The organism is Flavobacterium indicum GPTSA100-9 = DSM 17447 (genome assembly GCF_000455605.1).
GTDB classification, from domain to species: Bacteria; Bacteroidota; Bacteroidia; order Flavobacteriales; family Flavobacteriaceae; genus Flavobacterium; species Flavobacterium indicum.
The window spans coordinates 1,960,831-2,076,173 of sequence record NC_017025.1 but is presented as its reverse complement, the minus strand read 5'-3'; the positions used below and the strand labels follow the sequence as shown (position 1 = coordinate 2,076,173).

General features: G+C 31.2%; 103 protein-coding genes, 2 tRNA genes and 1 pseudogene (2 of these 106 only partly in view). 62 read left to right on the top strand and 44 right to left on the bottom strand.

Annotated elements, in window-relative coordinates:
- From KQS_RS14045 to KQS_RS09620, 4 genes are all read left to right on the top strand, one after another.
- On the top strand, window positions 1-1,280 hold the 3' portion of the coding sequence (locus tag KQS_RS14045; RefSeq protein WP_014388997.1) for a response regulator. The gene continues 748 nt to the left of window position 1, outside the view; only the last 1,280 of its 2,028 coding nucleotides appear in the window; its start codon lies beyond the left edge, outside the window; it ends in the stop codon at window positions 1,278-1,280.
- Window positions 1,281-1,383: 103 nt separating this feature from the next.
- On the top strand, window positions 1,384-1,869 hold the full coding sequence (locus KQS_RS09630; protein ID WP_014388996.1) for an acetyl-CoA carboxylase biotin carboxyl carrier protein subunit: 486 nt from the start codon (window positions 1,384-1,386) through the stop codon (window positions 1,867-1,869).
- Between the two features lies 1 nt (window position 1,870).
- Window positions 1,871-3,310, top strand: coding sequence for an acetyl-CoA carboxylase biotin carboxylase subunit (gene accC / locus KQS_RS09625; protein WP_014388995.1), 1,440 nt, complete (start codon window positions 1,871-1,873; stop codon window positions 3,308-3,310).
- 86 nt (window positions 3,311-3,396) lie between these two features.
- A complete protein-coding gene (locus KQS_RS09620) occupies window positions 3,397-4,938 on the top strand; it encodes an acyl-CoA carboxylase subunit beta (RefSeq protein WP_014388994.1) in 1,542 nt (513 codons plus the stop codon).
- Window positions 4,939-4,981: 43 nt separating this feature from the next.
- Here the strand turns inward: KQS_RS09620 and KQS_RS09615 are convergent, their stop codons facing one another.
- Window positions 4,982-5,395, bottom strand: coding sequence for a hypothetical protein (locus KQS_RS09615; protein ID WP_014388993.1), 414 nt, complete (start codon window positions 5,393-5,395; stop codon window positions 4,982-4,984).
- A gap of 123 nt (window positions 5,396-5,518) precedes the next feature.
- On the opposite strand from KQS_RS09615, the gene KQS_RS09610 reads away from it, so the two are divergent.
- On the top strand, window positions 5,519-6,928 hold the full coding sequence (locus KQS_RS09610; protein WP_014388992.1) for an MBL fold metallo-hydrolase: 1,410 nt from the start codon (window positions 5,519-5,521) through the stop codon (window positions 6,926-6,928).
- 16 nt (window positions 6,929-6,944) lie between these two features.
- On the opposite strand, the gene KQS_RS09605 is transcribed toward KQS_RS09610, so the two are convergent.
- From KQS_RS09605 to KQS_RS09560, 10 genes are all read right to left on the bottom strand, one after another.
- Entirely contained in the window at window positions 6,945-7,421 is a 477-nt protein-coding gene (locus KQS_RS09605; protein WP_014388991.1) for a GyrI-like domain-containing protein, read from the bottom strand.
- Between the two features lie 79 nt (window positions 7,422-7,500).
- A complete protein-coding gene (locus tag KQS_RS09600) occupies window positions 7,501-7,737 on the bottom strand; it encodes a YdcH family protein (protein ID WP_014388990.1) in 237 nt (78 codons plus the stop codon).
- Between the two features lie 106 nt (window positions 7,738-7,843).
- On the bottom strand, window positions 7,844-9,238 hold the full coding sequence (locus KQS_RS09595; RefSeq protein WP_014388989.1) for a TolC family protein: 1,395 nt from the start codon (window positions 9,236-9,238) through the stop codon (window positions 7,844-7,846).
- A 7-nt stretch (window positions 9,239-9,245) separates the two neighbouring features.
- Entirely contained in the window at window positions 9,246-12,383 is a 3,138-nt protein-coding gene (locus KQS_RS09590; protein WP_014388988.1) for an efflux RND transporter permease subunit, read from the bottom strand.
- A 26-nt stretch (window positions 12,384-12,409) separates the two neighbouring features.
- The gene (locus KQS_RS09585) at window positions 12,410-13,513 is read right to left on the bottom strand and encodes an efflux RND transporter periplasmic adaptor subunit (protein WP_014388987.1); all 1,104 of its coding nucleotides are present in this window, start codon (window positions 13,511-13,513) and stop codon (window positions 12,410-12,412) included.
- A gap of 13 nt (window positions 13,514-13,526) precedes the next feature.
- Window positions 13,527-14,009, bottom strand: coding sequence for a GbsR/MarR family transcriptional regulator (locus KQS_RS09580; RefSeq protein ID WP_014388986.1), 483 nt, complete (start codon window positions 14,007-14,009; stop codon window positions 13,527-13,529).
- A gap of 145 nt (window positions 14,010-14,154) precedes the next feature.
- The gene (locus KQS_RS09575) at window positions 14,155-14,514 is read right to left on the bottom strand and encodes a hypothetical protein (RefSeq protein WP_157868418.1); all 360 of its coding nucleotides are present in this window, start codon (window positions 14,512-14,514) and stop codon (window positions 14,155-14,157) included.
- A 5-nt stretch (window positions 14,515-14,519) separates the two neighbouring features.
- Window positions 14,520-15,833, bottom strand: coding sequence for a 30S ribosomal protein S12 methylthiotransferase RimO (rimO, locus tag KQS_RS09570; RefSeq protein ID WP_014388984.1), 1,314 nt, complete (start codon window positions 15,831-15,833; stop codon window positions 14,520-14,522).
- A 147-nt stretch (window positions 15,834-15,980) separates the two neighbouring features.
- On the bottom strand, window positions 15,981-17,519 hold the full coding sequence (locus KQS_RS09565; protein WP_014388983.1) for an OmpP1/FadL family transporter: 1,539 nt from the start codon (window positions 17,517-17,519) through the stop codon (window positions 15,981-15,983).
- A gap of 65 nt (window positions 17,520-17,584) precedes the next feature.
- Window positions 17,585-18,640 (bottom strand): hypothetical protein, encoded by a 1,056-nt coding sequence (locus KQS_RS09560; protein WP_014388982.1) that lies wholly within the window; start codon window positions 18,638-18,640, stop codon window positions 17,585-17,587.
- Between the two features lie 97 nt (window positions 18,641-18,737).
- On the opposite strand from KQS_RS09560, the gene proS reads away from it, so the two are divergent.
- The 7 genes from proS to KQS_RS09520 all read left to right on the top strand — a co-directional run bounded on the left by proS (window position 18,738) and on the right by KQS_RS09520 (window position 25,346).
- Window positions 18,738-20,216 carry a proline--tRNA ligase gene (gene proS / locus KQS_RS09555; protein WP_014388981.1) on the top strand — a complete coding sequence of 493 codons (1,479 nt, stop codon included), beginning with the start codon at window positions 18,738-18,740 and terminating at the stop codon, window positions 20,214-20,216.
- Window positions 20,217-20,494: 278 nt separating this feature from the next.
- A tRNA-Glu gene (locus KQS_RS09550) sits at window positions 20,495-20,566 on the top strand.
- A 33-nt stretch (window positions 20,567-20,599) separates the two neighbouring features.
- Window positions 20,600-20,671: transfer RNA gene (locus tag KQS_RS09545), tRNA-Glu, on the top strand.
- A 156-nt stretch (window positions 20,672-20,827) separates the two neighbouring features.
- Window positions 20,828-21,079 (top strand): 30S ribosomal protein S20, encoded by a 252-nt coding sequence (gene rpsT, locus KQS_RS09540; protein WP_014388980.1) that lies wholly within the window; start codon window positions 20,828-20,830, stop codon window positions 21,077-21,079.
- 187 nt (window positions 21,080-21,266) lie between these two features.
- On the top strand, window positions 21,267-22,031 hold the full coding sequence (locus KQS_RS09535; RefSeq protein WP_014388979.1) for a hypothetical protein: 765 nt from the start codon (window positions 21,267-21,269) through the stop codon (window positions 22,029-22,031).
- A 794-nt stretch (window positions 22,032-22,825) separates the two neighbouring features.
- Window positions 22,826-24,625: a translational GTPase TypA gene (gene typA / locus KQS_RS09525; protein ID WP_014388977.1), complete on the top strand. Its 1,800-nt coding sequence runs from the start codon at window positions 22,826-22,828 to the stop codon at window positions 24,623-24,625.
- Between the two features lie 283 nt (window positions 24,626-24,908).
- Window positions 24,909-25,346, top strand: a complete 438-nt coding sequence (locus tag KQS_RS09520) for a hypothetical protein (RefSeq protein WP_014388976.1) — start codon at window positions 24,909-24,911, stop codon at window positions 25,344-25,346.
- Window positions 25,347-25,378: 32 nt separating this feature from the next.
- On the opposite strand, the gene KQS_RS09515 is transcribed toward KQS_RS09520, so the two are convergent.
- The 15 genes from KQS_RS09515 to KQS_RS09445 all read right to left on the bottom strand — a co-directional run bounded on the left by KQS_RS09515 (window position 25,379) and on the right by KQS_RS09445 (window position 37,934).
- Entirely contained in the window at window positions 25,379-26,422 is a 1,044-nt protein-coding gene (locus tag KQS_RS09515) for a peptidylprolyl isomerase (protein ID WP_014388975.1), read from the bottom strand.
- A 16-nt stretch (window positions 26,423-26,438) separates the two neighbouring features.
- Entirely contained in the window at window positions 26,439-27,533 is a 1,095-nt protein-coding gene (locus KQS_RS09510; RefSeq protein WP_014388974.1) for a peptidylprolyl isomerase, read from the bottom strand.
- Between the two features lie 8 nt (window positions 27,534-27,541).
- Window positions 27,542-28,105, bottom strand: a complete 564-nt coding sequence (gldI, locus tag KQS_RS09505) for a gliding motility-associated peptidyl-prolyl isomerase GldI (protein WP_014388973.1) — start codon at window positions 28,103-28,105, stop codon at window positions 27,542-27,544.
- 2 nt (window positions 28,106-28,107) lie between these two features.
- Window positions 28,108-29,124: a DHH family phosphoesterase gene (locus tag KQS_RS09500; RefSeq protein ID WP_014388972.1), complete on the bottom strand. Its 1,017-nt coding sequence runs from the start codon at window positions 29,122-29,124 to the stop codon at window positions 28,108-28,110.
- Window positions 29,121-29,495, bottom strand: a complete 375-nt coding sequence (gene crcB / locus KQS_RS09495) for a fluoride efflux transporter CrcB (RefSeq protein WP_014388971.1) — start codon at window positions 29,493-29,495, stop codon at window positions 29,121-29,123. The genes KQS_RS09500 and crcB overlap by 4 nt, the downstream gene beginning before the upstream one ends.
- Window positions 29,492-31,486, bottom strand: a complete 1,995-nt coding sequence (locus KQS_RS09490; protein WP_014388970.1) for a T9SS type B sorting domain-containing protein — start codon at window positions 31,484-31,486, stop codon at window positions 29,492-29,494. The genes crcB and KQS_RS09490 overlap by 4 nt, the downstream gene beginning before the upstream one ends.
- A gap of 16 nt (window positions 31,487-31,502) precedes the next feature.
- Complete coding sequence (locus KQS_RS09485) at window positions 31,503-32,357, bottom strand: ABC transporter permease (RefSeq protein ID WP_014388969.1); 855 nt, start codon at window positions 32,355-32,357, stop codon at window positions 31,503-31,505.
- A 10-nt stretch (window positions 32,358-32,367) separates the two neighbouring features.
- Window positions 32,368-33,258: an ABC transporter ATP-binding protein gene (locus tag KQS_RS09480; RefSeq protein WP_014388968.1), complete on the bottom strand. Its 891-nt coding sequence runs from the start codon at window positions 33,256-33,258 to the stop codon at window positions 32,368-32,370.
- Window positions 33,259-33,318: 60 nt separating this feature from the next.
- Window positions 33,319-34,263, bottom strand: coding sequence for an alpha/beta hydrolase family protein (locus KQS_RS09475; protein ID WP_014388967.1), 945 nt, complete (start codon window positions 34,261-34,263; stop codon window positions 33,319-33,321).
- A gap of 67 nt (window positions 34,264-34,330) precedes the next feature.
- Window positions 34,331-34,540, bottom strand: a complete 210-nt coding sequence (locus tag KQS_RS09470; protein ID WP_014388966.1) for a helix-turn-helix domain-containing protein — start codon at window positions 34,538-34,540, stop codon at window positions 34,331-34,333.
- A 3-nt stretch (window positions 34,541-34,543) separates the two neighbouring features.
- Window positions 34,544-35,095, bottom strand: a complete 552-nt coding sequence (locus KQS_RS09465; protein WP_014388965.1) for a DUF2975 domain-containing protein — start codon at window positions 35,093-35,095, stop codon at window positions 34,544-34,546.
- Between the two features lie 90 nt (window positions 35,096-35,185).
- On the bottom strand, window positions 35,186-35,539 hold the full coding sequence (locus KQS_RS09460; protein WP_014388964.1) for a DUF2200 domain-containing protein: 354 nt from the start codon (window positions 35,537-35,539) through the stop codon (window positions 35,186-35,188).
- A 102-nt stretch (window positions 35,540-35,641) separates the two neighbouring features.
- On the bottom strand, window positions 35,642-36,700 hold the full coding sequence (locus KQS_RS09455) for a nucleoid-associated protein (RefSeq protein WP_014388963.1): 1,059 nt from the start codon (window positions 36,698-36,700) through the stop codon (window positions 35,642-35,644).
- A 58-nt stretch (window positions 36,701-36,758) separates the two neighbouring features.
- On the bottom strand, window positions 36,759-37,310 hold the full coding sequence (locus KQS_RS09450; protein WP_014388962.1) for an IS1096 element passenger TnpR family protein: 552 nt from the start codon (window positions 37,308-37,310) through the stop codon (window positions 36,759-36,761).
- A gap of 171 nt (window positions 37,311-37,481) precedes the next feature.
- On the bottom strand, window positions 37,482-37,934 hold the full coding sequence (locus KQS_RS09445; RefSeq protein WP_014388961.1) for a YciI family protein: 453 nt from the start codon (window positions 37,932-37,934) through the stop codon (window positions 37,482-37,484).
- A gap of 143 nt (window positions 37,935-38,077) precedes the next feature.
- Between KQS_RS09445 and KQS_RS09440 the strand changes: the two genes are divergently transcribed.
- The 3 genes from KQS_RS09440 to KQS_RS09430 all read left to right on the top strand — a co-directional run bounded on the left by KQS_RS09440 (window position 38,078) and on the right by KQS_RS09430 (window position 42,162).
- On the top strand, window positions 38,078-40,234 hold the full coding sequence (locus tag KQS_RS09440; RefSeq protein ID WP_041252073.1) for a TonB-dependent receptor: 2,157 nt from the start codon (window positions 38,078-38,080) through the stop codon (window positions 40,232-40,234).
- A 110-nt stretch (window positions 40,235-40,344) separates the two neighbouring features.
- Complete coding sequence (gene trxB, locus KQS_RS09435; protein WP_014388959.1) at window positions 40,345-41,292, top strand: thioredoxin-disulfide reductase; 948 nt, start codon at window positions 40,345-40,347, stop codon at window positions 41,290-41,292.
- 117 nt (window positions 41,293-41,409) lie between these two features.
- A complete protein-coding gene (locus tag KQS_RS09430; RefSeq protein ID WP_041252072.1) occupies window positions 41,410-42,162 on the top strand; it encodes an RsiV family protein in 753 nt (250 codons plus the stop codon).
- 4 nt (window positions 42,163-42,166) lie between these two features.
- Here the strand turns inward: KQS_RS09430 and KQS_RS09425 are convergent, their stop codons facing one another.
- Window positions 42,167-42,607 (bottom strand): acyl-CoA thioesterase, encoded by a 441-nt coding sequence (locus KQS_RS09425; RefSeq protein WP_014388957.1) that lies wholly within the window; start codon window positions 42,605-42,607, stop codon window positions 42,167-42,169.
- 3 nt (window positions 42,608-42,610) lie between these two features.
- Window positions 42,611-43,069: a DinB family protein gene (locus KQS_RS09420; RefSeq protein ID WP_014388956.1), complete on the bottom strand. Its 459-nt coding sequence runs from the start codon at window positions 43,067-43,069 to the stop codon at window positions 42,611-42,613.
- Window positions 43,070-43,157: 88 nt separating this feature from the next.
- Between KQS_RS09420 and KQS_RS09415 the strand changes: the two genes are divergently transcribed.
- The 8 genes and pseudogenes from KQS_RS09415 to KQS_RS09380 all read left to right on the top strand — a co-directional run bounded on the left by KQS_RS09415 (window position 43,158) and on the right by KQS_RS09380 (window position 48,895).
- Window positions 43,158-43,514: an arsenate reductase family protein gene (locus tag KQS_RS09415; protein WP_014388955.1), complete on the top strand. Its 357-nt coding sequence runs from the start codon at window positions 43,158-43,160 to the stop codon at window positions 43,512-43,514.
- On the top strand, window positions 43,507-44,403 hold the full coding sequence (locus KQS_RS09410) for a DMT family transporter (protein WP_014388954.1): 897 nt from the start codon (window positions 43,507-43,509) through the stop codon (window positions 44,401-44,403). The genes KQS_RS09415 and KQS_RS09410 overlap by 8 nt, the downstream gene beginning before the upstream one ends.
- Before the next feature lie 156 nt (window positions 44,404-44,559).
- Window positions 44,560-45,420, top strand: coding sequence for a YicC/YloC family endoribonuclease (locus KQS_RS09405; protein ID WP_014388953.1), 861 nt, complete (start codon window positions 44,560-44,562; stop codon window positions 45,418-45,420).
- A gap of 88 nt (window positions 45,421-45,508) precedes the next feature.
- On the top strand, window positions 45,509-46,084 hold the full coding sequence (gmk, locus tag KQS_RS09400; protein ID WP_014388952.1) for a guanylate kinase: 576 nt from the start codon (window positions 45,509-45,511) through the stop codon (window positions 46,082-46,084).
- 32 nt (window positions 46,085-46,116) lie between these two features.
- Window positions 46,117-46,471, top strand: a pseudogene (locus KQS_RS09395) (four helix bundle protein).
- 67 nt (window positions 46,472-46,538) lie between these two features.
- On the top strand, window positions 46,539-47,120 hold the full coding sequence (nadD, locus tag KQS_RS09390; RefSeq protein ID WP_014388951.1) for a nicotinate (nicotinamide) nucleotide adenylyltransferase: 582 nt from the start codon (window positions 46,539-46,541) through the stop codon (window positions 47,118-47,120).
- On the top strand, window positions 47,117-47,665 hold the full coding sequence (locus KQS_RS09385; RefSeq protein WP_014388950.1) for a hypothetical protein: 549 nt from the start codon (window positions 47,117-47,119) through the stop codon (window positions 47,663-47,665). The genes nadD and KQS_RS09385 overlap by 4 nt, the downstream gene beginning before the upstream one ends.
- 63 nt (window positions 47,666-47,728) lie before the next feature.
- Window positions 47,729-48,895, top strand: a complete 1,167-nt coding sequence (locus KQS_RS09380) for an iron-containing alcohol dehydrogenase (RefSeq protein ID WP_014388949.1) — start codon at window positions 47,729-47,731, stop codon at window positions 48,893-48,895.
- A gap of 67 nt (window positions 48,896-48,962) precedes the next feature.
- Here KQS_RS09380 and KQS_RS09375 read toward each other — a convergent pair whose 3' ends face one another.
- Window positions 48,963-49,841: a hypothetical protein gene (locus KQS_RS09375; RefSeq protein ID WP_014388948.1), complete on the bottom strand. Its 879-nt coding sequence runs from the start codon at window positions 49,839-49,841 to the stop codon at window positions 48,963-48,965.
- A gap of 234 nt (window positions 49,842-50,075) precedes the next feature.
- On the opposite strand from KQS_RS09375, the gene KQS_RS09370 reads away from it, so the two are divergent.
- Window positions 50,076-51,071, top strand: coding sequence for an NAD(P)H-dependent glycerol-3-phosphate dehydrogenase (locus tag KQS_RS09370; protein ID WP_014388947.1), 996 nt, complete (start codon window positions 50,076-50,078; stop codon window positions 51,069-51,071).
- A gap of 30 nt (window positions 51,072-51,101) precedes the next feature.
- Complete coding sequence (gene priA / locus KQS_RS09365) at window positions 51,102-53,540, top strand: replication restart helicase PriA (protein ID WP_014388946.1); 2,439 nt, start codon at window positions 51,102-51,104, stop codon at window positions 53,538-53,540.
- Here the strand turns inward: priA and KQS_RS09360 are convergent.
- Window positions 53,537-54,235: a LytR/AlgR family response regulator transcription factor gene (locus KQS_RS09360; protein ID WP_014388945.1), complete on the bottom strand. Its 699-nt coding sequence runs from the start codon at window positions 54,233-54,235 to the stop codon at window positions 53,537-53,539. The two genes, priA and KQS_RS09360, sit on opposite strands and share 4 nt — an antisense overlap.
- Before the next feature lie 168 nt (window positions 54,236-54,403).
- On the opposite strand from KQS_RS09360, the gene rpsF reads away from it, so the two are divergent.
- From rpsF to KQS_RS09325, 7 genes are all read left to right on the top strand, one after another.
- Window positions 54,404-54,745, top strand: coding sequence for a 30S ribosomal protein S6 (rpsF, locus tag KQS_RS09355; protein ID WP_014388944.1), 342 nt, complete (start codon window positions 54,404-54,406; stop codon window positions 54,743-54,745).
- Window positions 54,745-55,041: a 30S ribosomal protein S18 gene (rpsR, locus tag KQS_RS09350; protein ID WP_041252071.1), complete on the top strand. Its 297-nt coding sequence runs from the start codon at window positions 54,745-54,747 to the stop codon at window positions 55,039-55,041. The genes rpsF and rpsR overlap by 1 nt, the downstream gene beginning before the upstream one ends.
- 63 nt (window positions 55,042-55,104) lie before the next feature.
- Entirely contained in the window at window positions 55,105-55,548 is a 444-nt protein-coding gene (rplI, locus tag KQS_RS09345) for a 50S ribosomal protein L9 (RefSeq protein WP_014388942.1), read from the top strand.
- Between the two features lie 80 nt (window positions 55,549-55,628).
- Entirely contained in the window at window positions 55,629-56,105 is a 477-nt protein-coding gene (locus KQS_RS09340; RefSeq protein ID WP_014388941.1) for a DUF6495 family protein, read from the top strand.
- A gap of 3 nt (window positions 56,106-56,108) precedes the next feature.
- Window positions 56,109-58,100, top strand: a complete 1,992-nt coding sequence (ligA, locus tag KQS_RS09335) for an NAD-dependent DNA ligase LigA (protein ID WP_014388940.1) — start codon at window positions 56,109-56,111, stop codon at window positions 58,098-58,100.
- On the top strand, window positions 58,093-58,776 hold the full coding sequence (locus KQS_RS09330) for a lysoplasmalogenase family protein (protein WP_014388939.1): 684 nt from the start codon (window positions 58,093-58,095) through the stop codon (window positions 58,774-58,776). The genes ligA and KQS_RS09330 overlap by 8 nt, the downstream gene beginning before the upstream one ends.
- 3 nt (window positions 58,777-58,779) lie before the next feature.
- On the top strand, window positions 58,780-59,505 hold the full coding sequence (locus KQS_RS09325; RefSeq protein ID WP_014388938.1) for a hypothetical protein: 726 nt from the start codon (window positions 58,780-58,782) through the stop codon (window positions 59,503-59,505).
- On the opposite strand, the gene KQS_RS09320 is transcribed toward KQS_RS09325, so the two are convergent.
- Window positions 59,492-60,409 carry a bifunctional metallophosphatase/5'-nucleotidase gene (locus KQS_RS09320; RefSeq protein WP_014388937.1) on the bottom strand — a complete coding sequence of 306 codons (918 nt, stop codon included), beginning with the start codon at window positions 60,407-60,409 and terminating at the stop codon, window positions 59,492-59,494. The genes KQS_RS09325 and KQS_RS09320 overlap by 14 nt on opposite strands.
- Window positions 60,410-60,420: 11 nt before the next feature.
- On the bottom strand, window positions 60,421-61,206 hold the full coding sequence (locus KQS_RS09315; protein ID WP_014388936.1) for a 5'-nucleotidase C-terminal domain-containing protein: 786 nt from the start codon (window positions 61,204-61,206) through the stop codon (window positions 60,421-60,423).
- Window positions 61,207-61,252: 46 nt separating this feature from the next.
- Here KQS_RS09315 and KQS_RS09310 point away from each other — a divergent pair, with 46 nt between their 5' ends.
- From KQS_RS09310 to KQS_RS09245, 14 genes are all read left to right on the top strand, one after another.
- Entirely contained in the window at window positions 61,253-61,771 is a 519-nt protein-coding gene (locus KQS_RS09310; RefSeq protein ID WP_014388935.1) for a DUF6913 domain-containing protein, read from the top strand.
- A 2-nt stretch (window positions 61,772-61,773) separates the two neighbouring features.
- Entirely contained in the window at window positions 61,774-62,652 is an 879-nt protein-coding gene (gene dapA, locus KQS_RS09305) for a 4-hydroxy-tetrahydrodipicolinate synthase (protein ID WP_014388934.1), read from the top strand.
- Between the two features lie 89 nt (window positions 62,653-62,741).
- Window positions 62,742-63,548 carry an outer membrane protein assembly factor BamD gene (locus KQS_RS09300; RefSeq protein ID WP_014388933.1) on the top strand — a complete coding sequence of 269 codons (807 nt, stop codon included), beginning with the start codon at window positions 62,742-62,744 and terminating at the stop codon, window positions 63,546-63,548.
- Between the two features lie 8 nt (window positions 63,549-63,556).
- Window positions 63,557-63,871, top strand: a complete 315-nt coding sequence (locus KQS_RS09295) for a DNA-directed RNA polymerase subunit omega (RefSeq protein WP_014388932.1) — start codon at window positions 63,557-63,559, stop codon at window positions 63,869-63,871.
- 17 nt (window positions 63,872-63,888) lie between these two features.
- Window positions 63,889-65,115, top strand: a complete 1,227-nt coding sequence (gene coaBC, locus KQS_RS09290; RefSeq protein ID WP_014388931.1) for a bifunctional phosphopantothenoylcysteine decarboxylase/phosphopantothenate--cysteine ligase CoaBC — start codon at window positions 63,889-63,891, stop codon at window positions 65,113-65,115.
- Complete coding sequence (gene porD, locus KQS_RS09285) at window positions 65,105-65,989, top strand: type IX secretion system protein PorD (RefSeq protein ID WP_014388930.1); 885 nt, start codon at window positions 65,105-65,107, stop codon at window positions 65,987-65,989. The genes coaBC and porD overlap by 11 nt, the downstream gene beginning before the upstream one ends.
- Window position 65,990: 1 nt before the next feature.
- A complete protein-coding gene (recN, locus tag KQS_RS09280; protein WP_014388929.1) occupies window positions 65,991-67,643 on the top strand; it encodes a DNA repair protein RecN in 1,653 nt (550 codons plus the stop codon).
- A 48-nt stretch (window positions 67,644-67,691) separates the two neighbouring features.
- A complete protein-coding gene (fabV, locus tag KQS_RS09275) occupies window positions 67,692-68,882 on the top strand; it encodes an enoyl-ACP reductase FabV (RefSeq protein ID WP_014388928.1) in 1,191 nt (396 codons plus the stop codon).
- A 171-nt stretch (window positions 68,883-69,053) separates the two neighbouring features.
- Window positions 69,054-72,941: a GEVED domain-containing protein gene (locus KQS_RS09270; protein WP_014388927.1), complete on the top strand. Its 3,888-nt coding sequence runs from the start codon at window positions 69,054-69,056 to the stop codon at window positions 72,939-72,941.
- A 224-nt stretch (window positions 72,942-73,165) separates the two neighbouring features.
- Complete coding sequence (locus KQS_RS09265) at window positions 73,166-77,176, top strand: GEVED domain-containing protein (RefSeq protein WP_014388926.1); 4,011 nt, start codon at window positions 73,166-73,168, stop codon at window positions 77,174-77,176.
- 82 nt (window positions 77,177-77,258) lie between these two features.
- Window positions 77,259-78,254 (top strand): glycosyltransferase, encoded by a 996-nt coding sequence (locus KQS_RS09260; RefSeq protein WP_014388925.1) that lies wholly within the window; start codon window positions 77,259-77,261, stop codon window positions 78,252-78,254.
- Window positions 78,255-78,256: 2 nt separating this feature from the next.
- Window positions 78,257-78,844: a dephospho-CoA kinase gene (gene coaE, locus KQS_RS09255; protein WP_014388924.1), complete on the top strand. Its 588-nt coding sequence runs from the start codon at window positions 78,257-78,259 to the stop codon at window positions 78,842-78,844.
- A gap of 71 nt (window positions 78,845-78,915) precedes the next feature.
- Window positions 78,916-80,499: a sensor histidine kinase gene (locus tag KQS_RS09250; RefSeq protein ID WP_014388923.1), complete on the top strand. Its 1,584-nt coding sequence runs from the start codon at window positions 78,916-78,918 to the stop codon at window positions 80,497-80,499.
- A gap of 2 nt (window positions 80,500-80,501) precedes the next feature.
- A complete protein-coding gene (locus KQS_RS09245) occupies window positions 80,502-81,200 on the top strand; it encodes a response regulator transcription factor (RefSeq protein WP_014388922.1) in 699 nt (232 codons plus the stop codon).
- A 32-nt stretch (window positions 81,201-81,232) separates the two neighbouring features.
- On the opposite strand, the gene KQS_RS09240 is transcribed toward KQS_RS09245, so the two are convergent.
- From KQS_RS09240 to KQS_RS09230, 3 genes are read right to left on the bottom strand one after another with little or no spacing between them, the layout of a single operon-like run.
- Window positions 81,233-81,556 (bottom strand): YbaB/EbfC family nucleoid-associated protein, encoded by a 324-nt coding sequence (locus KQS_RS09240; RefSeq protein WP_014388921.1) that lies wholly within the window; start codon window positions 81,554-81,556, stop codon window positions 81,233-81,235.
- 10 nt (window positions 81,557-81,566) lie between these two features.
- Window positions 81,567-82,685, bottom strand: a complete 1,119-nt coding sequence (locus tag KQS_RS09235) for a GNAT family N-acetyltransferase (RefSeq protein WP_014388920.1) — start codon at window positions 82,683-82,685, stop codon at window positions 81,567-81,569.
- A gap of 1 nt (window position 82,686) precedes the next feature.
- Entirely contained in the window at window positions 82,687-83,646 is a 960-nt protein-coding gene (locus KQS_RS09230; RefSeq protein ID WP_014388919.1) for a transporter, read from the bottom strand.
- A gap of 109 nt (window positions 83,647-83,755) precedes the next feature.
- On the opposite strand from KQS_RS09230, the gene KQS_RS09225 reads away from it, so the two are divergent.
- From KQS_RS09225 to KQS_RS09205, 6 genes are read left to right on the top strand one after another with little or no spacing between them, the layout of a single operon-like run.
- The gene (locus KQS_RS09225) at window positions 83,756-84,028 is read left to right on the top strand and encodes a DUF4834 family protein (protein WP_014388918.1); all 273 of its coding nucleotides are present in this window, start codon (window positions 83,756-83,758) and stop codon (window positions 84,026-84,028) included.
- A 60-nt stretch (window positions 84,029-84,088) separates the two neighbouring features.
- Entirely contained in the window at window positions 84,089-86,515 is a 2,427-nt protein-coding gene (locus KQS_RS09220; protein ID WP_014388917.1) for a YfhO family protein, read from the top strand.
- Window positions 86,516-86,531: 16 nt separating this feature from the next.
- Entirely contained in the window at window positions 86,532-86,666 is a 135-nt protein-coding gene (locus KQS_RS14680) for a hypothetical protein (protein WP_262487918.1), read from the top strand.
- On the top strand, window positions 86,666-87,139 hold the full coding sequence (locus KQS_RS09215) for a nucleotidyltransferase (protein ID WP_014388916.1): 474 nt from the start codon (window positions 86,666-86,668) through the stop codon (window positions 87,137-87,139). Before KQS_RS14680 ends, KQS_RS09215 begins: the two co-directional genes overlap by 1 nt.
- A 5-nt stretch (window positions 87,140-87,144) precedes the next feature.
- A complete protein-coding gene (locus tag KQS_RS09210; RefSeq protein ID WP_014388915.1) occupies window positions 87,145-88,443 on the top strand; it encodes a glycosyltransferase family 4 protein in 1,299 nt (432 codons plus the stop codon).
- Between the two features lie 7 nt (window positions 88,444-88,450).
- Entirely contained in the window at window positions 88,451-89,938 is a 1,488-nt protein-coding gene (locus KQS_RS09205) for a lipopolysaccharide biosynthesis protein (RefSeq protein WP_014388914.1), read from the top strand.
- Window positions 89,939-89,987: 49 nt separating this feature from the next.
- Here KQS_RS09205 and KQS_RS14040 read toward each other — a convergent pair whose 3' ends face one another.
- Window positions 89,988-90,659 (bottom strand): hypothetical protein, encoded by a 672-nt coding sequence (locus KQS_RS14040; RefSeq protein WP_014388913.1) that lies wholly within the window; start codon window positions 90,657-90,659, stop codon window positions 89,988-89,990.
- Between the two features lie 274 nt (window positions 90,660-90,933).
- Between KQS_RS14040 and KQS_RS09195 the strand changes: the two genes are divergently transcribed.
- The 3 genes from KQS_RS09195 to KQS_RS09185 all read left to right on the top strand — a co-directional run bounded on the left by KQS_RS09195 (window position 90,934) and on the right by KQS_RS09185 (window position 95,849).
- The gene (locus KQS_RS09195; RefSeq protein ID WP_041252281.1) at window positions 90,934-92,613 is read left to right on the top strand and encodes a M23 family metallopeptidase; all 1,680 of its coding nucleotides are present in this window, start codon (window positions 90,934-90,936) and stop codon (window positions 92,611-92,613) included.
- Window positions 92,614-92,616: 3 nt separating this feature from the next.
- The gene (locus KQS_RS09190) at window positions 92,617-95,088 is read left to right on the top strand and encodes a TonB-dependent receptor (RefSeq protein WP_014388911.1); all 2,472 of its coding nucleotides are present in this window, start codon (window positions 92,617-92,619) and stop codon (window positions 95,086-95,088) included.
- A gap of 65 nt (window positions 95,089-95,153) precedes the next feature.
- Entirely contained in the window at window positions 95,154-95,849 is a 696-nt protein-coding gene (locus KQS_RS09185) for a hypothetical protein (protein ID WP_014388910.1), read from the top strand.
- Window positions 95,850-95,865: 16 nt separating this feature from the next.
- Here KQS_RS09185 and KQS_RS09180 read toward each other — a convergent pair whose 3' ends face one another.
- Genes KQS_RS09180 through KQS_RS09155 form a run of 6 tightly spaced genes read right to left on the bottom strand, consistent with a single transcriptional unit; the run spans window position 95,866 to window position 102,368 of the window.
- The gene (locus KQS_RS09180; protein WP_014388909.1) at window positions 95,866-96,567 is read right to left on the bottom strand and encodes a hypothetical protein; all 702 of its coding nucleotides are present in this window, start codon (window positions 96,565-96,567) and stop codon (window positions 95,866-95,868) included.
- A complete protein-coding gene (locus tag KQS_RS09175; protein WP_014388908.1) occupies window positions 96,568-98,400 on the bottom strand; it encodes an ABC transporter ATP-binding protein in 1,833 nt (610 codons plus the stop codon).
- Window positions 98,401-100,131 carry a phospho-sugar mutase gene (locus KQS_RS09170; RefSeq protein ID WP_014388907.1) on the bottom strand — a complete coding sequence of 577 codons (1,731 nt, stop codon included), beginning with the start codon at window positions 100,129-100,131 and terminating at the stop codon, window positions 98,401-98,403.
- Window positions 100,132-100,154: 23 nt separating this feature from the next.
- Window positions 100,155-101,096 carry a glycosyltransferase family 2 protein gene (locus KQS_RS09165; protein ID WP_014388906.1) on the bottom strand — a complete coding sequence of 314 codons (942 nt, stop codon included), beginning with the start codon at window positions 101,094-101,096 and terminating at the stop codon, window positions 100,155-100,157.
- Entirely contained in the window at window positions 101,096-101,635 is a 540-nt protein-coding gene (locus KQS_RS09160) for a DUF4199 domain-containing protein (protein ID WP_014388905.1), read from the bottom strand. The genes KQS_RS09165 and KQS_RS09160 overlap by 1 nt, the downstream gene beginning before the upstream one ends.
- A 49-nt stretch (window positions 101,636-101,684) precedes the next feature.
- Window positions 101,685-102,368, bottom strand: a complete 684-nt coding sequence (locus KQS_RS09155) for a cell division ATP-binding protein FtsE (protein WP_014388904.1) — start codon at window positions 102,366-102,368, stop codon at window positions 101,685-101,687.
- 158 nt (window positions 102,369-102,526) lie between these two features.
- Here KQS_RS09155 and KQS_RS09150 point away from each other — a divergent pair, with 158 nt between their 5' ends.
- The 7 genes from KQS_RS09150 (at window position 102,527) to KQS_RS09120 (ending at window position 113,846) form a co-directional block, all read left to right on the top strand.
- On the top strand, window positions 102,527-105,541 hold the full coding sequence (locus KQS_RS09150; protein WP_014388903.1) for a tetratricopeptide repeat protein: 3,015 nt from the start codon (window positions 102,527-102,529) through the stop codon (window positions 105,539-105,541).
- A gap of 84 nt (window positions 105,542-105,625) precedes the next feature.
- Window positions 105,626-107,365 carry a TonB-dependent receptor domain-containing protein gene (locus KQS_RS09145; protein ID WP_014388902.1) on the top strand — a complete coding sequence of 580 codons (1,740 nt, stop codon included), beginning with the start codon at window positions 105,626-105,628 and terminating at the stop codon, window positions 107,363-107,365.
- 122 nt (window positions 107,366-107,487) lie between these two features.
- Window positions 107,488-108,459 carry a carboxypeptidase-like regulatory domain-containing protein gene (locus KQS_RS09140; RefSeq protein ID WP_041252070.1) on the top strand — a complete coding sequence of 324 codons (972 nt, stop codon included), beginning with the start codon at window positions 107,488-107,490 and terminating at the stop codon, window positions 108,457-108,459.
- A 2-nt stretch (window positions 108,460-108,461) separates the two neighbouring features.
- Window positions 108,462-108,911, top strand: a complete 450-nt coding sequence (locus tag KQS_RS09135; protein ID WP_014388900.1) for a GreA/GreB family elongation factor — start codon at window positions 108,462-108,464, stop codon at window positions 108,909-108,911.
- 150 nt (window positions 108,912-109,061) lie between these two features.
- Complete coding sequence (gene asnB / locus KQS_RS09130) at window positions 109,062-110,678, top strand: asparagine synthase B (protein WP_014388899.1); 1,617 nt, start codon at window positions 109,062-109,064, stop codon at window positions 110,676-110,678.
- Window positions 110,679-110,896: 218 nt separating this feature from the next.
- The gene (gene gyrB / locus KQS_RS09125) at window positions 110,897-112,837 is read left to right on the top strand and encodes a DNA topoisomerase (ATP-hydrolyzing) subunit B (protein ID WP_014388898.1); all 1,941 of its coding nucleotides are present in this window, start codon (window positions 110,897-110,899) and stop codon (window positions 112,835-112,837) included.
- Window position 112,838: 1 nt separating this feature from the next.
- Window positions 112,839-113,846 carry a DUF6588 family protein gene (locus KQS_RS09120; RefSeq protein ID WP_014388897.1) on the top strand — a complete coding sequence of 336 codons (1,008 nt, stop codon included), beginning with the start codon at window positions 112,839-112,841 and terminating at the stop codon, window positions 113,844-113,846.
- A gap of 40 nt (window positions 113,847-113,886) precedes the next feature.
- Here KQS_RS09120 and KQS_RS09115 read toward each other — a convergent pair whose 3' ends face one another.
- Both KQS_RS09115 and KQS_RS09110 read right to left on the bottom strand, forming a co-directional pair.
- Entirely contained in the window at window positions 113,887-114,612 is a 726-nt protein-coding gene (locus KQS_RS09115; protein ID WP_014388896.1) for an LOG family protein, read from the bottom strand.
- 102 nt (window positions 114,613-114,714) lie between these two features.
- Window positions 114,715-115,343 carry the 3' portion of an alpha/beta hydrolase gene (locus KQS_RS09110; RefSeq protein WP_014388895.1) on the bottom strand. It continues 205 nt past the right edge of the window, so 629 of the gene's 834 nt are visible here — the last part of the coding sequence; the start codon falls outside the window, past its right edge; it ends in the stop codon at window positions 114,715-114,717.

Below are 115,343 nucleotides of genomic sequence, written 5' to 3'. Positions count from 1 at the left end.
GGTCAAAATTACCACTCAGTTTTATTAAAAAAATATTGAAAAACGGTGATCCTAATGCTATTCAATCACTAAAAAATATTAGAGGCGAATTCCGCTATATTGGGAAACTTTTTGAAGAAAATCAATTAAAAACAAAAGAATTAAATCTTGCCAAAACTAAAGCTGAGGAAAGTGACAAGTTAAAAACAGCTTTTCTAATGAATTTATCACATGAAATTAGAACTCCTATGAATGCAATTATAGGTTTTTCTGATTTATTGAATAATGATACTATTTCTGAAAAAGAAAGAAACGACTACATCACAATCATTAAACAGAGTGGTAAAAATTTAATTGAGATTATTGATGATTTAGTCGAAATGTCAAAGATTGATTCAAACAGTATAAAACCGAATTTTACGGTTTTCGATTTAAATGAATTTGTGTCTTTTACAAAAGAAACTTATGATTTAATGCAATCGAATAAAGAAATTGATTTTAAAATTATAACTGCCGACTCACATTTGCCCATAATTTTAACAGATAAAGTTAAAGTTCAGGAAATTATATGTAATCTTCTCAATAATGCTTTTAAATTTACCAAAAAAGGATTTATAATTTTAGAGATTGGTGTTGAAAATAATAGTTTAAAGATACAAGTTAAAGATTCAGGAATTGGTATTCCAGCAGAATTTCAATTAAATGTTTTTAAACGATTTAGTAAAATTAATTCAAAAGACATTTCAGCCAATGAAGGATTAGGATTAGGTTTAGCTATTTCAAAAGCGTATGTTGAAATGTTAAATGGAACCATTACTTTCGAATCAAAAGAACACGTTGGAACAACATTTAAAGTAGCTATTCCAATTGAAATTTATGAAAGTCTACCTTCTAATGATGAAGTAAATTCAAGTTTAGTTCAAGAATTGGGTAATGAAGAAGTAATTTTAGTTGCTGAGGATGATAATGTGAATTTTTTGTTGATTGAAAAATTATTAAAAAATTTAAATTTTACAATTATCAGGGCTCATGATGGAAATGAAGCAATAGAATTGTTTAAAAATAATCAGGAAATCAATCTCATTTTAATGGATATAAAAATGCCAAATAAAAATGGGTACGAAGCATTTGAAGTAATTAGACAATTAGATAAAAATATCCCAATCATTGCACAAACTTCTTATTCGTTTGAAGAGGAGATTCAAAAAATTAAAGATCTTGGATTTAGCGATTACATTATGAAACCAATTGATAAAAATAAATTGATGAAAACACTGTCAAAATTCATCAAAATTGACTAAACTATATTTTTTATAATAGCTATACCAAACTACCACATTTTTAAAATTTTGCGTTCCGAAAACGTTTTCTTTTACGTATTTTTACAACCAAATTTTTAAAATTATGAGTAAATCTTATAAACTTTCTGTAAATCAAAATACTTCATTTGAGTTTACTGAACAGGATTTAGGGAAATTAGATGCTGTTAGTGTAAAAGAAAATCATTTTCACATTCTTAACGACCATATGGCTTATCAGGCAGAAATAATTGCAACAGATTATAATGCAAGAAAATATACTGTAAAAGTTAATGGATCTACTTATCATGTTGATATTGCAACTCCTTTAGATTCCTTAATTAAAGAGATGGGTATTTCACTTGGAGCAGGTAAAGTTGTTAATGCGATAAAAGCTCCTATGCCTGGATTAATTCTAGAAGTAGCTGTGCAGGTTGGTCAGGAAGTACAAGAAAATGAGACTTTATTAATTCTAGAGGCAATGAAAATGGAAAATACATTGTTTTCACCTCGCGCAGGTGTCATTAAAAGTGTATCAGTAGAAAAAGGGAATGCCGTAGAAAAAGGACAATTGTTAATTGAATTTGAATAGCATGAAAAAGATATTAGTTGCAAATAGAGGTGAAATTGCACTTCGTGTGATGAAAACCGCTAAAAAGATGGGAATTAAAACGGTTGCCGTTTATTCTACAGTAGATAGAAATTCGCCACATGTTAAATTTGCTGATGAAGCCGTTTGTATTGGTGAAGCACCTTCGAATCAATCGTATTTATTAGGCGATAAAATTATTGAAGTTTGTAAAGAATTAGGGGTAGATGGGATTCATCCTGGTTACGGATTTTTAAGTGAAAACTCTGATTTTTCAGAATTAGCAGAAAAAAATAACATTACGTTTATTGGACCTAAATCACATGCGATGAAAATCATGGGAAGTAAACTTGCTGCAAAAGATGCAGTTAAAGCGTTCAATATCCCAATGGTTCCTGGTTTGGATGAAGCAATTACGGATATTGCTCTGGCTAAAAAAGTTGCTTCAGAAATTGGATTTCCAATTTTAATTAAAGCTTCTGCTGGTGGGGGTGGAAAAGGTATGCGTATTGTTGAAAATGAAGCAGAATTTGAATCTCAAATGAATAGAGCAATTTCGGAAGCTACCAATGCTTTTGGTGATGGCTCTGTTTTTATTGAAAAATATGTTGGTTCGCCGCGTCATATCGAAATACAAGTAATGGCTGATAGTCATGGAAATATTCTTTACTTATTTGAAAGAGAATGTAGTATTCAGCGTCGCCATCAAAAAGTAGTAGAAGAAGCACCTTCTTCAGTTTTAACTCCTGAAATACGTAAAGCAATGGGTGAAGCTGCAGTTCGTGTGGCACAATCGTGTGATTATTTAGGAGCAGGAACAGTTGAATTTTTATTAGACGAAAATAAAAATTTCTATTTCTTAGAAATGAATACACGTTTACAAGTAGAACATCCTGTTACTGAAATGATTACGGGAATGGATTTAGTTGAAATGCAAATTCGTGTAGCTAGAGGTGAAGCTTTACCAATTAAGCAAGAAGATTTAGAAATAAAAGGGCATGCTATGGAATTACGTGTGTATGCGGAAGATCCATTAAATGACTTTTTACCGAGTGTTGGAAATTTAGAGGTGTACCAAATTCCAGTTGGAGAAGGTATTCGAGTAGATAATGGTTTTGAACAAGGAATGGATGTGCCAATTTATTACGATCCCATGTTGGCTAAGCTAATTACGTATGGTAAAACCCGTGAAGAAGCCATTGAATTGATGATTGAAGCGATTGCACAATATAAAGTGGAAGGCGTGAGTACCACACTACCATTCGGAACTTTTGTGATGGAACATGAAGCTTTTAGATCAGGTAATTTTGATACGAACTTTGTAAAGAAATATTACGATAGTGATAAATTAAAAGCACAATTTGATAAAGAAGCTGAAGTGGCAGCTCTAGTGGCTTTACAAAAGTATTTAGAAGACAAGAAAATTGTACGTTTACCGAATTAAGCAAATGCCAAGTAAAAAGTAAAAAGTTAAAAAGCAAATAGTAAAAGGTTTAAAAAACGAATTGCTAAATGCTAAATACTAAAACTATGGAACAAAAAATAAAAATTTTAGAAGATAAAATCGCTTTAGCCAAATTAGGCGGAGGTGAGAAAAGAATTGCAGCTTTGCATGCAAAAAAACGTTTAACCGCTCGTGAACGTGTAGAATATTTATTGGATGAAGGCTCTTTTGAAGAAATCGGTATGTTGGTAACGCACCGTACAACCGATTTTGGAATGGAAAATGAAGTAATATATGGGGATGGAGTAGTTACAGGTTATGGAACCATTAATGGTCGTCCAATTTATATCTTTGCACAAGATTTTACTGTTTTTGGGGGTTCATTATCTGAAACTCATGCAGAAAAAATCTGTAAAGTAATGGATATGGCCTTAAAAAGTGGGGTTCCTATGATTGGATTAAATGATTCTGGTGGTGCACGTATTCAAGAAGGGGTTCGTTCATTAGGTGGATATGCTGATATTTTCTATAGAAATGTACAAGCATCTGGTGTAATTCCTCAAATTTCTGCCATTATGGGACCTTGTGCGGGTGGAGCCGTTTATTCTCCAGCAATGACCGATTTTACGATGATGGTTGAAAACAACAGTTATATGTTTGTTACCGGACCTAATGTGGTAAAAACAGTTACTAATGAGGAAGTTACTTCTGAGGAGTTAGGTGGTGCCATGACTCATGCATCAAAATCGGGTGTTTGTCATATCACCTCGCCAAATGGAATTGAATGTTTAGAAGATATTAAACGATTATTGAGTTATATTCCTCAAAATAATACAGAAACGACACCTAAATTACCGTTTGAATTGGGCGATGAAATTCGTGAACAATTAACGGATATTGTTCCAGATAATGCCAATAAGCCTTATGATATGCACGAGGTTATCAAAGGAATTATTGATGAGGAATCGTTCTTTGAAATTCATAAGAATTATGCAGAAAATATCATTGTTGGTTTTGCTCGTTTAGGTGGAAGAAGTATTGGAATTGTTGCCAACCAGCCTATGGTTTTAGCCGGTTGTTTAGATGTAAACAGTTCTATGAAAGCGGCTCGTTTTGTACGTTTTTGTGATTGCTTTAATATTCCTTTATTAGTGTTAGAGGATGTGCCCGGATTTTTACCAGGAACGGACCAAGAATGGAATGGAATTATTACACACGGAGCTAAATTATTATATGCATTTAGTGAAGCTACTGTTCCTAGAATTACAGTAATTACTCGTAAAGCTTATGGTGGTGCTTATGATGTAATGAATTCTAAACATATTGGAGCTGATTTTAATTTTGCATGGCCAAGTGCCGAAATTGCAGTTATGGGTGCAAAAGGGGCTTCTGAAATTATTTTCAAAAAGGAAATTAGTGAAGCAGCAGATCCTGCAGCAAAATTAGCTGAAAAAGAAAAAGAGTATGCCGATTTATTTGCAAATCCTTACACAGCAGCGCAACGAGGTTTTATAGATGAAGTTATTTTGCCAAAAGATACCCGTCGTAAATTGTTAAAAGCATTTAGTATGCTAGAAAATAAAGTTGTGGATACTCCAAAACGTAAACATGGTAATATTCCACTATAAGAGTATATTATACTCAATAAAAAAGCCACGTCAAGTGGCTTTTTTATTTTTTTCTTAAGGCAACTATAAAATTGCTTTTAGAAGTGTCATCGAAAAATAATATTGTAGTGTAGGTGGGTAATTTTAAATTAGGATTTGAAAATAAATCGCATGCTGTTTTATCAATTTGTTTAGGATTAGTTAAACCAATAACTAATAGTACTAATTTCGAATTATTTCGCTCTGCAAAAAATACTTCATACCCTTCTTTCCCTGGATTGTCTTTAATTATGACATCTGTAATTGAAGTTATCATGTCTAAATCTTCTTCTTCATAATCATATTTACTATCTAACAACAATTGCGGTTGAGTTACTTGTACACTATTTCCGCAAGAGTAATTAAAAGTACTCGGTTTAGTTTGACTAAAAAAATAAAGGCTAGTCAATAGACTAGTTATGACTAATAGTTTTTTCATGATTAGTTTGGGTTGATTTTTCAAATAAAATGATTTTTTTTAAATCTGAAAAATTTTGTCATGACAAATGTCATTTTCCTACTTCAATTTTCCTTTTATATTCGCTCTCAAAATAATTATAAAATGAAAATCGAACAAATATATACCAATTGTATGGCTCATGCCGCTTATTATCTTGAAAGTAACGGAGAAGTAGCTATTTTTGATCCACTGCGAGAAGTCGACGGTTATATTTTGAAAGCACAAAATAATAATGCCTCAATTAAGTATGTTTTTGAAACCCATTTTCATGCCGATTTTGTCTCAGGTCATTTAGATTTGGCAAAAAAAACTGGAGCAAAAATTGTATATGGTCCTACAGCTAAGCCCAATTTTGAAGCAATTATTGCCGAAGACGGACAACTCTTCCAAGTAGGAAATTGTAAAGTTAAAGCCATTCATACTCCGGGGCATACATTAGAAAGTACAACCTATTTATTAATTGATGAATCGGGTAAAGAACATGGCATCATTTCTGGTGATACTTTGTTTATTGGAGATGTTGGAAGACCCGATTTGGCCCAACATGTCATTGCTGATTTAACGGAAGATAAATTGGCTCGAATGTTATATCATTCATTAAGAGAAAAAATAATGCCGTTAGCAGATGATTTGATTGTTTATCCTAATCATGGAGCAGGTAGCGCCTGTGGGAAAAACATGAGTAAGGAAACGACAGATACATTGGGTAACCAAAAGAAAACCAATTATGCTTTACGTCCCAATATGACTGAAGATGAATTTGTTTCGGAACTATTAAACGGATTAACTACACCGCCAGCGTATTTTCCAAAAAATGTATTGTTGAATATTAATGGATACGAAAGTTTAGATGCAATTATCACTAAAGGGAAGCATCCTATCCAGATAAAAGATTTTAGAAATTTAATTCAAGACCCTTCCATTTTAGTTTTAGATACTCGAAATGCCTCTGAATTTTCGAAAGGATTTATTCCTAATAGTGTAAATATTGGAATTGATGGAAGTTTTGCTATGTGGGTAGGAGAAATGATTCTGGATATCAATCAAAAAATTATTTTAGTAACGGATGAAGGAAGGGAAGAAGAATGTATAATCCGATTGTCCAGAGTGGGGTATGACGGAACTATTGGTTATTTAGATGGAGGTTATGAAGCTTGGAAGAAAGAACAGTTGCCTCTTCAATCAATTACAAGAATAGAAGCTTCTGAAATTAACAGTCAATTCACTAATTGGCCTGTTGTTGATGTGCGTAAAAAAAGCGAATTCGATTCTGAACATGTCGTAGGTGCAATTAATATTCCTTTAAATCAATTATACAAGCGAATAGATGAATTTCCAAAAGAAAATTTTGTGTTACATTGTGCCGGTGGGTACAGAAGTATGATTGCCGCTTCATTATTATATCAAAAAGGAATACAAAATTTTGTTGAAGTGAATGGTGGTTTTACAGCAATTAAATCACAATCAGAATTAGCAATAACAGCATATGTTTGTCCTTCAACGTTATTGTAGTATTATGAGATAAAGTTTATTTTATTGGAACCCAAATTTCTTCTTCAGAATCGGGATTTTCATGACCTAAGTAATTATCTCCTAATAATTCAAAATGAGGACGATTGTCTAATTCATAACCTGAATTAGGAAGCCATTCGCCATAAATATATTGTGCTGTTTTTGCAAACATTTCAGTATTTCCTTTGTGGTTAAAAACAGCATATTTTCCTGAGGGAAGTTCCATGTGTTCAAAACCTTCTGGTGTGTTTTCGAATTCTTTTATTTCAATTGCTGCCCATTTTGTAAAGGTTGTAAACGGCGAGAATTCTAAATAATAATTATTAGGATATACTTGTAACGAATACAAATCGGCACTTTTTGCATTTGTTATTTCTTTCAATCTGGGCATAAATTTTTTCCAAATCTCATTGGTTTTATTTTCTACTAATGACATTTCAATTGAATAGCCAATTAATTTTCTACCAGGTATTTCTACAACTTTATAATCCATATTTTAGTAATTTATCAAATATAAAAAAATCCTCGTAAAATCTATATTCACGAGGATTTAAAAAAAATTAAACTATTAATTATTTTGAGGTAAGGTATTGATAAATACCATCTTTTAAATGAACACGTTTTACTCTTAAATCATTTAAAGTTTCATCAGCTGCAGGTTCCGCGTCACTTTCAATTCTATAAATTTCATGATCTAATTCATCAAATTCATCAAATAGTTTTTTAAAATGAGCATCTTCAACTTTTAAAGTGTGAATTTTTTCTGCAAACTCTGGAAATTCTTCGGTTAGGATGTGTTTTTGAATCATAGGTAAAGTAATTTTAAATTTCTATACTCAAAGTTCGTAATTACTAAAGACTTTTCATATGATAATTGTCAGTTTTAACAATAAAGAAAATTTTTCATCCTTATTTTTATTTTGCTCCTCCTCCCAATGCTTTGTAAAGTGTAATAACGGCGTTTAATTGTTTGTATTTATTATCAATAAAATTTAACTCCGTATTCAAAGCATTATCTTTTGCGGTTAAAACTTCTAAATAAGTAACCATTCCAAATTTTAACAATTCATCCGAGTATTCAGCCGCTTTTTTAAGCGCATCAACTTGCTTTTGTCGAATTACTAATTTTTCAGTTTCATTTTCATAATTGGCTAAGGCATCTGATACTTCTTTTCCTGCTATTAACAACGATTTTTCAAAGTTTAGGTACGCTATTTGTTGGTTTGTTTTTGCAATTTCATAGCGTGTTCTAATTTGTCTTTGATTAAAAATGGGTTGTGTTAATCCTGTAATTATATTAGCAAAAAAGGAATTAGCACTAAACCACGTCTGTAATTCTAAACTTTGAAATCCGGCTGTTGGAGTAATAGTTAAAGTAGGATAGAAGTTACTTTTTGCTACATTAGTTAATTCAAACGTATTTCTAAAATTCATTTCTGCGGCAATTACATCAGGTCTATTACTCAACAACAAGGCTGGTACACCAGTTTTAATTTCGGCTGAAATATTTTGATCTGAAAAATTACCTTTTGCAACCGCTTCAAACTTTTTATTCAATAATACGTTGAAAGCATTTTCCATGACTTTTAAATTGTATTTTAAATCTTTAAGTGTAATTTCGGTGGCCCATTTTTGAGCTTCCGTTTGTTTCACGGCAACTTCATTTACACTTCCTGCTTTTTTTAAGGCAGTGATTACTTCAACACTTTCATTTCTATTTTTTAATGTCTGTTCCACGACTTTTATCTGCTCTTGTGTCGCTAACATTTGATAATATAAGGAAGCAATTTTTGAAACTAAATCAGTTTGAACGGCTGTTTTAGCGGCTTGCGATTGTAAATATGAGGCTTGAGTTGCTCGTTTTGTACTTCTTATTTTTCCCCATATATCAGCTTCCCAACTCATTCTAGTCGATAATTCATATTGGTCAATGCTGCTAAAAAGGCGACCAAATTGACTGTTGGCTGAGGTTTCTTGATGGGTCCATGTAGCATTTCCAGTTACTGTTGGCCAATAACCGGCTTTTCCTTGTTTCATCGTAGCTTCTGCAACCGACATATTTTGTATGGCAATTTGTAGATCTAAATTGTTTTGAAGCCCTTCATTGATGTACGCCTGAAGTTGACTATCAGTAAACAATTCTTTCCAAGATAATTGACCAATAGAGGTACTGTCTAATTTAGCCTCTGTTCTATACAGTTTATCAGTTGAAATTGTTGGTTTTTGATATTGTTTAGCAACAAAACAGGATTGCAAGCTAAAAGCAATTAGTAGGGCTAAAAATCCAATTTTTAAATTCTTCTTTTTCATAATAATATTAATTGCTTATTTCTGTACTCTCAATTGGTTTTGAACTTACTTTTTCTTGTAAATGTTGGAAAATAACAAATAAAACAGGTATGATTAGTACCCCAATGATAGTCCCAATTAACATTCCTCCAATAGCGCCCGTTCCAATGGCTTGATTTCCTGTTGCACCAGCTCCTTTTGCTAACATTAAGGGTAACAAACCTAAAATGAAGGCAAATGAAGTCATTAAAATTGGTCTTAATCGGGCAATGGCGCCTTGAATTGCTGCTTCTCTAATACTAAGACCTTTTCTTCTGGCCTCTGCAGCAAATTCAACAATCAATATGGCATTTTTGGCGAGTAATCCAATTAGCATGATTAAAGTAATTTGTAGATAAATGTTATTACTTACACCAAAAATATTTGCAAAAATATAAGACCCTGCTAATCCAACCGGAAGTGAAAGAAGTACAGCAAACGGAAGCATATAACTTTCATATTGTGCGGCTAATAAGAAATAAACAAATACTAAACACAATGTAAAGATGAAAACAGTTTGTCCACCGGCACTTTTTTCTTCCCTTGTCATACCAGAATATTCATATCCATAGCCTACAGGAAGCGTTTTTTGCGCTACGTCTTCCATAGCAGCAATGGCCTCACCAGTACTATAACCTGGCGAAGGAGCACCAGAAATTTTAACTGCAGTAAACAAATTAAAACGTGAAATACTTTGCGGTCCAAAAACCTTCTTCAAATTCACAAATTGGGAAATTGGTGCCATATTTCCAGTAGAAGTTCGAACCATTACTTGGTTTAAAGATTCAGGATTACTTCTGTATTCTGGCTCTGATTGATACATTACACGGAATTGTTTACCAAATTTATTAAAGTTTGAGGCGTAAACACCTCCAAAATACCCTTGCATTGTACCCAGAACATCATTGACTGTTAGTCCCGATTTTTTAATTAATGGAACATTCAACTCAATTTCATATTGCGGAAAATTAGGAGAAAAAGAAGTAGAGGCATATTGAATTTCAGGACGATTATTTAATTCACCTAAAAATTTACCAGTTACTTCATTTAATTCTTGAATGGTTCCCCCTTTTTGATCTTGTAATTGTAATTCAAATCCACTACTAAAACCAAATCCAGCAAGTGTTGGTCGGGCAAAATAAAGCACTTTAGCATCTTTTACTGCTGCAGTTCTTTTAAATAGTTCTTGTACAATGGCATCAATATGTTGTGGTTTAGCGGTTCTTTCTGCCCAAGGTTTAAGTTTTACGATAATCATTCCATAATTACTACCTGTACCACTTAATAAACTTCGTCCCGATATTCTAAGTACTTTATCAATTTCTGGAATACCTTTTACTGCTTTTTCAATCTGTAGTAATACTTCTTCTGTTCTTTTTAAAGAACTTCCAGGAGGTAAGGAAACATCAGACATGATTCCACCCGTATCTTCACTTGGTACAAAGGCTTTTGGTGTGGTATTCATTAACAAGGCAAATATCCCTGCAAAAGCTGCAATTACTATAAATGCTAACCATTTTTTATGGATAAAAAATTCAACTGATTTTTTATATTTAGCAGTTGTTCGATCAAATGAGGCATTAAAAGCATCATAAAAACGATTAACAAATCCTTTATGTGGTTTTGATTTATCATTTTCTTTTAAGAAAATAGCACATAAAGCCGGTGATAAGGTTAATGCATTAATAGCAGATAATACAATGGATACGGCTAATGTTAAACCAAATTGTTTGTAAAATACTCCTGCTGAACCACTGATAAAAGATACTGGAATAAATACGGCTGACATGACTAATGTAATTGAAATAATTGCACTACTAATGTCGTTCATAGCACTATGAGTTGCTTTTCTTGGATTGTGTTCACCTGCTTCCATTTTAGCATGAACGGCTTCAACAACTACAATGGCGTCATCTACCACAATTCCAACGGCTAAAACCAATGCGAAAAGCGTAAGCATGTTTATTGTAAATCCAAATAGATTTAAGAAAAAGAACGTTCCCACAATTGCAACCGGCACTGAAATAGCCGGAATTAAAGTGGAACGCCAATCTTGTAAAAAGACAAATACAACAATAAATACCAATATGAAAGCTTCAAATAACGTGTGAATTACTTTAGAAATAGATTCATCTAAGAAATCATTAGCATTAACTAAAGTTGTAAATTTTATTCCTTTTGGAAAATTTACAGAGGCATCTTCTAAAACTTTTAAAGATCCTTTAATTACTTCTTGGGCATTGGAACCTGCCGTTTGTGCAATAGCAATTGCAACAGATTGATTGCCATTGGTTAATGTATTACTGGCGTAATTAATTGCACCTAATTCAACATTAGCTACATCGCTAAGTTTTAAGACTTCACCATTTGTTGTGGAACGAATAACAATATTTTTAAATTCATCAACAGTTTGTAAACGCCCTTTGTATTTTAAAGTATATTGAAAAGTTTGATCGCTACTTTCACCTAATTGGCCTGGAGCGGCTTCAATATTTTGCTCTGATAGAACTGACATGATATCAGAGGGGATTAATCCGTAAGACCCCATTACATCTGGTTTCAACCAAATGCGTAAGGTGTAATCTTTTTGACCAAAAACCATAGCTTCTCCCACACCAGTAACCCTTTTAATTTTGGGTAAAATATTAATATTGGCATAGTTTTGTAAAAAGGTCATGTCGTATTCTTTATTTTCACTATATAAGGAGAAAATTAAAATATTGTCACTTTGTCTTTTTGCTGTTGTTACACCCGCTCTTGTTACTTCTTGTGGTAATAGGGAAGTAGCTCGAGATACTCTATTTTGAACATTTACAGCAGCTAAATCAGGATTAGTTCCTAATTTAAAATAGATGCTAATTGATGCCGAACCGTCGTTATTTGCCGTAGAAGTCATATAGGTCATATCTTCTACACCATTTATTTGTTCTTCTAAAGGTATAACTACAGAGTTTAATACTACTTCAGCACTAGCTCCTTGGTAATTTGCAGATACTGTCACAGTTGGTGGAGCAATTTCTGGATATTGGGAAACAGGCAATGCAATTAGTCCCAAAACACCTAAAATCACAATAATAATAGAAATTACTGTTGACAATACGGGTCTGTCAATAAATTTTGAAAACATATTGTTTAAGTTTAACTAGTTATAAATTATTGTTTGGGATTTAAAATTTCGTTATAATCAACTATGACAGGTTTAATTTCGGTATCTTCTGTTAAAATACCCACACCTTCAATTATTAATTTGTCTTTGATTGTTAAGCCTTCATCAACTACAAAAAATTGACCTCCGGGTACTTCTCTCACTTTTATCGGAACCATTTTTACTTTATTATTTGGACCAACTACTAAAGCTAAACGTTTGTCTTGCAGTTCTAATGTCGCTTTTTGAGGAATGATAATGACATGACTAACTTGTGTTGGAATCTGAACTTTACCGGTATTGCCGGAACGTAAAATTTTGTTGGTATTTTTAAAACTAGCTCTTACATTGAAAGAACCTGTTTGCGTATTGGCTTGTCCGCTGAAAGTTTCGATTTTACCTTTCGTTTCAAAAGTTTCGCCATTGCTTAAAATTAAATTTACAGCAGGTAATTTTGCAATTTTCGATTGAAAACTAGTGCCTTCAGCTTGTTCTAATAGGTTCAATTGTTCTTTTTCATTGATTGAAAAATAGGCATACATCGTACTGATATCTGAAACACGCGTTAAAGGTTCAGCTGTTTGACTACTCACATAACTTCCAATACGATGCGGAATAGAACCAATTATACCGTTAACCGGACTTTTTATAGTGGCATAGTTGATTCGAGCAATAATACTTTGATATGTACTTCGTGCATTGGCTAAATTAGCTTTAGCGGTCTCCAATTGTACAGGACTAATAATGTTTCGATCTACTAATGGTTTTAAACGATTCACTTCTACTAAGGCCGCATCCACTCTTGCTTTTGCAGCCGCCGCATCTTGTGTGGCCGTTTGTGTTTCAAGCTTAAATAAAACTTGCCCTTTTTTTACTTCTTGCCCTTCATCAACCAAAATTTTTTCAATATAACCATCAACTTTAGCACGTATTTCTACATCTACTATTCCTTCTAACACAGTTGGGTATTCTGCCGTTAATGTTGAATTGGTTTCACTTAATTGAACTACTTTATAATTTCCAATGGGTTTCGCTTGTTCTACTTCTTTCTTTTTGCACGATATAAGTGCTATACTTGAAAATAAGGCAGTTAATAATAAATTCTTTTTCATAGTAAATGTTTGTTTATTTAGATTCTAATTCTTCAATTTTTTTGATAAATTCTTCAATTAAGTTTTCGAAATTATTGATGTATTCTCTATAAAGTTTAACACCTTCATAATCTTCTTTTGTTAAAGGTTTTTTATCGAAAATATCTTCGTATTTTTTTAACTTCTTAATTAATTTTTGTTCCGATTGAATAATGGTTAAATGATGTTTTATTCGTTCCGTTAAACTAGCAGGTTTAAAATATTTTTTACGATCCCCATATTTAGTATAATATACAATTTTACCAGATTCGAGAAGTAAATGTAAATTAGTTGAAACGGAACTTTTGCTTGCCCCTGTTATGGCCACTAATTCTTCAAAAGTTAAATCACGCTCTCGAGAACTTAAGATTAAAGTGCTTAAAATACGTGAAGCTAGTGGTGGAATTGAATAATACTTTTCAAAATGAACTCCAAATTGTTCAATTAATTCTTCTTTAATTTGGATTTGCGTTTTCATCTGAATAGAATTTTTGACAAAATTAAGAAACAGTTCGTTTAGTTCGGTTTTTACCGAACTTAAATAATTGTTAAACTTTTGATTTAGATGTTAAAAAAAAATCCCATTCATGAGAACAGGATTAGTTATAGTGGTCTAAAATATTTTATTCTTTTACTGGAATTAGAAATTGATGTGAAAATAATTTTCCTTTTTTTCCTCTAAACGTAATATTAAGTTGATAAAAACCATCCACCAAAATTTCATTGGATGGAGTAACGATCCAAACCGATCGATTTTTTTCGGCTCCTTTTTTAATTTTTAAATTTTTTCCAGCCGCTGATAAATTTACAGTTTCTATGTTTTTGGTTACAATTTGAAACGTGTTTTCTTGATTTAGTAAAAGATGGCTTTTGTTAGCTAACTCTATTTCTACACTATAAATCCCTTCTTTATAGTGCAAGTTTTCTTGCGAAAAGGTGAGTATAGAAAATAAAAGACAAATATTTAAAAATAAATGTTTCATCATTCTTAGTTTATCGGTTCTGCATACAAATCAAATTCAGTTGCATCGGTTATTTTTAAAGTCACAAAATCACCCGTTTTTAAATAATGTTTGGACGCATCTACTAATACTTCATTGTCTACATCTGGACTATCAAATTCAGTTCTACCAATGAAATATTGTCCTTCTTTTCTATCAATGATGCATTTAAACGTTTGTCCAATTTTTTCCTGATTCAATTCCCATGAAATTTGTGCTTGAATATCCATGATTTCAGCCGCACGTGCTTGTTTAACCTCTTCTGGAACATCATCAACTAAATTGAACGCATGCGTATTTTCTTCATGTGAATATGTGAAACAACCTAAACGTTCAAAACGCATTTCTTCGACCCAATTTTTTAAAATTTGGAAGTCTTCTTCTGTTTCCCCTGGGTAACCAACAATCAATGTAGTTCTAATAGCCATTCCTGGCACTGCAGCTCTAAAATCTTTTAATAATTGTGTCGTTTTTTCATACGTTGTACCACGACGCATAGATTTTAAAATATTATCTGAAATATGTTGAAGTGGAATATCAATATAATTACAAATTTTCGGTTCACGCTTCATTAACTCTAATACATCCATTGGAAAACCAGTAGGGAAGGCGTAATGTAAACGAATCCACTCAATTCCTTCAACTTTAATTAATGCTTCTAATAATTCAGCAAGATTTCTTTTTTTGTATAAATCTAAACCGTAGTAGGTTAAATCTTGAGCAATAAGGATTAATTCCTTAACTCCATTTTTGGCTAATTTTTCTGCTTCAATGACTAAGTTTTCAATAGGAGTAGAAACGTGTTTTCCACGCATTAAAGGAATAGCACAAAAACTGCAAGGGCGATCACAACCTTCTGCAATTTTTAAATAAGCGTAATTTTTTGGTGTTGTAGTTAAACGTTCACCAATTAATTCGTGTTTATAATCGGCACCTAAAGCTTTTAATAGTAAAGGTAATTCAGTTGTTCCGAAAAATTGGTCCACATTCGGAATTTCTTTTTCTAAATCAGGTCTGTAACGTTCAGATAAACAACCTGTAACAAAAACTTTGTCTACAATTCCTTGTTCTTTTTTCTCTGCATATTCCAAAATCATATTTACCGATTCTTCTTTTGCATTGTCAATAAAACCACATGTGTTAATAACAATAATGTTGCCTTCATCATTCGTTGCTTCGTGAGTAACATCTTTACCGTTGGCTTTTAGTTGCCCCATCAAAACTTCACTGTCGTACACGTTTTTAGAACAACCTAAAGTTATTACATTGATTTTATTCTTTTTTAAAGATTTAGTTCTCATAGACTTATCCTGTATTTTTTTTGAAAATGACTGCAAAATTACAACTTTCTTTTTGAATTGGTACAGAAAAATTACATTTCAATAGTCATAAAAAAAAATGCCTACATTATCTGTAAGCACTTTTTAATTTATATTTTGATATTACATTTAGAAATTTATAGCATAAGTTACAGTAACATTATTGTTATAGTTTCTTATTCTTGCAGTATCGTTTAGTCCAGAAGTTAATAAGTATTGGTTGTAGTTTCTGTGTTCATTGGTGTAAGAAATATCCAGTCTCGAACCACCAAAATTATAGCCTAAACCACCAGAATAAGCTGTTAAATCTCCCATTGCAAAATCTTTTTTATATGGACTTTGTTCGAAACGATAACCACCTCTAACACTCCATTTTTTGATTTTATATTCCCCCCCAATTCTTAATTCATAATTGTCTTGTAATACGTTATTCATTACATTGTTTAAATAACTATACAATCCATCATTGGTTGGTTTAAATTTAGTTTTTGCATAATCTTTGTAAATATAATCAACACTTAATAAAGCATTTTTACCAAATATATAAGCAAAACTTCCTGTGATTTTACTTGGAGTTTGAATTTTATAAACAGGATAAATATTAGTAACCCCAGGGTTTATGTCGTCAGTATAATTAACTGTTCCGTCAGTTGTAGCGGTTTGTAAACGTTGTGTTAGTTCGTCATTTAAACGATACCAAGTTGGGGTTTCATAAGAAAAACCTATTCGCGAATTGTTTTTTAATTTATAGATTGCTCCAAAATTCATTGAGAAACCAGAACCGTATGTGTATAATTTATTGTCAAATTGTGCTGCTTCAACAGTGGTTCCTGTAGAATAAGGTAAATTAGTATTACTCTCATACAACGATGACGTTCTAGTATAATCTGTAAACATAAAATTTAAATTCATACCTAAGTACAATTTATCCATGTAAGATCCTGAAACATTGGCAGTAAATTTTCCATTATAGCCTCTAGATGTAATTGTATTTCTATGGAAATAGTTACCACCCGTTGGTATATTAGTCCAATAATCAGTAGTGGCAGAAGTAGAAGTGTCTTCATCAAACATATAGCCCTGGTATCCTAACATGGCTTGTTGTGAATCAAAATTATAATTCTCACCTAAATAAGCATATAAATCAGAAATTGATTCTCCAGGTAAGGTTTGTAAATAACTTACATCAATACCTTGTGCTTTGTTCAAAAAATAAGCACCCATAGAGTTAAAAGGATTTGTTCCTTGACTTACGATGCTATTGTCTAAATGATTAGTTTTTTCATAATTAAGCCCTAAGGTAAATTTGTTCCATCCGGATTTTCCACTTTGATCTTTAAAAACAAATACAGCACCTAATTGATTTATATCTAATGTGTTGTCATTTGTAGATGCAGAACTACCAAAATATTTTGCATTATTATAAATATTGAAACTCGTTACTGATACTGCAGCTTGATTGGAATTAAAAATAGAAGATCCAGCAGGGTTTACATTTAAAGATGATAAATCACCACCTACTGCACCAAATGCTCCTCCCATAGCTCTAAATCGGGCAGAACCATTTAAATTTTCAACACCATATCTTAAAGCGTCACTTATGGTAGTTTCTTGGGCATAAGTAAAATAAGTTCCAAATAATAGAACAGATAATATTAACTTTCTCATTTGTGTTTTTTTTAAAATTTTCTGAATAACCTACTTAGAATCATCCAAGTAGGTTATTTTAATTGTTAACCTCTACGGCCACCTCCGCCGCCACTTCTACCGCCGCCGAAGCTTCCGCCACCGCCGCCGAAGTTACCTCCTCTGCTACCACCAAAATCAGAACTTCTTGGTGTTGAGTAGTTATTACTTCTTGGTTGAGAAGATTCGTATCTTGGTCTTGGAGTATCGGTATTAGTTCTAGGTGTGTTATACTGTCTAGGTTGTGTTGTAGTATTTGTTCTAGGCGCATTACCAGAGTTGCTGTTTGGTAATACTCTCGGTTGCGTGTTTATTCTAGGTTGTGTTGTAGTATTTGTTCTTGGAGTACTAAAAGAATTATTTCTAGGGGTTCCTAAAGAATTAGATGAACGACTTCCACTAGAATATCTTCCGTTAGGATAAGTTCCGTTATTAAAGTTGTTGTTATAACTTCCTCTTCTACCATTATTGTAGGCTACATTTCTTCCATACCAACCATTCCATCCATAGCCTCCATAGCCATAATAAGGATAGTATCCTCCGTAATAACCGTAAGGCCCATAATATCCACCGTACCAATTGTTCCAGCCCCAACCCCATGAAGCGCCATAATAACCGCCATACCAGCTGTTCCATCCCCAGTAAGGATCATACCATCCGTTATTCCATCCCCAAGAGCTGTAATACCCCCATGGTCTGTAATAACCACCCCATCCCCAATAGGGAGAATTGTTATAGACATTTACTGTAACATTGCTGTTTTGATTTTGTCCCCATCCGGCATAGCTTTTATTGTTTTCTTGAACATAAACAGTATCTGATGTGGATTTGTAATTATCAACATCTGTAAATATTTCATCACCCGACGGATATTGATTCTGCATGTCTCTGAATTGTTGTGCGTATTTGTTATCCTCTACTACAACAGTTTCTGTTTGAGTTTGTTGGTTGTAGGTTACATTTTGCGTGTCAGAACCATAAACACCATCATTATCATAATATGAGGAATTTTGATAAGACCCACAAGCTGTTAACGCTAATGAACCAACAAATAGATGTAAAAATCTATAAGTTTTTAGCTTAGAAAGGTAATTTGTTTTCATAATACAATTTTTTTATTGTTGGTCAACGTAAAATTAACTAGTTTTGTTGCACGAATTTAAAATAAATAAATCAAATTTTGTACCAAATTAACAAATAATGAGTAAAAAATTAACAACTAGAGCCGAAGATTACTCTAAATGGTATAACGAATTAGTAGTTAAAGCCGATTTAGCTGAGAATTCTGGAGTAAGAGGATGTATGGTAATTAAACCGTACGGATATGCAATTTGGGAGAAAATGCAAGCCCAATTAGATAAAATGTTTAAAGAAACCGGACATTCAAATGCATATTTCCCCTTATTCGTGCCCAAAAGTATGTTTGAAGCGGAAGAAAAAAATGCTGAAGGATTTGCAAAGGAGTGCGCTGTTGTTACTCATTATCGTTTGAAAAATGATGAAGAAAATAAAGGTAAATTAATTGTTGATCCGAATGCTAAATTAGAAGAAGAATTAGTGGTTCGTCCTACGAGTGAAGCAATTATTTGGTCAACATACAAAGGTTGGGTGCAATCGTACCGTGATTTACCATTATTAATTAACCAATGGGCAAATGTAGTGCGTTGGGAAATGCGTACCCGTTTGTTTTTACGTACAGCTGAATTTTTATGGCAAGAAGGGCATACTGCTCATGCCACGCGTCAGGAGGCAATTGAAGAATCAGAACAAATGATGCATGTATATGCAGATTTTGTGGAAAATTTTATGGCTATACCTGTAGTAAAAGGATTAAAAACAGAATCTGAACGTTTTGCTGGTGCGGAAGAAACCTATTGTATTGAAGCATTAATGCAAGACGGTAAGGCATTGCAAGCTGGAACTTCTCATTTCTTAGGGCAAAATTTTGCTAAAGCTTTTGATGTAAAATTCGCGAATAAAGAAGGGAAACAAGAGTTTGTTTGGGGTACTTCTTGGGGAGTTTCTACCCGTTTAATGGGAGCGTTAGTAATGACACATTCGGATGATAATGGTTTGGTATTGCCTCCAAATTTAGCTCCAATTCAAGTGGTGATTGTGCCTATTCATAGAACAGATGAGCAATTGGATGCGATTTCTGCACAAGTAAAAGAATTAATGGTTGATTTACGTAAAGTAGGTGTTTCGGTAAAATATGACAATAGAGATACACAGAAACCAGGATTTAAATTCGCAGAATGGGAATTAAAAGGGGTGCCAGTGCGTTTAGCTATTGGTCCAAATGATTTAGAAAATGGTACCTATGAAGTTGCACGTCGTGATACTTTAACTAAAGAAGTGGTTTCTAAAGACGGAATTGTAGCTTATTTACAAGATTTGTTGTCGAAAATTCAAGCAGATTTATACCAAAGAGCGTTTGATTTTAGAGATACACATATTACAGAAGTAAATTCATGGGATGAATTTGTGGATGTTTTAGAAAATAAAACAGGTTTCATTTCGGCACATTGGGATGGAACGCCAGAGACTGAAGAAAAAATTAAAGAAATGACCAAAGCAACCATTCGTTGTATTCCTTTAGATCGAGTAGAGGAGGCGGGAGTTTGTGTTTTGACAGGTAAACCATCTACAGGAAGAGTATTGTTCGCAAAAGCGTACTAATAAGTCTGACCTTAGTATAATGTAATATAAATAAAACCACAGTTGTACTAGACTGTGGTTTTTTGTTTAAAATGGTAGTGATAGGAGATTCATATTGCCAACTGAATTAGAAGAGTTGTATGAGGAGTGAAAAAAAATAAAAAAAATAGAATTGTAAAATATTGATTTTTAGTAAATTTTATTTTTTGATGAAAAAAAATAGAAAAAAAAGTATTCTACCTCTTGCAGGAATAAAAATTAGTAGTATCTTTGCACTCGCATTACAGAAATAATGTAATGGCCCGTTCGTCTATCGGTTAGGACGCCAGGTTTTCATCCTGGTAAGAGGGGTTCGATTCCCCTACGGGCTACACAGTTTACTGAAAACTTTAAAAACAGGCTTTGGCCCGTTCGTCTATCGGTTAGGACGCCAGGTTTTCATCCTGGTAAGAGGGGTTCGATTCCCCTACGGGCTACAAAATTAGTTGTAAATTAGTTTTATAAAACAAAAAAGAAGTGTCTCTCTTTTTTGTTTTATTAGTTAAAACCAAAGTGTTCGCCATGGTGAATGTGGGAGGTTTTTCTTTTTTAACTAATAGTTTATATAATTATTACAATTAAATTAGAAGAAAATGGCAAATCATAAGTCAGCTTTAAAAAGAATTAGAAGCAACGAGAAAAAAAGAGTATTAAATAGATACCAACACAAAACTACACGTAACGCTATCAAAGCTATCAGAATTTCAACTGATAAAGCAGAAGCTACAGCGAAATTACCAGTAGTTATTGCAATGATTGATAAGTTAGCTAAAAAGAATGTAATTCACTCTAACAAAGCTTCTAACTTAAAGTCTAAATTAACAAGACACGTAAACGCTTTGTAATACAAGCTTATAATACTTAAAAGCCCTGAAGAAATTCAGGGCTTTTTTTATTTGGTTTATTTTCTTACTTTTTGTAGATTTACGAATGGTAATGATTACTTGTAAATGTAAAGTTGTGTGTTAATAAGTTAGCTTTTGTGTTTAAATAAATAGGCAAAAAATAATCAAATAGTAATAAAAATTCAAAATGGATAAAAATTTTTTTAGTTTAATTAATTACTTTCAAAGATTATCAACTTTAATTATTTTAATTATTTTGAATAATTCTTGCAATCAAAAAGACAATAATATTTTAGAAATAAAAAATTTTGAAGATGGTCAAAAAGCCACTTCTTATGGCAAAAATGCGATTGTAGACTCGATCATAATTGAAAAAAAAGGAATTAAAATTTCTAAATTTATCACTAAAAATAAAAACAAAAATGGTGATATTTTTAAAGTTAATTTTTATGATAGCAAAGGAATTATTAATGCTTCAGGAGAAATGCAAAATGATAAAAAAATTGGTTTTTGGTTTTATTTTAAAGACAATAAATTAATTAGAAGAGAAGAATATTTAAAAATATGTAAAAAAAGTTTTCTTAATCAAGTTTGGAATTATAAATCTAATGATATTTTGGATTGTGATAAAAGTAGTTTTTATAATTTCAAATTTAAAGACACTGTATTTGATGGTGAACATGTTGAAGTTTTAAAATTAAGATTTAATTCAGATAAAAGAATAAAGGTTAATAATTTGAAATTTTATGCTTCAAGTAAATTGACAAATGACTTTTGTAATGTACATTCACTTAAATTAATTGATATACCAAAAAATAGAAAAAATGAATATGAGTTGGCATTTAGTGTAAATGACAAATTCAATGTTATTAAAGGTTTTTTTATTGAGGAAATCAAGATTAATAATGAAATAAAAGAAAAATATACATTTGTAAAAATTCTTAGAAACTAGTATTAAATAAATTTAAACAGCTAATAGATAGGTATTTGGTAAGAATGTAAATATTATTTTAAATTCAATTATATATTTCAAAAGAGATTTAAATAAATAATTCATTTGTATATAATAATATTCTTTTTCTATTAAATCTTTAAATATAGATTAAACTATTTGTTAGGTGGTTTGATGTTTAAATTCAGTTTTAATTTTAAAATATAATAATTTTGAGAAATAAACAAATATTTATAATTAAAATATTGGTGCTATTATTAAATATAGTATTTTATATAATTCCAATCGATATGCATTATAATGAAGAAACTGAGTTATATGACTCATTTTATATTTTTTCTAATTATAATTTAATAATAATTCATGTGTTTTTCTTTTTAGTCTTAATTGTTTATTTTTTTGTTAACAATCAATATTTAATAATTATTTCAGGCATTTTCTCTTTTTTATTGTCGATTTTATATTTTACATTTTCAATTTTTCATCAAAATTCATTGAGTTGGTCGGTTGTTGGAAGTCCTTTCTTATCGCTTTTTCTTATTTTGTTATTAGTTCTTTTTTTAATAGAATATAAATTGAAGAAGAAATGTGTTGTTGTTTCAAAATAAATTTGAATATTTTGAAAGATGTTTTGTGAATTAAAGATTGTAATAGATTTTTATATTAAAGCTTATTCTCAAACTTACAATTTACCTTCCTCAACATCAACAAATTATTAAATTTTAAAAATTTGTACACTTTAAACTTTAAACTGCAAACTTTTCACTACCTTTGCACCTTCAAAAAAATACCTTATGACAGCAATTAGAAATATCGCGATTATTGCACACGTTGACCACGGTAAAACAACTTTGGTAGATAAAATTATGTACCACTGTCAATTGTTCCGTGAAAACGAAAATACAGGCGACTTAATCTTAGATAACAACGACTTAGAGCGTGAAAGAGGAATCACTATCGTTTCTAAAAACGTTTCCGTTAACTATAAAGGAACTAAAATCAACATCATCGATACTCCAGGACACGCGGATTTCGGTGGGGAAGTAGAACGTGTATTAAACATGGCCGATGGAGTACTACTTTTAGTAGATGCTTTCGAAGGACCTATGCCGCAAACACGTTTCGTATTGCAAAAAGCGATTGACTTAGGCTTAAAACCATGCGTGGTTATCAATAAGGTAGATAAAGAAAACTGTACACCTGAAGAAGTACACGAAAAAGTATTCGACTTAATGTTCGAATTAGGTGCTGAAGAGTGGCAATTAGATTTCCCAACCGTTTATGGTTCGGCTAAAAACAACTGGATGTCTGACGATTGGAAAAACCAAACTGAAAACATCGAGCCGTTGTTAGATATGGTAATTGAGCATATTCCAGCTCCAAAAGTAGCAGAAGGAACACCTCAATTATTAATCACGTCGTTAGACTTCTCTAGCTTTACAGGTCGTATCGCTATCGGTCGTTTACAAAGAGGTGAATTAAAAGAAAACCAACAAATCTCTTTAGTAAAAAGAGACGGGAAAATCATCAAATCAAGAATCAAAGAATTACATACATTTGACGGTTTAGGTCGTAAAAAAGTTGAAAGCGTACAAGCAGGTGATATCTGTGCTATTGTAGGTTTAGAAGGTTTTGAAATTGGAGATACTGTTGCTGATTTCGAAAATCCAGAAGCATTACAATCTATTGCTATCGATGAGCCAACAATGAGTATGTTGTTTACCATCAACGACTCACCTTTCTTTGGTAAAGAAGGTAAATTTGTGACTTCTCGTCACGTAAAAGAGCGTTTAGAAAAAGAATTAGAAAAAAACTTAGCATTACGTGTTAACGAAACCGATTCTGCAGATAAATTCTTAGTATTTGGTCGTGGGGTATTACACTTATCAGTACTTATCGAAACTATGCGTAGAGAAGGGTATGAGTTACAAATTGGTCAGCCACAAGTTATCATTAAAGAAATTAATGGTCAAAAATGTGAACCGATCGAAGAATTAACAATCGACTTACCAGAAAATGTTTCAGGTAAAGCAGTGGAATTCGTAACGGTTCGTAAAGGAGAAATGTTATCTATGGAACCAAAAGGGGACCGTATGATTATTAAATTCAACATTCCTTCACGTGGTATCATCGGTTTACGTAACCAGTTGTTAACGGCAACAGCAGGTGAAGCTATTATGGCACACCGTTTCTTGGAATACCAACCATTCAAAGGTGAAATTCCTGGACGTATCAATGGTTCGTTAATTTGTATGGAAAACGGAAAAGCTATTCCTTATTCAATCAATAAATTACAAGATAGAGGTAAATTCTTCGTAGATCCTAACGAAGATGTATACGAAGGTCAGGTTGTGGGTGAAAACTCAAGAGGTGACGATATGGTAATCAACATCACAAAGACGAAACAGTTGACTAACTTCCGTTCGGCAGGTGCTGATGATAAAACTAGAATTACACCAGCAATCAAATTCTCATTAGAGGAAGCGTTAGAATACATCCAAAAAGATGAGTACGTTGAAGTGACACCAAAATCATTACGTTTACGTAAAATTTATTTGAACGAAAACGATAGAAAACGTTTCAAAATCGAGTAAACTCGCTATTTAAACATAAAATTTTGTCAAACTGAATTCATTTCAGTTTCTAAATAGAATCTAAACCAATTATTCGAATTTAATTTCGTTTAATTGGTTTTTTTTTGAAGCACAACATTCATTTTCAAAACACGTACTCTCGGGCTATCCGCAGTACATGGTACTTTGCTACTATCCCGGCTATAGTAGAAGTTTCGTTTTTCATAACTAATACATTTCTATTTAATTTAAAGTAGGAGTACAATGTTTCTAATATTACTGCTACCTTTGCAAAAAACAGAATATGGAAATTAAATTACAACACGGCTTCGATCGTTTGCTTTTTGGAATGACACAAAAATATGTGGAAACCTTATACGGTAAGCCTAATCGCGTAATAAAAGACGAAGAAGACAATATTATTTATGTGTATTACCAAGAGAAAATGAAGTTGACCTTTTATGCCGATGAAGATTTTCGTTTGGGATATATTACCATTTCTAATCCAGCTGCAACTTTGTTAGGTTCAAAAGCACTTCAAACAGAATGGGATTTGGTTCAAGGTACTTTAGCTTTAAATAAAATTGACAAATACGACCAACACGAGGAAGATGGTGTTCAAATTTATTTTAACGAAGAAAATTGGTTGATGCTATATGTAGATTATAATGAAGTAGTCAAAATAGAAATTGGAGCCATTATTAATGATAAAGACGAATTCAATTGGAAATTCAATGAATAAAAAAAGCCTCTTAAATAGAGGCTTTTTTGTTATTATTTGTTAATTCCTAATAACTCCACTTCAAAGATTAAGTCAGCATTTGGAGGAATAACACCACCAGCACCTCTTTCACCATAAGCTAAGTTTGAAGGAATTAAGAATTTATATTTAGCACCTTCTTTCATTAATTGCACACCTTCAGTCCAACCTTTGATTACTTGGTTTAAACCAAAGCTAATTGGTTCTCCGCGTTGTACACTGCTGTCAAAAACTTTTCCGTCTAATAACATACCTGTATAATGTACTTTTACGTTACTAGTTGCTGTTGGTTGAGCACCAGTTCCTTCTTGTAAAACAATATATTTTAATCCTGAAGCAGTAGTAGTAGCATTAGCAAATTCTTGCATTACTTTAGCTTTCAAAGCGGCATCCGCTTTTTCTTTTTCTTCTTTCTCTTTCTTTTCTAAGGCTTCTTTATTTTTAAAATAGTCACCAAAAACTTTTACTGCATCAAAAGCTTTAGCTTCTTTACCTACTTTTAAAATCACCACTTTGTCAATTAAATCATTTTGAGCAATTGCATCCACTACCGATTGTCCTTCAACCACATGTCCAAAAACACTATGTTTGTTGTCTAACCATGGCGTTTCCTTGTGTGTAATAAAAAACTGAGAGCCATTAGTTTTAGGTCCGGCATTAGCCATTGATAAAATTCCAGCTTTATCGTGTTTTAAGCTTGGATCAAATTCATCTTTAAAGCTATAACCTGGTCCACCTGAACCATCACCTTTAGGATCACCACCTTGAATCATGAAGTTAGAAATAACTCTGTGAAATTTTAAACCATTATAATAAGGTTTACCCTTTAATTCAGCCGAAACAAATTCATTTTTTCCCTCTGCTAAGCTAACGAAGTTAGCCACAGTAATTGGTGTTTTTTTGTATTCTAATTCTAAAGCAATTTTACCTTTTGTAGTATAAATTTCAGCATACATACCTGGTTTTTTGCTATAATGAACAGGTTTTACTTCTTTCTTTTTTTGTGCGAATGTAGTTGTAGCACAAAGTAATAATAAAACAATTGATTTAAGTTTCATATATCTAAAAGTTAATTTATTTTTTTTCTAAAATTTCTAATTCAAAATAAAGATTTGCATTTGGTGGAATTTCGCCCGCGCCACTTTTTCCATAACCTAAATAACTTGGAATAAATATAATAGCTTTATCTCCATATTTCATATTGTCTAATCCTTCAATAAATCCTGGAATCATTCCCATTTTATCTCCATAGATTACAGGTAATGGATTGTAGCCTGAAGTTTCATTTCTATTTGCATCAAATTTACCAAAAGCTTTAGCCATCTCAGCACTACTTGAGTCAAACAGCGTGCCATCTTCTAAAAATCCAGAATAGTTAACAAATACTTCCGTGCCAGCTAAAGGTTTATTACCTGAACCTGATTTTAAAATTTTATAAATAACTCCAGATTTAGTTTTGCTACCAGTTTTCATTACATCTTTAAATTGAGCAACTTTTTCAGATTTGATAATAGAAGATTTTGCATCAATTTCTTTTTGTAAAACTAGCTCTCTTTCAAAGTATTCTTTAAAAGTTTTAACAGCATCAAATTTTTTAGCTGCAGTACCTTTTCTAATAATTGTAATCGAATTTATTTCGTCATCAACTACAATTGAAGGTAATACATCTAACCCTTCAATAACCTCACCAAAAACAGTATGTTTGTTATCAAGATAATCTATTTCATCTAAAGTAATGAAAAATTGAGAACCATTTGTACTTACTCCTGAATTTGCCATTGAAAGAATTCCCATTTTAGAGTGTTTTAAATCGGGATGAAATTCATCTTTAAATTTATACCCAGGTCCTCCTTGTCCATTTCCAAGCGGGCATCCACTTTGAATTACAGGAGGATTCATTTCAACTCTGTGAAAAGTTAACCCATCATAAAAATGAATTCCTTTGTATTTATCTGCTACATAAGTGTTTTTTCCTTCAGCAAGTGTAATGAAATTAGCAACTGTAAATGGTGTTTTTTCATATTCTAAACGCGCAATGATATCACCTTTAGAAGTTTCAATTAAGGCATATATACCATCAGGTAAATCTTTATTTACTTCTGCATTTTTTGTATTGCATGAAAGTAGTAAAAGTGAAAAAATACTAACAAGTATACTTAACTTTTTCATAGGAACTATTAATTATTTATGGTTTTAGCTGGAGAATCTTTTTTTATATCATTTAAAGTTACAATACAAATAATAGGTTGATTGGTACCAATTTTATCATCATCACCATGGTATCCGTATGCCATATGAGAAGTAAAAATGAATTTTACACGATCCCCTTTATGCATCAATTTAATACCATGTCTTAGTCCAATCATAATATTTTGTTTATCAACATAATAAGTTTGCGGTTTTGTTTCTTCTTTAGAATAAATTTGATTGCCATATAAATCTGTTATTTCATAAACATATTGGGCTATATCGCCTTTAACCGGTGTAGTGGTTTCGTTACTTTTAACTTCATACGCATACCAATATCCTTTTTCTGAGGCAATATATTGATTCGCAGTATCTTTTTTTATGATTTTAGCAATGGCATCTTCTTCTTTTGCTACTAATTTTTTATTTCTTTTGATGGATTCTTTCATGAAGCTCCCCGAAGTTTGAGAAATAGGTTTTCTTGCTTGTTGTTCAGAACAAGAAAGGAATGCCAAAGCAATTAAAGTCAATCCTAAGTGTTTTCTTAAATGCATTTTTATTTTTTTTCAGTTGCTAAAATAGCAATAAATTTATTGATTGTTACTTCTAATGAGTCAAAAGATTTACCACCAGCAGCATTTACATGTCCGCCACCATTAAAATAGTTTCGTGCAAACTGGTTCACATCAAACGATCCCTGAGATCGGAATGAGATTTTAATGATGTTTTCATCTTTAATTTCAGTAAAAAAAGCTGTGAAATCTATATCCTTTACCGTTAAGCCATAATTTACAATACCTTCGGTGTCTCCTTTTTCATAATGAAATTCGTCTAAGTCGTCTTGAGAAAGTGTAATGTAACTGGTTTTGTATTCAGGTAAAATTCTCATATTTTGTAATGCCCTACCTAATAATTGTAAACGATTGTAATTGGAATTATCATATAAGTTGATGTAGACTTGAGTATTATCAACCCCTTTATCAATTAAATCTGCTACAATTCGATGTGTATTTCCAGTAGTTCTTGGAAATCTAAATCCGCCAGAATCTGTTGCAATTCCCGTGTAGATGCAAGTAGCCGCCTCTTTAGAAATCAAATCGGTATAGCCCAATTGTGATACTAAATCGTAAATCATTTGGCATGTTGAACCATATTCTGTACTCGAAAAAGTAAATTGTGCATAGTTATCCGGTTTTTCATGATGATCTACCATGACAAATCTAGTATCTAATGTTTTTAAAATACTTTCCATTTGTTCACCGGTTCTGTGAAACGCATTAAAATCTAACGTAAATATAAGTTCACTTTGTCTTAAACGTTTAATGGCTTCACCCACTTTTTCACCTTCATAAACCAATGTTGTTTCAGTACCCGGTAGCCACTTTAAATATTCAGGAATTTCATTAGGAGGCATCACCACACAATCATGATTTAATTGTTTTAATATATGATACAAGCCTAATGTAGACCCCATGGCATCACCATCTACATTTCTATGTGGAATAATCGTCACTTTTTTTGGTGATGAAAGTAAGGCTTTTAATTCGGCAAGTTGTTGTTCTGATAAATTCATGAATTAACTAATTTTATTCCTAAAATAATCGCTCCTAAGCCAAGTAATATTGAGCTCAAAGTGTAGATTATTGCTGTTGAATAGTTTTGATTTTGTATAAATTGAATGTTTTCTAAACTAAAAGTTGAAAAGGTTGTAAATCCTCCACAAAATCCGGTCATCAAGACCAGTTTTAATGTTTCATTTTGTACCTGATTTTTTTGAATATATCCAAAAAGTAGGCCAATGATTAGACAGCCTAAAATATTAGCAATGAAGGTTGGCCACGGAAATGAGTTTTGCTGTGCTTTTGAAAAAATAGAACTCAAAAAATACCGCGCAACACTACCAAAAGCACCTCCTATGGCAACTAAAAGTATATTTTTTATCATCGTTTTAAACTAAAATGTCCCTTAATAGTTTTTCCATTGGTTAATTCTAATACAAACCAATAATCAGAAGAAGGCATCATTTGATTGTTAAAATAACCATTCCATCCTTCGCCTGAAGCTAAAATTTGTTTTAGTAATTTACCAAAACGATCAAAGATATAAATTCTACTATTTTCTAGTCCTTTTTTATCTAAATTTTCTATTTTCCATGTGTCATGGTAGCCATCTCCGTTTGGTGTAAAATATTTAGGATAACTTAAAGCATAAAAGGAAGCCGTTGCTGTGCCACAACCATTACTATCGTTCACCACAATTTCATATTCACCAGATTCATTTAAAATGAATGTTGGATTAGCTTGAAAAGCACCTCCGTTAAGTGCGTATTGATAATTTCCATTTCCTTGAACATTAACAGTTGCGCTTAATTCTTCTTCAAAATCATTAACCTCTATTGAAGTGATAGTTGGAGCTTCTGAAGAAGAAACAACAAAAGTTTTAGTTGTTGTACAACCATTACTATTTGTTATGGTAACTATATATGTACCACTAGAATTTACGGTTATTGTTGGCGTGTTTTGAACGGGAGTTGTATTCCAACTGTAAGAACTAAATCCTGCTGGAGCAACTAATAGTTCGTTATTAGAATTACAAATACTAATATTTTCATTAGGGAATTGTGGGTTAAATACATTGACAGTTAAGTAAACAGGAAAAGGAACATAACAATTCTGAATATTAGTTATTTTTGCATAAATCGTTTGAGTAAAGGGAGTGGTATTGCTATAATTACTAGGTAAAGCCGTTGTACTCGTTGTGGTTTCAAAAAAATCAATTTGAAAACCAGTTGGTAGATTTGTGAATAAACTTGTTTTAATCGCGTTTAAATCAAAGTTAGCTTTTCCATCAGTATCGGTATCACATAAAGAATAACTATCATCATTAATTAGCAATGCGGGTGCTTGTTCAATTTTAATACTTCCAAAAATGGTACAATTTGAATTAATTTCAATTTCAACACTGTATTCTCCAGCATGATTGATTGTATAAGTTGCTGAGGTTGCTCCTGTAATAGGAGTTCCATTTTCAAACCATTGGTAAGCGGTTGCTAAATTTTCAAAAGCATTAACAACGAAATTTTCTCCTGAACACAAAGGATTTCCAGTTGCGAGTAAACGATCAGGACCTAAATCTTTTCTTGAGTTAAAACTTCCCGCTTTTAAAAAAATACCAGAGTCAAAACGTGCATTTCCTTCATCTGCAATGACTAATTTAATATGATAAAGTGTTCCTGGAGTAACATTGGCTTGTGCGGTTAACGTTTTAGTTTGCCCGTCAAAAGTTGTTGGGTAATTTCCTGAATTAAAAGCATCAAAATACGCTTCATTAGCAGGCGGGCAAATAGTGCCTGAACCTCGAACCGTATTGACTTTAACAGGTGTATTTGTTCCTGGAATTACAGCTAGGTTTTGATAACTGGAACTACTTGCTTCTTTTAACAAAAAGGCAAAACCATCAGTGAAATTACATTGATTTGAACCTGGATTAGACAAATATTGTTCTGAAGCAAAAATGTAATCAAAACTAATCTGACTTGTATTGGGAACAAAATCAAATTCTAAAACTGTTGCATTATAGGAATTAGATAATCCTAACGCCGTATTTAAATCGGTATCACCATTCCAACCAAGACCGCTTCCATCATCAGAAAAATTTGAGTTTGGACCAACAGCTGAAGTTAGTTTTCCAGTAGTCAGTAATACGCCATCAGTAAATGGTAAAATACTTCCGTTAGCATTAAAATAACCATAACTTGTTTCACTACTTCCAAAATTTCCACCAGAAACAGAAACATTTGAAACTTGAATACATCCACTGTTAACTAAAACATTTTGTACTAATTGTGCAGCAGTATAATTGCTGTCAACTGAAATATTTTGACCCGAAACTGAACTGTAAACGAGTAAAAAAAGTATAAAAATTATTTTATTCATAGCATCTGCAAAGATACTATAAATCTCGTTTTTTTAAAGTCAAATACGATAAAAAGATGAATAATAGTGTCCAGAATAAAACAATGGCTACAAAAATAGGTTGTACTTGATAATTTTTATCAAAGCTGGCTCCGACCGTGTTTGAAACCGACTTAACAAAATTCAATCGAGTAAAAGGTTCGGTTATTAAATTAGACATAGATTCTAATGGTAATACGTCTTTTACCCAATCAATAACTTCTGTGTTTTTATCTTGTGGTTTGTAACCTAATATTTGGTATTTCAATATTGCATGACCTACATTTTCTCCTAAAAACCATACAAATATAAAGCCCAATGTAAATGCGGAACGTTTGATTAATAAAGCTAAAAATAAACAGAAAGAAAAAAACGCCACATGTTTTAAGAAATAAGCAAATAAATAAGACATGTCAGAAAAAATAATGCTCATTTCTGTATAAGAAGAATATTTAAGTCCTAAAACCAAACTGATGCCGAATACAAAAAGTGTCGATATTCCTGAAAAAAGTAAAATAGTATACACTTTTGACAATAGAAATTCTTGTTTTGACATCCCGTCAATTAAGTTTTGTTTTAATGTGCCGTAACTGAATTCATTGGCGATCATTGAGACAATAATTACAGCTAAAAAAAGTTTAAACCAAGAGGCAACAAATGTTGTAAAATGCCAAATGTAAGGGAAATTAAAAAATCCACTTTTAGCGGCTTCAAATTTGAAAAATCCAAAATCAAATTCTATAAGTGCGATGCTGGCTAATAAAAATAATGATAAAAAATAAATAATACTTAAAACACGACTGGCTTTGTTTAGCCATATTTTTTGTAATTCTATAGTGAGTAAACGTTTCATTTTTGGAAATTTAATTAGTTAATTTTAGGAATTGCTCTTCTAAACTGGTTTTACGTTTTAATAAATGGGTTAAAACAATATTTTTTTGGAATAAATACTGATTTAATTCTCCAGCTTCAAGTGCAGCTTTCAAATACACTAAAACTTTACCTTCTTGAACTTCAATTTTATCTACAGCTTGGAGTCCAGATACCGCTTGAACTAATGCGTCCAAATTTTCGGATTGTAATTCAAAGAACCCTTCATTCGCTAACATACCGTCTACTGTGCCTTGATATAATGTAACACCATAGCGCAAAACGATAACATGAGAACATACTTTTTCTACTTCGTCTAATAAATGTGAAGCTAATAAAATAGTGGTTCCTTGATTGGCAATTATTTTAATTAAATCTCTAATTTGACGTATACCTTGAGGATCTAATCCATTAGTAGGTTCGTCTAAAATTAAAATTTCTGGATCATTCAATAGGGCAGAGGCAATGGCTAATCGTTGCTTCATACCTAAGGAAAATGTTTTGAATTTACTGTCTTTTCGGTCTAAAAGTCCAACTAACTCTAATTTCTCATTAACTTTATCAAATGGAATATTTTTGATTTTACAAACCAATTTTAAATTTTCCTCAGCCGTCATGTAGGGATAAAAATTAGGTCTCTCAATGATAGCTCCCACTTTTTTTAGAGCATCATGCGTGGATAAACTTCCGTCAAACCAAGAAAATTCACCTGAGGTTTTATTTACAACATTTAATACAATACCTAACGTGGTTGACTTTCCAGAACCGTTAGGTCCTAAAATGCCATATACATTTCCCTTTTTAATTTCAAGCGATACATTGTTTACCGCATGTACCTTCTTAAATTTTTTATGAAGATTTGAAATTTTTAAAATTGTGTCCAATATGTTCGATTTTTGATTTTAATATTGGACAACAAAGTATGAGATTTGTTACAAATTATTTTACTTTAAAATGAATTTGGAAAGTTCTTCTATTAATTTTGGGGCATTGGGTATGTTAGGGTCTTTATAACTCGCTAAATTTTCTTTTTTATCTCCTTCGATAATTTTGAAGATATGATTCATTTTTTCAATGATAACTAATTTTGAAGTAGGTACAGCTTTTGCTAATAATTCGGCATCAGTAATTCCTACTTGAATGTCTTTATCACCTTGTATGATTAATGTTGGTTTATTTAGGTTTTTTAATTCTTGAGCTGGATCATATTTAAACCAAGAAATTAAATAAGGCTGCACACTTTTTCTGAATAAAGATTGCAACATGGGATTTACTTTGTCGACTGTTTTCCCCGCTTTTAAACTATCTAAAATAGGGTAGGCAATATCTCTAAGCATTTGCGGTTGGCTGCTTAATTGTTCTTTTAAGGTTTTGTCAGCCGATTGTCCCACTCCTGCCAATGAAACAAATTGATGGGCTTCTTTGGCAGCCAACATACCGATTAAAGAACCTTCGCTATGTCCAATTACGACTATCTTCTTAAAACGTTTATCGTTTTTTAATTGCGAAATCCATCCTTTTGCATCCATTATTAAATCATCAAATCGTAAATCTTCCTCTTTCGTCATAGCATCTTTACTGGCTGCAATCCCACGTTTATCATAGCGTAGAGAGGCTATTCCTTTATTAGCTAAATCATGTGCCAAATTTTTTAAGGAATTATTTTCCATTGCCACGTTGTTTCCGTTTCTATCCGTTGGACCAGAGCCAGCAATTAGTAATGCTACAGGGCCTTTTTTGAATTTTTTAGGGAGTGTTAATGTACCATACAATGTACCCGTTGCTGTTTTTAATTCTGTTTCAGTTTCCGTAAAAGAAGTTGAAGTTTGACCTAAAACATGAGTTAAGGTTAACAAGAAAGTAATTGCAAATATAATTTTAGCTTTCATAATATGATGGAATAATAGTACAAAGATACTTAAAAATAAAGAGAGGATTTTAAATCCCCTCATTTTATTAAGATTTTGAATCAAATTCTAAAATATCACCGGGTTGACAGTCCAGTGCTTTACAGATAGCTTCTAAGGTACTAAAACGAATGGCTTTTGCTTTTCCCGTTTTCAATATAGATAAATTGGAGAGTGTAATGTCTACTTTTTCAGAAAGCTCGTTTAATGACATTTTACGTTTTGCCATCATCACATCTAAGTTTATGATAATTGCCATAGTTTAAATTGTTAAATCGTTTTCATTTTGAATTTCTATCCCTCTTTTGAAAATTTGAGCAATCACAAATAAAAATATACTCATAAAAAACCAAATCCCTGAACCTTCAATTTTTAATTCATTAATACTTGGTAAGTTTATTTGTTGTGAAGCTAACCAATAATAGTTATCTGTAGCCCAAGAAGAAAAAATTCCAATTCCAAAAGCCAAATAGGAACTTAATACAATAAATCGCTGCATGGGTAATTGAAAAGGGTATTTTAAATCCACTTTTTTGTCATAAAATAATTTAACAATCAAGTAAAACAAAATCGCTTTTAATACTAATACAATTGCAGTTAACGAAGTAGTTGTAACAAATCGTATTTTGTCAAAAGCATATAAATCAGAAAAATCTAAATGATTCCAATAATACTGAGCACCTATAGGTCGGAAGTAAGAATAAATGGTGTTAAAGATAAAACCACAAGCATCAATACACAATCCTACAAATAGTAAGCAAGATAGAATGAACAATCCATTCAAAATCTGTTGCGTTCCAATTTTGATTTCCATATAAAAAGATTTAAATTTATTTTACAAATGTAAAACAAATTTATTGAAAAACAATAAATAAGTATTGAAATATATTAAATATTTTTTGTTTTATTTATTTCTTAAAATTTTTTCCATAGTTTTTCCTTTGGCTAATTCATCAATTAGTTTGTCTAAATACCTAATTTTTTGCATTAATGGATCTTCGATTTCTTCTACACGATACCCACAAATGACCCCCGTAATTTTAGAAGCGTTTTCATTGAATTGTGGCGCGCTTGAGAAAAAAGATTCAAAATCGATTTTTCCTTCTATAATTTCTTTTAACTGATTTTCTGTGTAACCGGTCAACCAACAAATTATTTGATCCACTTCGGCTTTTGTTCTGTTCTTTTTTTCGGCTTTAGCAATGTAATGCGGATACACACTTGAAAAAGCCATTTTATATACACGTTGATTTTGCATGGATTTTTTTAACTAAATGTAAAATAAGTTTTTATAAAAACAAAACTACCTATTTCAAAAGTAAGAAATAGGTAGCTGGTATTGTTGTAAGTTTAATTGAACTTATGATTTTTGTTCTTTATTGAAATAAACCAGGTAATAATACATTTGTTTTTCTTCGTCCCATCCTTTTTCAACAAATTTTTCTGCACTTTCGGGATTTACGAAATCTAATTTAATTTGAATATTAGTATCCAGCTCAATAACATTTTTTAATTTCTTACGAACGTCAGTTACTGCAGCATTAGCGATAGGGAAGCTAGACACATCCTCGATGCTGTATTTGGCACCACGATCTACTTTATAATTTTTAAATTCTGGGATTAAGTCTGGATTATCCAATACTTCATTTAAAAACGCCGTTTCTTCAAATTCATCATTTTTTGCAAAGTGATTCACAGCACGATTCATAAATAGTACTTCTTCTTTTTTATCTTCGGCTGGTAATACTACTTCTTTAGCAAAATCTTTACAGAATTGTAAATATTTCTTGGTCATGAACGTTTCGTCTTGGAATACATCTACACTTAAAAAATGTTCTAACCAATAACGAGCATCATAACGGTTACTGTCTACCGTTAAAATTTTATAACCTTCTTCTTTTTTATGATTGAAAATGATACAACCTTTATCCAACTTATTTAAATTAATTCCTTGTTGTAAAATCATTTCTAAGTTCGACTCTTTTTCTTCAAACTGAAGGAAATCGGTTTTTATTTCACTTTTGAAAATACCAATAGCATCTACTGGGTTATTATGAATTGAGGCATGCGTAAAATAGGCAACATAAACTTCCCCGTTTTTAATATGCGGATGGTTCGATTGTTCAAATAAATGTTTCGTTATTTTTTTTGAAACTTCATGAACACTGCTTGGGTTGTTAAAAATTTCAGTAGCAAAATTATACATGTCGTTATATTCCAAATCAACCTCGTGTGCAAACTGATAGTAGTTTTCTTCTTTTTCACGAAATGATTTAAAGAAATATTCTTTTAATAAAGGCATGATTTCATCATTCAACGCATATGGTTGTTCCGATAAAAAGATGGCTTCGTTTCTACTTTTATTACCTACTCTGTGAATAGAAAGATTTTCAATATGTGTATTAAATAAATTGATCATTATTAAGTTAGGTCAAATTGACTTTAAGTTGATTAATTAATAATTTTTTTTTGAGAAATTAATTCCAATTTTCTTCAAAGCCCATGTCTTCAAAGCTGTCGTCTCCATCAAACATATCGAAATCTTCATCGTCCATGTCATCATCAAAATCACCATAGATGTCCTCTTCATTGAAGTCAGCTCCTCTAAATCCACTTTGCATAGCTTCTGCAGGTAATTCCCCATGAGCAAAAAGTAACGCCGGATAGGTTTCACCGTCTTCATGTTCTTCAATAGCTGCTAATTCCACAAAAAACGTCCACATGTTAAAAAAGTCATACACATATACCATTTTAGTATTATCCTGGTGCATTAAATCTTCAATAGCAAAATCTACCATTGTTTTCATTTCACCTGGAACATCACCGGTATCAAAAAGTGGTATTTCATCTTCTTCATTCCAAGTCCAATCGTCTTCACACGTAAAGAATGAACCTGTTTCAGTTCCATCAAATCCAAATGCATTAACGATAGCGTTATGTAAATCTTCTAAAGTGTTGTCACTTTCAATGGCGATATCTCTAAAAATATCTTCTTCAGCATCAAGAATAACTCTAAACTTGTAAATCATATATGTAAAATTTTAAAGCGCAAAAATACTATTTAATTTGCTTAAAATGGGTAAATTTTGACTTTGTTGAAAACTATTTTTTTTCTATGTGTATATTTTTTTGAAGCAATATGGACTCTTTAGATATAACAAATTCAATTTGTAAATACCTGAAAAATAGTGATTTTTGATTTAAAATCCGGTTTTAGTTATTTTTTTATGTAATTCATCCATTAAGACTAATGCTGCACTTCCATACCATACAGTCAAATCGGCTTTTAACAGGTTGGCTTGAACTGCTGGGTCAGAATTAACTAGTTTTTCAGCTTCTTCAATAGTCGTACAATTAAAAATAAAAATACCTCTATAATTTTTATCATTTTTCATAAATGGTCCTGCCATAACTAATTTTCCTTCTGAAGCTAATTTGTTAATGTTTGCCATATGTCCTTCAAACCATTTTTTCTTCTCCTCAGGAGTTGCCGTTATATTAGTTCCTGTAGTTAATAAACAAAAAACATAGGTTTTCATTCCGTTATCTGGAGCACCAACTTTTTTGGCTAATGCTTCATCATAATTCTGATTATTTTGTGTAAAACCATACATACTACCTAGTAGTGTTAGTGCAATAATTATTTTTTTCATGTCTTTTGAATTGATAGGTATAGGTAAAGGTAGAAAATAAGTTTTTTAGAATTACAATTCGTCCCTTAAATTCTACAATTGGGTCATTCCTTTTTTTATAGAAAAAGGGTTTCGTGCAAATTTGCGGTAAAATTTAACATACGATGAAAACAATTCTAATATTTATAGCAACAATCCTGATGCAGTTTGCTTGGTCGCAAAAAATAATAACTGGAAAAGTAGTGAATGAAAAAGATATGCCATTGTCTGGTGTCAACGTTTATATTGAAGGGACTTATGATGGAAATATTACAGATGAAAAAGGAGAATTTGTTTTTACGACAGAAGTTACTGGCAAGCAAATTTTAAAAGTAACACTATTGGGATATGAAACCTTAACAAAAGAAATTACTATCGAAAATTATAGTTTTCAGTCGTATCGAATTTTACAAAGTGTGAATACAATTGAGGCAGTGGTTATTTCTGCGGGAACAATAAAAGCGGGCGATAATAGTAAAATTTCAACATTGAAACCTATGGATATAGTAACGACAGCAGGAGCAGTGGGTGACATTGTGGGGGCTTTAGAAACCATGCCCGGAGTCAATGCAGTAGGCGAGAGTGGTAGGTTGTTTGTGAGAGGTGGGGAAGCAGGTGAAACACAAACTTTTGTTGATGGAATACGTGTTGCTCAACCGTATGGCGCTTCTCCCGGAAATGTACCTACCCGTGGGCGTTTTTCTCCATTTTTATTCAAAGGAATCACTTTTTCTACTGGTGGGTATAGTGCTGAATTTGGCGATGCTCTATCTAGTGTACTATTGCTCAATACCATAGATGAACCAACACAAAATCAGACGGATATTTCAATCATGAGTGTGGGAGCCGGATTGGGGAAAACAAAAAAATGGACGAATAATTCGCTCACTATTAATACATCCTATATTAATTTGCAACCGTATTATAATTTAGCACCACAAAATTTAGATTGGAATAAAGCACCACAAACATTGGCAGGAGAAGCTGTTTTTCGCCAAAAATTTAAAAAGGGATTGTTGAAAGTGTATACTGCTTACGACTTTTCTGAAATGAATGTAAATCAAAAGGATATTAATTTTTCTGAAAAAATTCAGTTTGGATTAACGAATAAAAATCTGTATTCAAATGCCTCGTTTAAAGGCAATATTACTGATGGTTTGCAAGTTCAAACAGGATTAAGTTTTGGCTTTGGGACCAATCAAATTGGGATAAATTTCGATAAGATCAATAATGTAGAAAGAGCGTTACATTATAAATTTAAGTTAAGACAGACTATAACGGGGAGAATTAAATGGTTGGCTGGAACAGAATTTTTTCACACGAATTTTGATGAGAAATATACCGCATTAAATTCAAATGGTATAGCCTATGGTTATCAAAATAATAGTTTTGCATATTTTACTGAATTGGAAGTGTTTTTGTCTACAAAATTGGCTTTCAATGCAGGATTGCGGTCTTCAAATGCGACTGTTGTTGGTCAAAGAACATGGGAGCCAAGAGCTTCTATTGCTTATAAAATGGCTGCAAAAAGTCAATTGTCTTTAGCCTATGGAAATTTCAATCAATTACCTAATTCTGATTATTTGAAATTTGCTTCCACTCCATTAGAATTTGAAAAAACCAATCATTATATCTTAAATTATTTATACAACGATAAAGGTAAAATGTTTCGAGCAGAAGCTTACTATAAAGACTATGATCAATTAATTAAATACAATACTTCACTACCTCAATACAATTCAAATTTTTCCAACTCAGGAACTGGTTATGCCAAAGGGATTGATTTATTTTGGAGGGACAGCAAAACGGTAAAAAACTTGGATTATTGGATCACTTATTCATTTATAGATTCTAAACGTGATTATAGAAATTATGAAACCCAAGCGACCCCAACTTTTGTTGCTAATCACAATTTTTCTTTAGTGACGAAATATTTTATTGAAAAATGGAAATCACAATTAGGAACTAGTTATACATTTAATTCGGGACGCCCCTACGATAATCCAAATGAAGTAACCTTTATGAACGGAAAAACAAAATGTTATAACAACTTAAGTTTAAGTTGGGCTTATTTACTTTCCCAACAAAAAATTTTATTTTTTTCCATTACCAATGTTATTGGGTCAACTAACGTTTTTGGCTATCAATATGCAAATGTGCCGGATAGTAATGGAATTTACCAAAGACAACCTATAACACAAGCTGCAGACCGTTTCTTTTTCGTAGGATTCTTTTGGACGATAAGTGATTCAAAAAAAGAAAATCAATTAAACCAATTGTAAACGGTTGATGAATATAAAATCTGTCTATAGTTGTATTTTAAAATTTTGTAACTTTTATAACATTAAAACCTATTCAATTTTCTATTTTTGTGAAAACAAATTTACAAACCATGTCAGATACAATAGAAAAAGTAAAATGCTTAATTATAGGTTCAGGTCCAGCAGGATATACAGCGGCAATTTATGCAGCTAGAGCAAATATGAATCCTGTTTTATATCAAGGGCAACAACCTGGAGGTCAATTAACAACTACTAATGAAGTAGAAAATTTCCCGGGATATCCAGAAGGAATTACAGGTCCTGAAATGATGGTGCAATTACAAGCACAAGCACAACGTTTTAATGCAGATATTCGTGATGGTTGGGCTACAAAAGTCGATTTTTCGGGTCCAATTCATAAGGTGTGGATTAACGGAGAAAAAGAAATTCATGCAGATACAGTAATTATTTCAACGGGTGCTTCAGCGAAATATTTAGGTTTAGAGTCTGAACAACATTATTTAAAAATGGGTGGTGGCGTTTCAGCTTGTGCTGTTTGTGACGGATTTTTCTACAGAAACCAAGAAGTAGTTATTGTTGGGGCAGGAGATAGCGCTTGTGAAGAGGCACATTACTTATCTAAAATGTGTAAAAAAGTAACTATGTTAGTGCGTACAGATAAATTTAGAGCTTCTCGAATTATGGAAGAGCGTGTACGTAAAACAGAGAATATTGATATTTTAGTAAATACTTCAACGGTTGAGGTTTTAGGTGATGGACAAGTAGTTACGGCTGTTAAAGTTAAAAATTCGGTAACTGGAGAAGAAAAAGAAATTCCGGCAACTGGATTCTTTGTAGCAATTGGACATAAACCTAATACAGACATTTTTGCTGATTTTATTGATTTAGATGAAACGGGGTATATTAAAAATGTACCAGGAACTTCAAAAACTAATGTAGCAGGTGTATTTGTAGCAGGTGATGCTGCAGATCATGTATACCGTCAGGCAATTACAGCAGCAGGAACAGGTTGTATGGCAGCTTTAGATGCAGAGAGATATTTAGCAAGTAAAGAATAATTCTAGTTACTTATACGATTAAATCGGGCTTGTCCCGATTTTTTTATTTAAAAATTCAATTATATGGCTCGATTTTTGATATAAAAATAAGTAATTTTGCAATCAGAAATGCTCGTAATGAAACGATTTTTAATCCTATTATTTTTATCAATTTTAATTCTTCCTTTTGCCAATTGTACGCAAAAAATTGTTTTTGAGCGTAAGCAATACAATTCTTCCTATCCAAGTAAATTAACTTCAGATTACAATTCGGCCAATATTAAAATGGAAGTTGTAGAGGCGAAGAATTCTGACAGTATTAATAAAATCATTTTTGAAAACATCAAAGAAATTTCAAGCTTTATTGATAATAAAAAAGTGACCATCAATAATTATAATGATATAGCAAAAAGTTTTATTGCCTCTTATAAAGATGTAAAAAATCAGGTTCCAAATGATAAATTAAGAAGTTGGGAGTATCATATTGAATCAAATATTGAATATGAAACGGAAGATTTTGTGAATATTGTGATTAATTATTATACATCTTATGGAGAATTAGAAGGTTTTGCTGAAAAACGTTCCCTAATTTTTGATAAAATTTCTGGAAATCAATTGAAAAAAGCAGATGTTTTCGTAAATATTCCACGTTTGACTCAATTGGTTGAGATGAAGTTTAGATCGAAATATAAAATTTTAACATATAAATCTTATAACGATCAAGGTTTTTGTATGGAAAACAACCGATTTAAATTGGCAGATAATTTTATCTATAATATTGATGGAATAACTTTTTTCTACAATTTAAATGAAATAGCCCCTTATGAAAGAGGCCATTTTGAAGTGTTTATGTCTTATGATGAACTTGATAAATACCTGCAAGTAAAATAAAACGTTAGTCATAAATTATAAAATCTTCTGCTTTAGGTATAGCATGTAGTACATCCATAGCTAATTGTGGAGTAGGGTTGCATATTTTTCTTAGTTTAGTATCCATCCATGCACCGTCAACTGTGATTTTTGCTTTTAGATTGCCTTCTTCGTCAATTAATTCATGAGTGATACTCCAACGTGAAGCATCCTCTTTCATTTTACTCATTTTTGTGGTAATAAATATTTTATCACCAAAATGAATTTCTCTTTTGAATACACATTCTTCTTTAAATAGTATTGGACCAAAATGCTGTTTGTGCATTTCAAGTGCGGTTAGACCTAGTTCGGTTAGTAATTCCATTCTGTGTTGTGCGCCAAAGTCATAATAAGCGCTGTGTCGTAAATGAAAATTTGGGTCTAAATCAGACCATCTAATAGAGATCTCTTTTGTAAAAACTGCCATTTTTTATTTAATATATTTTTTAATTTTCATTATAAATCCTAAATGAATGCCTTCGTGGTAATTGTTAAATTGAATAGCATCTTCACTATTTCTCAACAAAAAGCCGGTTTTTGTTTGGTATTCATTATAGGAAGTGAATTTCCCTTTTTCAAAATCTGTAATTGTTTGATTTAAAGTAGAAACTAAAAGTTCCTTAATTTCATCAACTTCTTCTTGTGTAGTTTCACCATTTGGAACGGAACCATTTTTATATTTATCAATAAAAGTTTCGGATACTAATGGCGTTAAACCAGAAAGACGGTAAACTAATCCTTGTTGTGCAGCAATAATATGTCCTATGTTCCAAATAATATTATTGCTCATTCCTTCAGGTACATAGTTTAATTGTTCTAAAGTATAAGAGTTAAGAAAATTTAAATAAATTGCTCTACTGGTTTTCCAAATTGAAAAGTTTGCATTCATGGAGAATATTTTTTCACGAAATTAAGGAATAAAAATGCGGTTTTCGTTAACAAAAAACTAATTTTGCACCAACTTTTGAAATTAAAGTATGAGAAAGATTTATTACCTAAAAACCTGTGATACGTGCAAACGTATAATAAAAGCATTATCTTCAACTGAAGGGTTTGAATTTCAGGATATTAAAGAAGAAAGTGTTACAGTAAAGCAAGTAGAAGAAATGCACGCTCTAACAGGAAATTATGAAGTGTTGTTTTCTAAAAGAGCAAAATTGTACAAAGAAATGGGTTTAAAAGACGCAAATTTATCTGAATCTGATTTTAAACGATATATTTTAGAACATTACACATTTTTAAATCGTCCTGTGATTATAGTGGAAGATCAAATATTTGTTGGGAATAGCCCTAAAGTAGTGGAACAAGCAATTAAAGCCCTTTCAAATGAATAGCAGAGCTTGGGCGTTAGTATGCGCATGGTTAGTTGCCATTATTTATGGAGTAACTTTTACTATAGCTAAAGATGTAATGCCAAAATTTATAAATGCTTTTGGTTTTATCGTTTTTAGAGTTGGGGGTTCTACATTGTTATTTTGGTTATTTACTTTAGTAGGTGAACGATTCGGTTTTGTGCCTAAAGAAAAAATTGATAAAAAAGATTTTCCAAGAATTATAGCCTGTGCTTTTTTTGGTGTAGCCTTTAATATGCTTACTTTTTTTAAAGGGTTGAGCTATACTTCTCCAATTATGGGAGCAGTTTTAATGGTAACTACACCTATGATTGTACTGATTTTGTCTGCTTTTATCATGAAAGAACGAATGAAAGCTGATAAAATGCTTGGTATTTTATTAGGGTTAGCAGGAACTATTACATTAATTCTTTATGGAAAATCAACGATAAATGCAAGTAATGCATTTTTAGGTAATTTATTAGTATTTATTAATGCTGTTTCTTATGGTTTTTATTTGATTTTGGTAAAAAAATTAATGGATAAATACAACGCATTTACTTTTGTAAAATGGATTTATACCTTCGGATTTTTAATGGTTTTGCCTTTCGGATTTAATGAAGTTCAAGAAGTAAATTGGCAAGTTATTCCAACAGCAGCATTGTTAAAAATTGGATTTGTTGTAGTGTTTTCCACCTTTTTAACCTATTTGTTAAATTTAATATCCATGCGTCAGTTAAAACCAACTACCGTGGCTGTTTTTATTTATCTTCAACCCTTCTTTGCAACCGTATTTGCTGTAAGTTTAGGGAAAGATGAATTGAATTGGGTGAAAATTGGATCTGCTTTATTGATATTTACTGGAGTATATTTAGTTATTAGAAAAAAGTAATTAGTAAAGAATGAAAGTAACTTACAATTAACAATTAACAATTAACATCCAACAACTAACAACTAACAACTAACAACTAACAACTAACAACTAACAACTAACATCCAACAACTAATCACTAAAATTCTTATCTTTGTCCACTTTTTATAAATCAATATGATATTATCCATGACAGGGTTTGGTAAAGCGAGTTTGCAATTACCAACAAAAAAAATTACTGTAGAAGTAAAATCGCTAAATAGTAAAGGCTTAGATTTGAATGTACGTATGCCCTCTATTTACAGAGAAATGGAGTTAGGGTTACGAAATCAAATTGCTCAAAAATTAGAAAGAGGTAAAGTGGATTTTTCTCTTTTTATTGAAATTACAGGTGAGGAAACTTCTTCTAAAATAAATGCCCCAATTGTTAAAGGATACATCGCTCAAATGAAGGAAATACTTCCAAATGCAGATGAAACCGAATTAATGAAAATGGCCGTTCGTATGCCCGATGCATTGAAAACGGAGCGCGATGAAATTGATGAAAATGAATGGAAACAAATTCAGACAGTAATTGATGAAGCAGTTGCTAATATGCTTAATTTTAGAATTTCTGAAGGTGCTGCACTAGAAAAAGAATTTATGCAACGTATTGAAAATATCAGAAATTTTATGAATCAGGCTTTGGAATTAGATCCCGAACGCATTGCAGCAATTAAGGAAAGATTGCAAACAGCCATTGATGAATTAAAAGTTGAGGTCGATTCGAATAGGTTTGAACAAGAATTGATTTACTACTTAGAGAAATTAGATATAACCGAAGAAAAAGTTCGTTTAGGAAATCATTTGGATTATTTTATACAAACTTTAGCCGGAAGTGAAGCTAATGGAAGAAAATTAGGTTTTATTACTCAAGAAATGGGAAGAGAAATCAATACCATGGGTTCAAAATCCAATCATGCAGAAATGCAAAAATTAGTTGTCTTAATGAAAGACGAATTAGAAAAAATTAAAGAACAGGTTTTAAATGTTTTATAATTTTTTGAGAAACTGATTTTGTTTCAGATTCGAAAAATTAATATCCTGATACTAGTTCTAGGAGATAAAACATAAATAACACAACACAATGACAAAAGGAAAATTATTAGTATTCTCAGCTCCATCAGGTTCAGGGAAAACCACTATAGTTAAACATTTATTAAGTAAAGAAGATTTAAATTTAGAATTTTCAATTTCATGTACCACTCGAGCACCAAGAGGTGAAGAAGTTCACGGAAAAGATTATTATTTTATTTCTTGGGAAGAGTTTAAAAAACACATCAAAGCGGAGGAATTTGTAGAATGGGAAGAAGTGTATACCGATAATTTTTACGGAACTTTAAAAGCTGAAGTAGAACGTATTTGGGCTAAAGGAAAACATGTGATTTTTGATATTGATGTGGCGGGTGGTTTGCGTATAAAAAGCAAATTTCCGAATGAAACCTTAGCCGTTTTTGTTAAACCACCAAGTGTAGACGAATTAAAGCGTCGTTTGAAACAACGTTCAACTGAAAGTGAAGACAAAATCAATATGCGTATTGCTAAGGCATCGGTAGAATTAGCCACTGCACCACAATTTGATACCATCATCAAAAACTATGATTTAGATGTGGCTAAAGAAGAAGCATACAAATTGGTAAAGGATTTTATTTCTGAAAAGTAAAGAGTAATTAGTAAAAAGTAATTAGCTTTAAAATGAGTGAAATAAAATCATATAAAGATCTTTTAATTTGGAAAAAAGGTATTCTTATTGTTGAAATAGTTTATGAACTTGTAAAAACTTTTCCTCAAGAAGAAATCTATGCTCTTTCAAGTCAATTAAAAAGAGCTTCTGTTTCAATTCCATCTAATATTGCAGAAGGTTATGGTAGAAATAATGATAAGTCATTCAGCCATTTTTTAGAGTTCTCTATTTGAAATTGAAACCCAATTAATTATTGCAAAAGAATTAGGTTTTATTGCTAATTTTAAACTGTTTGATGAATTATTAATTTTAATTGAAGTACAGTCAAAAATGATTAATGCTTTTAGTAAAAAACTTAAAAACTAATTACTAGTCACTATTCACTAATCACTAATCACTATTCACTAATCACTAATCACTATTTACTTTATTTATGAAAATAGGTCTCTACTTCGGAACATTTAATCCCATTCATATTGGACATTTAATTATAGCCAATCATATGGCTGAGTATTCCAATTTAGACCAAATTTGGATGGTAGTTACTCCTCATAATCCACATAAACAAAAAAATACGTTGTTGGATGATTACCATCGTTTGCACATGGTGCATTTGGCCACTGAAGATTTTCCAAAAATTAGACCTTCAGATATTGAGTTTAAATTACCCCAACCCAATTATACAGTTACTACCTTAGCTTATTTACAAGAGAAATATCCAAAATACGAGTTTGCTTTAATCATGGGGGAAGATAATTTGAATTCCTTCCATAAATGGAAAAATTACGAAGTGTTATTGCAGAATCACGACATTTATGTATATCCTAGACTTAACTCGGGTGAATTAGATAATCAATTTGCGAATCATCCTAAAATTCACAGAGTAGGTGCGCCAGTAATTGAGTTGTCGTCTACATTTATTCGAGAAAGTATCAAAAACGGTAAAAATGTGATTCCTATGTTGCCCAATAAAGTATGGGAATATGTAGAACATAATTTGTTTTATAAGAAGTGATAGAATTGAATGAAAAAATTGAGAAAGAAATTCACAAACTATCCTCAAAAACAAATAGTTTTATTGATACAATCTTTAGTAATCCCTATTTTAAAAGGTCAACTCAATTTGGTTCAATAATTTCTGATTTTAAAGAAACTGTTGTTTTTGAAAATACAGGTCTAAAAAATTATTTGTTATTTATAGTAGGATTTGTTGTCTTGCTTTTAGGTTTAATTTCAATTGAGAATCAAGTATTTTTACTTTATTTTTTACTTTTACTTTTAATTGAAGTCAGTATTTTTTTCTATTATAAATTTAGACAAAAAATAGTTATTACGATTACTTCCTCTGGAGTTGAATTGAATACTTCTTTTTATAATTGGAATGAGATTTATGAGTATGGTTTTTTAATAACTCCAAAACACGATTACGAAAGTTATGTTTTATTACTTTTTTTGAAAAATGAAACTAAATTTTCTTTTGAATTAAATGAATTTAATAATCCGGAAGAAATTATTGAAACCATGAATTTTTTTAGAAATAAATTTATCTCTAACTCTTAACATTCCTTTATCATTTGTACATACAAACATTTAGTACCTTTGTGCAACTAAATATAAAGTGCTATGACAAATTTTGATTTATACAATCCGGTAAACTATGTTTTCGGAAAAGGACAAATTGCTAAACTGAGTGAGCTTGTCCCTAATAATGTGAAAATATTATTAACGTACGGAGGAGGAAGTATTTTTAAAAATGGGGTGTACGACCAAGTAAAAGCTGCTTTGCCAACAGCGGAAATCATCGAATTTTCGGGTATTGAACCTAATCCACGTTTTGAAACCTTAATGAAAGCCGTGCAGATTATTCGCGAACAAAACATTGGTTTTATTTTAGCTGTTGGGGGTGGTAGTGTTATTGACGGTACGAAGTTTATTTCTGCTGCTGTGAATTATAAAGGAGACGAGGCTGATATCTTAAGAAAAAGAATCTTGTTCAAGGATGTAAATGAAGTGGTGCCGTTTGGTACGGTATTAACATTACCAGCCACAGGTTCTGAAATGAATTCAGGTGCTGTTGTTTCTATTGAAGCTACTCAAGAAAAATTAACCCTTGGTGGTGCGGCATTGTTTCCAAAATTTTCTATTGTAGACCCAACGGTTATTCAGTCGTTGCCTAAAAGACAATTGCAAAACGGCGTGGTAGATGCGTTTACACATGTAATGGAACAATATTTAACATATACACATGATGCGCTTTTACAAGATCGAATTGCTGAAAGTATTTTACAAACCTTAATTGAAATTGGTCCAGGTGTTGTAGAAAACCCAACAGATTATAAATTAGCTTCTAATTTTGTTTGGTCGGCAACAATGGCATTGAATGGATTAATTCAAAAAGGAGTGCCTTCGGATTGGGCTACACACATGATTGGACACGAATTAACAGCGTTGTATGAAATTGATCATGCCAGAACTTTAGCTATTATTGGTCCAAATTTATACCGAGTGATGTTCGATTCTAAAAAAGAGAAATTGGCACAATACGGGCAACGGGTTTGGAATTTAACCGGTGCTTCAACTGAAGAAATTGCGGAAAAAGCAATTGAAAAAACAGTAGAGTTCTTGCATACTATGGGAATGAAAACGAAACTTTCTGAAAATGCAGAAGCTATTGAAAAAACAGCAGACATTGTAGTGCAACGTTTTGAAGAGCGAGGTTGGTTAGCTATGGGCGAACGTCAAAATATTACACTCGATAAAGTTAGAGAAATTGTAGAAATGAGTTACTAAACTAAAAAAGCCCGAAAAATTTTTCGGGCTTTTTCAAACTAACTAAACTAACTATATTTAAAAAAAACTACTTTTTAAGAGATTCAGATTTGGTTCTTTTTACACCTTCACGCATAATTGGAATAAATCCTCTTCCAATAAACTCATAAATCGTGCCAGAATTCTCGTGAAGCAATCTTATTTTTCCATCATTAACAATTGTTATCTTAAAAGTTTCATAATCATTGTTGTTGTAATACAAGTTTAATCGTTTGGTGTAGAAGTTACCAGGAACATTCAAAATGTTGTATTGCCCTGTATAATCCCAATAAATAGAGTTTAAATTACTCACATTAAAATCTTGTGATGATTTAAATGTATCGTCACTTCCACCAGCCATAAATTTTAAATAATTTTCATAATCAAAAGCATTTGTTGTACCGCCAATTGTACTCACTTTTTCCCAAGCAACATATTCTTGTAAGAAATAATGAATGTTATCATAAAAAACGCGATCATAATCAAAAGTACTTCTTTGATAGCCCATTAAATAATAGGTCGTGTTTTGGTAACGGTCGTATAATTTGATTTCATTTGGACCTAATTGATACACTTCTAGTTCATAAAACCCATAAATGGAATGGTGAAAACGAATGGTATTTGGAGTATAAGAATAATACCCAATGGCAACTCCAAATCCATTTCCAGTTGAACCAATTCCAACTAAATTATTATTGGCAAATAAGTCACCATTTAAAAATGAAATAGTGAATGCACGAGATAAAAAAGGTACCTCTCCATTTCCTGTGGTTCTAGCATAATCTACATACCATAAATCATAACCTTCCATCAATTGTGGCAATGAAATACTATTGTCAACGTAAACATCTTCATGAACATCTACTGTACAAGAAGTAAGTAGTAAAGAAGAAATGAGGGTCATTAAAAGTAATTTTACAGTTCTCATAAGCTTTAAATTTTAAGGTTAAAAAATTAAATTCAACTCCTATGCCAAAAAAGTACCGTTCACAAGTCATTAACAAAATGAAAAAAATATTGAATTGATTTTTTTTGATAGCAAATAGTTTCATTTTACTCGATGTATGAATTAATATTAATATTAGTATTGAAATTGAAATTGAAAATTGATTTTTGTCATTATCGATGAAATGTGTACATTTGAAGTTCATTTTTTTTAAACATGGAAAACAAACCAAAATTTGCTGTTATAGGTGGTGGTAGTTGGGCAACAGCTATTGCAAAAATGTTATGTGAAAACCAAGAACAAATTGCTTGGTATATGAGAAGTACGTATGCATTAGAGCATTTAAAACATCAAAAACACAATCCAAATTATTTAAGTTCAGTTGCTTTTGATGTCAATAAATTACTTTTAACGAATGATATAAACGAAGCTGTAAAATTTGCAGATATTGTAATTTTTGCCATTCCCTCGGCCTTTTTGAGTGGTGAATTAGAAAAAATGAACGAGAAATTAGACGGGAAAAAGGTGTTTTCGGCAATTAAAGGTATTGTGCCAGAAACAAGTATGATTGTTGGCGAACATTTTCATAAAACCTATTCAATTCCTTATGAAAATATTGGCGTAATTACAGGTCCTTGTCACGCAGAAGAAGTTGCCATGGAGCGTTTGTCTTATTTAACAATTGCTTGTTCAGATAAGCAAACGGCAAAATATGTAGCTAAAAATGTGAGTAGTTATTACATTAAAGCAAAAATTACAGATGATATTATAGGGACAGAATATGCTGCTGTTTTAAAAAATATTTATTCAATTGCAGCGGGTATTGCCCATGGTCTAGGTTATGGAGATAACTTTCAAGCCGTATTAATGAGTAATGCCATAAGAGAAATGAAACGTTTTATTAAACAAGTACATAAAATGAAACGTAATATCAATAATTCGGCTTATTTAGGAGATTTGTTAGTTACGGGGTATTCCGTTTTTTCTAGAAATAGAATGTTCGGAAATATGATTGGAAAAGGTTACACAGTAAAATCGGCTCAAATGGAAATGAGTATGGTAGCTGAAGGATATTATGCAGTGAAAAGTGCCTATAAATTAAACCAATTGTACCAAGCTAAAACACCTATCATTGATGCCGTTTATCAAGTGTTGTACGAGGGTAAGGAAGCTAAAGAAGTATTTAAAAAGTTAACTGATAAGTTAAACTAAACCATTTCTCTTAAAGTTGACAATAAATTTATGTTTATAAATGTAATTCTTCCTCTTGCGTTAGATAAAACATTTACTTACGCAGTAAATGAGGAAGAGTATCGGTTTATTGTCCCAGGAATGCGAGTGGCTGTTCCATTTGGAAAAAGTAAAATTTATACTGCTTTAGTTATTGAAAAATACCAAACACCGCCTGAGTTATACGAAGCTAAAGAAATTCAGCAAATTATAGATGGGTACCCTATTGTAAATCCCCTACAGATTGAACACTGGCAATGGATTGCTAACTATTATATGTGTTCAGTTGGTGAAGTTTACAAAGCGGCATTGCCTTCTGGATTGATTCTAGAAAGTGAAACCTTACTAACCTCTGAAAAGAGTACATTTGAACAACAAGAAGTTACCGATGAAGAGTATTTAATCCTAGAAGCGCTTCAAAGCCAATCTTCAATTACTTTAGCTGAGGTGACTAAAATTTTAAATAAGAAAAAAGTAATTCCGGTTATTCAGAGTTTAATACAGAAAGGGTTATTATTAATGAATGAAGAGGTGCAAGAACAGTACAAGCCAAAATTGGTGAAGTATGTTAAATTGCACGATGAATTCCTTCAGCAAGATAAATTACAAGAATTATTAGAACTTTTAGGTAAAGCTCAAAAGCAAAAGGATTTGGTCTTACATTATTTCCAATTGTTTGCAAGAGAACGAAAACCAATTTCTTCTAAAGTTTTACTAGAAACTGCAGGTGTCAGTGTTGCGGTTTTAAAAAATTTAATTGAAAAAAATATTTTTGTTACCTATTATATAAATCAAGACAGGGTAGTTTTTGAAAAAGAAGAAGGGTTTGAAATTCAATTAAGCGATGCTCAAAATCAAGCCTTTCAATCGTTAGTTTTAAATTTTCAAAAGTATGATGTAAATCTTTTTCATGGGGTTACGGCTTCAGGAAAAACCGAAGTGTATATTAAATTAATTGAAGAATATATAGCTCAAGATAAACAAGTCTTATTTTTACTTCCCGAAATTGCCTTAACAACCCAGTTGGTTCAACGACTTACTGCTTACTTTGGAAATCAAGTAGCTGTTTTTCATTCCAAATATAATTCTCATGAGCGAATTGAAGTTTGGCAACAGGTTTTGCATAATTCAGAAAAGGCAAAAGTAGTTTTGGGTGTTCGAAGTGCTTTGTTTTTACCTTTTTCCAACTTAGGATTAATTGTTGTTGATGAAGAACATGAAGCTACCTATAAACAGCAAGATCCGGCACCTCGATTTCATGCCAGAGACGCAGCAATTGTATTGGCAAAAATGCATCATGCTAAAGTAGTGTTAGGAAGTGCTACGCCTAGTATTGAGTCTTATTTCAATGCGCAATCAAAAAAATACGGATTAATCGAATTGTTTGAACGGTATAATAATGTTGTCTTGCCCGAGATTCATCTGATAGATTTAAAAGATAAATATTTCCGTAAACGAATGGACGGACATTTTTCGGATGAATTAATCGAACGTATGCAGGAAACTTTAGGAAATGGTGAGCAAATTATGTTGTTTCAAAATCGTAGAGGATATTCTCCTTATATTGAATGTATTACCTGTGGTCATGTGCCGCAATGTCCCAATTGCGATGTGAGTCTGACCTATTATAAGTATAAAGAGGCTTTAAAATGCCATTATTGTGGTTATCATATTGCAAAGCCTACGCATTGTCATCATTGTCATTCTTTGGATTTGTCGACTAAAGGTTTTGGGACAGAGCAAATTGAGTTAGAATTGAAAAAATTATTTCCAACTAAGCGAATTGCGCGAATGGACCAAGATACAACTCGAGGGAAATTTGCCTTTGAAAAATTAATTGATGCATTTAAAAATCAAGAAATTGATATTTTAGTTGGTACACAAATGTTAGCAAAAGGGCTCGACTTTGAAAATGTGACTTTAGTTGGAATATTAAATGCCGATAATTTATTGAACCAACCCTATTATAGGGCCTATGAAAGGGCGTACCAAATGATGGTGCAAGTTTCGGGAAGAGCAGGAAGAAAAGCTAAAAAGGGAAGTGTTGTTATTCAAACATACAATCCATTGCACAATACTATTCAACAAGTGGTGAATAATAATTACGGTGCTATGTATAAAGAGCAGATATATGAACGAAGTAATTTTAAATATCCGCCCTATTATCGATTAATTCAAATCAAATTGCGTCATAAAGATTACGATAAATTAAAAGAAGGAAGTATGTGGTTGTATAATGTTATGACTCAAAATTTAGCTATTCCTATTTTAGGTCCAGAAGAACCGGTAGTTAACCGAATTCGAAATGAATATATTCGTACTATTTTGATAAAAGTACCCAACAATTCTAATTTAGTTAATACAAAAAAACTCATCAAGAAAGTATTGATGAGTTTTGATGCAGTTCCACAGTATAGAGCTATAAAGTTAACTGTAAATGTAGATTATTAATAATTCTCTAGAATTGTTATAATTTCTTCTTTTTTGTTTCTGCTTAACGGAATTTTCTCGCCATCAATTTCAACAAATTTACTATTGAATCGTTCAACCTTATCTAGGTTGATAATATACGATTTGTGAATTCTTAAAAATTGATCTTTAGGTAATTCACTTTCAAAGGCTTTCATAGTGGATAATACAAGATGAGTTTCGTCATAAGTTACTACTTTTATGTAATCACCAAAAGCTTCTACCCATTTAATACGAGAAATAAAGACTTTGATTTTTTTCAGATTACTTTTAATAATTATGTGAGCGCCTTGTTCATCAATATGATTTTCATGCTTCAATTGATACATTTCAACTGCTTTTTTAACAGAGAGTATGAAACGTTCTTTTTTGATAGGTTTTTGAAGAAAATCAACCGCAGAATAATCAAACGCTTTTACGGCATAATCCGCCTTAGAGGTAATAAAAATAATTTGGGGTTTAATTTTTAATCCGTCTAATAAATCAAATCCAGTAATATGTGGCATTTCGATATCTAAAAATATCAAATCCACCTGGTTATTTGATATATGGCTTTTAGCTTCAAGTGCATTCGAAAAATCTCCGCTCAATTTCAGATTAGGATGTTCCGAAATCAACTTAGCTATTGTTATCCTTTGGATTGAACTATCGTCAACTACAATGGTGTTTAATTTCATAGGGTAGGGTAGTTTTAACTAGTTTCCTGCTAATATAGTAATTTATTGGATAAATGTATTAAAAAAAAATTAATTATTAAAAATATCTTACAAAAAAATAATCATCATGATAGGTTTGGAGATTAGATAAAAATAAGTATCTTTGCACCCAATTTAAAAATATTACACATGAAAAATTATGAAACTGTTTTCATTTTGAATCCCGTTTTATCTGAAACTCAGGTAAAGGAAGCAGTAAGTAAGTTTGAAGATTTTCTTACTTCTAAAGGGGCTCAATTTGTAGCTAAAGAAGATTGGGGCTTAAAAAAATTAGCTTACGAAATCCAACACAAGAAAAGTGGATTTTACACTTTATTCGAATTCAAAGCTCCTGCTGAAGCTATTGCTGCTTTAGATACTGAGTTTAGAAGAGACGAGAGAGTAATGAGATTCTTAACTGTAAGTTTAGATAAACATGCAGTAGCTTGGGCTGAAAGAAGAAGAGAGAAATTAAAAACTAAAGCAAACTAATCATGTCAATCGAACAATCTGCTAAAGGAAAAAAAGAAGGAGATATCAGATATCTTACTCCTTTAAACATTGATACAAACAAACAAAAAAAATATTGTCGTTTCAAAAAATCTGGAATTAAATATGTAGATTATAAAGATCCAGATTTCTTATTGAAATTTGTAAACGAGCAAGGTAAAATTTTACCAAGAAGATTAACAGGTACTTCTTTAAAATACCAAAGAAAAGTATCAGTTGCAGTAAAAAGAGCACGTCACTTAGCTTTAATGCCATACGTAGCTGATTTATTAAAATAATTTAAATAACAGTTGTTGGTTTCCATTCTGTGGAACCTAACTTCTATAAACAAGGACAACAACATGGAACTAATTTTAAAACAAGACGTTCAAAATTTAGGATTTAAAGACGATATCGTTACAGTAAAAAACGGATACGGTCGTAATTATTTAATTCCTCAAGGATTTGCAGTTTTAGCAACTTCTTCTGCGAAAAAAGTTTTAGCTGAAAACTTAAAACAAAAAGCACACAAAGAAGCTAAAATCGTTGCTGATGCAAAATCATTAGCTGAAGCTTTAAAAGCTTTAGAAATCAAAATTTCTGCTAAAGCAGGTGGTGAAAAATTATTTGGTTCAGTATCAAACGCTGATATTGCTTCTGCTTTAGAAGCTGCTGGACATTCAATTGATAGAAAATTCATCACTAGTGGTTTAGTTAAAAGAACTGGAAAATACAACGCTACTGTTCGTTTACACAGAGAAGTTATCGTTGAATTACCATACGAAATCGTTGCTGAAAAAGCGTAATTGATTTCTAAATAATATTTTTGAAAAGTCCCGATTCTGTCGGGACTTTTTTTTATTTTTACCATTATTAAAAATTAGGAATGAAATACACACGTCTTACCAAAGAACAATTAGAGGAATTGCATCCAGAATTTATTAATTTTTTAGCAGCACAATCTATTGATAAAAAAGAATGGGATGATATAAAATTAAATAAACCAGAAGTAGCACTTCAAGAAGTAGATGTGTTTTCTGATTTGATTTGGGATAAGGCTTTGACAAATGTTAAATTCATTGACCATTTTTCTACCAATTATATTTTCCTTTTTAAATGTTATGAAAAATATTTAGAATCTTTAATCATTAATACTTCTAATGATACCGTCGACTTTTTTACTGCAGATGGAATTCAATGGTTGAGTGAAAATTTATTTTCAAACGAAGTTACGATTCAAACCGGTAAAAAAGAAGTAGCAAACAATCGAAATGAAGAAGTTTTCAGAATTATTGAAAATGGAGGAATCATTAGTAAAGGGGAATTGTATTCAAAATTAATTACGTTAATCAATATTGCTTAAATCATGTCTATTTTAGAAACTATTCAAAAGTTACGAGCAGAATTAAATCAGCATAATTATAATTATTATGTGTTAGATAATCCTACGATTTCTGATTATGAGTTTGATATAAAGCTAAAAGAATTACAAGATTTAGAAGCAAAACATCCTGATTATTTCGACGAAAATTCCCCAACGCAGCGTGTTGGTGGTACAATAACTAAAAATTTTGAAACTATTGCCCATAAGTACCGAATGTATTCGTTGGATAATTCTTATTCACGAGAAGATTTATTGGATTGGGTTAATCGTTGTCAAAAAATTTTAGGCGATGTTGAATTGGCTTTCACTTGTGAATTAAAATATGATGGTGCTTCCATTAGTATTACTTATGAAAACGGTAAAATTAAGCGCGCACTTACTCGTGGCGATGGTTTTCAAGGTGATGATGTCACCAATAATATAAAAACTATTAAATCAGTTCCATTACAATTAAAAGGTGATTTTCCTTCTGAATTTGAAATTAGAGGAGAAATTATTTTACCTCTTGACGGATTTGAAAAAATGAATCAAGAATTAATTGAAATAGGAGAAACACCGTATTCAAATCCAAGAAATACGGCTTCAGGAAGTTTGAAATTACAAGACAGTTCAGAAGTAGCTAAACGACCGTTAGATTGTTTGTTGTATGGGTTAGTTGGTGCTAATTTGAATTTAAATTCGCAATTTGAAGGTTTAACAAAAGCGGCAGAATGGGGGTTTAAAGTTCCGAAACAAAGTAAATTAGTTCATTCAATAGAAGAAGTGTTTGAATTTATTGATTATTGGGATGTGCACCGCCATGAATTACCCTATGAAACAGACGGAGTAGTGGTTAAAATAAACGATTTGCATTTTCAGGATGAATTAGGTTATACCGCAAAATCACCAAGATGGGCTATAGCCTATAAATTTAAAGCTGAACAAGTTAGTACTGTTTTGAATTCAATTTCCTATCAAGTAGGAAGAACAGGTGCTATTACTCCTGTAGCTAATTTGGAACCGGTTCAATTAGCTGGTACCATTGTTAAAAGAGCTTCTTTGCATAATGCGGACCAAATTGAAAAATTAGATGTTAGAATTGGAGATGAAGTTTATGTTGAAAAAGGAGGCGAAATAATTCCGAAAATTATCGGAGTTGCACAAAGAGGGAATCAAGAAAATCCAACACAATACATTACACATTGTCCTGAATGTCAAACGGAATTAATAAGAAACGAAGGCGAAGCACAACATTATTGTCCTAATTTTTATGGATGTCCTCCTCAGATTATTGGTCGAATTCAGCATTTTATCACAAGGAAAGCTATGGATATTGAAGGTTTAGGAGGAGAAACTGTAGCTTTATTATTTAATGCTGGATTAGTGCAAAATTATTCGGATTTGTATGAATTAAAAAAAGAAGAAATAATTGTATTGGATCGCATGGCTGAAAAATCAGCCGATAACCTATTAAAAGGAATCGAAAAATCAAAAGAAATTCCCTTTGACCGTGTTCTTTATGCTTTAGGAATTCGATATGTTGGAGAAACAGTGGCTAAAAAATTAGCAAAACATTATAAAACCATTGATAATTTAGCTGCCGCAACCTTACTTGATCTTGTTGCGGTTGATGAAATTGGGGAGCGAATTGCACAAAGTGTAATGGACTTTTTTCAAAATTCAAAAAATATAGAGATTATCAATCGCTTGAAATCTTTTGGAATTCAATTTGAATTGAATGAGGTAAATACAAATGTTTCCAATAAACTAGAAGGTAAAATAATTGTGGTTTCAGGTGTGTTTGAATTATTTTCTAGAGATGAATTAAAAAAAGCTATAGAAGATAACGGGGGTAAAGTTGGAAGTTCAATTTCATCTAAAACCGATTTCGTAATTGCAGGAGACAATATGGGACCTGCTAAATTAGAGAAAGCAAAACAATTAAATATACCAATAATAACCGAAATTCAATTTAGTGAAATGATCAATGGTTAAAAAACAGTTTATAGTTATTCTTTATTTTTTAGTAGCACTGATTTACATCATTGCTGCTTTATTACATAACGAAAGTTTAGAACTAATTTTTAAGCCTATTTTTATACCTATCCTGTTTTTTTATTATTTAGAAAAAGTAAAAAAAAGAATTTCTTATTGGGTATTAATTTCTCTTTGTTTTTTTTACTGTGGAGAAATGTTGACATTGATTGGTGCAGATGAATTTTATTTGCAAAGTTTGGTGTTTTTTTTAATTCCTTATTTGATTTTTTTAAATATCATAGGAAATGATTTTCTAAAATTATTTAAAATTGAAAAATTCTCTTTGTTGAATTTATCCGTAATCTTAGTTGCTTGCTTTCTTGTTTTCTTGTTAGTAAGTGTAATTAATATGTTGAGTATAACAAATGTAGCGGAATCTGTTTTAATAATTGGCTATGGAATTTCATTAGTATTAATGTGTTTAATTTCTGTAGTTTTTTTTGCTATAAAAGATTGTAAATCAAGTTTTTATGCATTATTAACGGTAATGGCATTTATTGTCTCAGATTTATTTTATATCTTTAATAAAAAAATAGATTCAAATTTTGTTTTTCATTTTGTAAATCTTGTCACTCAAATACTTTCTTATTATTTCTATATTAAGTTTTTTATTTTGAGAGCTAAAAATAAGTAAATTATGGAGGAAGAAATTAAAGCAGGTTCTTTAAAAAAAGACTTAACTACGGTTCCTCTGGTAGTGTATTTTATTGCCTATATTTTATATTTATTTTTTAATAAGTATTTGAAATTAGAGGATGAAGCTTTACTTTTTAAACCGATTATTATTCCGTGTATCGCTTTTGTATATTTTTTTACTGCAAATAGCAAAAAAACAATTTTAAACTTATTTCTTTTTAGTGCTATTTTCTTTGCAGATAATGTTATTTTGTTGAAAGATAGAAAGATTTATGAAATCGCAACTTTAATGTATGTAGTAGTTTTGTTTATACTTTTTTATTATGTAGTGAATGATTCCGAAATAGTAAAAAAATATAAAAAAAATAATTCTGTATTTGGTAGGGTATTAGCGATTATACTTGGAATATTGATCGCTTTAAAAGTTTTTAATTTTGGTTTTAAGCTTTTTAAATCTGAAGTTTATTTTGTAATTATTTATGTTTTTGTTTTGCTAACTGTTTTTTTATTGAGTATTTATAACGCTTTTAAAAAGAAATCACTTTCTGCAAAATTTTTATTAGCCATGCTTGCTTCTTTAGTAATGTCCGATGTTTGTTTGGCTATAAACGAGTATTATTTTAATAATCCTATTTTGGTTTTTATAGGTTGTTGCATAGAAATTCCAGTGTATTATTTTCTTCTTCGATTCCTATTAGAAAGAGAAAAATACCCTAGTAAAGGGTAATATTCTTTTCTTGTCCTATATATTTCTTATCATCACTTAAATAAAAATCAATTCGACCAAGATTAATTCCATAAGCTCCTACTTGATTTACAATTACATCTTTGTTTTCAAGATTTTTGTAAATTAATGGTTTTTCCAAAAAAGTATGTGTATGGCCACCAATTATTAAATCGATGTTTTTTGTTGATTGAGCAAGTTTAGTATCGCTAGGCTTTTCGGGTTCATTTTTATATTGAAAGCCTAAATGAGAAAGACAAATTACTAAATCGCATTTTTCATCTTCTTTTAATTGTTGAGCAATACTTGTTGCTACCTCAATAGGGTTATTATAAATAGTTTCTTTGTAACATTTTTTATCTACTAAACCTTCTAATTGAACGCCTAAGCCAAAGATTCCGACTTTAATTCCGTTTTTATTAATTATTTTAAAGGGCTTTACAATTCCGTCCAATAGGGTGTTTTTGAAATCATAATTAGCAGAAACAAAGTCAAATTTTGCATGAGGGAGTTGAGCATAAAATCCTTCAATTCCATTATCGAAATCATGATTTCCCATCGTAGCAACATCATAGTTCATCATGCTCATTATTTTAAATTCCAGTTCACCACCATAATAATTGAAGTAGGGTGTACCTTGGAATATATCGCCAGCATCTAACAATAAAACGTTTTTCTCTTCTTTTCGAATTTGTTCAATTACAGAAGCTCTTCTAGCAGCACCACCCATATTTGGATTTTTAGGATGATCAGCAGGAAAAGGATCAATATGACTGTGTACGTCATTGGTGTGCAATATTGTAATTTTTTTTTCTGTTAAAGTTGTAAAACTACTTAATGTGGTTCCTGCAATTCCAAGAAAGGCTGTACTGGCAGCTGTATTTTTTAAAAATGTTCTTCTTTTCATAAATAAGTAGTTTATTTTATTTTAGAAACTCTTTCATTAACATTAGCTTCAATTGACCTGTGTGTAGTAAAATAATCAATTAAAACATTTCGCATTTTATATTCTAAATCATATTTTCCTTCATTTTTTAAAAAGAAAGTCATATTGTCTCCACCATTAGCTAAATAATCAGATGTTAAAATATAATAAACCTTGTCTTGGTTTACTATTTCATTTTCTATAGTAACCTTTGTGATATTGTTATTACTGTCTAAATATAAATGAATCCCATTTAAAGGATGTGGTTTGCGCTCTTTTACAAAATAATTTGCTAGTTCATAAATTTGTGTTCCTTTTAAAGCAATAACTTGTAAACTGTTTTCAAAAGGCATTACTTCAAATGCAGTTCTTTTTGTTACATTTCCTTTAGGAATTACAGTTCTTATTCCGCCATTATTGAAAATAGCTCCATTTATCTTTTTATTTTCTTTTTTGTAAAAAAGAGGGTTTGCTAATTCAACACATGCATCTGCTATAAAATTTCCAATATTTGTTTGAAATTCACCTTTATTCTTGTCTAAAGTTTCTGGACAGTAGGATAAAATTACATCTAAATCTTGATTTATATGATTTCTGTAGGGAGAAACAAAAGCATCAATTGCCTCATTTGTTTTGAATTCAGAAGTTATTGGAATTTTTTTACCTTCAATCTTATAATTACTATAAGTGCTTGTTTTGCATGAATATAAAAAACTTAATGTTAAAATTGTAACAAAAAATAGGTAAAGTTGTTTACTATTTTTAATTTTGGATATCATATTTTCCAATGGTTTGCGTTAATTTTGTACGGGAAGTAAAATTACAATGTTTTCAAGAATAATTAAAAATTTTTTTCTTAAAAGAAATATCAATAAAAGGTTAGATAAACATCAACTTGACTATACTCATCATACTATAAAAACAGTTGGTATAATCGTTGATGAAACTTACTTTACAGAAATTGATAAACTAATTGAAGAATTGGTCTGTAAGGGTGTCGATAGTAATGCTATTGAAGTTTTACATTTTTTAGATAAAAAGAAAAAAAATAGTGATGCAACTAAAAACTATTGTGTTACTAAAAATATTTCATGGTCTGGGCAAATTAAAAATGAAATAGTGTCTAATTTTGTTGAAAAACCATTTGATTTATTAATTAATTACTATGATATTGAAAAACAAGTTCTACTTTTAATTACTAAAAGATCAAAAGCTAAATTTAAAGTTGGGTTTGAAACAATAGACAAGAGAGTTAATCATTTTATGATAAATTTGCCAGCAGAAAATTATAAAGAATTTATTTCGGAATTGTTCAAATATTTAAAAATACTAAAAAAAATATAAACATGCAGTCATTAATGGGAACTGGTGTAGCATTGGTTACTCCTTTTAAAAAAGATTTTTCAGTAGATACAGAAGCGCTTACTAGAATTGTAAATTTTGTAATTGAAGGTGGTGTGGAATATTTAGTAGTTTTAGGAACTACAGCAGAAACAGCAACATTAACTTCAGATGAAAAAGAATTGGTAATTCAAACAATTAAAGATGCAAATAAAGGACGAGTGCCTTTAGTTTTGGGTGTTGGAAGTAATAATACTGCTCAGGTTGTTGAAGAATTAAAAACTAGAGATTTTAGTGGTTTCACAGCAATACTGTCAGTCTCTCCCTATTATAATAAACCTACTCAAGAGGGAATATACCAACATTTCAAAGCTGTTGCAGAAGCTTCTCCGCTTCCAATTATAGTTTACAATGTGCCAGGAAGAACAGCTAGTAACATATTGCCAAGTACTGTTATTAGATTAGCAAAAGATTTTAAAAATATTATTGGTATCAAAGAAGCCGCTGGTGATATTGTACAGGCAATGAAGTTAATACAAAATAAACCAGAAGGATTCTTAGTGATTTCTGGAGATGATATGATTACATTGCCAATGGTATTAGCTGGTGGCGCAGGGGTTATATCGGTAATAGGAGAAGGTTTTCCAAAAGAATTCTCTGAAATGGTTCGTTTAGGTTTGAATAAAAGAGTAGATGAAGCATATAAGTTACATTATAAATTAGCAGATTCAATTGATATGATTTTTGAACAAGGTAATCCAGCCGGAATTAAAGAAGTATTTATGCATTTAGGTATTTCTGAAAACACCGTGCGTTTGCCATTAGTTAATGTTGATGAAAATCTTTCAGAAAGACTTCAAAAATTCATCAAAAATTTGAACTAAAAAAAACTTTTGTAATACTTAAAAATATATCTACCTTTGCGGTTGCTTTTTTGGTCAAGATCAAAGGGGAAAATTACCTAAATAAAATTATGACAAAATATATTTATATCTTTTTCAGCTTACTTGTATTGGCTTCATGTAGCGAATATCAAAGAGCATTAAAGTCTGATCAGGTTGACTTTAAAAACGAAGTTTTTTCCAAACTTTATGAGAAAGAAAAATATGCTAAAGCAATTCGTTTGTTCGAACAATATGCTACTTCAGTGAGAGGTAAATCGAATGCAGAAGATGTGTTTTACAAATATGCAAAAGCACTATACATAACAAAACAATACTATACTGCAGGTTATCAGTTTGAAAGTTTTGCAGCCAATTATCCGAAAAGTGTTCATGCTCAAGAAGCTGCTTTTTTAGGAGCAGATTGTTATGCTAAATTGTCTCCAATTTATAGTTTAGATCAAGTAGATACTTATAAAGCCTTAGAAAAATTACAAGCTTTTGCAGATAAATATCCTAATTCTGAATATTTGCCTAAAGCAAATGCTATTGTTAAAGAGTTGAATGAAAAACTTGAATTAAAGGCTTTTGAAATAGCAAAACAGTATTATACTACAGGTGAATATTTTCACAACTATAACACCGCAATCAAAGCTTTTGATAATTTTATCTTAGATTATCCTGGGACAAAATTTAGAGAAGATGCATTATTTTATAAATTTGGGTCTGCTTACCAAATGGCAATTTTATCGGTTCCTGCAAAAAAACAAGAAAGATTAAATGAAGCTAAAAATTTATACAATAGTTTAATAAAATATAAAGCAGATACTAAGTTTTTAGACCAAGCTAACAAAATGTTAGAAACAGTAGATAGAGAGTTAAAACAATATACAAATTAATCATTATCATGGATTTAAAGAAAACAAATGCTCCAGTAAACACAACAACTTACAATAAAACAATTATTGAAGAACCAACAGGAAATGTGTATGAAGCAATTACAATCATAGCAAGAAGAGCAAATCAAATTAATTCTGAAATTAAAAAAGAATTAATCGATAAGTTAGATGAATTTGCTACTTATAATGATAGTTTAGAAGAAATCTTTGAAAATAAAGAACAAATAGAAGTTTCTAAATTTTACGAAAAATTACCAAAGCCTCATGCTTTAGCTGTGCAAGAGTGGATGGATGGTAAAATCTATTACAAGACTTCAAAATAATCAAATTATTATAAACCATGTCTGTTTTAAGTGGTAAAAAAATCTTACTAGGTATTTCTGGTGGAATTGCCGCTTATAAAACTGCGTCTTTGGTTAGACTTTTTATAAAAGCAGGTGCGCATGTACAAGTAGTCATGACACCTGCTTCTAAAGATTTTGTAACACCTTTAACTTTAGCTACATTATCTAAAAATCCTGTATATTCCACATTTTATGATGATGTAAATGATGCCTCTAATATGCAAGAAGGGGTGTGGACAAATCATGTTGAATTGGCACTTTGGGCAGATTATATGTTAATAGCGCCAGCAACGGCAAATACGTTGTCTAAAATGGCAAATGGAACTTGCGATAATCTATTATTAGCTACTTATTTATCTGCAAAATGTCCTGTTTATTTTGCGCCAGCAATGGATTTAGATATGTATAAACACCAATCAACACTTGATAATTTTAAAAAATTAGAAAGTTTTGGAAATATTATAATTCCAGCAGAAAAAGGTGAATTGGCTAGCGGATTAAGTGGAGAAGGGCGATTGGCTGAGCCAGAAAATATTGTTTTGTTCATAGAAAAAGATATTGAAAGTAAGTTGCCATTGCGAGGTAAAAAAATACTAGTAACAGCAGGGCCTACTTATGAAGCAATCGATCCTGTCCGTTTTATTGGGAATCATTCTACAGGTAAAATGGGATTTGATATTGCAAAAGCTGCTGCTAGTAAAGGGGCACAAGTTATTTTGGTTACTGGGCCAACCTATTTGCAACTAGACCATCATTTAATTCAAGTAATTCGTGTTACTTCAGCAGAAGAAATGTATAAGGCTTGTCATCAATATTTTGATACGGTTGATGTTGCTGTTGCTGCAGCTGCAGTTGCAGATTATAAGCCAAAAAATGTTGCTTTACAAAAAATAAAGAAAACAGAAGATACGTTTACTATTGAATTAGAAAAGAATAAAGATATTTTATTATCTTTAGGTCAGATAAAAAAGCAACAATTTTTAATCGGATTTGCATTAGAAACTGAAAATGAAATAGAAAATGCAAAAGCAAAAATTGTTAAAAAAAATCTAGATTTAATAGTTTTAAATTCTCTGAATGATAAAGGCGCTGGATTTGGAAAACCAACCAACAAAGTTACTTTTATTGATAAAGATTTTACTATTTTTGAAAACGAATTAAAATCTAAAGAATTAGTGTCTGAAGATATAGTTAACCTAATTGTTAATAAATATGAAGTTTAAATTATTATATTTTATTTTATTTTTTGGAGCTTTTGTTAAAGCTCAAGAATTAAAAGCTACAGTAGTGGTTAATTATGATAAAATAACAAACGTAAATAATCAAATTTTTAAATCATTAGAAAAGCAATTTGCTGACTTCTTAAACAATACAAAATTTACAGATAAAGAGACTAAAATGAATGAGAAGATCAGTTGCTCGTTTTTTTTATTCATTAATTCTTTTAATAGTAATGAGTTTGAAGCTACTTTACAAATTACTTCTTCAAGACCCGTTTTTAATTCAAATTATACAACTCCTGTATTAAATTTAAATGATAAAGAAGTATCTTTTAGGTATGTTGAATCTGAAAACTTTGTATTTGATCAAAATTCATTTACTTCAAATTTACTTTCTTTAGGTGCTTTTTATGCTAATATAATTATTGGTAGTGATGCCGATACTTTTTCAAATAAAGGAGGTACAGATTATTTTGAAAGAGCTCTAAATATTGCTACCGTAGCTCAAACAAGTGGTTATCCTGGGTGGGTGCAAACTGGAAAAAAACAAAATAGATTCAATTTAATATCTGATTTAATGTCAAATACCTATGATGCGTATCGCGAATCGATGTATTTTTATCATATAAAAGGTTTAGATAATATGGCAACTGATGTTAAACAAGGAAAATTAAATATAATTCAATCTATAGATATTTTATATCAAATACATAAAGTTAGACCTAATTCTCTATTAGCACGTACTTTTTTTGATGCTAAAACTGATGAAATTGTGTCTGTTTTTACTGGTGGACCAGCAGTAGATTTGGCTGTTTTAACGGAAAACTTAAAATCTATTTCACCTCTTAATGGTTCTAAATGGAATAAAATAAGGTAATATGCTTTTATCTTTATCTGTTCAAAATTATGCTTTAATAGAGCATCTGGAGATTCATTTTTCTAACCAATTTTCTACAATTACAGGAGAAACTGGCGCAGGTAAATCCATTTTACTTGGCGCACTTGGTTTAATTATGGGTAATAGAGCTGATTTATCTTCATTAAAAGATAAAGAAAAAAAATGTATTGTTGAAGCGACTTTTCAAGTGGATAAATATAATTTAGAAAATTTATTTGCTGAAAATGAATTAGATTATGAAACCACAACAATAATAAGAAGAGAAATTTTGCCTTCAGGAAAGTCAAGAGCATTTGTAAATGATACCCCAACCAATTTAGCAGAAGTTCAAGTTTTAGCGGAGCATTTGTTAGATATTCATTCACAACACGAAACACGTGAACTGGAACAGCAAGACTATCAATTGTCTGTTTTAGATGCTATAGGTAATAATGCCAGTCTTCTCAAAGAATATACTGTTCAATTATCCAACTATAAACGAATAGGTAAGGCTCTTTCTGAACTTAAAGCTGAAAGTGAAACTAGTGTCAAAGAACAAGATTATAATTTGTTTTTATTTAATGAATTAGAACAAGTTGGTTTAAAAATTGATGAACAAAAAGAGCTGGAAGAAGAGCTAGAAAGTTTAAATAATGTTGAACTTATTAATGAATGTTTAAGTAAAATTGTTGCTTTTGCTAATGAAGAGCAAATTGGATTTATCGCAACAGTTAAAGAAGCTAAAAGTGCTTTAATTAAAATTGCTTCTTTTTCGAAAATTTATCACGATTTGTTCGAAAGATTGCAATCTGCATTAATTGAATTAGAAGATATAACCGAAACAAGTCAATTATTGGCAGAAAAAGTTGTTTTTGATCCAGAGCGACTCGCTTTTGTTTCATCTAGATTACAAACAATTTATGATTTGCAAAAAAAACATCAAGTAGCAACAATTGAAGAGCTTATAAAAATTCAAGATCATTTGTCTTCAAAACTTAATAGAGTAACTGATTTAAAAGATTCTATTTTAAAGTTAGAAGAAGAGTTGAAGGAGAAAGAAAATAGTCTTAATGAATTAGCTATCCAAATTCACAATAATAGAGAAGGAGCAATACCTCAATTTGTTGCTAAAGCAGAAAATATTTTAGCCGAGTTAGGTATGCCCAATGCGAAATTTCAATTTTCATTAGAAGTATCTGACGTTTATTTTTCAAATGGTAAAAACGTAATTGAATTACTATTTTCAGCAAATAAAGGAACAAATTTCGGGACAATAAAGAAAGTAGCTTCTGGAGGAGAAATGTCGAGAATCATGTTGGCAATAAAATCTATTTTAGCCGATTATACGAATTTACCAACCATAATTTTTGATGAAATTGATACAGGTGTATCGGGTGAAATTGCGCTAAAAATGGCTGAAATAATGAAAAGTATGAGTGAAAAAAGACAAGTGTTTGCTATAACGCATTTGCCTCAGATTGCTTCAAAAGGAAATCAGCATTATAAAGTATTTAAATACAGTGAGGGCGATACAACTCTTTCTAAAATAGTATCACTAACATTAGACGAAAGAGTTAAAGAAATTGCTGAAATGCTGTCCGGAAAAGAATATACAGAATCAGCAATTAATCATGCAAAAACATTATTAAATTAATAATTGTATTTTTGCTTTAAAATTGAACAACTAAACAAAACAAAGAATATGATTATCGAACCAAGAATGCGTGGATTTATATGTTTAACAGCTCATCCAGCTGGTTGTGCTCAAAATGTAAAAAATCAAATTGAATACGTAAAATCAAAAGGTAAAATTAATGGTGCAAAGAAAGTATTAGTAATTGGAGCTTCTACAGGGTTTGGATTAGCCTCTAGAATTACAAGTGCTTTTGGATGTGATGCTGCTACAATAGGAGTTTTTTTCGAAAAAGAACCAGCGCCCGGTAAAACAGCCACTCCAGGTTGGTATAATACAGCTGCTTTTGAAATTGAAGCAGAAAAAGCAGGTTTATATGCAAAAAGTATTAATGGTGATGCTTTTTCAGATGAAATAAAACAGCAAACAATTGACTTAATTAAAAAAGATTTAGGTCAAGTTGATTTAGTGATTTATAGTTTAGCTTCACCAGTTCGTATGCATCCTAAAACTGGGGTGTTACACCGTTCAACATTAAAACCAATTGGTGCTAAGTTTACAAATAAAACAGTTGATTTTCACACAGGTGTTGTTTCAGATGTAAGCATTGAACCAGCTACACAAGAAGATATCGATAATACCGTTGTGGTTATGGGTGGAGAAGATTGGTCAATGTGGATGGAAGCTATGAAAAACGCTGGAGTTTTAGCAGAAGGCGCAATGACTGTAGCTTATTCATATATAGGACCAGAGGTGACAGAAGCCGTTTATAGAAAAGGTACTATAGGAAGAGCTAAAGACCATTTAGAAGCTACAGCTTTTGAAATTACCAATGATTTAAAAGAAATAAATGGTAAAGCTTATGTTTCAGTTAATAAAGCTTTGGTAACACAAGCAAGTTCTGCAATCCCAGTTGTGCCGCTATATATGTCTTTATTGTTCAAAATAATGAAAAAAGATAACAGTCATGAAGGTTGTATCGAACAAATGGAACGTTTGTTCTCGGATAGATTGTTTAATGGATCTGAAATACCTACGGATGATAAAGGAAGAATCAGAATTGATGATTGGGAGATGAGACAACAATATCAAGATGAAATTGCCGAATTATGGAAATCTATTAGTACTGAAACATTAACGAATAATGGAGATTTAGAGGAATATAGAAATGGATTTTTAAATTTATTTGGATTTGGTTTCAAAGAAATTGATTACACAAAAGATACAAATGAAATGGTTATGATACCAAGTATCAAATAATTAACATAATTTATTATAATTGTGAAAAACCCGAAATAGTTTCGGGTTTTTTTGTTTTTCATCGAATAATTTTGTTTTTCATCGATAATTTTGTTAAGTGTCATTTATCTGTTTTTTATGTAAGATAAATTTAACTATTTTTACAAATGCTTAACAATTAAACCATTATTTATGAAAAAAATTACATTATGGTTATTCCTGCTTATAGTATTTGCTTCAAATGCTCAAATAGGTATAATTCAAAGTTTTCCAACGACTACCACTCCTGCTGGGTGGAATTTAGGAGCTGGATCACTTACTACAACACAATCCTGTGCGACTGCGGCCTGGAGAAAAAACAATTATAGTACTAGTACAACGGGAATATTAACTTCAGATACTCAGGTGTCAAATGGAGCTAATTTGACTATTTCATTTGATTATAAAGTTGTAGATTGGTCGGCAGCAACAACTGCTACTTCTCCATTTAATGGTACAATTACAACACAAGTGTCTTTAGATAATGGGGCTACTTGGACTTTAAGTGCAGGTGTAATTAATAATACAAATCACGTAGTAGCAAATACATGTGCAACCGTTACTTATGTTGTGCCTGGAGCTAGCGTGCCTGCTGGATCAAATGTTAAAATAAGATGGAATTGTGTATGGGGAACTTCAGGTGATTATTATGTTTATATTGATAATATCTCTGCAACTCAACCTACAACTACTCCGCCAAACTGTACAGTTTTATCATCTCCTGCAAATGGTGCGGTAAATGTTAGTAGCTCTACAATTACTTGGAACAGTGCTACTGGAATTCCAACAGGTTATAGATTAAACGTTGGAACTACACCTGGTGGTACTCAATTGTTAAATATGTTTGATGCTGGAAATGTTTTATCCTATAATTTAGGTGTATTAGCTCCTGGGACAACATATTATGTAACGGTTATTCCTTATAATGCCAATGGTGATGCAACTGGTTGTACAGAATCAAGTTTTACAACTTGTGGACCAAATACAGTTTATCCTTATATGGAACAATTTACTTCTTTTTTACCAAATAATTGTTGGTATAAAGCGGATAATGGTGATTTAACAGCAGGTCCTGCAACTTTTGTTGGAAGTAATTGGACACAAGATCAATATTTAAATACGGGTACTACTTTAAACTCGTTTAAATATAATATGTACACTACTGGAGATAATGATTGGGTAATCACTCAAGAATTTTCTATACCTACAACTGGATATGAATTAAAATATGATGCTGCTTTAACACAGTGGAATAGTACAACAGCACCAACTACTCCATGGGATGCTGGTGATGCTGTTGAAGTTTTGATTTCAAATGGATTAACAAATTGGACAGTTTTAAGAACTTTTGATAATGCAAATACTCCACCTGCGTCAGGTTTAAGTTATGTAGAAGATCTAGATGCTTATGCTGGTCAAACGGTAAGATTTGCATTTAGAGCAGTTACAGCTGCAACTGATGGTGGTGACGATACGGATTTCTTTGTTGATTATATTAATGTAAGATTATCTCCAACTTGTCCTGATCAAACAGGATTAATAGTTGGCACCGTAACAGCAACTACAGTTGATTTTTCTTGGGATGATACATCTGGAGCTGGTGCAGTTGGATATGAATATGCTGTTACTACCTCTGCAACACCTCCTGCTTCTGGAACTGCAATAGCAACAACATTTAATTCTGTTTCAAGTTTAGCGCCTCAAACACTTTATTATATTCATGTACGTTCTGTATGTTCAGGTGGTTTGTATGGTAATTGGACTACAGCTTCATTTACAACTTTATGTGCTTCAATTACAACTTTACCTTGGACAGAAGGTTTTGAAGGATTAACTACGGTTGGAACAACGAATTTTCCTTCTTGTTGGTCTAAAGAAAATGGAGGATGGGAATCAAGAAATTCAAATGATACTTTTAGTACAGCTAGAACGGGAACTAAATTTATCAGAAATGCATGGTCTGCAACTAATGAATATATTTGGACTCCAGGGTTTGATTTAGTAGCAGGTACTTCTTATGATTTCTCTTCTTTTATTCAAGGAGATAATGCAGATTCATGGGTGGTTGATTATTTTGTGAATACAGTTCAAAATTCAACGGGCGCAACTCCAATTGGTACAACTTATAATGTACCTGGAACAAATTCTGGATATGCTGCTCAATCGTATAATAAAGTTGCTGCAACTTTTGTGCCTTCAACTTCAGGTACTTATTATTTTGCAGTTAGAGTTAATGAAGCAACTGGAAATCCATGGTATGTTTCATTTGATGATTTTAAATTAGAAATTACACCAACATGTTTAGAGCCCGTAAATTTAACTTCATCGAATGTTACTGCAACGGGTGCTGATTTATCATGGGATGCAATGGTTGGTTCTGTAGGTTACGAATATGTAGTTACAACATCTGCAACTCCACCTGCTTCTGGAACAGCAACAACAAATACTTTTGCACAACCTACAGGTTTAACACCTCAAACGGTTTATTATTTACATGTAAGAACAGATTGTGGATCTGGAGCTTATTCTACATGGGCAACGTATACATTTACTACTGCTTGTGCACCGATTACGACTTTGCCATGGACTGAAGGATTTGAAGGATTAACAACAGTTGGAGCAAATAATTTCCCATCTTGTTGGTATAAAGAAAATGGAGGTTGGGAATCTAGAAATTCAAATGATACTTTCAGTACTTCAAATACAGGAACTAAATTTATTAGAGATGCATGGTCAGCAACAAATGAATATATGTGGACACCTGGTTTTGATTTAGTAGCAGGTACTTCTTATGATTTCTCTTCATTCATTCAAGGAGATAATGGAAATTCATGGGTAGTTGATTATTTCGTAAATACAGCACAAAATTCAACAGGAGCAACGCAAATTGGAACTACTTATAATGTGCCAGGAACAGGAACTACTTATGCAGCACAAGCTTACAATAAAGTAACAGCTACATTTGTTCCAGCTACTTCAGGAACTTATTATTTTGCAGTTAGAGTAAATGAATCTACGGGTAATCCTTGGTATGTTTCTTTTGATGATTTTGAATTAAAATTAACACCAGCAACACCTCCGTCTTGTGCGACTGGCTTAACAGCAACACCTGATGCAACTTGTGGAAATTTTGCTTCTACTTTATCTTGGACAGCAGAACCACTTGCTACTGGATATTATGTTACCATCGGAACAACTTCTGGAGGTTCTGATATTGCGAATGCAGTGCCTGTAAGTGTTACATCTTATAGCTTCTCAGGATTAAATAATACTCAGTATTTTTGGAAAGTTGTGCCTTACAATGGTGCAGGAAGTGCAACGGGTTGTGCAGAACAATCGTTTACTACAGCTGTTAATGGATGTTATTGTTCATCAGTTCCATCTTCTGTGGATAATTTAGGTATTACAAATGTAGTTTTAGGTGCAACGCCATATACGATTGCTCCGGTTACTTATGTAGATAATACTGCTACACCTGAAATTATCGCTCCTGGTGCTACAGCAAATTTACAATTGACTTTCTCAACAGGTTATACTTATGATATAAATGTATGGATTGATTTTAATAATGATTTTGATTTTGATGATGCTGGAGAGTTAGTAAAAACGGGTATCGCATGTACAAATGTTGAGCCAAATACGGTAGATGCTTCATTTACAATGCCTCTAACAGCTCCTTCAGGACCACATAGAATGAGAATTGGTTCAGCAGACTTTGGACAAGTTCCTCCTGCACCTTGTTATAATGGTTCGTATGGTGTAACATTAGACTTTACAGTTGATACTTCATTAGCAACTTCAAGTTTTGATTTAAGTAATTTTGTTGCTTATCCAAACCCAGTAAAAGATGTATTGAATTTATCATATTCAACAGCAATTACAAATGTAAAAGTGACTAATTTATTAGGACAACAAGTAATGACTAAGAATGTAAATGATACTAATGTTCAAGTAAACATGTCTGATTTATCAGCAGGTGCTTACATTGTAACCATTTCTTCTGGAGATATGATTCATACAATTAAAGTTGTTAAACAATAATTAACTTTAATACTATATTGATTAAAGGTTCCACATTTGTGGGGCCTTTTTTGTTTTAAATATTTAATAATTTTACAAAAATGTTATAAATCTTTATAAAGTTACTAGTTTGTAATTTTTTTCTTTTTATTTAATCAATGTTATGTAGATTTTTTTTCTGGATTACTTTTATGTTAATAAATTAATTATTTACTTTACAGTTAATTAACAATAATTAAATCATAATGAAAAAAATTACTTTTTGGATGTTTGCTATTCTAATATGTGGGTTGTCCTTTGCTCAGACAACTGTCACTATTGGAACGGGTACTACTTCAGCTTCCGGAACAAATGGGACTCCTATTTATAGGTCCAGTTCTACAAGCACCTTTCATTTTTCGCAAAGTGTGCAATTGCTTACTGCTGCAGATTTAAGTGCTGCTGGTATTACCGCAGGTTCTACAATTACAAAGATTGCATATTACAAAAATGATGCAAATGTTTTGTCTGGAACTAATACAGCGACTTTAAATCTTTACATGAAAAATTCAAGTGCAACGTCTTTAGTTACGACTCAAAATTTTGCTACTTGGATTTCAGGAGCAACCAATGTTTACAATAACACGGCTTTGAATAATGCTTCTTTTCCTGCTGCAGCTGGATGGGTTGAATTTACATTTTCAACACCATTTATTTACACAGGTGGAGCAATTGAAACGGCTATTAATTGGCAATTAACCCCTACTGCTTCTCCATATTCTTCTGGAAGCTTTTCTTGGATGTATACAACAGTTACTGGTGCTCAAGCAGTTGGTACATCAAACAGTGCTGCAATTACGGGTAATTTATCTTCAAGTCAAACTAGAATTTACAATACGCAATTAACTTATACTAATTCTCCTTGTTCAGGTACACCTGCTCCAGGAAATACAATTGCATCAACTTCTACACCATGTTTCGGTTCCTCAGTTGTTTTATCTTTACAAAACCCTACAATTGGAACGGGTGTTACTTATCAATGGTATTTAAATGGTTTACCTATTTCGGGTGCTAATTCAGCAACTTATACAGTTCCTTCTGTAACTGCTTCTGATACGTATTATTGTGAAGTTACTTGTTCTGGAAATACAACAGCTTCCACATCTTTATTGGTAAGTCCAAGTATTTTAACGGCACCAGTGACTGAACCTTTTGCTACTTTTTTACCTTCATGTTGGACAAATATGTTTGGTGGAGATTTAACTACGGGTCCAACAGCATCAACTGGTTCTGGTTGGGTTGTAGATGGTTTCGCTAATGTAGGGACAACAGGTGCAATTCGTAATGAAATATTTACAACAGGAGCAAATGATTGGGTGGTTTCACCAGTAATTAACATTCCTGCTTCAGGATATGAATTAAAATTTGATGCAGCGGCTACACAGTGGGCTTCTACTACTTCTCCTACAACGCCATGGGAATCTGATGATTACATTGAAGTTTTAGTGGCAACTGGTGGTTCTACTACTAACTGGACGCCATTATTTACATATAATGACACCAACCAGCCTTCAAATACTGGTTCACCAAATATTATAGATTTAGATGCTTATGCAGGACAAAATGTCCGTTTTGCATTTCATGCTGTAGAAGGAGCGACAAATGGTTTAGCAGATATTGATTTTTCAATTGATAATTTTGAAGTTAGATTATCACCTGCATGTCCTGATCAAACAGGATTAGTATTAGGGAATGTTACAGCCTATACAGTTGATGCTTCTTGGACAGATTTATCAGGTTCTGGAGCTGTAGCTTATGAATATGCAGTAACTACTTCTGCAACACCTCCTGCTTCAGGAACTGTTATTGCTACATCTTTTGTACAAGCAACAGGATTATTACCTCAAACGGTTTATTATTTCCATGTTAGAGCAAATTGTGCTGGTTCTACTTATGGAAATTGGATAACAGGTACGTTTACTACTGCATGTGCGCCTGTAACAACGTTCCCTGTATTAGAACCATTTGCTACTTTTTTACCTTCTTGTTGGATTAAAGGTGATAATGGAGATTTAACAGCTGGTCCAGCTACTTTTGGTAATAATTCATGGAAAGCCGATGGATTTGCAAATGTTGGAACTACAGGATCGATTGCTTATAATCATTACACAACAGGAGCAAATGATTGGATTATCTCTCCTGAATATTCAATTCCAACTTCAGGATATGAATTAAAATTTGATGCTGCTTTAACACAATGGAATGGTACAACAGCTCCAACAACTGCATGGGATGCAGGTGATGTGGTGGAAGTACTAGTTTCAAATGGATTAGCGAATTGGTCAGTTATTTATACTTTTGATAATGCTAATACTCCAGCTGCAACTGGTTCACCTTATGTGTTTGATTTAGATGCTTATGCAGGTCAAACCGTAAGATTTGCATATAGAGTTGTATCAGGAGCTACTGACGGTACTGATGATACAGACTTCTTTGTTGATAATTTCCAAATTAGACTTTCGCCTACATGTCCTGATCAAACTGGGTTAGTAATTGGTACAATTACTGCAACTACAGTAGATGCTTCTTGGGATGACTTGAGTGGATCGGGAGCAATTGGTTATGAATATGCAGTTACAACTTCTGCAACACCGCCAGCTTCAGGCACTTCAATTGCAACTACTTTTGTACAAGCAACTGCTTTAACTCCTCAAACAGTATATTATGTTCATGTAAGACCACTTTGTTCTGGTGCAGTTTATGGAAATTGGATTACTTCTACTTTTACAACGGCTTGTGCCCCAATTACTACATTACCTTGGACTGAAGGATTTGAAGGATTAACTACAGTTGGTACAACTAATTTCCCTTCATGTTGGTTTAAACAAAATGGAGGATGGGAATCTAGAAATTCAAATGATACTTACAGTACTTCAAATACAGGAACTAAATTTATTAGAAATCCTTGGTCTGCAACAAATGAATTTATTTGGACTCCAGGATTTGATTTAGTTGCAGGAACTTCTTATGATTTCTCTTCATTCATTCAAGGAGATAATGGTACTACTTGGGTTGTAGATTATTTTGTGAATTCAGCACAAAATTCAACAGGAGCAACGCAAATTGGAACTACTTATAATGTACCTGGAACAGGAACTACTTATGCAGCTCAAGCTTATAATAAAGTTACTGCAACATTTGTACCAGCTACTTCAGGAACTTATTATTTTGCAGTTAGAGTAAATGAATCTACGGGTAATCCTTGGTATGTTTCTTTTGATGATTTTGAATTAAAATTAACACCAGCAACACCTCCGTCTTGTGCTACTGGCTTAACAGCAACACCTGATGCAACTTGTGGAAATTTTGCTTCTACTTTATCTTGGACAGCAGAACCACTTGCTACTGGATATTATGTTACCATCGGAACAACTTCTGGAGGTTCTGATATTGCGAATGCAGTGCCTGTAAGTGTTACATCTTATAGCTTCTCAGGATTAAATAATACTCAGTATTTTTGGAAAGTTGTGCCTTACAATGGTGCAGGAAGTGCAACGGGTTGTACTGAACAATCATTTACAACAGCTGTTAATGGATGTTATTGTGTATCTGTTCCTTCTTCTTTGGATAATTCAGGAATTACAAATGTAGTTTTAGGTGCAACTCCATATACGATTACTCCGGTTACTTATGTAAATAATACTGCTACACCTGAAATTATCGCTCCTGGTGCTACAGCAAATTTACAATTGACTTTCTCAACAGGTTATACTTATGATATAAATGTTTGGATTGACTTCAATAATGATTTTGATTTTGATGATGCTGGAGAGTTAGTAAAAACGGGTATTGCTTGTACTAATGTTCAACCGAATACAGTAGATGCTTCATTTACTATGCCTCTAACAGCTCCTTCAGGACCACATAGAATGAGAATTGGTACTGCAGATTCTGGACAAGTTCCTCCTGCACCTTGTTATAATGGTTCGTATGGTGTAACATTAGACTTTACAGTTGATACTTCATTAGCAACTTCAAGTTTTGATTTAAGTAATTTTGTTGCTTATCCAAACCCAGTAAAAGATGTATTGAATTTATCATATTCAACAGCAATTACAAATGTAAAAGTGACTAATTTATTAGGACAACAAGTAATGACTAAGAATGTAAATGATACTAATGTTCAAGTAAACATGTCTGATTTGTCAGCAGGTGCTTACATTGTAACAATTTCTTCTGGAGATATGATTCATACAATTAAAGTTGTTAAACAATAATATAATTTAAATTATATTCTTAAAGTCCCGATGAATAATCGGGACTTTTTTTGTTTTTATTATTTATCTTTGCGAAAAAAAAATGTATTTTTCTTTAATTATTCCTGTTTATAATAGACCCGACGAGATTGATGAATTATTAGAAAGTTTAGTATGCCAAACTTTCAAAGAAAATTATGAAATAGTGATAATTGAAGACGGTTCTTCAATAGATTGTAAATTAATTGTAGAAAAATATACTTCGTTGTCTATTAGTTATTATTACAAGGCAAATACTGGGCCTGGTGATTCACGAAACTTTGGAATGCGTGTAGCTAAAGGAGATTATTTTATTGTTCTAGATTCGGATTGTATTATTCCTTCAGATTATTTAGAAAAGGTAAAGCGTTCATTAGATAGTGAATATGTGGATTGTTTCGGTGGTCCTGATAAAGCGTTGGATAGTTTTTTGGATATTCAAAAAGCTATTAATTTTACTATGACTTCTTTTTTAACTACCGGTGGAATTAGAGGAGGAAGTGAAAAAATAGGAAAATTTCAACCCAGAAGTTTTAATATGGGGATTTCTAAAAAAGCTTTTGAAGTTTCTGAAGGTTTTGGAAATATTCATCCTGGAGAAGACCCCGATTTATCGATTAGACTTTGGAAGGCCGGATTTCAAACGAAGCTAATATCCGAAGCATATGTATTTCATAAGCGAAGAATTGATTGGAATAAATTTTACATTCAAGTCAATAAATTTGGTTTAGCACGACCAATATTAAATAAATGGTACCCAGAATATGCTAAAATTACATTTTGGTTTCCTACGTTGTTTATGTTAGGATTTTTAGGTTCATTATTGCTAACTTTTTTTAAAGTTCCCTATTTTATTTATTTATTTGGATGTTATTTTTTAATCTTGGGGATAGTGTCTACCATTCAAAATAAAAGTATTAAAATTGGATATTATTCAATAATAGCTGCAATTATTCAATTTTATGGCTATGGTAAAGGTTTTTTAAATTCTTACATTCAAGTGCATTTATTAAATAAAGAACCTGAACTTGCTTTTCCAAAAATGTTTTTTAAAAAATAAGCATGACTAAAATAATTGGATTAACAGGCGGAATTGGAAGTGGAAAAACTACGGTCGCAAACTTTTTTAAAGAAAAAGGGGTTCCAGTTTATATTGCTGATGATGAAGCAAAAAAGATAATGGACTATAACGAAGTAATCGCCGAGGTTCAACAATTATTTGAAGAAAAAGTTATTGATAATTTCGGAAAATTAGATCGTAAAAAAATTAGTCAAATTGTATTTCATAATAAAGAAAAATTAAATGCATTAAACGCACTGATTCATCCTAAAGTAAAAGCTCATTTTAATACTTGGTTAGAAAAACACGCATCGTTTTCATTTGTAATAAAAGAAGTAGCCATTTTATTTGAAACAAATGGTCATTTGTATTGTGACGCTACAATTTTAGTAACAGCTCCAATTGAAATTCGAGTGGAAAGAGTAATGAAGAGAGATCATAAAACTAGGGAAGAAGTGCTTCAAGTGATTAATAATCAAATGCCTGAAGAAGAAAAAATAAAATTAGCTACTTATGTAGTTGAAAATGAAAAATTAGAAAAAACGCACAAACAAGTCGAAATTATACTTCAAAAATTAAAATTTCTTTAAAAATTAACATAAATGTTAATGTTTGGTTAATCTTCTTAACACTTCCATTTTAGGTTGTAATTTTGTAAGAGATGAATAAAACCAAGTTTCGAATATTAGTTTTTTTAATGAGTATTTCCATGATTGGAATTATTATAGTTCAATTGTATTGGATTAATAGCTCATTTATTAAAAATGACGAACAATTTAAACATCATACTCAACAAGTTCTTAATAATGTTGCAAAAAAACTGGATGATAAAGAGGTAATGGATTTTTATAAACGTTATTTTCAAATCAAAGATAGTTTAGGTAGAGAACCAAAAAGAGAACAATTGAGGAAAATTTATTTTTATGATAAAGATTCAAAAACCAATGAAACGGTAATCTATACAAATACAATAATTCCTGAAGATTATGGTATTGATGGTTCTTTTTTTGATAAAAGCGCCTATCCTATAGGTATCAAAAATTATATTTCAAAAAGAAAAACTGAAGTTTATAAAAATAATTCTTTAGATGGTACTACTTCTTCTATCAAATCAAAACCTGATGTAACAATTGAAAAATCCGGAAATTTAGAAGTTTTAGATCGAGTTCAATTTTACGTTGCCTTTAGAGATATTGTATCACAAAGACCAATTCATAGAAGACTTTCAGCAAATTTGCTACAAAGTATATTAAGTTTTGAATTGAATAAAGCAGGTATTAAAACACCTTTTGAATACGCCGTTTATAGCAACGGATTAGCCACTAAAATTAAATCGGAAGAGTTTAGATTAGATAAATGCACCACTTATGGAATGCCTATATTAATGGATGCTGACGGGAATTCTAAGTACGAATTATTAGTTCGATTTCCCAATAAAACTAATTATGTGTTTTCGGAATTGGTTCCTATGACAATTTTATCACTACTTTTCACGTTAATTATTATATTAACCTACAGTAGTGCTTTAAAACAATTAATAACTCAAAAACAAATTTCTGAAATCAAAACAGATTTCATTAATAATATGACGCATGAGTTTAAAACACCAATTGCAACTATCAATTTAGCATTAGATGCCATAAGAAATCCAAAAATCATTGAAGATAAGGAAAAGGTTCAAAAATATCTTCAAATGATTAAAGATGAAAACAAACGAATGCATGCTCAAGTTGAAAATGTATTGAGAATTTCAAAATTAGAACGAAACGAATTAGAAATTAATAAAGAACCTCACCAAGTTGATGAATTCATAGAAGACGCTATTGATCATGTGAGTTTAATATTAGAAGATAAAGAAGGAATAATAAATACTCATTTTAATGCAACACGAAATACTGTGCTTTTAAATGATGTCCATTTTACAAATGTTTTGGTTAATATTTTAGATAATGCAATGAAATATTCAATTGATAAACCTGTAATTAATGTGTTTACTGAGAATATTAAAGATTATATTTTAATTAAAATTCAAGACAACGGTATAGGAATGTCAAAAGTTGCTCAGAAAAAAGTTTTTGATAAATTTTTTAGAGAGCATACAGGTGATTTACACAATGTTAAAGGACACGGTTTGGGGTTGGCATATGTTAAACAAATTGTTGATGATCATAATGGTCAGATTTTTGTAGAGAGTGAAAAAGGAAAAGGAAGTACATTTATAATAAAATTGCCATTAATTAATTAGTTATGGAAGCAAAAAAGATATTATTAGTAGAAGACGATCCAAATTTTGGTTCAGTTTTAAGAGATTATTTAGTAATTAATGATTTTGAAGTTACTCTTGCCAAAAATGGTATGGAGGGATTTGAAAAATTTAAAAAAGGAACATTTGATTTATGTATTCTTGATGTAATGATGCCTTATAAAGATGGGTACACGTTAGCAAGAGAAATAAGAGAAAAAAATCAAGAAGTTCCTATCATTTTCTTAACAGCAAAAACATTGAAAGAAGATGTTTTAAAAGGTTATAAAGTGGGGGCAGATGATTATTTGAACAAACCTTTTGATTCTGAAGTTTTATTGATGAAAATAAAAGCAATCATGCAAAGAAAAGCTTCAGAGACTAAACCGGATTCAAACGTATTCGAATTTGAAATTGGTAAATTTCACTTAAATTCTAAATTAAGATTTTTATCATATGGTACTGAGGAACCTGTGAAATTGTCTCCAAAAGAATCTGAATTGTTAAAAATGTTAGCTTTACACGTTAATGATTTAATGCCAAGAGAGTTAGCTTTAACAAAAATTTGGAGAGACGATAATTATTTTACATCACGTAGTATGGATGTGTATATCGCTAAATTAAGAAAATATCTTAAAAGAGATGAAAGAGTTGAAATCTTAAATATTCATGGTGAAGGCTTTAGATTAGTAATCAATTCATAAATAAAAAAAAAGGAACTATAAAGTTCCTTTTTTTATTTAAATAGATCCATACCCGGTATGTTTGGCATGCCTTCTTTAGCAACCGCAGCTAATTCAGCTTCATTTATATTTGTTGCCTTAGTGATTATTTTATTTAACGTAGTAATTAAATAATCTTCAAGCATTTCCTTATCTTGAAGTAGTTCATCAGCAATGTGTAAGTTCTTAATTTCACGATTTGCAGTCATAGTTATTTCTAATAAGCCATCGCTGCTTTTTTCATCTACTAAAACCGAATTTAATCTTTGTTTTGTCGCTTCAATTTTTTGTTGGGTTTCTTTAATTTTGCCCATCATTCCCATAATGTCTCCAAACATAGTTTAAAAATTATAATTGTTTAATATAAGTACTTCTTTTTTTATGAATTGTAGGATTAAAATGCTTCCATAGATTATGAATGGCATGGTTTTCTTCTAATTCTGGAGTTCTAATGCATGTTTCTATGCCATTTTTCTTAAATGTTTTAGCATATTCATCAAATACAATAGCTGTAATACCTTTACTTTGGTATTCTGGTAAAACACCTATTAAATAAAAAACAGCAGTTTTGTTGTTTTTTCTTGCTTTTAATAAATGGTAAAACCCAAATGGAAATAATTTACCTCTTGCTTTAATTAATGCTTCTGAAAAATCAGGCATAACTATGCTGAAAGAAACTAAATTGCCATTCTTGTCTTCAATAAATTTTATATACTCTGGATTAATTAATCCAATATATTTCTTTTTAAAATATTCAATTTGTGTTGCGTTAACTGCAACAAATGATTGTAATTTTGAATAAGTAGAATTAAACAACTCAAACATTTTATCAACATAAGGCATAATGTCTTTTGAGTTGGTAAAGTTTATAGGTTTCAACTCATATCTTTGTTTTAAAACATTTGCAATTTTTTCAAAAGGAGCAATGTCTACGTTTTTGAAAGGAAATTTACTTTCAATATATTTTTTTTCTTCAACAAAACCTAATTGTTCAAAATGATCTTTATAATAAGGATGATTGTACCATGTAATCATTAAACCTTGTTGGTCAAATCCTTCAGTTAAAACACCAACTTTGTCTAAATTTGAAAAGCCTAAGGGACCTTCCATGTTTTCCATTTTATGTTCACGACCAAATGCTTCAACTTTGGACAATAATGCTTTTGTAACTTCAACATCATCAATGACATCGAACCATCCAAAACGTACTTTCTTTTTGCCTAATTGATTAACTTCATCCCAATTAATAATGGCTACAGTTTTGCCTACAATTTTTCCATCTTTATAAGCTAAATAAAAATGAGCATCTGCCGACTTAAATGCTGGGTTTTTAGATTTATCAAATGTCTCAAGCTCATCATTAATCAAAGGTGGAACCCAATAAGGATTGTCTTTATATAATTCAAATGAAAAATTTATAAATTCTTTTAATTCTTTTTTGCTGAAAATTTCTTTTACCTCTATCATTTTATTCTACTGAATCTTTTCTCTTATTTTTTTCGGCTTTTTTGTCCATTTTTTTGTCCATTTTACTTTGTGTTCCTGGTTTAGCCATTTTCACTTCTTGATAGTTTTTAATAAAACGCCAAGTTAAACCAATTCCTCCGTAAAATATTCCTGGTGTTGACTTAATATTTGTTCCAAAAGAAGCATCAATTTGCATGTCTTTTTTGAATAAATAAGCAGCGCCTAATCGGAAAATACCGTCGCTGTAATACTTACCATTATAGCCTTGATTTTCTATAAATGCAGACCAATTTTGATTAATACCTCTAGTTAGTGTTAATACATAATCGATACTTGCATAATCTGTTCCAATTTTATTATATGCTAAATTGGTAACTAATACCCATCTGGTTCCAAAGTGATTTTGTGCTATAATCATGGCTCTTGGACTTACAGTTGATTCTAGTTCAGGTCCATAACTAAAATAATTATTCTTGTCTAAATTGAAACTAGCTCCTGCATAGCCCGCAAGAGCTGGTATAAATTGACGCCATTTAAATCTGTGATTTGCTTTCCAACTGTATAAATTTGGTTTTTCTTCATAATTTTTAAATGGATCATAAAATAAATATTTTACACCAATAACTGCATTTTTTATTGCACTTCTGTTTGTTTCTATATTATAAGCAGTGAAATTGTCTTTTTGATATTGAATTTCACCAATAACTTCAAGTTCTTCTTTCCAAACGCCATAACGTAAAGCTAATTCTCCATTAAATCCTTTTGCTTGATAATTTAAAAGATTATGTTTTTCTGAAACGTAATTTACTCCAGTTTCAGCTTGAATTATTTTTTTTCCAACAGCAAATGCCATCATTGATTTACCAGGTCTATTGGAGTTTACTTCATCCGTAAACTGTGCTTTTCCTACAAATGCACTAAAAAGTGTTGCAGTTAGTAGTATTCTTTTTAATTGCATCATATCTTCAGAAATTTTGCTAAATGGTTATAGTTTTCAAATGTAAAATATTTTATAATTATTTTAAGTATGTTGTGAAATATTTATTCTTATTTTTGAAAAAAATAGTAGAATGGATACGGCAAGTTTACAAGGATTAATCAAAACGTTATTTTATATTCTTTTGTTCTATTACTTGTTTAAATTTTTAATGCGATTATTAGCGCCTTATTTGGTGCAACAAATGGCAAAAAAAGCAGAAGAACATATTAAGAAACAATTTGATCAGCAACAACAAAATTATCACACACATAATCAAAATCAAACGCAAACTGAATCAAAAAAGGCTACTCCAAAACCGACAAAACAGGTAGGTGAGTACATTGATTTTGAAGAAGTGGAATAAATTGCTCCGTATTATCGGAGTTTTTTTATTTTTGTACATTATTTAATCCAAAACAAAGAAATGAAGAACTTAAATAAGTTTGCCCCGCATTTGTATGCATTAATTGGTTTTATTGCAATTGCATTAATTTATTTTTATCCAACTTTACAAGGAAAACAAATTTTTCAGTCCGATATTGCTCAATATACCGGAATGGCTAAAGAACAAATCGACTTTAGAAAGGAATATAAGGAAGAACCGTATTGGACTAATAGTGCTTTTGGTGGGATGCCAACCTATCAATTAGGAGCTAAATATCCTAATAACTATATAAAAGACTTAGATAGTGTTTTACGTTTTTTACCTAGACCGGCCGATTATTTGTTTTTATATTTTTTAGGATTTTATGTCTTAATGTTAAGCTTGAAAATGAAGCCATTAAAAGCTTTTTTTGGTGCTTTAGCTTTTGGATTTTCAACGTATTTGATCATTATTTTAGGTGTTGGACATAATGCGAAAGCACATGCTATTGCTTATATGCCGTTATTGTTAGCAGGTGTTTTATGGGTTTTCCAAAAAAGATATGTTTTAGGAGGAATTGTAACCATGCTAGCCGCTGCTTTGGAAATTCAGGCAAATCACTTCCAGATGACCTATTATTTCTTGTTTTTATTGTTAATTATTGGAGGCTATTATTTCATTGAAATTATAAAAGAAAAAGATTTTAAACATTTAACTAAAGTGTTAGGTGTATTTGCAATTGGTGCAATTTTAGCAGTAGGAGCAAACGCAACCAATTTATTAGCCACTTCAGAATATGCTAAGTATTCAACACGAAGTAATAGTGAATTGTCTTTTGATGCAGAGGGCAAGAAAAAAATCGATGATAACGCCATGAGCTATGAATATATAACCGAATACAGTTATGGTATTGGCGAAAGTTTAAATTTAATTGCTCCAAAATTGTTTGGTGGTTCAAATTCAGAAGATTTAGGTCCGGATTCATCGATGTACCAATTTATTGTAGCACAAAATGTTCCTGAAAGTGAAGCTGTAAATTTGGTTAAACACATGCCAACTTATTGGGGAGAACAGCCTATTGTTGCCGCTCCTGCTTATATTGGAATAGTAGTTTTCTTTTTGGCAATACTTGCATTGTTTGTTGAAAAACGGAAAATTAAATATGCATTGGCAGTGGGTGTGGTGTTTTCATTGGCTCTTTCATGGGGTAAACATTTTGCTCCTTTAACCGATTTCTTCATCAATTATGTACCTATGTACAATAAATTTAGAGCGGTTTCATCCATTCAAGTTTTATTAGAATTGTGCATGCCTGTTTTAGCTATTTTAGGATTATCTGCATTTGTGAATAGTGATGAAACTGAGCGCGGCAAATCATTGTTATATGCAGGTGGAATTGTAGCGGGAATTTTAGTAGTGTTATTGTTGTTGAGCGGATCATTCTCATTTACAAGTTTAAATGATGAGTTTTATGCGAAACAATATGGAGCTAATTTTATGGATGTATTGAAAGAAGATAGAAAAGCTATGTATTTCTCAACAATTTATCGTTCCTTAGGGTTTCTAGCGGTTGCTTTTGCAGTTCTGTTTTTCTATACTAAAAAGACATTTTCACAATTCAATACCGTACTTTTAGTTGGTTTAGTAATGGTTTTCGATTTGTTCTTTGTAGCTAAAAATTACGTAAAAGCGGAAGATTTTGTATCGAAATCACAAATTGAACGTCCTTTTGAAGAAACAGAAGCCGATAAACGAATTCTTGAAGATAAATCACATTTTAGAGTTTTCGAAATGGATGGAAATATGAACAGTGCTCGTGCTTCTTTCTTCCATAAATCAATTGGCGGTTATCATGCAGCCAAGCCAAAAAAAATGCAGGAGTTGTTTGATTACCAAATCGCTAAGAATAATATTGAAGTATTGAATATGTTGAATACAAAATATGTGATTCAAACGAATGAACAAGGAGCGCCAATGGCCTTGCAAAATCCGAATGCCAATGGAAATGCTTGGTTTGTCTCAAAACTAAAATTTGTGAATTCAGCAGATGAAGAAATGAAAGCTTTAAATTCTTTAAAAACGAAGGATGAAGCTACATTGTCAAAAAAGGAAAACAAAGATGTAACGATAGCCGCAACTTTTACGAAAGATTCAACTGCTACCATAAATTTAGAAACTTATAAACCTAATTATTTGAAGTATGTATCAACTAATTCAAACGCTGGTTTTGGGGTGTTTTCTGAAATTTATTACCCAAAAGGTTGGATAGCTACAATTGATGGAAAAGAAGCAACAATCTTAAATGTGAATTATGTTTTAAGAGGATTGCAAATTCCAGCTGGGAAACATACTATTGAATTTAAATTTGAACCTGAAGTAGTGAAAACAGGGGGAATGATTGCATTAATTAGCTCTGTTTTAATGTTGGGTGTAATTGGATTAGGTATTTTTTATTGGAGAAAGAAAACTCAGCAAGTTGCTCAATAATTTGTAATGCTATAAAATGACAAAATCTGAAAAAGAACATATCATTGAGATGCAATCTTTATCCTATTTTGAAAGGTTAGAGCGATTAATGAAATTAATTGAAATATCCTATGCTTTAAAAACTGCAAAAATTATTAAAATTAAGAAATAATGATACCTGAAGTTTTTGAGATTTGGAAAAATTTTGATTTTGAAAAATTAGAATATATTATTATTGGAGGTTTTGCTGTCAATATCTATGGGTATAATAGAAATACAGGTGATATGGATGTTTTTTTCAAAGATACCTTAGAAAATCGTTTAAAACTTAATAAAGCGCTTAAAGCATCAAAATTAATTGAATTTCCAAATGTTGAAACGATGCAATTTATTCCCGGATATACAGATGTAAATATTGGTTTTGGAATGCGATTAGACTTAATGACAAGTGTAAAAGGACTTGAAGATATCTCTTTTGATGAGTTGTTAAATAACGCAACAGTTGTTGAAATTGCTGGGGTGAAAGTTAATTTTATTGATTATGAAAATTTAATTAAATCTAAATTTGCAGCTAATCGGACTAAAGACATTTTAGATATTGAAGAATTAAATAAAGTCAATTCAAAAGAAAATAAATTAGATTAGTTATTTTGGAAAGTCCAACAAAAAAAGTTTTAATCGTTTGTTATTACTGGCCACCTGCAGGAGGTCCGGGCGTGCAGCGTTGGTTAAAATTTGTGAAATATTTGCCCGATTTTGGAATTCAACCCATTGTTTACATTCCAGAAAATCCCAACTATCCTTTATTGGATGAAAAATTGAACAGTGATGTAAACGAAAAGGCAATCATTTTAAAAAATAAGATTTTCGAACCTTATGCTTTGGCTTCTATTTTTTCTAAAAATAAGACCAAGAAAATAAGTGCTGGGATTATCACAAAAGATAAAAAACAATCTTGGGTTGAAAAAATGATGTTGTGGATTCGCGGTAATATTTTTATTCCTGATGCCCGTGTATTTTGGGTGAAACCTTCTGTGAACTATCTAAAAAAGTACATTCAAGAAAATCATATAGAAACAGTTATTACCACTGGACCACCTCATAGCTTACATTTGATAGGTTTGGCGTTAAAAAAACAGTTAAAAATTAATTGGATAGCTGATTTTCGTGATCCTTGGACTACTATTGGCTATCATAAAGAATTGAAGTTAAGTACTTGGGCAGCCAATAAACATAAAAAATGGGAAGCAGAAGTGTTAAATAGCTGTGATACGGTATTAGTAACTTCGCCCACAACTAAAAAAGAATTTCAAGCGTTAACTACAAGACCCATTGAAGTCATCACAAATGGATATGATGTGGAGCGAGTAGAGAGGAAGCCTTTAGATGCTAAATTCACCATGGCGCATATTGGTTCTTTTTTATCACAAAGAAATCCGCAAATTTTATGGGAATCTTTAGCTGAATTAATTCAAGAAAATGAAGCATTTGCTCAGCATTTTCAGTTGAAATTAATCGGTGCCGTAAGTAAAGAAGTGTTACATTCAATTTCAGACTATCAATTGGATAATTATGTAAATAATCTAGGATATGTTTCGCATGAAGAAGCTTTAATTCAGCAGAGAGCTTCACAAGTATTGTTGTTAATTGAAATAGATTCTGAAGAAACCAAATGTATCATTCCAGGGAAATTATTTGAATACATGGTGTCTGAGCGTCCTATTTTAGCTATTGGGCCAAAAGATTCTGATTTTGAATCCATTATTAAATCTACCAATACAGGTGTGTTTTTCCAATACCATGAAAAAGAAGCATTAAAAGCTACTGTTTTAGAGCAATTTCAACAATATTTGAATGCTAATTTAAAAGTTCATGCCGTGGGTTTACAACAATACAGCAGAAAGAATTTAACCGCGCAATTGGCACAATTACTTTCTTCAAATTCGTAATCAAATTATGGGAATCGTCATTAAACAATCTATAAAAAATACCATCATAACCTTTATTGGTTTTGCTATTGGTGGAGCAAATACGTTGTTTATGTATCCTTATTTTTTGGGGAAAGACTATGTTGGTTTAACCGGATATGTACTTTCTACGGCTAATATTTTATACCCATTATTGTCTTTTGGAATTCAAAATACGTTAATTAAATTTTTTAATGAACATAACAAAACGGAGGAAGATTTAAATAAGTACATGACCTATATGTTACTGGTTCCTTTGGTATTTGTTATTCCGGCTTTGGTGTTTTTTTACGGATTTTATGATACTATAGCTGCCTATGAATCCAAAGAAAATGCCATTGTGTACGATTTTGTTTGGATAATTCCAATCATTGGATTGTTCATGGGGTATTTTGAAATATTTTATGCTTGGTTACGAGCACATATGAAATCGGTTTTTGGTTCCTTTGTAAAAGAAGTTTTTATTCGAATACTGATTACTATTTTACTGTTTGCCGTGTATTATGAGTATCTTTCTCAATCTGATTTTATTTATTCTTTGGTATTAGTGTATGGAATCAGTTTACTCATGATTATGTATTCGGCTAATCGAGTAAAACGAATCCGATTGCATTTCAAAGTGCCAAAACAAAGTAAAGCCATCTTAACGTATACGGTTTTTATTATTTTATCGGCTAGTGTAGCCAATATGTTGTTGGATATTGATAAATACATGATTAATAAATATATTTCAATAGATAATATTGCTTTTTACAATGTGGCAATTTTCATGGCATTAGTTATTTCTGTGCCTATGCGTGCCATGCACCAAATAACCTATCCTATTACTGCAAAACTGATGAGTGAAAAAAAATGGGAAGAGTTGAATGAGTTGTATAAAAAGTCGTCGGTTAGTTTACAAGTCATTGGAGGCTTACTTTATATTGGAATATTAGTTAATTTAAATCAGGTTTATAATTTATTGCCTGAAGAAGGGTATCGACAAGGTGTATTTGTTGTTTTTACCATTGGATTGTCTAAATATTTCGATTTAATTTTAGGAATAAATAACGCCATTATTTTCAATTCGAAATATTACCGAGCTGTTTTACTTTTAGGGGTACTTTTAGTGGTGGTTATAGTTTTGTTAAACATGTACTTTATTCCTGAATTTGGATTAAATGGTGCTGCAATAGCTACTTTAATTGCCATAACGTTATATAGTTTAGCGAAGTTGTTTTTTGTAGTAGTTAAAATGAAATTATTTCCCTTTACCAGTAAAAATTTAATTTCTTTAGGGATTACTGCACTTACTTTTTTTGTGTTTTATTTTTGGGAGTTTTCATTTCATCCAATTTTAAATATTGTATTGAAATCGATATTAGTAACATTATTTTATTTAGCAATAAATTATGCTTTAAAGGTTTCATCAGATATCAATTATGTAATGCGAAATACTATTTCAAAGGTATTACAAATGAAAAATCCTGCTTCGTAAAATACTCTGCAGGACTTCAATCAACTAACCAATTTCAAACTATATAATTTTAACTTTTTCTTTCTAATGCATCTCTTTTGATGGCATCTACGTCTTCTTTTTTCATTTTTTCTTTTGTACCGTCTTTTTTGTAGTAGTAAAAATCACCCTCATCTTCATACCAATCCTCATCATAGTCATGTCCACCACCATTATAGCCAGTTGGACAAGGGTTGTAAGCATAGCCACCATAACCGTTTACAAATCCACTTACCCCAATAATTTCACCATGATAGTTGTAAAAAATTCGCATTCCACCAATTCTTGTTAAGGCAAAACTATTATAAGTCATATAAACACTACCAATTCTTTTCACTCTTCCGTAGTAATCATAATTGATGAATACATTTCCTACTCGGCGCACTCTTCCGTAACTGTCGTGTTCAATTCGTACGCCTCTTATACCTCTATCTTCAACTCTTGGAGCGCCGTAAGTTTCATTGATGCTTCCTCTTCTTGGTCTTGGACCGTTATTTACAGTATTAAAATCGAAATCTCCTGTTGGGAATACAAAAAACTCAATACCTCTTTCTCTAAATACAATTGGTTCAGCTTCTCTATAATCTATAGCGTATGAATTATGATATTCTACTCTTGGACCTCTTCCTCGTTCTGTTTCTTGAGCCACCGCTGCGTTTAACACTAAAAATAAACCTGCAACTAAAAATGTAATTTTTTTCATAATCTTAAAATTTAATGGTTAAACATTTTTTAAAACATTGCTGTTTGATTAATCTATTTCAAGTCGTGTGCCAAAACCGAAGAAATAACTGATAACGATTTGATAATGAATTGTTAATGATTTCTAACAAGTTGGTATTTAATATGTTGTAAGAATGAAGAGCAGTTGTATGATGATTATAAATTGAAAAAAAGGATTGAAAATTTATGGTAAAACCCAATTTCATATTGTAAATGCATTGGATTTTTGTATTTTAGCACCAAAGCCTTATTTAATGAAGAAATTACTTCCATTTATTATTTTATTTGCCTCTGCAATTGTATTTGCCCAATATCCCAAAGATTATTTCCGTTCTCCTTTAGATATACCTATAAATTTATCAGGAACCTTCGGAGAATTAAGACCTAATCATTTTCATTCTGGAATAGATATTCGTACGAACAATGTAGAAGGATTGCCGGTATATGCTGCTGCAGATGGTTATGTGTCCAGAATTAAAGTGGGAATATTTGGATATGGTAAAGCGATTTACATTACCCATCCCAATGGCTATACTTCTGTATATGCGCACTTAAGTAAATACGGATCAACAATAGAAGAATATATTAAAAAACTACAGTATAAAGAAAAAAACTATGAAGTAGAAGCGTATTTTTATCCAAGTATTTTTCCAGTAAAAAAAGGAGATATTATTGCTTATACAGGAAATTCGGGTGGTAGTGGTGGACCTCATTTGCATTTTGAAATTAGAGATACTTATTCAGAAAAGATCATTAATCCAATGGCTTTTGGTATGAATAAATTAATCAAAGATGATAAAGCTCCAGAAGTAAGTAGTGTAATGGTATATCCAATGAATGATTCTACTATGGTTAATAAAAGTAATGCACCAATTGCTTTAACTTTATTGAAACAACCCGATGGAACTTATCTTTCTAATAAAGTTTTTACAAACGGTAAAGTCGGCTTTGCAGTAAACACTTATGATTTGTTAACTAATATATACAATAAAAATGGAGTGTATAAAGTTCAAACTTTTCTAAATGGATCGCCTCATTTTGGTTATGAATTTGACACATTTGCTTTTGACGAATCGAAGCATATTAATTATTTTATCGATTTTAAAAAATATAAATTATTAAAACAAAGATTTCAAAAATTATTCATTAAGGAACCTTATTCGCTTTCATTAGTTCAAAATAATAAGAAAACGGCAGGCGTACATATTAAGAAAAACAACAGTTACAATTATAAAATTGAAGTTAGTGATTTTCATGGAAATAAAACTATTGTTAATATTCCTTTAGAATATAAAGATGAAATTATTACTCCTAAAACTGTAACTGGAAAGTACAATATTAAAGCCAAGAATGATTATAATTTTGAATTCGAAACTTCATCTGTTTATTTTCCTCCCAATCTGTTTTATGAAAATTGTTCAATAAATATGGAAGAAAAAAATGGAGTTTTAATTTTAGATGCTAATTATGAAGCTATGCAAAGTTCTATGACTATTTCATTTGATGTTTCAAAATTATCTGCGGAAGAACAAAAGAAAGCATTTGTGGCTGGAGTAAATGGGTATCAATTAGAATATAATTCTTCGTTTAAAAAAGGGACTACAATAGCAGCTAAAATAAAATCATTTGGCAAATATAAAATTGCTTTAGATACTGTTCCGCCAAGAGTTTATAATCCAAATTTTATTGAAGGTAGCAATATATCTAAATTAACAACGTTAAGTATATTTATTAGTGATGCCCTATCTGGAATAGAAAGCTTTAATGCTTACATAAACGGGGAATGGGTTCTAATGGAATACGATTATAAAACAAAAAAATTAACACATACAATTTCAGATGGAAAAGTTAAAACAGGTACAAATGAATTTAAATTAATTGTCACAGACAAATTAAATAATAGTACTACATTTACATCTAATTTTATCTATTAATCTATGCAGGTTCAGCTTAAAAAAAATACTTTACTTCTTATTTTTCTATTAGTTTCTTCACTAACATTTGCTCAAAAAGCGCGAATTAAAGGTGTGGTATTAAATGAAAATAATGAAGTCTTAGAGAATGTTTCCGTCATTACTTCATCAGGTACTACTGTAACCAATAAGAATGGATTTTATATTTTAGAAATTGAAGCTAATAAAGATGTAATTGTAACTTTTTCACACATCAATTTAAAAAAATCTACGTATAAACTGAACTTAAAGCCTAATGAAGATTTTGAATTGAATCCTAAATTAAGTTCAAAAGAGGATGTCATAGAAGAAATTGTAATTAATGCTAAAAATAGAAAAGATTTTGATGGTAAAACTATGGTTTCGCCAGTTGTAATTCGAAGAATTCCAGGAGCTAATGCGGGTGTGGAAAATATTATTAAAACATTACCAGGTGTTTATTCTAATAATGAGTTAAGTACCTCTTATGCGGTTCGAGGAGGAAATTACGACGAAAATTTAGTTTATGTAAATGAAATTGAAGTTTACAGGCCTTTCTTAATTCGGTCAGGTCAACAAGAAGGATTGAGTTTTACAAATACCGATTTAGTGGAGAATATCGATTTTTACGCAGGTGGTTTTCAAGCAAAATACGGTGATAAATTATCTTCAGTTTTGGATATTTCTTATAGAAAACCTACCTCATTTCATGCGGGTTTAGAAGCTAGTTTTTTGGGAGGAAGTATTTATGCCGAGGGCGTATCCAAAAATCAAAAATGGTCTAATACTACAGGAATTCGATATAGAAATAATAGCTTATTAGTAAAAAGTCAAGAAACAGAAACTAATTATCGCCCTTCATTTTTAGATGTTCAATCGTTGTTTTCATTTACACCCAATACCAAATGGAATTTTAGTTTTTTAGGTAATATTGCTCAAAATAATTACAATTACGAACCTACTACACGTCAAACTAATTTTGGAACAGTAAACGAACCAATTGCTTTGTTAATCGATTATGAAGGTCAAGAGAAAGATAAATATAGTACTTATTTTGGAGCTTTAAAAACAGTTTTCGAACCTAATTCTTCAAATAAGTATAAGTTGATTTCTTCTATTTATCATACAGTTGAACAGGAATATTATGACATATTAGCACAATACCGATTAGGTGAAGTAGACGCAAATATTGGTTCAGAAACTTTTGGAGATGTTGTCTATTCAAGAGGCATAGGTTCTCAATTAAATCATGCACGTAATAATTTAGATGCTTTTATAGTAACAAATGAAATAAAGGGACAACATAAATTAGACAAAAGAAATCAAATCGAGTGGAGTGTAAAACACAATATTGAAGACATTCGTGATCGTTTGGTAGAGTGGGAGGTTATTGATTCAGCTGGTTTTTCATTGCCAAATCCGCTGTTGGAATATATAAATGATCAGCCTTACAACCCTTACACCGGACCACTGGCACCGTATCAAAATGTTAGAGCAAAAAACCATACAACTATTAATCGATTGATGGCATTTGCTAATTGGAACCACGAAGGGAAAATAGGTGAACATAAATACTATGTTAACGCTGGAATAAGAGGACAAAGTTGGATGGTTTCAAATAATGGTATTACAGGAGATAATCAAATGACTTTTTCTCCAAGAATGCAGTTCATTTTAAGACCAAATTGGAAAAGGGATATGGTATTCCGTTTTTCAACAGGGTTCTATAATCAGCCACCGTTTTACAGAGAGTTAAGAAGGTATGATGGTTCTGTAAATGAAAATGTAAAAGATCAAAAATCTTTGCATTTTGTTTTTGGACATGATTATAGTTTCAAAATGTGGAACAGACCATTTAAATTGGTTTCTGAAGCATATTACAAACATTTAATGGATGTGAATACTTATACCATTGACAACGTAAGAATTCGTTACAGAGCAAACAATGAAGCTACTGCTTATGTATATGGAGTAGATGCGCGTTTGAATGGTGAATTTGTTCCAGGTGTTGAATCTTGGTTTACATTTGGTTATTTGAAAACAGAAGAAAATCAGAACAACAAAGGATATATAGCACGTCCAACAGATCAGCGTTTAAAATTTGCTATCTTATTCCAAGACTATATGCCTACTTTGCCTAATTTAAAAATGTATTTAAATTTAGTTTATAATACAGGATTGCCAGGAGGTTCACCAGCTTATGCAGATCCTTATAATTATGAAATGCGATTAAATGATTACAGAAGAGCAGATGCAGGATTCTCTTATGTTTTTAAAGATGCAAAGTTAGGACATCAAAGAAAATGGTTGAATAAGTTCTCCGAAATGTCGTTAGGATTTGAAATTTATAATATGTTTAATAACCAAAATGCTATAACCAATACTTGGGTACGCGATGTGTATACCAAAACTCAATATGGCGTTCCTAATTACATGACAACAAGAACATTTAATTTAAAATTGACCGTAAGAATGTAATTGCCTAACAGAATTTTAAAAAAACAATCAAACTTTCTTATATTTGATAGACAAAAAGAGAAACTATGAAATTCTTATCTATATTTATATTTTTCACATTTACATTCATTTCTTGTAAAAATGAAGAAGTGGCTAAACCTAAAGTAAAGTATGATGCTGCTGAAACTAAAGCACTAAAACGAGATACAACTAAATTAGGTATTGCAGATTTACCAATTCACTTTGAAGGCGCTTCTGTAGTAGTATTTCCAATTGGTGATTTGACAGTTGGTGATGTAAAAAAAGGAAGTTATGAGTCAGCCAAGGCATCGTATGATAATTCGGCAAGTTTCAATATTTCCAATTCTATGGAAAATGAAATTACAGGTTATATTCGAAATGTTAAATTTCAAATTATAGGTCAAGATTCTATTCATTCTTTAACTGAAAAAGTAATTATGATAGAAAATATGTCTTACATTAAATCTAAAAAGTCTTTTATATATACCTTATCAGATAATGATACCAATCAAGACAATAGCATTGATAATAATGATTTAAATGTATTGTATGTGAGTGATGAACAAGGTAACAATTTTAAAAAGATTTCTCCTGATTTACACGAAATAATCGATTGGGAATTTATTGAAGCTTCAGGAAGAGTGTATTTTAGAACATTAGATGATGCTAATAAAAATGGCCAATTTGATAAAAATGATAATGTACATTATTTTTATTATGACTTTAAAGAAGCAAAATCAACTGAATTTAAGCCTATTTAATAAAAATAAATACCATTTAAATTAAAATATCACTTTCTAAATCTGATTTTTCAATAACAAAATCATATCCTAATTTAGATACTAATTCGATAACTAGTTTTTTATACCAATTTTCACTTTTTGGATGTATATATATTTTTTCAATTAAGTGATTGATATTAACATGTACTTTTAAGCCATTATCAATTTGTAATCCTAATTCAGAAACATCAGATACAATACGAATTTCTCTTTCATATTGAAAACTTTTTCTTTTGAAAAGAAATGGAAAAAATAAATCGTCAAAAGGAATGTATTCTTTTTTGTAATCGATATAATTTACTTCACCTATATATTGCTTATAATTTTGTTCAACTTCGAGTGCTTTTTGTAAGCGACCAATGGTAGACTGGATCGCTAAGCCTTCACTGTTTTGAGTGAATATTTGCCACATTGCAAACGATTCGTATTCATTGATATGCCAACTACTCACTACTACCTTTTCACGTTGTGATTTATAATACTTTAAAAATTCAGGATTATGTTCTGATAATTTTTTGATTTCTTCATAAGTAGGTTCACTAAAAGTACCTTCGTATTGATCTTCAAACTTATCAGAACGCGACATGAAAAGTTGTTGCGAAAGCAATAAATCTAAAAATTTTGATAAGTCCAAATATTTCCAAACAATCGTATTAGGATCGTTTGGAAGTTTAATATTTGGATTGTTAATGTACATTTAGTTTTCTAAAGATTGTAGCGTTACTAATTTTGAATAGGTTCCATTCATTGCCAATAATTCTTGATGTGTTCCTTGTTCTACAATTTCTCCTTTTTGCATAACAACAATTAAATCAGCTTTTTGAATGGTTGATAGTCGGTGCGCAATAACAACTGAAGTTCTGTTTTGCATTAAATGTTCTAATGCATCTTGTACTAATTTTTCACTTTCTGTATCTAGCGCAGAGGTAGCTTCATCTAGTATCATAATTGGTGGGTTTTTTAATACGGCTCTTGCTATTGAAAGACGTTGTTTTTGTCCACCAGACAATTTACCACCCGCATCACCAATACTTGTATTTATGCCATTTGATAAATCTTTAACAAATTCATAGGCATTGGCAACTTTTAGCGCATGAATTATTTCATCATCAGAAGCATTGGGTTTACCAATTAATAAATTATTTTTAATTGTATCATTGAATAAAATAGAATCTTGTGTAACTAATCCAATTTTTTCTCTCAAACTCGACATTTTCCAATCTTTGATGTTGATATCATCAATTAATATTTCACCTTCATTTACATCATAAAATCGAGTTAATAAATTGGCAATCGTACTTTTTCCAGAACCCGATTGACCTACCAAAGCAACAGTTTTTCCTTTAGGTACTTTCAATGAAAAATTCTTCAATACATAATCGTTTTGATAACCAAATGAAATATTTTTTAATTCTATAGATTGATCAAAAGTTGCTTTTTCAATTGCTGTAGTTTTGTCTGCAATAGTTATGTCTTGTTCTAAAATTTCAAACACACGTTCAGCTGCTGCGGTACCACCTTTTACAGAATAGGAAGCTTTAGAAATAGCTTTTGCTGGTGTTAAAATATTGTAAGCTAATCCCATAAACGAAATAAATATAGGCCCGTCTAAAGTTTTGTCAATTAAAACAAGTTGACCTCCATATAATAAAAGTATGGCAATAGTAATAATACCTAAGAATTCACTCATTGGTGAAGCTAAATTGTTTTTCTTTCCAATTTTATTGGATAAACGCAATAATTTTTGAACTGAACCATTAAATTTATTTTCAAAAATAGTTTCAGCATTATAACTTTTCACAACTTTCATTCCCGATAATGATTCTTCAACTAATGAAATTAAATAGCCACTTTCATTTTGGGCACTCAAAGATTGTTCTTTTAATCTTTTTCCAATTCTTGAAATAATTAATCCTGAAATTGGAATAAATATGAATACAAAAAGTGTAAGTTTCCAACTTAGAAAAAACATCATTGCAATTGAAAATAATATAGTAAGTGGTTCTTTTACAACTAATTCTAAGATGACAAAAAAGGAGTTTTGCATATCACTTACATCGCCTAACATTCTTGCCATAACGTCTCCTTTTCTTTTTTCTGAATAGAAAGAAATAGGTAGTTGAATGATTTTATTAAACATCACTTTTCTTAAATTAGCCATCACTCCATTTCTTAATTTTAACATATGATAAGAAGCTAAATATCCGGCTAAATTTTTAAGTAAAAACGTAAATATTACAAGAGCAACAACGTAAACTAATGCAAATTGAGCATCGCCTTTTTCTGTTAATTGTGTTACTTTAAAATAAAACGAATTTTCTAAATATTCAAAAACATTTGTAAATCCTGTATATACAGGTTCCTCAGTAATCCTTTTTGATTCATCAAATAAAACCCTTAACATTGGAATTAAAGTTACAAATGATAATGTCCCAAACAAGGCATATAAAATGTTATAAAAAATATTCCAATAAACGTGAGTTTTAAATGGTAATATATAAGGTTTTAATTTGTCAATTACTTTTTTCATTTAATTATTTAATTTCATTTCAGTAATAATATTCTGAATTTTTTGATTTAAAAGTTCTTCTGTTTCATCGTACTTAGCTATGCTTTCTAGCGGTGTATTTACACTGAAATAGAATTTAATTTTAGGTTCTGTACCACTTGGACGAGCACAAATTTTACTTCCGTCTTCCAAATAATAAATTAAAACATTTGATTTTGGAATCGATATGTCAAACGTTTCATTATTCATAAAATCTTTTCCTTTGGAAGATTGGTAATCTTCAATACAAATCACACGTTGGCCATTAATAGTTGCCATAGGATTTTCTCTTAAGTCAACCATCATTTGTTTAATTTCATTTGCACCATCCATACCTTTTTTAGTGATAGATATTAAGTGCTCTTTATAGAAACCGTAATCTAAATATAGATTTTGTAATTCTTTGTATAAAGAACTTCCGGCAGCTTTAGCTTGTGCAGCAATTTCACAAACTAATAGGGTAGCAGCAACCGCATCTTTATCACGTACTGCATCGCCCACCATAAATCCGAAACTTTCTTCTCCACCACCAATAAATTTCTGATTCGGAAAATCTTTAATAAACTTAGCAATCCATTTAAATCCAGTCAAACCTACCTTGCATTCCACTTCATAAGCACTTGCTAAGTCAAGCATCATTGGTGTTGAAACAATAGTAGAACCAATGAATTCATTACCTGTTAATTTGCCTGCTCTTTTCCATTGCTCTAGTAAGTAAGCCGTCATGATAACCATGGTTTGATTTCCATTTAATAAAATCATTTTTCCGTCATTATCGCGTACAGCCACTCCTAAACGATCCGAATCAGGGTCGGTACCGACAACGATATCACCTCCAATTTTATCAGCTAATGCTAAAGCCATAGTCAACGCTTCTGGTTCTTCTGGATTAGGAGATTGTACTGTTGGGAAATTACCGTCAGGTACTTCTTGTTCTTTTACTATATTCAAATCCGTATAACCGGCTTTAGTTAAAACGGCAGGTATTGCTTTTATCGAAGTGCCGTGTAAAGAAGTGTAAACTATTTTTAGATTTTCTTTCGCTTCTTTAGGGGTATTGAAACTGGCATTTTCAATAGTTGAAGTAACAAAAGCGTCGTCAATTTCTTTGTCAATGAACTGAATTAAAGTATCATTTGCTTTGAAGTTGATGTCTGTATAATTCAAGTCTTCAATTTCTTGAATAATTTCAGCGTCTTGCGGTGGAACAATTTGACCGCCATCTTGCCAATAAACTTTATAGCCGTTATATTCAGGTGGATTATGAGAAGCTGTTAAAACAATTCCAACATGACATTTCAAATATTTTAGTGCAAAAGAAAGTTCAGGAGTTGGGCGTAAGTCAGAGAATAAATAAACTTTAATTCCATTTGCAGAAAAAACATCTGCAACTATTTTAGCTAAAGTATTACTATTATGGCGACAGTCGTAAGCAATTACCACTTTTAATTCTTCACCTGGAAAACACTTTTTTAAATAGTTAGAAATACCTTGGGTGTTTTTGCCTAAAGTATACTTGTTGATTCTATTGGTTCCTACACCCATAATTCCACGCATACCACCAGTTCCAAACTCCAGGTTTTTATAGAAAGAATCTTCCAACTCTTTTGGAGCAGAAGTCATCATTTTTTCAATTTCTTGTTGGGTTTCTTGATCAAAAGTGGCAGTCATCCACTCGTTTGCTTTGTCTAAAATATGTTGTTCAATGTGCATGTTCAATCTTTATTCTATTCTAGTTATATTTTTTCTGAAATTTTATAACGCTCTTCATTATTTTTTGTTCTTAAAATGATTTCACCTAAGAAACCAGCTAAAAACAATTGGGTTCCAATAATCATAGAGGTTAAAGCTATATAAAATTGTGGTCTTTCTGTTATCAGACGAGCTTTTGTATGAATAAATAATTTGTCTATTCCTAGGTATAAAGCTAAACCAAAACCAATTACAAACATCATTGTCCCTAATAAACCGAAAAAGTGCATCGGTCTTTTTCCGAATTTTGAAATAAACCAAATAGTAATTAAATCTAAAAAACCATTTACAAAACGATCCATTCCAAATTTGGAGCTTCCATATTTTCTAGCTTGATGAATAACTACTTTTTCGCCAATTTTAGAAAATCCGGCATTTTTAGCTAAAACCGGAATGTAACGATGCATTTCACCTGAAACTTCAATATTCTTGATTACGATATTTTTGTAGGCTTTTAATCCGCAATTGAAGTCATTTAATTTAACACCCGAAATTTTTCTGGCAGCCCAATTAAATAATTTGGAAGGTAAATTTTTTGCGACTACCGAGTCGTAGCGTTTTTTCTTCCATCCCGAAACTAAATCATAACCCTGATTCATAACCATATTATACAAGTCAGGAATTTCATCTGGACTGTCTTGTAAATCGGCATCCATAGTAATTACTACATCTCCTTGAGCCTGAGCAAAGCCTGCATGTAACCCTTGGCTTTTACCATAATTACGTAAAAACTTAATTCCTTTGATATTAGAATTTGTTTTAGAAAGTTGTAATATGGTGTTCCAAGACTGATCGGTACTACCGTCGTCTACAAATAGTATTTCATAAGAAAAGTTATGACTTTGCATAACTTTCTCAATCCATTTACATAATTCCGGTAACGATTCTTGTTCGTTTAATAAAGGTATTACGACTGATATATTCATTATTGATTAAATGGCGAATTGTTGGTTTTTGATTTGAAAATAGCAGCAAGAATTAAACCCCAAATACATGATAATGCTAAAGTCCAAACAGCTCCAAAAATTTGATTTCCTACTGAAAAAGAATCTTCTTCTTTTAATTTTTTTATTGTATCTTTTAATATTTCATTAGAACCACTAATGCTTTTCATCATTTCAGCAGTTTTTTCGATTACAATTTCTGTAACTTTTGCTTTTAATTCAGGATCAATTACGTTGTAAAGTAGAATTTGAAATAAAGTTGCAATTGCAATTGAATTTATAGTATAAATAAAATAGGTTGTAAAACCTTCTTTAAAAGAAAGCTGTCCGTTTAATTGCTTTTTGGTAACAATGAATAATGAAATACTAATTGCAACTGATGCAATTAAAGAAATTAAACCAATACCACTGCTTGCAAATAATTTATAATCTGTTAAATAAATCCCTAATACAATTGCAATGTTGATTAAGCCACCTATAATTCCAAATTTAATTCCGTTTTGTTTAATAATTTCGTTCATAGTTTAAAAGTTTCGTTATGAGTAATTAGTAGTTGAAACATAAAAATCGTTACACTGTTTTTTGAACTACTTCAAATACTTTACCTTCTTCAAATTTTAGAGTTTTTGAAGGGTATTTCAGTAACAATGCATAATCATGTGTAGCCATAATTATGGTTTTCCCATTTGCATTTATTTTTTTTAATACCTCCATAATTTCCACACTAGTTTGTGGATCTAAATTACCTGTAGGTTCGTCGGCTAAAATGAGTTCAGGGTCATTTAACAAGGCCCTTGCAATTGCTACTCTTTGTTGCTCGCCACCTGAAAGTTGATGCGGCATTTTGGTGGCAAAACTAGCCATACCAACTTTATTCAAAACTTCTTGAATTTGGTCTTCCATTTCTTGTTTGTCTGTCCAACCTGTTGCTTTCAAAACAAATAATAAATTGTCTTTTATAGATCTGTCTGAAAGTAATTTGAAGTCTTGAAAAACGACACCTAATTTTCTTCTTAAATACGGAATGTCTTTTTCTTTAAGAGTTGTTAAATCATAATCAACTATAGTGCCTTCGCCTTCTTTTAAGGGTAAATCACCATATAAAACTTTTAAAAAACTACTTTTACCAGATCCTGTTTTTCCAATAAAATAAATGAAATCTCCTTTGTTAACATTTAAACTTATGTCTGATAATACTAAATTGTTTTCTTGGTATATAGAAACGTCTTTTAAAGATAAAATCGTTTGACTCATAGTTGAATTTGAATTAATGTGTAAAAATATAAACAATTAATGGCTAAACAAAATTATTATGCTAAATATTTGAAAGTCTTCTATGGCAATATTTAAGATATTTTTTGCGTTTATAATCCTAGCAATTTGATATATTTGGATTTTTAAACAACGTAATTATGAAGTTAGTGTCTAAGCTTTCCTTACTTTTTGTTTTTTCTACGCCTTTTATCACTGAGGCACAACAAACTGATGTGTACATCAATGATAAACAAGATTATAATAAAGCCATTGTTTTATATAAAGAAAAGCAGTTTCAAGCTGCTCAAATATTGTTTGATAAAGTAAAAAATAATTCTTCTGATGAAGAAATTAATGCAGATTGTGATTTTTATATTGCTAATTGTGCAATTAGAACCAATCAACAAGGAGCCGATGCGTTAATGGAAAGTTTTATTGAAAATCATCCAACAAGTACCAAACAAAATGAAGCTTATTTAGGTGTTGCACAGTATTATTTTGCACAAGGAAATTATACGCAATCTCTAAAATGGTACGAGAATATTCATGAAGAAAATTTATCTGCCCAAGAAATGGATCGAGTAAATTTTCATAGAGGGTATGCAAATTTTTCAACTAAAAATAATGCTGAAGCAAAAAAGTACTTAAATAAAGTGTCTAATTCACAAGAATATGGCAACCAAGCGAAATATTATTTAGGATATTTGGCTTATGAAGGAGATAATTATCAGGAAGCCAATGAGTTGTTCGGACAAGTATCGGATCAAGATAAGTACAAGGAGAAAATGGGGTACTTTCAGGCTGATATGAACTTTAAATTAGGGAATTTTCAAAAAGCAATTGATTTAGGAGAGCCGCAATTAAAAAAATCAACCGCTTTAGAAAAAAGTGAATTATCAAAAATTATTGGTGAATCGTATTTTAATTTAAAAAAATACGATAAAGCCTTACCGTATTTGTTGGCTTACAAAGGAAAGAACGGAAAATGGACGAATACCGATTTTTATCAGTTAGGGTACACTTATTATCAACAAAAAGACTATGAAAACGCTATCAGTCAATTTAATAAAATAATTGAAGGGAACGATTACATTTCGCAAAATGCTTACTATCACTTAGCTGAAAGTTATTTAAAAACAGATAAAAAACAACAAGCGTTCAATGCGTTTAAAACTGCGTCTGAAATGAATTTTGATACAAAAATTCAAGAAGATGCCTATTTAAATTACGTAAAACTAAGTTATGAAATAGGGAATCCTTACCAATCTACTCCAGAAGTTATAAAAGCGTTTATGGATAAATACCCAACAAATGTAAATAATGCTGAACTTAAATCGTTATTGATTAATTCATACATCACTTCAAAAAATTATTCAGAAGCCTTAGTTTTGCTAGAGAAAAATAAAACACCTGAAAATAAAGCAGCTTATCAAAAGGTTACTTTTTATAGAGGTTTGGAAATTTATACAGACGGTAAATATCAAGAGGCTTATGCTTTATTTAAAAAATCGTTGACAGAAAATAAAGATGCTAAGATTACAGCTCGCGCTACTTTTTGGAAGGGCGAATGTGAATACAGTTTGGACCAGTTTTCTGAAGCGGTTTTAACATATAAACAGTTTTTAGCTTTACCTGCTGCTGCTAGTGTTCCAGAAAATAAAAATGTGAACTATAATTTAGGTTATGCTTACTTTAAAATTAAAGAGTATGAAAATGCCATACCTTATTATCAAGCGCACATTAATGCTAATAAAGAAGATAAAAATCGTTTAACAGATGCATATTTACGAATGGCAGATTGCAACTACATATCTTCTAAATATTGGCCAGCAATGGATGCCTACAACAAGGCAATCGAATTGAAATGTGTAGATGCTGATTATGCTGCCTTTCAGAAAGGAATGAGTTATGGTTTTGTAAATAAAAATGATAGAAAAATTGAAGATTTATCAAAATTTATTACTACCTATTCTACCTCTCAATACTTAGATGATGCTTTATATGAATTAGGTTCAACCTACGAAAATACAGATCAAGATACTAAAGCAATTGAGACCTTTGATAAATTGGTTAATAATCATAAAAATAGCTCTTATGTTCCTAAGGCATTGCTTAAAGAAGGTATAATTTATTATAATGCAGACAAAGACCAACAAGCGTTAACAAAATTTAAAAAGTTAGTAGCTGATTATCCAAATTCACCAGAGTCTTTAGAAGCAGTTTCTAATGCAAAGAGTATTTATGTAAATAGCGGAAAAGTAGATGAATATGCTGCATGGGTTAAAACGCTGTCTTTTGTAAATGTTACTGATGCGGAATTGGACGAAGATATGTACGTAGCTGCCGAAAAACAATATATTGCAAATAATGCCAAACAAGCTATTTCAGGTTTTACAAATTATTTGGCTCAATTTCCTAGTGGAAAATATGCATTAAAAGTTCATTTCTATTTAGCACAATTGTATTTTGCTGATAAACTAGAAAAAAATGCAATACCTCATTATGAATATGTAATGAATCAATCAAGAAATGAGTTTACAGAACAAGCTTTAGTGCGTTTGTCAGAAATTCATTTAAAGGAAAAGAATTGTGAAGCCGCTATTCCAGTGTTAAAACGTTTAGAAACGGATGCAGAATATCCACAAAATGTAACATTTGCGCAATCAAATTTGATGAAATGTTATTATGAAAAACAAGATTATCCTAATTCTGAAATTTATTCAGATAAAGTGTTGAAAAATCCAAAAGTGGAAGATAAAATAAAGAGCGATGCACAAATCATTATTGCACGTTCAGCTATAAAAACGAATAATGAAGTTAAAGCTAAGGAAGCTTATGCGAAATTACAAAAGATTGCAAAAGGCGAATTAGCAGCGGAGGCACTGTATTATGATGCTTATTTCAAAAATAAAGAAGGAAAATTTGATGCATCTAATAAGGTAGTTGAAAAATACGCAGCAACCTATTCTGGCTATAAGTTCTTCGCTGCCAAATCACTGATAATTATGGCTAAAAATTATTACGGTTTAAAAGACGGTTTCCAAGCCGTGGAAATTTTGCAAAGTGTAATTGATAACTTCTCTGAATTTGCAGATGTAGTTGCAGAAGCGCAAACGGAATTAGATCGTATAAAAACTGAGGAGGCAAAAACTAATTCTTCTATAACGAAATAATAGCCAAGTTAAAAAGTTAACAGAATCAAGAATATTAAGTAGATAAAGCTAATTGCAAATCGCTAACAGCTAAAAAAATATAATATGAAGAAAGTAATTTTTAGTATCATCGCCATTACAGCCGCACAATATGGGTTTTCTCAAAAGAAAGATGAAAATATTGGTAGTGAAGTTGTAAATATTGTTAAGCCTTATACGCCAACTATTTCAGATGCTTTCAAAGTTAAAGAAACACCGGCTTCTGAAGAAGAAGTGCCAGAACCTAAATTGCCAATTACATATCAAATATTTTCTTTTCCAGTAGCTTCTACATTTATTCCATCTAAAGGGAAAGCTGCAGATGTAGATAAAGAAGAATTGGAAAAAGGTTTTAGCAATTATGCTTTATTAGGCATTGGAAATTATGGAACTGTAAATGCGGAAGTTTTCGTTGCGCATCAATTAAGTAGAACGGATTATGTAGGCGGATTTCTTAGACATTTATCTTCTCAAGGAGGTATTAAGGAAGTAAAATTAGATGATAAATTCTACAATACAGGTTTGGATGTAACCTATGGAAGTAGAGCTAAGGATGTACAATGGAATGTAGATTTAGGTGTGAAAAATCAAATTATTAATTGGTATGGATTGCCTTGGGAGAATATCTTATTCACAGACGAAACAATAGCGAAAATTAATGCACAGCAAAGCTATAACACTATTGGCTTGGGAGGACGCATGGAATTTAAAGACGGAATGTTTAGTAATGCTACAATGCAATTTAAGCGTTTTTCAGATAAAATGGGTTCTGGCGAAAATCGCTTTTTTGTAAAACCAGAATTAAATTTTGATGTTGTGAATCAAAAAATAAAAGCTCTATTTGTGGTTGATTATGTTGGTGGAACTTTTGATAGAAATTATTTTACTGCGGAGGAAATGAAATACAGTAACATCATCTTTGGAACTAAACCAAGTTTTTTATACCAACAAGATGATTTATCGGTGCATTTAGGAGTTGGAGTTTTTTATTCGACTTATAAGTTTAACAATGCTTCAGATGGAAAATTCTATGTGTATCCGAATGTAAAAGCTTCTTATCGCTTAGTGGGCGATTTAATGATTGCTTATGCTGGTGCTGAAGGAGGGCTAGTTCAAAATTCTTATGCTGATTTTGTAGATAAAAACCCTTTTATTTCTCCAACTTTATTTGTTGGACCTACAAGTAACGCCTATGATGTTTATGTAGGAATGAAAGGGAAATTAGCCAATGCAGTTTCATTTAATGTAAAAGGGGCTTATAATAGTGAAATTGATAGAGCTTTCTTCATGTCAAATAAATTTGATAGCATGAATACTAATGATAAAGCTTATATATATGGGAATTCTTATCAAGTAGTATATGATGATGTAACCACAATTTCAATTTTTGGAGAAATTAAAGCCGATTTTTCTAAAAAAGCATCGTTAGCTCTAAGCGGAACCTACAATAATTTCAATACGAAAAATATTGAAAAAGCATGGAATTTACCTCAATTGAAAGTTGAATCTACATTGAATGTTGATTTTACAGAAAAATGGTATGGAGGCGTACAATTATTCTTTGTAGGAGAGCGTTCCGATAGGGTAACTGTTCAAGATGTAACTACATCAACATATATGGAAAAACAAGTGACTTTAGATAGTTATTTTGATTTAAATGCGAATATTGGATACAAATTTAATAAACGTCTAACCTTTTTCATGAGAGGTAATAACTTAGCGAACCAACAGTATAACCGATGGGCTAATTTCCCTGTTCAAGGAATTCAAGTGTTAGGTGGCGCAAGTTATAAGTTTGATTTTTAAAATTAAAAAATCATACTTTATATGAAATTCGTCGTTTAATTTAAATTTTAAAGATTTTGTATTTAAATAAAATCGCTTTACTTGTTTTATTGGTATCCTTTAATTTATTTTCCCAAAATATTATGGGAAAAGTTACTTCAATAGAGGGTAAAGCTCTATCTGGAGCATCGGTGTATTTGGATGGAACTACTATGGGTACTTCAACGAATCAAGAAGGAGAATTTTCAATAAGTTCTTCAACTAAATTCAATACGTTTTTAATTATACGATTAATGGGGTACCAGGATGTAGTTATAGCTAATCCCTATGAAAAAACCTATTGGAATATAGTTCTACAAGTAAAAGAAAATGAAATTGAACAAGTTGTGGTCTCCGATGATGGATTTACCCGAAAACAAAAAATGCAATTGTTCAAAGAGCAATTTTTAGGAATAAATAAAGAAGGTAGAGCCTGTAAAATTCTCAATGAAGACGCCATTATTTTAGAATTTGATAAAAAGAATAATAGATTAATTGCCAAAAGTTATGAACCAATAAGTATTCAAAACGATAAATTAGGCTATAAAATTGAATTTGATTTGTATGATTTTTATGTTCAAATGAATTCAAGAAGTATCAAATCTACTGATGTTTTACAAAGTATGTTTTTAGGTACATCTCAATTTACCGATATTGCAATTAATCAAAAGCAAATTCAAAATAGAGAACAAGTATATTTTGGATCTTCTATGGAATTGTTTAAAACATTAATTCATAATTCATGGAGTGTAAAATCCTTTGTCCTTTATGAAGGAAGCTTTGCAGTTAATGCCAATGAATTTTTTACAATTTTAAATGAAAATGGAATGTTTAAAGTTCGTGTAAAAGGTTCTTCAGTGATTGTTAAAAATGCCCAAGATAAAATATTTAGAGCTTCTTTTAACTTATTATATAACAAAAGTAGGAAATCCAAAATAGAATTTAATACAGGAGAATTTTTTGTAGATGAATTTGGAAATACTTCTCACCGAGATCAAATTATTTTTGGGGGTGATTTAGGTGCACAAAAAGTAGGTAACTTATTGCCTTTAAATTTTGAACCTCAAAAGAAATAATCATGTCAATTAAAAATCAAATTATCAACCATTATCAAGTTTTACTTCAAGATAAAATTGATGTGTATCAAGATTTAATCGCTTCGTTAACCGAAGATGCACAAAACGATGCCAAATCATCCGCAGGAGATAAACACGAAACAACCTTGTCGAAATTGCATATTGAACAAGAAAAAATTGCACTAAAATTGAATGAAGCATTAACACAAAAACAGGTTGTAACCAAAATCGATTTAGATCAACAAACCGATAGAGTAGTGCTAGGAAGTTTAGTAAAAACAAACAATTTAATCGTTTTAATTGCAACAGCATTACCTAAAATTACAATTGATAATCAATCTTTTTTTTCAATTTCACCACAATCACCATTAGGAGAACAATTACTGGGACAAGAAATTGGACATACTTTTCAAATGAATCAGGTGCACTATGAAATTCTAGAAATTTTATAATTGTAAGTTTTTGACCTGAATTTTATCGATTTACTTTATAAATAACTCTAAAAATTAATTTTAAGTTTAATAATTAAAGCAAAATTTGTTTTTAACTTTTCAAAAATAACTTTTAGCTTCAATTTTGCTTCATAATTAAAATAAAAAGTTATGTGCGGAATATTAGCCATTATAGGGAAAGGAAAAGATGAAGCGTTAGTAAAACAGTTGTCAAAGAGAATGAGTCACAGAGGGCCAGATGAAAGTGATATCCATGTTATGGAAAAAGGTCATATTTTAGCTCATGAGCGTTTATCAATTGTTGATTTACATACGGGAAAACAGCCTATTCAAGGTACTTCATCTGCTTGGATGGTGCATAATGGTGAAATATATAACCACAAACAATTAAGAGCTACTACATTGGCTAATCATACTTTTAGAACAACTTCTGATTCTGAAGTGATAGTACATTTGTATGAAGAGTTTGGTTACGATTTTTGTAATATGTTGGATGGAATTTTTGCTTTCGTTGTAATCGATGGAGATGATTTTATTGCAGCAAGAGACCCTCTTGGAGTGAAACCTATGTATTATGGAATTGATGAAAGAGGAAGAACCTATTTTGCTTCGGAAATGAAAGCAATTGCTGATCAATGTGCAACTTTTTCAACCTTTCCTCCAGGTCATTTTTATACTGAAAAAACGGGGTTTGTAAAATATTATCATCCAAAATGGGAAGACCAATCCAAAGCAATTGAAGAAGTTGATTATCAAACTATCCGAACAACTTTAACAAAAGCTGTAGAAAAAAGATTAATGGCAGATGTTCCTTTTGGAGTTTTATTATCAGGTGGCTTAGATTCTTCCTTAATTTCATCTATAGCTTGTAGATTAACCGAAAGTTCAGGACAAAAAATTCACTCTTTTTCAATTGGTTTAGATGAAACAGCTCCTGATTTATTAGCTGCGAGAAAAGTGGCTGAATTTATAGGAACTGATCATCATGAAGTGTTTTTCACTGTTGCGCAAGGCATTGATATTTTAGAAAAATTAATTTGGCATTTAGAAACTTACGATGTCACTTCTGTAAGAGCTAGTACACCAATGTACTTTTTGTCAAAAGCGATAACCGATAGAGGAATAAAAATGGTATTGTCTGGAGAAGGAGCTGACGAAATTTTTGGAGGTTATTTGTATTTTAGAAACGCTCCATCTGCGCAGGAATTTCAAAGAGAAACGATTGATAGAGTGCAAAAATTATTTACAGCCGATTTGTTGCGAGCAGATAAATCAACCATGGCGCATGGATTAGAGGCAAGAGTGCCATTTTTAGATAAAGCTTTTTTAGAAGTGGCTATGAATATAAAGCCCGAAGAAAAGCAACCTAAGACTTATGACGGAATTGAAAAATATATTTTAAGAAAAGCGTTTGATACTCCAGAAAGGCCTTATTTGCCAGAAGAAGTTTTATGGAGACAAAAAGAACAATTCTCAGATGGAGTAGGATACAATTGGATTGATACTTTAATAGAGTATTGCACTGAGCAGGTTTCAGATGAAGATTTTGCAAAAGCAGAATTGTTATACCCTTATAATACGCCTGTAACGAAAGAAGCCTTTTTTTATAGAAGTATATTTCATAAATTTTATCCACAACAAAGTGCCGCACAAACGGTAAGAAAGTGGATTCCAAAATGGCAAGAGAATCTAGATCCAAGTGGAAGAGCAAACGCTGCTCACGTGGAGGCAGATACCTCAATTGCCCTAGAGAAAGTACGAGTTTAGTTTTTCGTAAATAGTGGTTTGTTTGTAAAATACGTTAGTGAGCAATTGCTAGCGTATTTTCTTTTTTAAAACACATCTAGAATGCTAAATTAAAGTGTATCAATTGTTAAATTATTTTGTTGAAAACTTATCAGTTATCGGTGGTATTTTGTTTAGAAATTAGGTTTGAATTGATTATATTTGCTCGTTAGACTAAAATACAGACAAATAACTTAATTATGAGCGACGAAGTAAAAAAGAACAATTATTCGGCAGATAGTATTCAGGCGTTGGAAGGAATGGAGCACGTACGTATGCGTCCATCCATGTATATTGGAGATACTGGAGTAAGAGGTTTACATCACTTAGTATATGAAGTTGTAGATAACTCAATTGATGAGGCTCTAGCTGGACATTGTGATACTATTTTTGTAGCAATTAACGAAGATAATTCTATCACGGTTGAAGATAATGGTCGTGGTATTCCCGTAGATATTCACAAAAAAGAAGGTGTTTCTGCTTTAGAAGTTGTAATGACTAAAATTGGAGCAGGAGGTAAGTTTGATAAAGATTCTTATAAAGTTTCAGGAGGTCTTCACGGGGTGGGGGTTTCGTGTGTGAATGCTTTATCGGATCATTTGAAAGCTACTGTTCATAGAGAAGGTAAAATTTATGAGCAAGAATACGAAAGAGGAAAAGCATTATATCCGGTTAAACAAATAGGGACAACAGATAAAAGAGGTACAATTGTAACTTTTAAACCTGATGGAACTATTTTTCAACAAACACTAGTGTATTCTTATGAAACATTAGCTGCACGTTTACGTGAATTATCGTTCTTAAATAAAGGAATTACAATTACTTTAACGGATAAAAGAGAATTAGATGATAAAGGAAATCCTGTTTCTGAAACATTTCATTCTCAAGAAGGTTTGAAAGAATTTGTTAAGTTTTTAGATGGAAACCGTGTGCCAATCATTGGACATGTTATTTCAATGGAAAATGACAAAGGTGAAATTCCGGTTGAAGTAGCCTTGATTTACAACGAAAGTTACACAGAGAATATTTTCTCTTACGTAAATAACATTAATACGCATGAAGGAGGTACACATTTACAAGGATTCCGTATGGGATTAACCCGTACCTTGAAAAAATATGCTGATGCTTCTGGATTATTAGATAAATTAAAATTTGAAATTTCAGGAGACGATTTCCGTGAAGGTTTAACTGCAATTATTTCTGTAAAAGTAGCTGAACCTCAATTTGAAGGTCAAACTAAAACCAAATTAGGAAATAGAGAAGTAGTTTCTCCTGTATCTCAGGCGGTAGCTGAAATGCTTGAAAATTACTTGGAAGAAAATCCAAATGATGCCAAAATCATCGTTCAAAAAGTAATTTTAGCCGCTCAAGCACGTCATGCAGCTAAAAAAGCTCGTGAAATGGTACAACGTAAAACCGTTATGGGCGGTGGAGGACTACCAGGTAAATTGTCTGATTGTTCGGAACAAGATCCAGCAAAATGTGAAATTTTCCTAGTTGAGGGAGATTCAGCGGGTGGTACAGCTAAACAAGGTCGTGATCGTTTCTTCCAAGCTATTCTACCTTTAAGAGGTAAGATTTTGAATGTGGAAAAAGCCATGCAACACAAAGTGTTTGAAAATGAAGAAATTCGAAATATTTTCACCGCATTAGGAGTAACAGTGGGTACTGAAGAAGACAGCAAAGCTTTAAATTTATCTAAATTAAGATACCATAAAGTAGTAATCATGTGTGATGCCGATGTCGATGGTTCTCACATTTCTACACTTATTTTAACGTTCTTCTTCCGTTATATGAAAGAATTGATAGAAGGAGGACATGTTTATATTGCTCAGCCACCGTTATACCAAGTGAAAAAAGGGAACAAAAAAGCCTATGCTTGGAACGATGACCAACGCGATAGAATTTCAATGGAATTTGGTGGAGGTACTAATGTACAACGTTATAAAGGTCTTGGGGAAATGAATGCTGAACAATTATGGGAAACTACTTTGAATCCTGAATTTAGAACATTACGTCAAGTAACTATTGATAGTTTGTCTGAAGCGGATAGAGTGTTTTCTATGTTAATGGGTGATGAGGTACCACCTCGTAGAGACTTCATTGAGAAAAATGCGGCTTATGCCAAAATTGACGCTTAATATGTTAAAAAAAATAATTTTTTCAATAATCGTTTTAGCTTCTTATTATAATGGGAAGGCACAAACAATTAATCAATTACAGCAAGTAGGGTATCTTTTAGAAGATGCCCTATTTTATTCTAAACAATACATAATTCCCGCTACAGATGGTGCCGTTTATCAAGCTTCAGGTGCCTGGAACCATTCAAATAAAAAAAGGAAAACGTGGGATTTATCCATGGGAATAAATGTTAATATGTTCAATGTCCCTAAAACTGATAGAACTTTTGTAATTAATAATTCTGATTTTAAATTTTTTCAAATAGAAAATGGGGCTACTTCGGCAACTGTTCCTACAGCAATGGGAAATGACAATCAAATTTACTTAGTTGGAGATCTTGATGGTCAACAAATAAGATTGAAAACTCCCCAAGGTATTAATCAACAGTTAGTGGTTTATCCTTATTTAGATATTAATTTAGCCTTACCATTTGGAACAGAGTTACTAACCAGAACATCAACAAATACCAAATTAAAAAAAGGGTATTATCAAGTGTATGGTTATGGACTTAAGCATAATTTAAGTCAGTATTTTCCAAAATTGGAAAGTAGAAATATCTATTTTTCTGCATTAGCTTATTATTCAAAAGAAGACATTAGTTTTGATTTTTTAGATATTAATACCAATTTTGGGAGTTTAGGCATCAATCAAATTAACGGGTTAGTTGATACTTTTCATTTTCAATTATCTGGTTCTAAACAAGTAGGAAAAGTTGAAATCATAGGAAGTTTTATTTGTAATACTAGTAAATTCAATTACAAAGTTTCTGGAGAAAAAGGCACGATTGAAAATGTTTTTCCTATTCAATCAACTATTAATAAGTTATTGGATACTATTGAGAAAGATAAAATAAATTATGTAGGTGAAGTGGCTGCCAATTATCAAATTAAAAGATTTAATGTAGTTACTTCTTTTGCTTTTGGTAAATTTATGAATGGAAATATAGGCATTCAATATAAAGTAAACTAAATAAAAAAATCCCAATTAAGTAATTGGGATTTTTGTTTTATTAGAAGTTTGGCGATAAGTTGTATTTTTTGTAGAAATTATCTAAAGCTTCAACAACTTCATCTTCTGTATCCACAATTTTAAATAAATTCATGTCTTCCGGACTTGCATTTTTAAATTGGTCGATGATTACACTTTGAATCCAATCTAACAATCCAGTCCAAAATTCTCTTCCTACTAAAATAATAGGGAATTTAGCAATTTTCTTGGTTTGAATTAAGGTAATAGCTTCAAACATTTCGTCTAGCGTTCCAAATCCACCCGGCATTACTACAAATCCTTGTGAATATTTAACAAACATTACTTTTCTAACGAAAAAATAATCAAAATTTAGGTTTTTATCTCTGTCAATATAAGGATTAAAATGTTGTTCAAATGGCAATTCAATGTTTAATCCAACAGAGGTTCCACCTCCAAAGTGAGCACCTTTATTTCCGGCTTCCATAATTCCAGGTCCACCTCCAGTGATGACACCGTAACCTGCTTTACTGATTTTATAGGCAATTTTTTCGGCTAATAAATAATATTTGTCTTCTGGTTTCGTTCTAGCTGAACCAAATATTGATACACAAGGTCCAATTCGTCCCATGGCTTCATATCCATTTACAAATTCGGACATGATTTTAAATATAGCCCATGAGTCATTGGTTCTAATTTCATTCCAAGTTTTTTGTTTTAACTTATCTTGGATTCTTTCATCATCATTTTGATATTGATCTGCTGCCATAATAAATGTTTTAATTTGTAATATAACAAACTAGTAAGGTTAATAATAAAATAATAGCAGTGTTGTTGTGTGAAGTAATTAGGTCGCTAAGATACTATTTATTTATTTATTTGTTGAAAATAATTTTGTCAATAATTTTATTAGTTCATTATTCCACATTCGATAATCATGTCCACCATCGAAAGTTTTTATGGAAATAAAAGATGATGAATCATTATAAACTTTTCTCATAAATTCATTTTCATTTTTCACCCAATCTCCTTCTTTAGTACCGTATACAATATATAAATTTGGATGCTTTTTATCTGTTGTCCATTTTTTTGCAGAATTCATTCCTACTGCAGAAAAACAAAGATAAGTTCCAATAATGTTAGTTTGATAATTAAGCAAGCTAATACCAAAATCAGCACCATTGGAAAAACCATAAAAATACCTATTTGTTTTGGAGGATTGTTGATTCAGTTGTTTTTCAATATGAGTAATCATTTCATTTTTAAAATAATTCATATGATTATCAAATCTTTTTGATAAAATTGAATCATTTGTTTGTTTTTCAACATATTCGAAATATCTGTATTTATTATAGATTTTTTTACCATTACCAAAAGTACCTGAACTATCCGCGATTTTCGTATTACAATGACTTTCTACAAAAATTATTGGTCTAATTATATTATTTTCAATTAATGAATCTAAATTTTTCTTCAAAAAAGAATTTTCTTTAATAGTAA

What these genes read in the sequence shown, in the direction of transcription:
- KQS_RS09630 (WP_014388996.1), top strand. Translation starts at nt 1,384, where the DNA reads ATGAGTAAATCTTATAAACTTTCTGTAAATCAAAATACTTCATTTGAG.
- accC (WP_014388995.1), top strand. Translation starts at nt 1,871, where the DNA reads ATGAAAAAGATATTAGTTGCAAATAGAGGTGAAATTGCACTTCGTGTG.
- KQS_RS09620 (WP_014388994.1), top strand. Translation starts at nt 3,397, where the DNA reads ATGGAACAAAAAATAAAAATTTTAGAAGATAAAATCGCTTTAGCCAAA.
- KQS_RS09615 (WP_014388993.1), bottom strand. Translation starts at nt 5,395, where the DNA reads ATGAAAAAACTATTAGTCATAACTAGTCTATTGACTAGCCTTTATTTT.
- KQS_RS09610 (WP_014388992.1), top strand. Translation starts at nt 5,519, where the DNA reads ATGAAAATCGAACAAATATATACCAATTGTATGGCTCATGCCGCTTAT.
- KQS_RS09605 (WP_014388991.1), bottom strand. Translation starts at nt 7,421, where the DNA reads ATGGATTATAAAGTTGTAGAAATACCTGGTAGAAAATTAATTGGCTAT.
- KQS_RS09600 (WP_014388990.1), bottom strand. Translation starts at nt 7,737, where the DNA reads ATGATTCAAAAACACATCCTAACCGAAGAATTTCCAGAGTTTGCAGAA.
- KQS_RS09595 (WP_014388989.1), bottom strand. Translation starts at nt 9,238, where the DNA reads ATGAAAAAGAAGAATTTAAAAATTGGATTTTTAGCCCTACTAATTGCT.
- KQS_RS09590 (WP_014388988.1), bottom strand. Translation starts at nt 12,383, where the DNA reads ATGTTTTCAAAATTTATTGACAGACCCGTATTGTCAACAGTAATTTCT.
- KQS_RS09585 (WP_014388987.1), bottom strand. Translation starts at nt 13,513, where the DNA reads ATGAAAAAGAATTTATTATTAACTGCCTTATTTTCAAGTATAGCACTT.
- KQS_RS09580 (WP_014388986.1), bottom strand. Translation starts at nt 14,009, where the DNA reads ATGAAAACGCAAATCCAAATTAAAGAAGAATTAATTGAACAATTTGGA.
- KQS_RS09575 (WP_157868418.1), bottom strand. Translation starts at nt 14,514, where the DNA reads ATGAAACATTTATTTTTAAATATTTGTCTTTTATTTTCTATACTCACC.
- rimO (WP_014388984.1), bottom strand. Translation starts at nt 15,833, where the DNA reads ATGAGAACTAAATCTTTAAAAAAGAATAAAATCAATGTAATAACTTTA.
- KQS_RS09565 (WP_014388983.1), bottom strand. Translation starts at nt 17,519, where the DNA reads ATGAGAAAGTTAATATTATCTGTTCTATTATTTGGAACTTATTTTACT.
- KQS_RS09560 (WP_014388982.1), bottom strand. Translation starts at nt 18,640, where the DNA reads ATGAAAACAAATTACCTTTCTAAGCTAAAAACTTATAGATTTTTACAT.
- proS (WP_014388981.1), top strand. Translation starts at nt 18,738, where the DNA reads ATGAGTAAAAAATTAACAACTAGAGCCGAAGATTACTCTAAATGGTAT.
- rpsT (WP_014388980.1), top strand. Translation starts at nt 20,828, where the DNA reads ATGGCAAATCATAAGTCAGCTTTAAAAAGAATTAGAAGCAACGAGAAA.
- KQS_RS09535 (WP_014388979.1), top strand. Translation starts at nt 21,267, where the DNA reads ATGGATAAAAATTTTTTTAGTTTAATTAATTACTTTCAAAGATTATCA.
- typA (WP_014388977.1), top strand. Translation starts at nt 22,826, where the DNA reads ATGACAGCAATTAGAAATATCGCGATTATTGCACACGTTGACCACGGT.
- KQS_RS09520 (WP_014388976.1), top strand. Translation starts at nt 24,909, where the DNA reads ATGGAAATTAAATTACAACACGGCTTCGATCGTTTGCTTTTTGGAATG.
- KQS_RS09515 (WP_014388975.1), bottom strand. Translation starts at nt 26,422, where the DNA reads ATGAAACTTAAATCAATTGTTTTATTATTACTTTGTGCTACAACTACA.
- KQS_RS09510 (WP_014388974.1), bottom strand. Translation starts at nt 27,533, where the DNA reads ATGAAAAAGTTAAGTATACTTGTTAGTATTTTTTCACTTTTACTACTT.
- gldI (WP_014388973.1), bottom strand. Translation starts at nt 28,105, where the DNA reads ATGCATTTAAGAAAACACTTAGGATTGACTTTAATTGCTTTGGCATTC.
- KQS_RS09500 (WP_014388972.1), bottom strand. Translation starts at nt 29,124, where the DNA reads ATGAATTTATCAGAACAACAACTTGCCGAATTAAAAGCCTTACTTTCA.
- crcB (WP_014388971.1), bottom strand. Translation starts at nt 29,495, where the DNA reads ATGATAAAAAATATACTTTTAGTTGCCATAGGAGGTGCTTTTGGTAGT.
- KQS_RS09490 (WP_014388970.1), bottom strand. Translation starts at nt 31,486, where the DNA reads ATGAATAAAATAATTTTTATACTTTTTTTACTCGTTTACAGTTCAGTT.
- KQS_RS09485 (WP_014388969.1), bottom strand. Translation starts at nt 32,357, where the DNA reads ATGAAACGTTTACTCACTATAGAATTACAAAAAATATGGCTAAACAAA.
- KQS_RS09475 (WP_014388967.1), bottom strand. Translation starts at nt 34,263, where the DNA reads ATGAAAGCTAAAATTATATTTGCAATTACTTTCTTGTTAACCTTAACT.
- KQS_RS09470 (WP_014388966.1), bottom strand. Translation starts at nt 34,540, where the DNA reads ATGGCAATTATCATAAACTTAGATGTGATGATGGCAAAACGTAAAATG.
- KQS_RS09465 (WP_014388965.1), bottom strand. Translation starts at nt 35,095, where the DNA reads ATGGAAATCAAAATTGGAACGCAACAGATTTTGAATGGATTGTTCATT.
- KQS_RS09460 (WP_014388964.1), bottom strand. Translation starts at nt 35,539, where the DNA reads ATGCAAAATCAACGTGTATATAAAATGGCTTTTTCAAGTGTGTATCCG.
- KQS_RS09455 (WP_014388963.1), bottom strand. Translation starts at nt 36,700, where the DNA reads ATGATCAATTTATTTAATACACATATTGAAAATCTTTCTATTCACAGA.
- KQS_RS09450 (WP_014388962.1), bottom strand. Translation starts at nt 37,310, where the DNA reads ATGATTTACAAGTTTAGAGTTATTCTTGATGCTGAAGAAGATATTTTT.
- KQS_RS09445 (WP_014388961.1), bottom strand. Translation starts at nt 37,934, where the DNA reads ATGAAAAAAATAATTATTGCACTAACACTACTAGGTAGTATGTATGGT.
- KQS_RS09440 (WP_041252073.1), top strand. Translation starts at nt 38,078, where the DNA reads ATGAAAACAATTCTAATATTTATAGCAACAATCCTGATGCAGTTTGCT.
- trxB (WP_014388959.1), top strand. Translation starts at nt 40,345, where the DNA reads ATGTCAGATACAATAGAAAAAGTAAAATGCTTAATTATAGGTTCAGGT.
- KQS_RS09430 (WP_041252072.1), top strand. Translation starts at nt 41,410, where the DNA reads ATGAAACGATTTTTAATCCTATTATTTTTATCAATTTTAATTCTTCCT.
- KQS_RS09425 (WP_014388957.1), bottom strand. Translation starts at nt 42,607, where the DNA reads ATGGCAGTTTTTACAAAAGAGATCTCTATTAGATGGTCTGATTTAGAC.
- KQS_RS09420 (WP_014388956.1), bottom strand. Translation starts at nt 43,069, where the DNA reads ATGAATGCAAACTTTTCAATTTGGAAAACCAGTAGAGCAATTTATTTA.
- KQS_RS09415 (WP_014388955.1), top strand. Translation starts at nt 43,158, where the DNA reads ATGAGAAAGATTTATTACCTAAAAACCTGTGATACGTGCAAACGTATA.
- KQS_RS09410 (WP_014388954.1), top strand. Translation starts at nt 43,507, where the DNA reads ATGAATAGCAGAGCTTGGGCGTTAGTATGCGCATGGTTAGTTGCCATT.
- KQS_RS09405 (WP_014388953.1), top strand. Translation starts at nt 44,560, where the DNA reads ATGATATTATCCATGACAGGGTTTGGTAAAGCGAGTTTGCAATTACCA.
- gmk (WP_014388952.1), top strand. Translation starts at nt 45,509, where the DNA reads ATGACAAAAGGAAAATTATTAGTATTCTCAGCTCCATCAGGTTCAGGG.
- nadD (WP_014388951.1), top strand. Translation starts at nt 46,539, where the DNA reads ATGAAAATAGGTCTCTACTTCGGAACATTTAATCCCATTCATATTGGA.
- KQS_RS09380 (WP_014388949.1), top strand. Translation starts at nt 47,729, where the DNA reads ATGACAAATTTTGATTTATACAATCCGGTAAACTATGTTTTCGGAAAA.
- KQS_RS09375 (WP_014388948.1), bottom strand. Translation starts at nt 49,841, where the DNA reads ATGAGAACTGTAAAATTACTTTTAATGACCCTCATTTCTTCTTTACTA.
- KQS_RS09370 (WP_014388947.1), top strand. Translation starts at nt 50,076, where the DNA reads ATGGAAAACAAACCAAAATTTGCTGTTATAGGTGGTGGTAGTTGGGCA.
- priA (WP_014388946.1), top strand. Translation starts at nt 51,102, where the DNA reads ATGTTTATAAATGTAATTCTTCCTCTTGCGTTAGATAAAACATTTACT.
- KQS_RS09360 (WP_014388945.1), bottom strand. Translation starts at nt 54,235, where the DNA reads ATGAAATTAAACACCATTGTAGTTGACGATAGTTCAATCCAAAGGATA.
- rpsF (WP_014388944.1), top strand. Translation starts at nt 54,404, where the DNA reads ATGAAAAATTATGAAACTGTTTTCATTTTGAATCCCGTTTTATCTGAA.
- rplI (WP_014388942.1), top strand. Translation starts at nt 55,105, where the DNA reads ATGGAACTAATTTTAAAACAAGACGTTCAAAATTTAGGATTTAAAGAC.
- KQS_RS09340 (WP_014388941.1), top strand. Translation starts at nt 55,629, where the DNA reads ATGAAATACACACGTCTTACCAAAGAACAATTAGAGGAATTGCATCCA.
- ligA (WP_014388940.1), top strand. Translation starts at nt 56,109, where the DNA reads ATGTCTATTTTAGAAACTATTCAAAAGTTACGAGCAGAATTAAATCAG.
- KQS_RS09330 (WP_014388939.1), top strand. Translation starts at nt 58,093, where the DNA reads ATGGTTAAAAAACAGTTTATAGTTATTCTTTATTTTTTAGTAGCACTG.
- KQS_RS09325 (WP_014388938.1), top strand. Translation starts at nt 58,780, where the DNA reads ATGGAGGAAGAAATTAAAGCAGGTTCTTTAAAAAAAGACTTAACTACG.
- KQS_RS09320 (WP_014388937.1), bottom strand. Translation starts at nt 60,409, where the DNA reads ATGAAAAGAAGAACATTTTTAAAAAATACAGCTGCCAGTACAGCCTTT.
- KQS_RS09315 (WP_014388936.1), bottom strand. Translation starts at nt 61,206, where the DNA reads ATGATATCCAAAATTAAAAATAGTAAACAACTTTACCTATTTTTTGTT.
- KQS_RS09310 (WP_014388935.1), top strand. Translation starts at nt 61,253, where the DNA reads ATGTTTTCAAGAATAATTAAAAATTTTTTTCTTAAAAGAAATATCAAT.
- dapA (WP_014388934.1), top strand. Translation starts at nt 61,774, where the DNA reads ATGCAGTCATTAATGGGAACTGGTGTAGCATTGGTTACTCCTTTTAAA.
- KQS_RS09300 (WP_014388933.1), top strand. Translation starts at nt 62,742, where the DNA reads ATGACAAAATATATTTATATCTTTTTCAGCTTACTTGTATTGGCTTCA.
- KQS_RS09295 (WP_014388932.1), top strand. Translation starts at nt 63,557, where the DNA reads ATGGATTTAAAGAAAACAAATGCTCCAGTAAACACAACAACTTACAAT.
- coaBC (WP_014388931.1), top strand. Translation starts at nt 63,889, where the DNA reads ATGTCTGTTTTAAGTGGTAAAAAAATCTTACTAGGTATTTCTGGTGGA.
- porD (WP_014388930.1), top strand. Translation starts at nt 65,105, where the DNA reads ATGAAGTTTAAATTATTATATTTTATTTTATTTTTTGGAGCTTTTGTT.
- recN (WP_014388929.1), top strand. Translation starts at nt 65,991, where the DNA reads ATGCTTTTATCTTTATCTGTTCAAAATTATGCTTTAATAGAGCATCTG.
- fabV (WP_014388928.1), top strand. Translation starts at nt 67,692, where the DNA reads ATGATTATCGAACCAAGAATGCGTGGATTTATATGTTTAACAGCTCAT.
- KQS_RS09270 (WP_014388927.1), top strand. Translation starts at nt 69,054, where the DNA reads ATGAAAAAAATTACATTATGGTTATTCCTGCTTATAGTATTTGCTTCA.
- KQS_RS09265 (WP_014388926.1), top strand. Translation starts at nt 73,166, where the DNA reads ATGAAAAAAATTACTTTTTGGATGTTTGCTATTCTAATATGTGGGTTG.
- KQS_RS09260 (WP_014388925.1), top strand. Translation starts at nt 77,259, where the DNA reads ATGTATTTTTCTTTAATTATTCCTGTTTATAATAGACCCGACGAGATT.
- coaE (WP_014388924.1), top strand. Translation starts at nt 78,257, where the DNA reads ATGACTAAAATAATTGGATTAACAGGCGGAATTGGAAGTGGAAAAACT.
- KQS_RS09250 (WP_014388923.1), top strand. Translation starts at nt 78,916, where the DNA reads ATGAATAAAACCAAGTTTCGAATATTAGTTTTTTTAATGAGTATTTCC.
- KQS_RS09245 (WP_014388922.1), top strand. Translation starts at nt 80,502, where the DNA reads ATGGAAGCAAAAAAGATATTATTAGTAGAAGACGATCCAAATTTTGGT.
- KQS_RS09240 (WP_014388921.1), bottom strand. Translation starts at nt 81,556, where the DNA reads ATGTTTGGAGACATTATGGGAATGATGGGCAAAATTAAAGAAACCCAA.
- KQS_RS09235 (WP_014388920.1), bottom strand. Translation starts at nt 82,685, where the DNA reads ATGATAGAGGTAAAAGAAATTTTCAGCAAAAAAGAATTAAAAGAATTT.
- KQS_RS09230 (WP_014388919.1), bottom strand. Translation starts at nt 83,646, where the DNA reads ATGATGCAATTAAAAAGAATACTACTAACTGCAACACTTTTTAGTGCA.
- KQS_RS09225 (WP_014388918.1), top strand. Translation starts at nt 83,756, where the DNA reads ATGGATACGGCAAGTTTACAAGGATTAATCAAAACGTTATTTTATATT.
- KQS_RS09220 (WP_014388917.1), top strand. Translation starts at nt 84,089, where the DNA reads ATGAAGAACTTAAATAAGTTTGCCCCGCATTTGTATGCATTAATTGGT.
- KQS_RS14680 (WP_262487918.1), top strand. Translation starts at nt 86,532, where the DNA reads ATGACAAAATCTGAAAAAGAACATATCATTGAGATGCAATCTTTATCC.
- KQS_RS09215 (WP_014388916.1), top strand. Translation starts at nt 86,666, where the DNA reads ATGATACCTGAAGTTTTTGAGATTTGGAAAAATTTTGATTTTGAAAAA.
- KQS_RS09205 (WP_014388914.1), top strand. Translation starts at nt 88,451, where the DNA reads ATGGGAATCGTCATTAAACAATCTATAAAAAATACCATCATAACCTTT.
- KQS_RS14040 (WP_014388913.1), bottom strand. Translation starts at nt 90,659, where the DNA reads ATGAAAAAAATTACATTTTTAGTTGCAGGTTTATTTTTAGTGTTAAAC.
- KQS_RS09195 (WP_041252281.1), top strand. Translation starts at nt 90,934, where the DNA reads ATGAAGAAATTACTTCCATTTATTATTTTATTTGCCTCTGCAATTGTA.
- KQS_RS09190 (WP_014388911.1), top strand. Translation starts at nt 92,617, where the DNA reads ATGCAGGTTCAGCTTAAAAAAAATACTTTACTTCTTATTTTTCTATTA.
- KQS_RS09185 (WP_014388910.1), top strand. Translation starts at nt 95,154, where the DNA reads ATGAAATTCTTATCTATATTTATATTTTTCACATTTACATTCATTTCT.
- KQS_RS09180 (WP_014388909.1), bottom strand. Translation starts at nt 96,567, where the DNA reads ATGTACATTAACAATCCAAATATTAAACTTCCAAACGATCCTAATACG.
- KQS_RS09175 (WP_014388908.1), bottom strand. Translation starts at nt 98,400, where the DNA reads ATGAAAAAAGTAATTGACAAATTAAAACCTTATATATTACCATTTAAA.
- KQS_RS09170 (WP_014388907.1), bottom strand. Translation starts at nt 100,131, where the DNA reads ATGCACATTGAACAACATATTTTAGACAAAGCAAACGAGTGGATGACT.
- KQS_RS09165 (WP_014388906.1), bottom strand. Translation starts at nt 101,096, where the DNA reads ATGAATATATCAGTCGTAATACCTTTATTAAACGAACAAGAATCGTTA.
- KQS_RS09160 (WP_014388905.1), bottom strand. Translation starts at nt 101,635, where the DNA reads ATGAACGAAATTATTAAACAAAACGGAATTAAATTTGGAATTATAGGT.
- KQS_RS09155 (WP_014388904.1), bottom strand. Translation starts at nt 102,368, where the DNA reads ATGAGTCAAACGATTTTATCTTTAAAAGACGTTTCTATATACCAAGAA.
- KQS_RS09150 (WP_014388903.1), top strand. Translation starts at nt 102,527, where the DNA reads ATGAAGTTAGTGTCTAAGCTTTCCTTACTTTTTGTTTTTTCTACGCCT.
- KQS_RS09145 (WP_014388902.1), top strand. Translation starts at nt 105,626, where the DNA reads ATGAAGAAAGTAATTTTTAGTATCATCGCCATTACAGCCGCACAATAT.
- KQS_RS09140 (WP_041252070.1), top strand. Translation starts at nt 107,488, where the DNA reads ATGGGAAAAGTTACTTCAATAGAGGGTAAAGCTCTATCTGGAGCATCG.
- KQS_RS09135 (WP_014388900.1), top strand. Translation starts at nt 108,462, where the DNA reads ATGTCAATTAAAAATCAAATTATCAACCATTATCAAGTTTTACTTCAA.
- asnB (WP_014388899.1), top strand. Translation starts at nt 109,062, where the DNA reads ATGTGCGGAATATTAGCCATTATAGGGAAAGGAAAAGATGAAGCGTTA.
- gyrB (WP_014388898.1), top strand. Translation starts at nt 110,897, where the DNA reads ATGAGCGACGAAGTAAAAAAGAACAATTATTCGGCAGATAGTATTCAG.
- KQS_RS09120 (WP_014388897.1), top strand. Translation starts at nt 112,839, where the DNA reads ATGTTAAAAAAAATAATTTTTTCAATAATCGTTTTAGCTTCTTATTAT.
- KQS_RS09115 (WP_014388896.1), bottom strand. Translation starts at nt 114,612, where the DNA reads ATGGCAGCAGATCAATATCAAAATGATGATGAAAGAATCCAAGATAAG.